Genomic DNA, 113,333 nt, shown 5'->3' with positions numbered 1-113,333 from the left:
GCGTACGTCGCCGCCCGCCGCGCCCGCATCCCCGTGGTCGTCCACGAGGCGAACGCCAAGCCGGGGCTCGCCAACGTGCTCGGCGCGCGGGGGGCCGCGGCATCCGGTGTCGCCTTCGAGGGAACGCCGCTGCGCGGTGCCGAGGTCGTCGGTATGCCGCTGCGCCCCGAGATCGTGAACCTCGACCGCGCCGCGCTGCGCGAGGAGGCGGCTGCGGCCTTCGGGATGGATGCCGATCGGCCCGTCCTCCTCGTCTTCGGCGGGTCGCTCGGGGCGGTGCGGCTCAACCGGGCGTTCGCCGATGCGTGGCAGGACGTCGTCGCGGCGGGGTGGCAGATCCTGCACGCCGCGGGGGAGCGCAACGACATCGCCGACCCTGACGACCCGTCCTACCGGATCGTGCCCTACATCGATCGCATGGACCTCGCGTTCGCCCTCGCCGACGCCGTCGTGTCGCGGTCGGGGGCGGCAACCGTGAGCGAGCTCAGCGCGCTCGGGATCCCGGCCGTCTACGTCCCCTACGCGGTCGGCAACGGCGAGCAGGCCCTCAACGCCGCGTCCGCGGTCGCGGCGGGGGCGGCGGTGCTGATCCCCGATGCCGAGCTGACCGGGGACCGCATCCGTTCGACCGTCGTCCCGCTCCTGTCCGATGCGGCGTCGCTCGAGCGCATGCGCGCCGCCGCGGCGCAGGTCGGGACCCGCACGGGGAGTGAGAACGTCGTCGGGCTGATCGACCGCGCGCTCGCCCGCTGAGCAGCCCGGCACAGCGCGCCGCGGCGTCCCCGCCGCCCACCCCGACCTAGACTTGTCGGGCCATGATTCGCCCCGATCTCACGCTTCCCATCCCCGCGGACATCACCGCCGCCCACTTCATCGGGATCGGCGGTTCCGGGATGTCGGGGCTCGCCGGCATGTTCCTCGATCGCGGCATCCGCGTGTCAGGTTCCGACCGCTCCGACAGCGCGGCCATGCAGGCGCTCGCGGCGCGCGGCGCGGAGGTCCACGTCGGGCACGACGCGGCGAATCTCCCCGACGACGTGGATGCGGTCGTGTTCACGGGCGCCATCTGGCCCGAGAACCCGGAGTACCTGCGTGCGAAGGAGCGGGGCGTGCCCGTGCTGCACCGCTCGCAGGCGCTGCACTGGCTGGTCGGCGGTCGTCGACTGGTGAGCGTCGCCGGCGCGCACGGCAAGACCACCTCGACCGGGATGATCGTCACGGGCCTCCGCGCGAGCGGCGCCGATCCGACCTTCGTCAACGGCGGCGTCATCGCCTCCCTCGGCGTCTCGAGCGGTACCGGGTCCGACGACCTGTTCGTCATCGAGGCCGACGAGTCCGACGGCTCGTTCCTGCTCTACGACACCGCTGTGGCACTCATCACGAACGTCGATCCCGACCACCTCGACCACTGGGGGTCGCGCGAGGCCTTCTACGAAGGTTTCGTGCAATTCGCGGATGCCGCGTCCCAGGCCGTCGTCATCTCCTCCGACGACCCCGGCGCCCGCGAGGTCGCCGCGTCGCTGTCCCACCGGACCGTGGTCACCTTCGGCACGGCCGCCGAGGCGGACGTCCGCGTGAGCGACATCGTCACCGAGGGCCCGGTCTCCTTCACCCTCCACCACGACGGACGCTCGGCGTCGGGCGCCCTGAGCGTCCCCGGAGCGCACAACGCGGTCAACGCGGCCGGCGCTGTCGCCGTGCTCCTCACCCTCGGATACGAGCTCGAGCCGGCGCTGCGCGCGGTCGAGCAGTTCGGCGGCACGATCCGCCGGTTCGAGCTGCACGGCGTCCGCGCGGGTGTGTCGGTCTACGACGACTACGCCCACCACCCGACCGAGGTCGACGCCGCCCTCGCCGCAGCGCGCACCGTCGTCGGGGAGGGGCGCATCATCGCCGTCCACCAGCCCCACACCTACTCCCGCACGCAGGCCATGTACCGCGAGTTCGCGGACGTCCTCGAGTCCCGCGCCGACCACACGGTCGTCCTCGACGTCTACGGCGCCCGCGAGGATCCCGTCCCCGGGGTGACCGGCGCCCTCGTCAGCGGCGCCTTCGCCGATCAGGACCGGGTGCGCTTCGTGGCGGACTGGCAGCAGGCCGCCGAGTACACGGCATCCATCGCCCGCCCCGGCGACTACGTCATCACCCTCGGCTGCGGCGACGTGTACCGCATCATCCCGCAGGTCCTCGACGCCCTCGGGCAGGACTGACCGTGCGGCGGCCGTCCCCCCTGCCGACGACGCCGCCGGCACGTCGAGCCGCCCCGACGGCGGCTCCGCAGCCCGAGCCCGTCGCGCCGCCTCGGGTGGAACCGCCCGTGCGCGACCCCGAACCGGCGCCGGAGCAGGTCACCGAGGTCATCGAGCCCTCGCGGCCGGGCCGCCTCGTCCCGTTCGCTCAGCCGGTGGCCGAGGTCGACGACGTGGAGCCCGGCGAACGGACGCCGGATGCCGAGGGCGACCGCCCGCTCGGTCTGCGCGACGTCTGGGCGGCGGCCCGCGCCCGCCGACGTGCCCTCCGCCGCGAGGTCCGACGGTTCACCGTCCGTCAGCGGCGGCGTCGCTACGCGTGGCTGGCGTCGCTCGCCGCCGTGGTGCTCGTCGGGCTCGGGGCCGTGGCGACCGCCTACAGCCCGTTGTTCGCCGTCTCGAAGATCACCGTCCTGGGCACCGATCGGCTTGACCGCGGTGCCGTCGAGCAGGCGCTCGCGGGGGAGAAGGGCACCCCGCTCGCCCTCGTCGACTCCAGCGCCGTCAAGGCCGCGCTGGTCGGGTTCCCGCTCGTCGAGAGCTACTCCATCGAAGCGCGTCCGCCGCAGGAGCTCGTCGTCCGGATCATCGAACGCACTCCCGTGGGGGTGGTATCGACGCGCGGCGGCTTCTCGCTCGTCGACGCGGCCGGCGTCGTCCTCTCCACCAGCGAGAAGGCACCCGAGGGCTACCCGGTGATCGAGGCGACCGGCGGCGCAGGGTCGCGCGCGTTCCGCGCCGTGGGGGCCGTCTACCGCTCGCTCCCGGCCGACCTGCGGACGCAGGTGACGGCGATGGCGGCGACGACGCCCGACGATGTCACCCTCACGATCGAGGGGGCGGAGGTCGTGTGGGGGAGCTCCGATGACCCCGTCGAGAAAGCCCGCGTCCTGCAGGCCCTGATGATCGCCACGCCTCCGTCCGAGGCCGACGAGTACGACATCTCGTCGCCCGACGCGGTCGTCGTCCGCTGACGCGGAATCAGATCGCGCGACACGCCCGCGTCGCTGCGGCTCCCCGGCGCTGCGCCGCCTACGTTCGGAATCGGGAATTGCATACTCGGCAATTCTTTAAACCTCTGGTTGAGGTTGAAGGTTTGCACTCGAGGTTCAGGACGATACGGAGGCCGGCGTGAGCCAGAACCAGAACTACCTTGCTGTGATCAAGGTCGTTGGCGTGGGTGGTGGCGGTGTCAACGCCGTCAACCGCATGATCGAGCTCGGCCTTCGCGGCGTCGAGTTCATCGCCGTCAACACCGACGCCCAGGCGCTGCTGATGAGCGACGCCGACATCAAGCTCGACGTGGGCCGCGAGCTCACGCGCGGTCTCGGCGCGGGCGCCGACCCCGAGGTCGGCCGTCGTGCCGCCGAGGACCACGCCGAGGAGATCGAGGAAGCCCTCGCGGGCGCCGACATGGTCTTCGTCACGGCGGGCGAGGGCGGCGGTACGGGCACCGGTGGTGCCCCGGTCGTCGCGCGGATCGCGAAGTCGATCGGCGCCCTCACCATCGGTGTTGTCACCAAGCCCTTCTCCTTCGAAGGCCGTCGTCGCCAGACGCAGGCCGAGGCGGGCGTCTCGAAGCTCAAGGAAGAGGTCGACACCCTCATCGTGGTGCCGAACGACCGACTGCTCGAGATCAGCGACCGCGGCATCTCGATGATCGAGGCCTTCGCCACGGCCGACCAGGTGCTGCTCGCCGGTGTGCAGGGCATCACCGACCTCATCACGACGCCCGGTCTCATCAACCTCGACTTCGCCGACGTCAAGTCGGTCATGCAGGGCGCGGGGTCCGCGCTCATGGGCATCGGCTCGGCCCGCGGCGCCGACCGTGCGATCAAGGCAGCCGAACTGGCCGTCGAGTCGCCGCTGCTCGAGGCGTCGATCGAGGGCGCGCACGGCGTGCTGCTGTCGATCCAGGGTGGTTCGAACCTCGGCATCTTCGAGATCAACGACGCCGCGCAGCTCGTCAAGGAGGCCGCGCACCCCGAGGCCAACATCATCTTCGGTACCGTCATCGACGACACCCTGGGCGACGAGGTCCGGGTCACGGTCATCGCGGCCGGCTTCGACGGCGGCGAGCCCCAGGTGAAGGTCGAGCCGATCACGGCCAGCCGCCCGGCATCCGCTCCCGTGCTGCCGCCGCTGCCCGCCGACACGGTCGCGCGCGACCTCGCCGCGGCGGAGAACAGCGGACGCGAGTCGGTGTCGGTGTCGGCGCCCGCGTCGTCGTCGAGCGACTACGACTCGGCGTTCGGCGATGACGACCTCGACATCCCCGACTTCCTGAAGTAACGCCGTCGTGGATCTTCGTTCGCGGCTCGCCGACATCGACGCGCGCATCTCTGATGCCGCGCGGTCGGCGGGCCGCGATCCCGCGACGATCACGCGGATCGTCGTCACGAAGTTCCATCCCGTCGAGCTCGTGCAGGATCTCGCCGCCTTCGGCGTCACCGACGTCGGCGAGAACCGGCAGCAGGAACTCAGCGCCAAACGCGCCGACTACGCGGGCCCGGCGCTGCGCTGGCACTTCATCGGCCAGGCGCAGACGAACAAGGCGAAAGCGGTGCGTCGGGATGCCGACGCGGTGCACTCCCTCGACCGCGCGCGGCTCGCCGACGCGCTCCACGGCGCCCGCGCCGAGGGCGACGAGAGCGTGCTCGACGTCCTGATCCAGGTCAACCTCACCGATGACCCGGGTCGCGGGGGCGTCCAGCCGTCGGGTGTCGAGGAGCTCGCCGAGCACGTCTCGGCATCCTGCCCCTCGTTGCGTTTGCGGGGCGTGATGGCCGTCGCCCCGCTCGACGAGGACCCCGCCGCGGCCTTCGCCCGGCTCGCGGATCACGCCGCACGGCTGCGCCGTGTGGTGCCGGATGCCGACTGGATCTCCGCCGGAATGACCGGCGACTTCGCCGAGGCGATCGCCGCGGGTGCGACACACCTGCGCATCGGTTCGGCAATCACAGGCCCGAGGCCCCTGCACGGTTAGCCTCATCACAGACGAGCAATACGGAGGATGCGATGTCGAACCCGCTCAAGAAGACCATGGTGTACCTGGGCCTCGCCGACGAGGAAGAGGTCTACGAGGAGCCGGCTCCCCGCCGCGAGAGCCGGGAGAAGCAGGTCGAGAACAAGACCGCCCCGGTGACGCCCATCCACCGTCCGGCCGTCGTGCGTCAGCCCGCGCCGGCCACCGTGAGCGAGATCGTCACGGTGCACCCGAAGCAGTACCGCGACGCGCAGATGATCGCCGAGAACTTCCGCGACGGCATCCCCATCATCATCAACCTCTCGCAGATGAGCGATGCGGACGCCCGCCGCCTCATCGACTTCGCGAGCGGACTCTCGCTGGGTCTGTACGGCCGCATCGAGCGCGTGACGAGCAAGGTCTTCCTGCTCTCTCCCGAGAACGTCGCGGTCTCCGGCGAGGGGGCGATCGCCCAGGGCGACGCCGACTCCGCCCCCTTCACGCACTGACGTCGTGTCGGTCATCGGCCTCATCGCCGGGATCCTCAACGCGCTCCTGCTCATCTACGTGCTGTTCCTCCTGGCACGTCTGGTGTTGGAGTACATCCCGATGTTCAACCGGGAGTGGCGTCCGCGCGGCGGCTGGCTCGTCTTCGCCGAGGTCGTGTTCACCGTGACCGACCCGCCGCTGAAGTTCTTCCGCCGCTTCATACCGCCGCTGCGCATCGGTCCCATCGCGCTCGATCTCGCCTTCCCGATCACGATGCTGTGCTGCTTCGTGCTCCTGTCCGTCACGCAGGTGCTGAGCCGCGTGTGAGGTCGTCGTCGTCGCACCCACGACAGCCGCGGACTATGCTGTCGGGGTACGGCTCGCGCCTCGCGGGTCTTCATTGACCGGCCCGCTTCCTGAGCCCCGAAAGAGGAAAGACACATGCCTTTGACTCCCGAAGACGTCGTCACCAAGCAGTTCCAGCATGTTCGTTTCAAGGAGGGTTTCGACCCGGACGAGGTCGATGACTTCCTCGACGAGATCGTCGTCGAGTGGCGCAAGACGATCGCCGAGAACGAGGAGCTGAAGGCGAAGCTCGCCGCGTACGAGTCCGGCGAGACCCCCGCTCCGGAGGCCGCCGCCTCCACCGCCGAGGAAGAGGTCGTCGAGGAGGCCCCGGCTCCGGCCGAGCCCGTCGCCGAGACCCCCGCAGCCGGAGCGACCGCTCCTGCGGCCGCGTCCGCCGGCATCATCGAGCTGGCGCAGCGCCTGCACGACGAGCACGTGGCCGAGGGCAAGGCGCAGAAGGAGAAGCTCATCTCCGAGGCGCAGGCCGAGGCCGACGCCATCCTCAACGAGGCCCGCACCAAGGCCAAGGACGAGCTCACCCGCCTCGAGAGCGAGCGCGGCACCCTCGAGGGTCGCATCAGCGAGTTGCGTCAGTTCGAGCGCGACTACCGCGTCCAGCTGCGCGGCTTCATCGAGGAGAAGCTGCGCGATCTCGACGTCGCCGGCACCTCGGGCTCGACGCCCATCCCCGCGTCCTGACCGCTCGCACATTGTCGAGCCGAACGTCCGCGTCCCGGACGACACTGCGCGCCGCAGCGGCCGGCACCACCATCGCGATCCTCGCGGTGCTGGTGCTGGCCGCTGACCAGTTCACGAAGTTCCTCGCTCTCGAGAACCTGCCCGAGCGGCAGGCCGTCCCGGTGCTCGGGGACTTCCTCCAGCTCTACCTGACCTTCAACCCCGGCGCGGCCTTCTCGCTCGGGGAGGGCGTCACCTGGGTCTTCACCCTCGTGCTCGCCGCCGCGGCCGTCACGATCATCGTCCTCGCCGTGACCCGCGTGCGGTCGCGGGCGTGGGCCATCGTCCTCGGGCTGCTGCTCGGCGGCATCCTCGGCAACCTGGGTGACCGACTGTTCCGCGCACCCGGATTCCTCGTGGGGCACGTCGTCGACTTCATCCACACGCCGTGGCTCTGGCTGGGCTTCCCCTCGGCCATCTACAACGTCGCCGACTCCTTCATCGTCACGATGATGCTCGCCGTCGCGATCCTGGTCCTGCTCGGCGTCCGTTTCGACGGGTCGCGGGAGAAGGATGCCGCGGCGGCGACGGCGGACGACGAGGAGCAGCCGGCATCCGCCGATCCCCATGCCCAGCCGTAGCCTCCCCGTCCCGGACGGCCTCGACGGCACCCGGGTCGACGCCGCGCTGGCCAAGCTGCTCGGTTTCTCACGCACGTTCGCGGCCGAGGTTGCCGAGGGTGGGGGAGTCGAACTCGACGGGCGCACCGTCGGCAAGTCCGACAAGCTCGTCGCCGGGGGCTGGTTGCAGGTCGACTGGGAGGACAAGCGGGGTCCCGAGATCGTCCCCATCGCGGTACCCGACCTCGGCATCGTCCACGACGACGACGAGATCGTCGTCGTCGACAAGCCCGCCGGTGTCGCCGCGCACCCCTCGCTGGGATGGGAGGGTCCGACGGTCGTCGGCGCCCTCGCCGCCGCAGGGTTCCGCATCGCCACCTCCGGCGCTCCCGAGCGTCAGGGCGTCGTGCACCGCCTGGATGTGGGCACGAGCGGCCTGATGGTCGTCGCGAAGACCGAGCGCTCCTACACCGCGCTGAAGCGGGCGTTCAAGGAACGCGAGGTCGACAAGATCTACCACACGGTCGTGCAGGGCCACCCCGACCCGCTGGTGGGGACCATCGACGCGCCCATCGGCCGTCACCCCAGCCACTCGTGGAAGTTCGCGGTCACGCCCGAGGGCAAGGACTCGGTGACGCACTACGAAACGCTCGAGGCGTTCCCCCGTGCCTCGTTGCTCGAGGTGCACCTCGAGACCGGGCGCACGCACCAGATCCGCGTGCACATGGCCGCCCACCGGCATCCGTGCGTCGGCGATCCCCTCTACGGAGGGGACCCGACGCTCGCCCAGCGCCTGGGGCTGACGCGGCAGTGGCTCCACGCCCACGAACTGTCCTTCGCGCACCCCGCGACGGGGGACTGGTCGACGTTCCGCTCGGACTACCCGGCGGACCTCGCCCACGCTCTGGAGATCCTGCGCGACCAATCGTGAACCGTTCGCCGCGTCGCGGTGAATATGAAGTGTGACCACCGACAGCAGCATCATCCGGCGCTCCCTCAGCGACCCGCCGGCGTTCGCGGAGCTGTTCGAGCGGCACGCGAGTGCGATCGGCAGGTTCGCGGCGCAGCGCGTGGGTTCGGACGGCGGGCAGGACGTCCTCAGCGAGACCTTCCTCATCGCGTTCCGCAAGCGCGACCGCTTCGACCATGCGTGGGAATCGGCGCGGCCGTGGTTGTTCGGCATCGCCACCCGCGTCATCCGTCGGATGACCGCGCGGGATGCGCGGCAGTGGCGGGCCATCGCGGCCTCCGCGGCCGTCGCGGAAGCCGGACACGCCGACGGCGCGTCGCGATCGGATGACCGCATCGACGCGGGCTCCGCGATGCGCGGGCTCGCGGACCGGATCGCGGCGCTCCCCTCCGGGGATCGCGACGTCCTCCTTCTGCACGCGTGGGGCGACCTGACCTACGAGCAGATCGGGGTCGCCCTCGGCATCCCGGTGGGGACCGTCCGTTCCCGCCTCAATCGTGTCCGGCGGCGCCTCCGCGTCCCCGAGCTCACTACGACCCTCGGAGAGGAGGGGAACCATGGACGCGCTGTCGAACAGGGTGCGTGATCTCGCCCCGAACGTGGAACCGACCCGGGAGGCCGTCGCGGCGGCCCGCGAGCAGCTCGCCCGGGCCATCGCCGCGGAGCCCGCGGGGGCCCGGCGACGGACCTGGCGGTTGCCGGCGCTCCCGGCGGTGAACCTGCGTCTGCTGACCGCTGCCGTCGCCGTCGTGACCGTCGCGGTGATCGCCGTCGGCGCCTTCGTCGCCACACAGGTGCTGTCCCGTCCCGAGATCGCGGCGCCCCCCGCCGTCGATCTCTCCCGCCCCGTGCAGGACCAGCTGGACGGTCGTACGCTCCGGATCGCGACCGTGACGGAGGGCCCGCAGCGGTACGACCTCCCGGACGGTAGCGCCTCGTCCGACAGTTACCTGCTCGTGCGCAGCGTCAGTGCGTCGTACGTGTCGGCCGATGGGAGCGTGACGCACGTCTTCGAGGATGAGCCCTCGTCCCTCGTGAGCACGCACGGACCCGACGGCCCTGCGATGGCGGAGTCGTTCGTCGCCGGCTCGGACCGCAGCGTGCAGGAATCCACCCGCATCCCGGAGGGGTGGACGGAGGGGTTGCCTGTCGACGGGCAGGGGATCCTCGATGCCTTCGCCGAGCGCCACGGGCTGGATGCCGCCGCGGCGATGGCCGAGTCGGTGCCGACCTTCCTGGTGTACGTGCTGCCCGATCCGGCCTGGTACTTCCTGACCGTGGCGCAGCGGGAGGCGGTCGTGGACACCGTCGTCGCCGGTGGCGGCCTCAGCCGGAGCGCGGAGGGGGCGGACATCGTCCTCTCCGCAGACGACGACCTGCTCGGTGTGACGCGGATGGCGCGGGACAGTCTGGTCCCGGTCAGCGGCTCTACGCCCTCGTGGGCGGGAGACGGACTCCCCGCGACGACATGGACGAACGAGGTGTCGTTCGTGGACGCGACTCCGTCGCAGAGCGAGCCGGATGCTGCGCCGACCTCCGCGTGCGGTGGTGTGCCCATCCCGGACTCGGCGTACGCCGGCACCGGGCTGAGCAGTCTGCTCGACGACAACGGTCGTGCCGCGATCGCGGGGCAGGGTGTCCCCGAGCTCGGCGAGGAGGAGTGGGCCCCCGTCGAGCAGTCCGAGGACCGGGTCGTCCTCTGGTCGTGGAGCCTTCACGACGGCTCCACGCCGCGGGATCCCGAGCCCGGCGAGCCGGCTGCGACGCACGAAGTCTTGACCATCAGCCGAGACGCAGGCGGCGCCTGGGTAGTGACGGACTGGTCGCAGTGCCTCATGACCCAGCTGGTCGACGGGTACCGGACCGTGGACGTCGCCCTCGACGCGGCCGCCGCCGATCCGGCGGCGGCGCGTCTGCCGCTGCTCGTCTCCGAGGGCGGATGCCCGGTGGACGCCGCGGCGATAGAGCTGCTCCAGGAGAACCAGAACACCGACGTCGTCGAGGTCCTGGTCGCGCTGCGGGACGATGTCCAGACACCCGCGTGTGTGGATTCCGGCGCGACACCCTTCACGATCGACCTCGACGAACCGCTCGGCTCGCGGCCCGTCATCGACCTCGCCTACCTCGAAGGTCGCAACCTCCGGGTCCCGTGAGGGGTGCGGGCGTCGGTGGCAGGCGACATCCTGCTGCCATGACCATCGACGTCCACCCCGCCACCTCGTTCGACGACGTCGCGACGATGGTGGGGCCGAAGCGTCCCGACGCCAACGTCTGCTGGTGCCTGAGCTACCGGCTCCCCGGCCCCGAGCACCGGTCGCTGTCCGGCCGCGCGCGCGGCGAACGGATGCGGGAGCTCGTCGCCGAGGGGCCGCCAGGCGTCCTCGCGTACGACGGCGATGACGTCGTGGGATGGGCAGCGATCCATCGCCGCGCCGACACCTCGTTCGCGACGAACCGGCGGATCCCGCACGTCGACGACCTCGACGTGTGGTCGGTGTGGTGCATCCGCGTCCGTCCGGGGCATCGCGGGAAGGGTATCTCCCACGCCCTGTTGGCGGGCGCGGTGGAGTTCGCGAGGTCGCAGGGTGCGCCGGCGATCGAGGGGTACCCCGTCGACAACAGGGGCGAGAAGGTCGACCTCACGATGGCCTACGTCGGCACCCGAAGCCTGTTCGAACGGGCCGGCTTCGTGAAGGCCGCCGACACCGATTCGGTGCTGAACGGGTTCCCGCGTGTCCTGATGCGCCTCGATCTCGCTGACGGTCAGCGGCCGCCGGCGAAGCTCGCGGGGTCGTCCTCCGCGATCGCAAGCGCGATCTTCCGGACGTGGGTCTGATCGACGTCGATCAGCTCGCCGAGCCCGAACCACCCGACGTCGGTGAGTTCTCCGTCGGCGGGATGCGGCTCGCCCGAGACCCAGTCGCAGCGGAAGACGAGGTCGAGGTAGTCCACCTGGTCGCCGTTGGTGTACTCGATGCGGGGGATCTGCTGCACGGCGGCCAGGCGGGTCGCTCGCACGACGATCCCGGCCTCCTCGCGACACTCCCGGACCGCCGCGTCGGCGGGCTCCTCGCCGGGGTCGACGATGCCCGAGACGGGCTGCCACGAACCGTTGTCCGCCCGCCGTCCGATGAGCACCTTCTCGTCACGGAAGACGATCGCGGTGACGCCGACGAGGGGGAGGGGAGCGGTGCCGATCTTCTCGCGGAGGGCGAGGACGAACTCGGGAGTGGCCATGCCGACCAGCCTAGGTCCCGTGTCGGACCCGGAACGTAGACTCGATCCGTGGCATCCGATTCCTTCGTCCATCTGCACGTGCACAGCGAATACTCGATGCTCGACGGGGCCGCGAAGATCGGCGCGATGACGCAGGCGGCAGCCGAGTACGGGATGCCGGCGATCGCCGTCACCGACCACGGCAACACGTTCGCGGCCTTCGAGTTCTACCGTGCCGCCCAGTCCGCCGGCGTCAAGCCGATCATCGGTCTCGAGGCCTACGTCACCCCGGGCACCCACCGCAGCGACAAGTCCCGCGTCGCCTGGGGCTCGCCCGACCAGAAGAGCGACGACGTCTCGGGTTCCGGTGCCTACACCCACATGACGATGTGGAGCCAGAGCACGGAGGGGATGCACAACCTCTTCCGGCTCAGTTCGCTCTCGAGCATCGAGGGCTACTACTTCAAGCCGCGCATGGACCGCGAGCTGCTGCAGACCTACGGCAAGGGACTGATCGCCACGACCGGCTGCCCGTCGGGGGAGGTGCAGACCCGCCTGCGTCTCGGGCAGTACGAGGCGGCGCGGGCCGCGGCCGCCGAGTTCCAGGACATCTTCGGCAAGGAGAACTACTTCGCCGAGATCATGGACCACGGGCTGTCGATCGAGCGTCGTGTCATGACCGACCTCATCCGGCTCTCGAAGGACCTCGGCATCCCGCTCGTCGCGACCAACGACTCGCACTACACGCATCAGCACGAGGCCGACGCGCACGCCGCCCTCCTCTGCGTGCAGTCCGGCTCGACCCTCGACGACCCGAACCGTTTCAAGTTCGACGGCGACGGGTACTACATCAAGACGGCCCAGGAGATGCGTCAGCTGTTCCGCGACCATCCCGAGGCCTGCGACAACACGCTCCTCATCGCCGAGCGCTGCGAGGTCGAGTTCAACACCTCCGCCAACTACATGCCGCGCTTCCCGGTGCCCGAGGGCGAGACCGAGGACAGCTGGCTGATCAAGGAGGTCGAGGCCGGCCTCCACTACCGGTACCCCGACGGCATCCCCGACCGGGTGCGCAAGCAGGCGGAGTACGAGACCGGCATCATCCTCCAGATGGGTTTCCCGGGGTACTTCCTCGTCGTCGCCGACTTCATCAACTGGGCCAAGGACAACGGCATCCGCGTCGGTCCCGGCCGCGGTTCCGGTGCCGGTTCGATGGTCGCGTACGCCATGCGCATCACCGACCTCGACCCGCTCGAGCACGGTCTGATCTTCGAGCGGTTCCTCAACCCCGACCGCGTCTCGATGCCCGACTTCGACGTCGACTTCGACGACCGTCGCCGTGGCGAGGTCATCGACTACGTGACCGAGAAGTACGGCTCCGAGCGCGTCGCGCAGATCGTCACGTACGGCACGATCAAGTCGAAGCAGGCGCTGAAGGATGCCGGTCGTGTCCTCGGCTTCCCCTTCTCCATGGGCGAGCGGCTCACCAAGGCCATGCCGCCGCCCGTCATGGGCAAGGACATGGAGCTCGGCGGCATGTTCGACCCGAAGCATCCGCGGTACAAGGAGGCGAGCGAGTTCCGCTCGCTCATCGACACCGATCCCGAGGCGAAGACCGTCTTCGACCGCGCGATCGGCCTCGAGGGCCTGAAGCGGCAGTGGGGTGTCCACGCCGCCGGTGTCATCATGTCGAGCGAACCGCTGATCGACATCATCCCGATCATGCGCCGCGAGCAGGACGGCCAGATCGTCACGCAGTTCGACTACCCGTCGTGCGAGACCCTCGGGCTCATCAAGATGGACTTCCTGGGGCTCCGCAACCTCACGATCATCTCGGACGCCCTGGACAACATCCGCAGCAACCGCGGCGAGGAACTCGACCTCGAGCACCTCGAACTCGACGACCGCGCCGCGTACGACCTGCTCAGCCGCGGCGACACGCTCGGCGTCTTCCAGCTCGACGGCGGCCCGATGCGCTCGCTCCTGCGCCTCATGAAGCCCGACAACTTCGAGGACATCTCGGCCGTCATCGCGCTGTACCGACCGGGTCCGATGGGCGCGAACTCGCACACCAACTACGCGCTGCGCAAGAACGGCGTGCAGCCGATCACGCCCATCCACCCCGAGCTCGAAGAGCCGCTGCGCGAGATCCTCGACACGACCTACGGCCTGATCATCTATCAGGAGCAGGTCATGGCGATCGCGCAGAAGGTGGCCGGCTTCTCGCTCGGTCAGGCGGACATTCTGCGCCGCGCGATGGGCAAGAAGAAGAAGTCCGAGCTCGACAAGCAGTACGAGGGCTTCTCGGGGGGCATGAAGGAACGCGGCTTCGGTGAGGCCGCGATCAAGGCCCTTTGGGACATCCTGCTGCCGTTCTCCGACTACGCCTTCAACAAAGCCCACTCCGCCGCCTACGGACTCGTCTCCTACTGGACCGCGTACCTGAAGGCCCACTATCCGGCCGAGTACATGGCCGCCCTCCTGACGAGCGTCGGCGACTCGAAGGACAAGATGGCGGTGTACCTCAACGAGTGCCGCCGCATGGGCATCCGCGTCCTCCCGCCCGACGTTGGGGAGTCGATCCGGTACTTCGCCGCCGTCGGTGGGGACATCCGCTTCGGTCTGGGCGCCGTCCGCAACGTCGGCAGCAACGTCGTCGACGGCATCGTCGCCGCCCGGGCGGACGGCCCCTACACGAGCTTCCACGACTTCCTCGCGAAGGTCCCCGCCCACGTCGCCAACAAGCGCACAGTGGAGTCCCTCATCAAGGCCGGCGCGTTCGACTCGCTCGGCTCGACCCGGCGCGCGCTCATGGAGATCCACGAGGACGCCACCGAGCAGGCCGTGCTCGACAAACGGCGCGAGGCCAACGGCGAGGTCGGTTTCGACTTCGACAGCCTGTGGGGCGACGACGAGCCGCAGCAGGTCGCCCGCGTCCCCGAGCGTCCCGAGTGGACCAAGAAGGACAAGCTCGCCTTCGAGCGCGAGATGCTCGGGCTCTACGTGTCGGACCACCCGCTCGCCGGGCTCGAGATCCCGCTCGCCAAACACGCGTCGACGTCGATCCACGACCTGCTCGTCTCCGAGGACATCTCCGACGGCGACATCGTCACGATCGCGGGCCTGGTCACCAGCGTGCAGCACCGCGTCGCGAAGCAGAGCGGCAATCCGTACGGCATGATCACCGTGGAGGACTTCGACGGCGAGGTGACCGTCATGTTCATGGGCAAGACGTACACCGAGTTCCAGTCGATGCTGCAGGCCGACTCGATCCTCGTCGTGCGCGGACGCGTCTCGCAGCGCGACGACGGGCGCAACCTCCACGGGCAGTCCGCGTTCGTCCCGGATCTCGGATCGGTGGATGCCGCCGGCCCCCTCGTCCTCCTGCTCCCCGAGCACCGGGCGACCGAGACGACGATCGGTCAGCTCGCCGCCGTCCTCGACCGGCATCCGGGCAGCACCGAGGTGACCCTGAAGCTCCACCGCGGCGGCGTCGCGAAGGTCTTCGAGGTGCCCGCGCAGGTGGGCGTGACGGTCGACCTCTACGGCGAGTTGAAGGGTCTGCTGGGACCCCAGTGTCTCGGCTGAGTCGTCCACAGCCCGCGGGGTAGGATCGCAGGCGGCGCCCCCCGGCGCCGTGCGGAAGGAGCATCGTGACCGACCAGAAGCCGACCCCCGAAAAGCCCGACGAGACGGGGGGCACCGTCGAGGACCTCGACATCACCGTCGTCCGGGAGCCCGAGACAGCGGTGTACGACGCGTCCCGCGTCGACAGCGAGACCGAGGCGTACGACTTCGAGACGGATGCGGCGTCCTCCGCGCCGGCCGCAGCCGATGCGCCGGCAGCCGAGGTATCCGCCCCCGTGGACGACGTCCCGGCCGCCGCGGCGGCCCCTGCGTCGCACGTCGAGGCCGCCCCCGCCGATGTCGACCAGGCTCCCGAGGCGGGCCACGTCCCGCCGCAGTACGGGATCGGCCCGTTCTCGCTGCGCGAGGTGTCGCTGCTGGGTGTCTGGGCGCTCGCCTTCCTCTTCTCGTTCTTCCCGCTCTACAGCGACGGCCCGTACACGCAGCTCCTCGGCGGCGGGAACGTCTGGGGCTCGGGCATCGACTGGATCCTCGCCATCGGTGTGCCGACGGTCGCGGTGTTCCTCATCGTCCTGCGTCGCTTCTCGCCCACCGGCATCCGCCGGGTCGGTTCCCTGGGTATCGACCAGTTCGCCTCCGTCGCCTTCTCGGTTTCGGCGGTGCTCTGGCTCAGCTGGCTCTGGATCAACATCGCCCGCGGCGCCGCGACGGGTGTCTGGCTGAGCAGCTGGGTCGTCTGGGTCGAGGTCATCCTGATGGCGGCGGGTGTCGCCCTCACGGTCGTCGCCCCCTTCATCCCGCCGTTCCACGAGGACTTCCTGCACCGCAGCGAGACGGTCTCGCACCGCGTCGCCCGCGGTGCCCGCCCGGTCGTCGCCCGTCCGATCTCGGACGCCCGCTTCACGATGGCGGCGCCGTCGGTCGACCCCGACCCGGCACCGCTCGGCGACCCGATCGACGACGACGAGCCGGCACCGGCTCCGGCCTCGGCGCAGCAGGCGTTCTGGGCGCTCGCACCCGCCGAACGGGACGTCGTCGACGAGAACGGCGCGCCCCTGTTCCGCATCGGCCCGACCGCCTGGGCCCTCGTCATCGAGGACCGCGGCGACTCGTTCGTCGTGCGCCACGAGGACGGTCGGATCGGCTACCTCACCGACGTCTCGGGCGTCACCCGGGGCTGACGCGCCGGTACCCTGGAGGGATGCTTCGCACGATCGACCTCCGGGGTCGCGCCGTCACTCCGGCTGACCTCCTCGCTGCCGTCCCCCGGGCCACCGCTGCCCGCGACGAGGCTCTGGCGACGGCGGCCGCCGTCGTCGCGGACGTCGCGGAGCGGGGGGAGGCGTCGCTGCGCGAACAGGCCGCCCGCTTCGACGGCGTGGAGGGTCACGACGTCCGCGTCCCGGCCGCGCACCTCGAGGAGGCGCTCGACGCCCTCGACCCGGCGATCCGGCGGGCGCTCGAGAACGCGATCGACCGGGTCCGGCGCGCCTCGGCCGCGCAGGTCCCGGCGCCCGTCGTGACTGACATCGGCCCCGGTGCCCGCGTCGAGCAGCACTGGCGACCCGTGCGGCGGGCCGGTGTCTACGTCCCCGGCGGCAAGGCGGTCTACCCGTCGAGCGTCGTGATGAACGTCGTCCCCGCGCAGGTGGCCGGCGTCGCACAGGTCGCCCTCGCCTCGCCGCCGCAGCGCGACCACGGCGGCCGGGTGCACCCCGTCATCCTCGCCGCGGCTCGCCTCCTCGGCATCACTGAGGTGTACGCGATGGGCGGCGCGGGGGCGATCGGCGCCTACGCCCACGGTGTCCCGGCCCTCGGTCTCGACCCGGTCGACGTCATCTCGGGCCCTGGCAACAACTTCGTCGCGCTGGCGAAGCGCGTCGTGGCCGGCATGGTCGGCACGGACTCCGAAGCGGGCGCGACCGAGATCCTCATCGTCGCGGACGAGTCCGCGGACGCCCGGCTGGTGGCCGCCGACCTCGTGAGCCAGGCCGAGCACGACGAGCAGGCGGCGGCCGTCCTCGTCACCGACTCGCAGGCGCTCGCGGAGGCCGTCGTGGTCGAGGTCGAGAAGCGAGCGGCCGCGACGCACCACGCCGCCCGCGTCGGGCAGGCGTTGTCGGGGCCGCAGTCCGCCGTCGTGCTCGTCGACGACATCGCCACGGCGACCGCGTTCAGCAACGCCTACGCTCCCGAGCACCTCGAGTTGCACTTGCGCGACCCGCGCCCTGAGGAGTACGTCAACGCCGGTGCCGTGTTCGTCGGCGCGTGGACCCCGGTGAGCCTCGGCGACTACCTCGCCGGCAGCAATCACGTGCTGCCCACGGGAGGTCAGGCCCGCTATGCGTCGGGACTGTCGGCATCCACTTTCCTGCGTCCGCAGCAGGTGATCGTGTACGACCGTGACGCGCTGAAGGCGGTCCACGACGACATCGTCACGCTCGCGAACGCCGAGGTCCTGCCCGCGCACGGCGAAGCCGTCACGGCGCGCTTCGACGCGTAGGCTGGATGCCGCCATGCACTGCCCGTTCTGCCGTCACTCCGATTCCCGTGTCATCGACTCCCGCACGAGCGACGACGGGCTCAGCATCCGTCGCCGTCGCCAGTGCCCCGAGTGCGGCGGTCGATTCTCGACGATCGAGACGGCGAGCCTGAACGTCATCAAGCGGTCCGGCGTGATCGAGTCGTTCAGCCGCGAGAAGGTCATGTCGGGCGTCCGCAAGGCGTGCCAGGGCCGCCCCGTCACCGAGGCGGATCTGGCGATGCTGGCCCAGGCCGTCGAAGAGGCGGTCCGTCAGACCGGTGTCTCGCAGATCGACACGAACGAGATCGGACTCGCGATCCTCGGGCCCCTGCGCGAGCTCGACGAGATCGCCTACCTGCGGTTCGCGAGCGTCTACCAGGCGTTCGAGACCCTCGACGACTTCGACGAGGCGATCGCGCTGCTGCGGGCGGATCACGCGCAGCGGGCCCAGCGCGAAGAGGTCTGATCACGGGAGTGCGCCCCTCGCCCTAGGCTGGGAGCCGATGTACCGACTCCTCTTCGACCTCGTCCTCCGCCGCCTGGACCCCGAGAGGGCCCACCACCTCGGGATGGTCGTCATCCGTCTCACCGCGGTGCCGCCGTTCTCGCGGATCGCCCGCGCCCTCACCCGCCCGGCCCCGCAGCTGCGCACCGAGGCCCTCGGTCTCGTCTTCGACTCGCCCTTCGGCGTCGCCGCCGGCTTCGACAAGAACGCCGTCGGAGCGCTCGGCCTGCACGCGCTGGGCTTCGGCCACGTCGAGGTGGGCACGGTCACCGCGATCCCGCAGGACGGCAACCCGAAGCCGCGGCTGTTCCGGCTGCCCGCCGACCGCGCGCTGATCAACCGCATGGGGTTCAACAACGAGGGCGCGGCCGTCGTGGCGGGCCGCCTCGCGCGCATGCGGCGTCGCACGAACCGCCCGGTGCTCGGCGCGAACATCGGCAAGTCCCGCGTCGTGGACGTCGCCGACGCGACGGCCGATTACGTCGCCAGCACGCGCCTCGTCGCCCCGGTCGCCGACTACCTCGTCGTGAACGTGTCGTCCCCGAACACGCCCGGGCTCCGCGGCTTGCAGGCCGTCGAGACGCTCCGTCCACTGCTGTCCGCGGTGAAGGATGCCGCCGGCGGCACCCCACTTCTCGTGAAGATCGCCCCCGACCTCACCGACGACGAGATCGACGGCATCTCGGCCCTCGCCGTCGACACGGGGCTGGCGGGCATCGTCGCGACCAACACGACGATCGCCCGGACGGGTCTCACGACGGATGCCGCACGGGTCGAGGCCATGGGCGCCGGCGGGCTCTCCGGTGCGCCGTTGCGCGAGCGTTCGCTCGAGGTGCTCCGCCGGGTCCGTGCCGCGGTCCCCGCCGACTTCTGCGTCATCGCCGCCGGGGGAGTGGAGACCGCGGCCGACGTCCGCGAGCGGCTCGCGGCCGGCGCCGACCTGGTGCAGGGCTACAGCGCGTTCGTGTACCGCGGCCCCCTCTGGGCGCGCGAGATCAACCGCGGCCTGGTGCGCTGAGTCCAGGCATCCGCCTCACACGAGAACGGGCCCGCACCTGTCGGTGCGGGCCCGTTGCGGATCTCGGACTCAGCTCGGGTACTCGCCGCGCTTGACCTGGGGCTTGGGCAGACGCATGAACCGCATCTGCACCGAGCGCATCGCCGCGTACCAGCCGAGGCCCTTCTCTCGGCGGTCGCCCCACTTCGCGGCGGCGAGCTTCTTGACCTTGCGCGAGAGCATGATCATGTCGGCGACGACGAAGAGCAGGTAGGCCCAGAGGCCGATGTAGGCGTAGAAGACGACGGCGGTGTTCGGGACCAGGGCGAAGAGGATGACGATCACCAGCAGCGGCATGACGAGCTCGCCGAAGTGCCAGCCGGCATCCGTGTAGTCGCGGGTGAAGCGCCGCTGGGGGCCGCGGTCGCGGGGCGTGAGGTAACGCTCGTCGCCGTTGGCCATGCCGATCCGGGCCTTTTCGCGCTGGGCGGCGAGCTCGGCCTTCGCGCGGGCGCGCGCCTCCTTCGTGTTCGCGACGAGGGGCCGCTTTCGCGCCGCTTCCTGCTCGGCGCGCGTGGGCGTCGGGCGGTTCTTCCCCGCGCCGGTGGGGGCGTCGGGGGCGGTGTCGGCGGGGGGCGGTGTCTTTGCCACGGGGCGGTTCCTCGGAATCGGCGAAAAAGGCGTGCGACATAAGATTACCCGCATGACTTCCGACACCACCCGGTCCGCTGCGGTGCGCGAAGCGGCCCTCACCCAGGTGCCCGCCGCCCTCGCCGACCTGGGCTCGCTCGTCCGCATCCCCTCGATCGCGTTCCCCGGGTTCGACCGCGCCGAGGTGCAGCGCAGCGCCGAGGCCGTCAAGACGCTCGTCGAGGGCCTCGGCATCTTCGAACGCGTCGAGATCGCGACCGCCGTCGTCCCCGAAACGGGGGAGGAGGGGATGCCGGCGGTGTTGGCGACGCGCCCCGCCCGCAACGGCCGCCCCACGATCCTCCTCTACGCCCACCACGACGTGCAGCCCGTCGGCGACGAGTCCCTGTGGGAGTCGCCGCCCTTCGAGCCGACCCTGCGCGACGGCCGGATCTACGGTCGCGGCGCGGCCGACGACAAGGCCGGCATCATGGCCCACATCGGGGCACTGCGCGCGCTCGTCGACGCCGTGGGCACGGACTTCGACCTCGGCGTCAACCTCTTCTTCGAGGGTGAGGAGGAGGCGGGGTCGGCCTCCTTCGCCCAGTTCCTCAGCGACAACGCGGATGCGCTCCGCGCCGACGTGATCGTCGTCGCCGATTCCGGCAACTGGGACTCCGAGACGCCCGCCCTGACGGTGTCGCTGCGCGGCAACGCCCGCTTCACCCTCGACATCGAGACGCTCGATCACGCCTCGCACTCCGGCATGTTCGGTGGGGCTGTGCCCGACGCGATGCTCGCAGCGGTCACCCTCCTCGCGACGCTCTGGGACGAGGACGGTGCCGTCGCCGTCGCCGGACTGGAATCCCGGGATGCCGCCACCCCGCCGTACTCGGAGGAGACCCTCCGCAGCGAGGCTGGCCTTCCCCAGGGGGTGTCGCCGATCGGACGCGACGAGATCCTCAGCCGCATCTGGAACAAGCCGTCGATCACGATCACCGGCATCGACGCCCCGAGCGTCCGGAACGCGTCCAACACGCTGACCCCGAAGGTCTCGGTCGTGATCAGCACCCGGGTCGCCCCGGGGCAGGCCGCCGCCGACGCGTTCGCCGCGATCGAGGCGCACCTCCGCAGCCACGCGCCGTTCGGGGCGCGGCTCACCTTCCGCGACGTCGATTTCGGCGACCCGTTCCTCGTCGACACCTCCGGCCCTGCCGTCGAAGCGGCGCGCGCCGCCCTCGAGAGCGGGTACGGCCGCACTCCGGTCGACATCGGTGTGGGAGGGTCGATCCCCTTCATCGCCGACCTCGTGCGGGAGTTCCCGGGGGCCGAGATCCTCGTGACCGGCGTCGAGGACCCGCACGCCCGGGCTCACAGCCCCAACGAGTCCCTGCACGTCGAGACGTTCCGCAACGCGCTGGTGTCCGAGGCGCTGCTGCTCGCGGCACTCGACGCATCCGACTGATCCCGCGCGACGATCCACTCGGGTCGCCGGGCCGACGGGCGCGCCGGGACGTAGAATCGAGAGAGCACGCCGCCCCCGTTCCTGAAGAGCACTGGCGGCCCGACCATGGGGAGAGTCATGACCGACATCGCCACGCAGTCCACCGAGACCGTTCCCGCCCACGGCGTCGCCCTCACCGAGGCTGCTGCCGAGAAGGTGAAGAGCCTGCTGTCGCAGGAGAACCGTGACGACCTCCGGCTCCGCGTCGCCGTCCAGCCCGGCGGTTGCTCGGGTCTGATCTACCAGCTGTACTTCGACGAGCGCTATCTCGACGGCGACAAGACGGTCGACTTCGACGGCGTCGAGGTCATCGTCGACGACATGTCGGTGCCCTACCTCGACGGCGCGAAGATCGATTTCAAGGACACGATCTCGGAGCAGGGCTTCACGATCGACAACCCCAATGCCGCCGGCAGCTGCGCCTGCGGCGACAGCTTCCACTGATCCATCCCGGGTCGCCTCCATCGGTCGCGGCATCCTGAGCGGATGGCCGGAACTCCGTAAGAGGTTGCCCTAGACTGGCATGAGTCTGACCTTCATGTCCCCGAAAGGTGCACCGTGCGCGTCAACCGCCGACTCCGTTGGGTAGCTCTCCCGCTCACGATCGCCTCCGCGATCGCGCTGGCGGGCTGCAGCCCCACGACAGCGAACGGCTTCCTCCCCGGCTTCGACGAGGAGGGCGGCCAGGCGACGAACCACACGTCGATGATCGCCGGCCTCTGGACCACGTCGTGGATCGTCGTCCTCGCCGTCGGCGTCATCACCTGGGCCCTCATGGGCTGGGCCGCGATCGCCTACCGGCGCCGCAAGGGCCAGTCGGGCCTCCCGGTGCAGCTGCGCTACAACATGCCGATCGAGATGTTCTTCACGATCGCGCCGGTCATCCTGGTCCTCGGCTTCTTCGCGTTCACTGCCCGCGACCAGACGATCATCGAGACGCAGCACGAGACCCCCGACGTCTGCATCACCGCGATCGGCAAGCAGTGGGCGTGGGACTTCCAGTACAACGGCTCGGACTGCAACGACACCGAAGAGTCCGTCTGGACCATGGGTGTCCAGGCGCAGACCGACGCTCAGGGCAACATCACCAACGAGCTCCCCGAGCTGGTGCTGCCGGTCGACAAGAAGGTGACGCTGCAGCTCGAGTCTCGCGACGTCATCCACTCGTTCTGGATCGTGGACTTCCTCTACAAGAAGGACATGTACCCGGGCCGTGACAACTACTGGTCGTTCGTCCCCACCAAGGAGGGCGAGTACGTCGGCAAGTGCGCCGAGCTCTGCGGCCAGTACCACTCGATGATGCTCTTCAACGTGAAGGTCGTCTCTGAGTCCGAATACCAGTCGTACATCGCGTCGCTCGAGGCCAAGGGCCAGACCGGCGACATCGATGACGTCCTTGACCGTCAGCAGAACGCACCGGGCACCGGCGCACCTGCCGCCGAGGGAGAGAACAACTGATGGCCACCATCACGCCTCCGGCACAGACCCTTCCCCCTCGCCAGGCGGCGCTGCTGAGCCGCTCGCGCGTCGAGCACAAGGGCAACATCGTGGTGAAGTGGATCACGTCCACCGACCACAAGACCATCGGGTACATGTACCTGATCGCGTCGGTCCTGTTCTTCATGCTCGGCGGCGTGATGGCGCTGATCATCCGCGCCGAGCTCTTCGAGCCGGGCATGCAGGTGGTGCCGACGAAGGAGCAGTACAACCAGCTGTTCACGATGCACGGCACGATCATGCTGCTCATGTTCGCGACGCCGCTGTTCGCCGGTTTCGCCAACGCGCTGCTGCCGCTGCAGATCGGAGCGCCCGACGTCGCATTCCCGCGTCTGAACGCCTTCGCCTTCTGGCTCTTCACGTTCGGCTCGACCATCGCCGTCGCCGGCTTCCTCACCCCGCAGGGTGCCGCCGCATTCGGATGGTTCGCCTACCAGCCGCTGGCGAGCGAGAGCTTCAGCCCGGGTGCCGGTGGTGACCTTTGGATGCTGGGCCTCGGCATGAGCGGTTTCGGCACGATCCTCGGTGGTGTCAACTTCATCACCACGATCATGACGATGCGCGCCCCCGGTATGACGATGTGGCGCATGCCCATCTTCAGCTGGAACACGCTGGTCACCAGCATCCTGATCCTGATGGCCTTCCCGGTCCTGGCGGCGGCGATCTTCGCTGCGGCGGCTGACCGCATCCTGGGTGCGCACATCTACGACCCGGCCAACGGCGGCGTCCTGCTCTGGCAGCACCTGTTCTGGTTCTTCGGGCACCCCGAGGTCTACATCATCGCGCTGCCGTTCTTCGGCATCGTGTCGGAGATCTTCCCGGTCTTCAGCCGCAAGCCGATCTTCGGTTACAAGACGCTCGTGTACGCGACGATCGCCATCGCCGCCCTGTCCGTCTCGGTGTGGGCGCACCACATGTACGTGACCGGCGCCGTCCTGCTGCCGTTCTTCGCGCTCATGACGATGCTCATCGCGGTCCCGACGGGTGTGAAGATCTTCAACTGGATCGGAACGATGTGGCGGGGCTCCATCACCTTCGAAACGCCGATGGTGTTCGCCCTGGGCTTCCTCGTCTCGTTCGTCTTCGGTGGTCTGACCGGCATCATCCTGTCCTCGCCGCCGCTGGACTTCCACGTCTCCGACTCGTACTTCGTCGTGGCGCACTTCCACTACGTCGTCTTCGGAACCGTCGTCTTCGCGATGTTCGCGGGCTTCTACTTCTGGTGGCCCAAGTGGACGGGCAAGATGCTGAACGAGCGTCTGGGTCTCGTGCACTTCTGGCTGCTGTTCATCGGCTTCCACATGACGTTCCTCATCCAGCACTGGCTGGGCGCGGACGGCATGCCGCGACGCTACGCCGACTACGCCATGCAGGACGGCTGGACCTGGCAGAACCAGGTGTCGACGATCGGCTCCATGATCCTCGCCGCCTCGATGGTGCCGTTCCTCCTGAACGTCTGGATCACGGCGCGCACCGCGCCGCGCGTCACGGTCAACGACCCGTGGGGCTACGGCGGTTCGCTCGAGTGGGCGACCAGCTGCCCGCCGCCGCGCCACAACTTCACGTCGATCCCGCGCATCCGCAGCGAGCGGCCCGCATTCGACCTGAACCACCCCGAAGCCGGCATCCCCGTCGGTGTGGGTCCTGCCAAGGACGCGCCCGACGCCCCGGTGGTCGATCTGACGAACGGTGAGGTCAAGTAAGTGAAGACGAACGTCAACCTCTGGTGGATCCTGACCGCGTTCTTCGGCCTCGTCGCCGTCGTCTACGTGGTGTGGAACATCATCGCCCACCCGCAGCTGCCGGTCTTCAACCGGATCGAGTGGGTCGGGTCCGTGGCACTCGTCTTCGTGACGGCCATGGGCGCGATGATCGCGTTCTACACGAGCCGCGTCGAGAAGGCCCAGGGCGGCGTCCTCCCCGAGGACTCCCTCACGGCCGACATCGATGACGGCGACCCCGAGATGGGCGAGTTCTCGCCGTGGTCGTGGTGGCCGCTCGTGCTCGCCGGCTCGGCGGCCGTGGCCTTCATCGGTCTCGCCGTCGGTGAGTTCATGATCCCGATCGGTTTCGCCATCTTCGTCGTCGCCATCGTCGGGTGGGTCTACGAGTACTACCGGGGCTATTTCGCCCGCTGAGTCTCCATGCGCATCCATGCGGGCGTCTTCTCCGACGTCGGAGGCTACCGGGACGTCAACCAGGACGCCGCTTTCGCCTCGCCGTTCGCCGCAGCTGTGGCGGACGGCGTCGGCGGTGGTCCCTCCGGTGATCTCGCGTCGGCCGCGATCATCCACAAGCTGATCACGCTGCGCGGCGCTCTTCCCAGCGCCGAAGACCTCATCGGCCGGGTAAAGGCCGCCAACTGGGACATCGGTGCTCACATCCGCCGCGACGCCGCCCTCGCGGGCATGGCGAGCACACTGACCGGCCTCTGGCTCACGGGGGACGGCGGACTCGTCGTCGCCCACACGGGGGACTCCCGCGCCTATCTCCTGCGGGACCGTGAGCTGGCGCGGCAGACGCGCGACGACTCCTTCGTGCAGGCGTTGGTCGACCGCGGACTCATCCGTCCCGAGGATGCCTGGACGCATCCGCGCCGCAACATCATCACGGCCTCGCTGGGCGGCAACGAGGAAGACGTGATCCGGGTCGAGACGCGCGACGTGCGCATCGGCGACCGCTGGTTCCTCTGCAGCGACGGCGTCACCGACTACGTCCCCGAGGATGCCCTCGCCGAGATTGTGCGCGGCGTCGCCGATCCCGTCGCGGCGTCGCGGATGATCGTCGAGCTCGCGCTCCGGGCGGCCTCGCGCGACAACGTCACCGCCGTCGTGTGCGACGTCGTCGACGGTGCGCCCGACATCGCCGCCGTGCCCGTCATCGCCGGCGCCGCAGCCTCCCGATGGACCGAGGTCATCGAGGCCGGTCTGGCGAGCGCCTGAGCGCCCGCACAGGGGCGTTCAGGCGCCCGATCGGACCGGCATGACGAGCGGATCGAAGACGCGGGGGAGCGGGCCGGATGCGGCGTCCACCGGCATCCCCTCCCGTGCCCAGTACTCGTAGCCGCCGATCATGTCGCGGACGCTGTAGCCGAGCTGCGCGAACTCCACGGCGCCACGGGCGCCGCCGTTGCAACCGGGACTCCAGCAGTAGACGACGACGGGTGTGCCCTCGGGGATCTCCTGCGGCGCGCGGGCCGCGATCTCGCGGTGAGGCATGTGCAGCGCGCCTCGTGCGTGTCCCTGGTCCCAGGCCTCCTGGTTGCGCACGTCGACGAGGACGAAGTGCTCCCCGGCCCTCTGAGCGGCGTACACGTCGCTGGGGTCCGTTTCGTGGTGGAGCTTCGTCCGGAAGTAGGTGAGTGCGTCGACGGGGGAGGTGGTCATGTCTCGACGCTACGGGAACAGAGAAGCGGCGGGGCCTGACCTTTCGGTCAGACCCCGCCGCAATCCTGCCAGAGAGGATCAGCTCTTCGCGCCGTCGTCCTTCTTCCGCGGTGCATCGTCGACCACGATGATGTTCGACGGGCGGTTCGCGGTCTCCGGGTTGTGACCGTCGTCGATCGGGTGCAGCGGCGCGTCGGGGACACCGGCGCGCTCGTGGGCGCCGCGAATCTCCTCCTGCTCCTCGTGCTCGATGTGCTCGAGTGCGTGGTGCTGGTGGGCGATCGCGGCATCCAGCTCGGTCTGCGTGACCGGCGACAGACGGTCCTCGAAGAACCAGCGCGACAGCGAGGCGCGGACGTTCTGGTGCCACGGGATCCGACCGTTGTCGTTCGGACGGACGACCAGGGGCTCGTGCACCTCGAAGTCGATCAGCTTCACGCGCTCGTACGCGTCGACGGGCTGGTGGACTTCGATGTACTCGCCGCCGGGGAGGCGGACGATGCGACCCGACTCGTAGCCGTGCAGGGCGATCTCGCGGTCCTTCTTCTGGAGCGCGATCGCGATCCGCTTCGTCACGAAGTAGCCGACGATCGGGCCGATGAACAGCAGCGCCTGGAGGGAGTGGATGACCCCCTCCATCGTCAGCGAGAAGTGCGTGGCGATGATGTCCGAGGAGGCGGCGGCCCACAGAACGGCGTAGAAGATGACGCCGGCGACGCCGATGGCCGTGCGGGTCGGCGCGTGGCGGGGACGCTGCGCGATGTGGTGCTCGCGCTTGTCACCCGTGACCCACGCCTCGATGAAGGGGTACACCGCGACGAGCACGATGAACAGACCCAGCACCGCGACCGGCAGCAGGATGCCGAACGAGAAGGTGTGGTCGAACAGGACGAGGTCCAGGTTCGAGGGCGCGAGACGCAGTGCACCGTCGGCGAAGCCGATGTACCAGTCGGGCTGGGTACCGGCCGAGACGGGGGACGGGTCGTACGGACCGTAGTTCCAGATCGGGTTGATCGTGAACATCGAGGCGATGAGGACGAGCACACCGAACGTGATGAACAGGAAGCCGCCCATCTTCGACATGTAGATCGGGACCATCGGGTAGCCCACGACGTTGTCGTTCGTTCGGCCGGGGCCGGCGAACTGCGTGTGCTTGTTGATGATCATCAGCATGAGGTGCGCAGCGATGAGCGCGATGAGGATCAGCGGCAGCAGCAGGATGTGCAGCGTGTACAGACGTCCGACGATCGCCATGCCCGGGAACTCGCCGCCGAAGAGGAGGTACGAGGTCCACGTGCCGATCAGCGGCAGACCCTTGATCATGCCGTCGATGATGCGGAGGCCGTTGCCCGAGAGCAGGTCGTCGGGGAGCGAGTATCCCGTGAAGCCGAGCGCCATGGCGAGGATGAACAGGACGAACCCGATCACCCAGTTGAGCTCACGCGGCTTGCGGAACGCTCCCGTGAAGAACACGCGCAGCATGTGCACGCCGATCGCGGCGATGAACAGCAGTGCGGCCCAGTGGTGCAGCTGGCGCACGAGGAGGCCACCGCGGAGGTCGAACGAGATGTTCAGCGTCGACTCGAGAGCAGCCGACATCTCGATGCCGCGCAGCGGTGCGTACGCACCGTTGTAGTGCGTGGGCGCCATCGACGCCTCGAAGAAGAACGTCAGGAACGAGCCCGACAGGAAGACGACGACGAAGCTCCACAGTGCGATCTCGCCCAGCATGAACGACCAGTGGTCGGGGAAGATCTTGCGGCCGATCTCCTTGACGAGACCGGAGATGCTCGTTCGCTCGTCGAGGTAGTTGGCCGTGGCGCCGATGAAGCGGCCGCCGAGCGGCTTCTCCGCCGGCTTGGCCACCGCTGTGGTGGACGAGGATTCAGTCACGGTGCTCAATGACGCTCCCAGAAACTCGGCCCGACGGGCTCTTCGAAGTCGCTCTTGGCGATCAGGTATCCGTCTGCGTCGACCGTGATGGGCAGCTGGGGGAGCGGGCGGGCGGCGGGTCCGAAGATGACCTCGGCGCCGCGCGACACGTCGAACTGCGACTGGTGGCAGGGGCAGAGCAGATGGTGGGTCTGCTGCTCGTACAGCGCGACGGGGCATCCGACGTGCGTGCAGACCTTCGAGTACGCCACGATCCCGTCGTAGGACCAGTCGAGGCGGTTGTACTCGGCGGGCAGCTGCTCGGGGAGCAACCGCATCAGGAGGACGATGGCCTTGGCCTTCTCCTCGAGGTATCCATCCAGGTGGTCGACGTCCTTGAGGGACTCCGGGATGACGTGCACGGCGGAGCCGAGCGCGACGTCAGCAGCACGGATGGGGAGGCCGGACGGGTCGTGCGCCAGGCGCTCACCCTCCTTCCACATCGTGTGCTTCAGCAGTGCGACGGGGTCACCGGCGAGCGGGTGCTCCTCGGAGGCGTGGGGCGCGAGGCCGCGGAACAGCGTCACACCCGGGACGATCGAGGCGACGAGGGCGGCGATGAGGCCACCGCGGATGGCGGTGCGACGGCCGAAGCCGGATTCCTCGTTGGCCTCGCGGAAGACGTCGACGGCCGCTTCGCGGGTGGACTCCTTGCCGCGAGTCGAGTGGCGCTGCTCGATGTGCTCCTTGTCGGGCATGATCGCCTTCGACCAGTGGATCGCAGCGATGCCGATGGTGAGGAGGGCGAACCCGATCCCGAGACCGATGAACAGGTTGTTCGCGCGGATGTCGCCGAAGGCGCCGCTCTCGATCGGGAACAGCATGTACGCGGCGACGGCCCAGAGGCTGGCGGCGAGCGAGATGTAGAACAGCGTGTAGACGGTGCGGACCGCGCGGGCCATCGCCGCCGGGTCCTTGTCGGTCATCCGCTCGCGGTGCGGCGGCAGACCCGGGTTCTGCACGGGGTCGGCGACCGCGACGACAAGACCCGACGAAGGCTGAGGAGCCTTCTCGAGCGCCTGCGGCTCTTCCTCGTGTGACATTGTGCTCCTCGTCCGTGAAATTCTGTGCGTCAGTGGTGGGTCAGTTGGACTTCGCGGTGATCCACACCGAGATGCCGATCAGCGTGCCGATGCCGAAGATCCAGATGAACAGGCCTTCGGAGACCGGTCCGAGCGAACCGAGCGTGAACCCGCCGACGGGTTCGCTCTTCTGCAGGTACATCAGGGACGAGATGATGTCGCGCTTCTCGTCCGGCGTGATGGTCATGTCGTTGAAGACGGGCATGTTCTGCGGGCCCGTGACCATCGCCGCGTAGATGTGCAGCGGGCTGGTCTTGGTGAGCGCGGGAGCGTACTTGCCCTCGGTCAGAGCACCACCGGCGGCGGCGACGTTGTGGCACATCGCGCAGTTGATACGGAAGAGCTCGGCACCTTCGGTCAGGTTGCCCTCACCGTCGAGGATGCGCTCGTCGGGGTAGGTCGGTCCGGGGGCGACGGACTGCACCCAGGCGGCCATCGCCTTGATCTGGTCCTCGGTGAACTGCGGCGACTTCTGCGGTGCCTGCGGACCCTGGTTCTGCAGGGGCATACGGCCGGTCGCGACCTGGAACTCGACGGACAGCTCGCCGACGCCGTAGAGGGAGGGGCCGTCGGCCGTGCCTTCGAGGTCGAGGCCGTGGCAGGTCGCGCAGTTCGCCTGGAACAGCTTCTTTCCGTCTTCGACGGTGAGCGTGGACGTCTCGGTCGACGTCGTCGACGCCATGGCGGCGGACGCACCGGCGTAGATGCCACCCGTGAGCAGCAGGCCGACGCCGATCAGAGCGGCGGCCGCCCACTTGCTGCGACGGCCCGTCTGCCGACGCGGGGTCTTGGATGCCATTGAGGAACTCAGCTCCGCTCTGTATTACCGGATGAAGTAGATGACGGCGAAGAGGATGATCCACACGACGTCGACGAAGTGCCAGTAGTACGACACGACGATCGCGGAGGTCATCTCCTTGCGGCCGAAGTTCTTGACGGCGAAGGCGCGCCCGATGATGAGCAGGAAGGCGATGAGGCCACCCGTCACGTGCAGGGCGTGGAAGCCGGTCGTCAGGTAGAAGGCCGACGCGTAGGAGTCGGCGCTGATGGGCATGCCCTCGGCGATCAGGGTGGCGTACTCCCACACCTGGCCGGAAACGAAGACCGCACCCATGATGAAGGTCACGTAGAACCACTCGACCATGCCCCACTGGCGGAAGTTCCAGAGGGATCCGCGACGGTAGGGCTGGAAGCGCTCGGCCGCGAAGACACCGGCCTGGGCCGTGAACGACGACAGCACCAGGATGAGGGTGTTCACGGCGGCGAACGGGATGTTCAGCAGCTCGGTGCGGGCAGCCCACAGCTCCGGCGAGGTGTTGCGGATCGTGAAGTAGATGGCGAAGAGGCCGGCGAAGAACATGACCTCGCTGCCGAGCCACACGATCGTGCCGACGGCCACCGGGTCCGGTCGTTTCACCGAACGCAGTGCCTGGTTGTATGTCGCGGGAGTGGTCGTCACGCTCCCCATTATGGCCGATGTTGGGGGAGGGTTTCGCATTCCTGAAGGTACTCGTCCCTTTCTCCGGCATCGGATCGCGTGATGCGCGGGCCGCGAGTCGGCTGACAGAGTGCTGAGTAGGATCGGGAGGCATGGCGGACATGTACTCCTGGCCCGAAATCCTCACCTCGGTGCTCTCCGGTCAGGATCTCAGCGTGTCCGAGTCGACCTGGGCGATGCGCCAGGTGATGCAGGGCGCGGCGACCCCGTCGCAGCTCGCGGCGTTCCTCGTCGCGCTGCGCGCCAAGGGCGAGACCGTCGACGAGGTCGTCGGCTTCCGCGACGCCATCCTCGAGGCGGCCGTGCCCCTCCCGGTGCCGGCCGAGGTGCTCGACATCGTCGGCACGGGCGGCGATCGTTACGGGACCGTGAACGTCTCGACGACCGCATCGGTGGTCGTGGCGGCCACCGGCATCCCCGTCGTCAAGCACGGCAACCGCGCCGCGAGCTCGAAGTCGGGATCGTCGGACGTGCTGGCGGCCCTCGGCGTCGACCTGACGAGTTCGCCCGAACGCGTCGCCGCGGTGCTCGACGAGGTGGGGATCACGTTCGCGTTCGCGTCCGCATTCCACCCCGGGTTCCGCCATGCCGGTCCCACGCGCGCCGAGCTCGGCATCCCGACGGTCTTCAACTTCCTCGGACCGCTCTGCAACCCGGCGCGCGCCGAGGCCAACGCGGTGGGGGTCGCGCACCTGGACCGCGTGCCGCTCATCACCGGCGTCTTCCGGACGCGCGGTGCGACGGCGCTCGTCTTCCGCGGCGACGACGGCATGGACGAACTCACCACCACCGGGCACAGCCGGGTGTGGGAGATCAGCCGCGGCGACGTCCGCGAGCACGACCTCGACCCCCGCGACCTCGGGATCCCGCGGGCGGAGATCTCCGACCTCCTCGGGGGCGACGCTCCGCACAACGCCGAAGTGGTCCGTCGCGTGTTGCAGGGCGAGTCCGGCCCGGTGCGTGACATCGTGCTGCTCAACGCCGCCGCCGGGATCGTCTCGTACCGGCTGTTCCGGGATGCCGGTGAGCTCCAGCGACCCTTCGTCGAGCGCCTCGCCGAGGCCCACGCCGAGGCGGCGGCGGCGGTCGACTCGGGCGCGGCCGCAGCCAAGCTCGACGCGTGGGTCGCGGCATCCGGGCGCTGAGGCCGACATGAACCCGGTCGAGGCGCTGACGGAGATCGCGGAGCTCCTCGAGCGCGATCGCGCCTCGCGGTACAAGTCGAAGGCGTTCCGCGCCGCCGCGAAGACCCTGGCGGAGCTGAGCGCGGACGAACGGACCGACCTCCGTCGGATCCGTGCTCGGAAGGGCATCGGCGACTCCACCTTCGCCGTGATCAGCGAGGCGCTCTCAGGCAGCGTCCCCACGTATCTGGCGGATCTCCGGGAGCGCGTGGCGCCGCCACAGGCATCCGTTCTGCGGTCGCAGCTGCGCGGAGACCTGCACGCTCACTCCGAGTGGTCGGACGGGCTGACGTCGATCGACCTCATGGTGGAGGCGGCCAGGGCGCTCGGTCACGAGTACCTCGCGCTCACGGACCACTCGCCGCGGCTGCGTGTCGCGCGGGGCCTGTCCGCGGAGCGGCTCCGCGAGCAACTGGCGCTCATCCCGGGGTTCGGCGACGCGGACTTCACTCTCCTCAGCGGCATCGAGGTCGACATCCTCGACGACGGCTCGCTCGACCAGGAGGACGGGCTGCTCCGTTCCCTCGACATCGTCGTCGCGTCGGCGCATTCGGCGCTGCGCATGGAGCGCGGTCCGATGACGCGGCGGCTGGTGGCCGCGGCATCCGATCCGCGTGTCGACGTGCTGGGTCACGTGACGGGGCGGCTCGTCTCGGGATCACGCGGCACGCGTCCGCCGTCCGTGTTCGACGCGCGGGCGGTCTTCGAGGCCTGCGCTGCGCACGGCACCGCCGTGGAGATCAACTCCCGGCCGGAGCGCGAGGACCCGCCGGACGATCTGCTCGCCCTCGCGATCGAGGTGGGATGCCTGTTCTCGATCGACTCGGATGCGCACGCGCCCGGTCAGCTGTCGCTGCTCGACCACGGCGCGGTCCGTGCGGAACGCGCCGGTGTGCCCTCGGAACGCATCATCACGACGTGGCCGCTGGCGCGGCTGCGGGAGTGGAAGGCGTCGCGCTGAGTCAGGCCCGCGCGGACAGCGCCGCCGCAGCGCGCGTGGCGGAGGATCCGAGCGACCACGCTTCCGCGAGGCGTGCGACGGCCGCCTCGTCGGGCGCGGTGATGCGGGTATCGACCGCGGGGAGGTCGAGGGTGCGGACGACCTCGACGACGCGGGGCGCGACGTCGAGGTAGTCGGCCGCGGCGAGGATCTTGTTCCGCACGCCGGCGCTCATCCCTTCGCCGGCTTCGGCTGCCCGCCGGATGCCGGCGAGGTCGCCGTGGGCGGCGAGGAGCGTCGCGGCCGTCTTCTCGCCGACCCCCGCGACCCCGGGGAGGCCGTCGGACGCATCGCCGCGCATCGCGGCGAAGTCGGCGTACTGCGTCGGGAGGATGCCGTATTTGCTGACGATGACGGCATCCGTCAGTTCTTCGAGCTTGCTCATGCCGCGCCCGGTGTAGACGACGCGGACGCCGCGGGCGTCGTCGACGAGTTGGAAGAGGTCGCGGTCGCCCGTGACGACGTCGACGGGGATGTCGCTGGTCGAGGCGAGCGTGCCGATGACGTCGTCGGCCTCGTGCTCGGCTGCGCCGATGATCGGGATGCCGAGGGTGCCGAGCGCCTCACGGATCACCGGGACCTGGATCTCGAGGGGATCGGGGACTTCCTCGACGTCCGGAGCGGACTCCACCTCTTGCGCGACGCGGTGAGCCTTGTACGACGGGATCAGGTCGACGCGCCACTGCGGACGCCAGTCGTCGTCCCAGCAGGCGACGAGGTGCGTCGGCTCGTAGGTGCTGACGAGCTTGGCGATCATGTCGAGGAATCCGCGTGCGGCGTTGACGGGGCGACCATCGGGCGCCTTCACCGTGTCGGGCACGCCGTAGAAGGCGCGGAAGTAGAGGCTGGCGGAGTCGAGCAGCATGAGGCGTCCGGTCACGCGCTCATCCTCGCATTCAGCAGCCGGGACCGCCGGGGTCTTCGTCGCAGGTCCGCTGGACGAGCGCCGTGTCGACGTCCACCACGCGGATGACGGTCGTGGGTGTGTCGATCTCGAGAATCCCGGGGACGGCGAACCAGCCGCCGCCGGCGTCGGCTTCGGCGACGTAGCGGATCGTCGCGCTGGCCTCGTATTCACCGGGATCGGCGTAGCTGTGGCTCGTGTCGGTGGCGGTGAACTGCGGGACGTCGAGGTCCTGCCAGGACGTCCCGGGGGTCGTCGTCTCGCGGGTGGCGCCGTCGCCGTAGTCGAAGAGGAAGGACACCGGTGTGAATCGGACGGTCACGGGGACGTCGAAGATCTCACCATCGACCGTGTGCTCCGTGGCGCCGACGACGAAGTTCGTGGGCATGCCGACCACCCCGAACCCGTCCGGCTCGCCCACGACGCCCGGCGGCGCCGGTGCGAACTGCGCCACGTCGTCGATCGTGGCGGTCGTCGGGTCGGGTGCGGCGGGCGCCGGCGCCGGGTCGGCTGGCTCCTGATCCGCCTGCTCGGCGCCCGGAAGGGGCGCGCTGCCGGGCGCCGTGATCGGGGCGGTGCAGGCGAGGTCGAAGGCGCAGTCCGCCAGCCACTGGTCGCGGGTGCGGCCGCCGGGGTAGTACGCGTTCGGGTCGCGCGGCGCGGGCGGGGCGAGGATCGGGGCGCTGTCTCCGCCGTTGTTGTTGTTGTTGTTGTTGTTGTTGGTGTTGCCCGAGGGGGCGCGGGGGGTTGTGCTTTCCGTGCGGGTGGCCTCGATCGTGACGGACGACCCGTCGTTGGTGGATTCGCAACTTCCGCCGCTGAACCATCCATCGGTCGTGCCGCACCCGCTCTGCTGACCGCTGGCCGATGCTCCGATCGTGAGGATGAGAAGGACTGGGGCAATCAGTTGCCAGCGCATGTGAATCCACCCACGGGATCTCCGATACGTGCGATTCGGAACTTGTCCGCTTGCACGACTGAAAGGGTGACGGTCCGTGCCTGCAGGTCAGGTCGATCTTCCGCGACAAGCGACTTTCCCTCGCGATCAGTGACCTGAACCTGCGAGACATCAGTGCAGACGTTCAATGTGACATTCGGGAACTCTGCTTCGTTCGGAGCGATCTTGACCACTTGGGTATCGCCTTCAACGACGGTTCCGTCGGCGTGCAGTTCTGAGAAGGACTTCCGGTCCTGCTCGTTGAGCTGACCGGCAGTCAGCGCATACACCGGCTCGAAGGTCGCGGGGTCGCTGAGGTCGACCTGGTTCAGGGCGTCGACGTAGGCGCGGTAGGTCGCTTCGGCGGCGGCGAACGCCTCTTCTTCCGACGCGAACCCGGTCGGCGTGGGGGAGGGCGTCGGGGTGGAGGCCGGAGCGCACGCGGTGAGAGCGGCGGCGAGCGCGGTCGCCGCGAGCAGCGCTGCAGAACGTCGAGCGGTCATGCGACCACGGTAGTGACCATGCGCTCTCACCCGGTCGGTTCTCCACAGCGCGTAGGCTCGCTGGCGTCATCCACCGGGTGGGGAGGGGATCATGTCGTTCGGAGCCGCGGCATCCGCTCATCGAGGGCGTCGACCCGCGCCGGGCTCGCTCTGCCCCTGCGGCCGACGCGCGTTCGGATCGTGCTGCGGGCCCGTCCTCGCCGGCGTTTCCGCCGAGACGCCCGAGGATCTCATGCGGTCGCGGTACACGGCGTTCGCCGTGGGAGACGCCCGGCATCTGGCCGACACCTGGTTCCCCGCGACGCGTCCGGACGAGGTGTCGGTGGATGCCGCGACCACCTGGCTCGGGCTGGAGGTCATGCATTCCGAGACGTCCGCCGACGGCCGATCCGGGCGGGTGAGCTTCCGAGCGCGATGGTCCGACGGCGACACCGGGGATCAGGGCGTCCTCGAGGAGGACAGCCGGTTCGTGCGGCGCGCGGGGCGCTGGTACTACGCGGACGCTCTCTGATACCCTGGAGTGTCACACGCGTGGCCCTTGTGCCGCGCCCGCGTGACATCGCACGAACCAACCACCCTGCCGCGATTGGCTGCCGCACGTCCTCGTGCGGACTGGCTCCGTGGCCCGAACACAACACCATCCAAGGACAACCCCCTACATGACTAACGCAACGACCGCCCCGGCCACCAAGCAGGTCGCCATCAACGACATCGGATCTGCTGAGGACTTCCTGGCCGCGGTCGAGAAGACCCTGAAGTTCTTCAACGACGGAGACCTCATCGAAGGCACCGTCGTGAAGATCGACCGCGACGAGGTCCTCCTCGACGTCGGCTACAAGACCGAGGGCGTCATCCCCTCGCGTGAGCTCTCGATCAAGCACGACGTCGACCCCAACGAGGTCGTCAACGTCGGCGACCAGGTCGAGGCCCTCGTCCTCCAGAAGGAGGACAAGGAAGGCCGCCTGATCCTCTCCAAGAAGCGCGCGCAGTACGAGCGTGCCTGGGGAGACGTCGAGAAGATCAAGGAGAACGACGGTGTCGTCACCGGCTCCGTCATCGAGGTCGTCAAGGGTGGTCTCATCGTCGACATCGGCCTCCGCGGCTTCCTCCCGGCGTCGCTCATCGAGCTGCGTCGCGTTCGCGACCTGACGCCGTACCTCGGCCAGGAGATCGAGGCCAAGATCCTCGAGCTCGACAAGAACCGCAACAACGTCGTCCTCTCGCGCCGCGCCCTGCTCGAGCAGACGCAGTCCGAGTCGCGTTCGAACTTCCTCAACAACCTCCACAAGGGTCAGGTCCGCAAGGGCACTGTCTCGTCGATCGTCAACTTCGGTGCGTTCGTCGACCTCGGTGGCGTCGACGGTCTCGTCCACGTCTCGGAGCTCTCGTGGAAGCACATCGAGCACGCATCCGAGGTCGTCGAGGTCGGCCAGGAGGTCACCGTCGAGATCCTTGAGGTCGACCTCGACCGCGAGCGCGTCTCCCTGTCGCTGAAGGCGACGCAGGAGGACCCGTGGCAGGTCTTCGCCCGCACCCACGCGATCGGTCAGGTCGCGCCGGGCAAGGTCACCAAGCTCGTTCCGTTCGGTGCGTTCGTCCGCGTCGCCGACGGCATCGAGGGCCTCGTGCACATCTCCGAGCTGTCGGGCAAGCACGTCGAGCTCGCCGAGCAGGTCGTCTCCGTCGGTGAAGAGGTCTTCGTCAAGATCATCGACATCGACCTCGAGCGTCGCCGCATCTCGCTGTCGCTGAAGCAGGCCAACGAGTCGGTCGACCCCAACGGCACCGAGTTCGACCCGGCCCTCTACGGCATGGTCACCGAGTACGACGAGAACGGCGAGTACAAGTACCCCGAGGGCTTCGACCCCGAGACCAACCAGTGGAAGGAAGGCTTCGACGAGGCCCGCCTCGCCTGGGAGGCCGAGTACGCCGCTGCTCAGGGTCGCTGGGAGGCTCACAAGGCCGCCGTCGCCAAGGCCCTCGAGGCCGAGGCCGCCGCTCCCGCCGACTCGGGGTCGTCGTCCTTCTCGTCCGAGGTCTCGAGCGGTGCCGGCACCCTCGCCGACGACGAGGCGCTGGCTGCTCTCCGCGAGAAGCTGTCCGGTCGCTGATCGACACCACCACGACCGAGGGGTCGGAGCCTTGTGCTCCGGCCCCTCGGCCGTTTCCGGGCGTCTGACGCCGGGGCATCCGGGCCGGTAACGTTCTCCTGTGGCACATGCGGATCAGGACGCGGCTTCCGCCGACCGCGCGCCCGCGCCTCCGCCCGCCCCGGGCGAACGCCCCCACCGGGCGTCGCGCCCGCGCGTGCCGCTGACGGAGCTGCGCGACCGCGTCGTCGCGAACAACCAGATCCTCCTCACCGCAATCGTCGCCGGCATCTTCCTGTCGGGTTTCCCCGGCGGGTGGCTGGCGCAGGCCTCCTCGTTCGCGGCCGGCGTCGTGCTCATCGTCGTCGCTGCCCTCGCGAGCCTTGCGGTGCCATGGTCCCGCATCCCTCCGTCGTGGGTCGCGATCGTCCCCGTGGTGGACATCGTCGCGATCGGACTGATGCGCATCTCCGACGTCCCGGGGATCGCTCTGCTGTGGGCGTTCCCCACGATGTGGCTGTCAAGCCTCGGGCGGATCTGGCTGATCGTGGGCTGCGTCGGATCGATCAGCGCCTACTGGATCGCGCTCGCCCTCGCGCCGTCGTTCGAGTTCACCTGGGGCATCATCGTCCTCCCGGCCGTGGTCATCGCGATCGGTGTCTCCACCTACAACGGCACCCGCCGTTTCCAGGCGCAACGCGCCCTCCTCGACAAGCAGAACGTCCGTCTGGCGGCGGCGCTGCGCCACGCCAGCAGGCAGGAGCAACTGCTCACCGAGGTCCTGGACACCGTCGACTTCGGCGTCCTCCGCATCGGTACCGACGGCGAGATCACGTTCGTCAACGACGCCCTCGGCAAGTTCCAGCAGCGCATCCCGAGTTTCGGGCGCATCGACGCCACGCAGACCATCTACGCCGCGGACGGCGAGACCCCGCTCGCACCGCACGAGCGGCCGCTCGCCCGCATCCTCCGAGGCGAGACGTTCAGCGACCTCGTGGTCTGGTACCCCGTCTCGGAGTCCCGACGGGCCGCGATCAGCCTAACCGCGCGGCGGATGAAGGATGCCGACGGCCGCCCCGCCGGCATCGTGCTCGTCGCGCGCGACGTGAGCGAGGAGCGCACCGCCCTCAAGGCGCGCGACAGTCTGGTCGCGTCGGTCTCCCACGAACTGCGGACGCCGCTGACCTCGATCATCGGGTACCTCGAGCTCGTCCTCGACCACGAGGACCTGCCTCCGGAGATCGCCCGACAGGTCGACGTCGCCTACCGCAACAGCGAGCGCCTCCTCGCGATCGTGTCGGGGATCCTCGCCGCCTCGACGGCGTCGCGGATGTCGGTCGAGGTCACCCTGTCGCCGCAGGAGACCGACCTCGCCGACGTTGTGGGGGCGGCGGCATCCGATCTCGGACCGGTGGCGCGCGACCGGGCGATTCGGATCGACGCGAGCGACCTCGTGCCGACCCCGGCGTTCATCGACGCGGCGCGCATCCGGCAGGTCGCCGACAACCTGCTCAGCAACGCGATCAAGTTCAACCGCGACGGCGGCACGATCACGGTGGGGTCCTCGACCGACGGCCGGCACTCCTGGTTCCTCGTCCGGGACACCGGGATCGGGCTGACGGTCGAGGACCAGGAGCGGGTCTTCGAACGGTTCTTCCGGGCGGAGAGCGGTGTCCCGGGCACCGGGCTCGGCCTCGCCATCAGTCGCGAGATCGTGCGGGCGCACGGCGGCGACATCACGGTGACGTCGACTCCGGGTCTCGGGACGACGTTCATGGTCCGCCTGCCCGCGACGGCGGAGACGGCGAGCGACGGCGCGCTGCGCTCCGCGGCCGGGGACGGCGAGTGATGAGTCTCGACCTCTTCTCGGTGACCGTCATGACGGCGATCGTCGCGCTGACGGCGGCGGGGATCTTCGTCGTCGAGACGCTCCGACGCCGGGACACGGGCGCCGGGCGCCTCTGGGCGGTCGGTTATCTCTGCGGCACCGCCACGACGTTCGCCTACATCTCGTGGGCCTCCGGCATCGGCGGCTCCGTGGCGATCGCGATCGGCAACGCCTCCTTCGCGCTCACGCCCGCCTTCATCTGGCTGGGCAACCGTCGCTTCAACGATCGACCCATCGCGCGGCCCGCCGTCATCGTGGCGGTTTTGACGGTCGCGACGTTCGTCGCGACGGTGGTGCGGGTCCCCGTGGACGGCAGCTGGGGCGGGTGGACGGTCATGGTGGTCACCATCGTCGGCCTCTTCGCAGTCGGAGGCATCGAGGCGCTGCGACGACCCATGGGGCGCGTCGGCAACGCGCGACTGTTCGCCATCGTCCTCCTGGCGGCGGCGGTCTACTACGCCGCACGCCTCGTCGCCTTCGTGTCGGACGGACCCGAGGGCGACTTCTTCACGACCTGGTTCGGATCGGTGTCTGCGAACATCGCGACCGTCGTGCTCACGATGGTCGCCGTTGTCGTGACGTCGATCCTGCGATCGACTAAGAGCGCGACCCACCGCTTCGAATGGTTGAGCGAGAACGGGGTGGCCGCCGACGGGGTGATGCTGTCAGGAACCTACCGCGACGCCCTCCGTGACGTCGCCGAGCGGGCGAGCTGGCGACAGGACCTGCTGAGCGTCGTCGTCGTGGGGGTGGACGGGATGGAGGAGATGGCGGCGGCCTTCGGTACGGATGCCACGGACGAGCTCGCGGCCCAATGGCGGCGGTCCGTGCGTCGACACGCCCCGGCGTCCGCCTTCGTGGGGGAGGACGGTGACGCGACGATGTCGGTCTGCGTCGTCTCCGGGACGGCCGCCGAGGCGCGTCGCCAGGCCGCGGCCATCTACCGGGGCTGCATCGACGACCTCGCCGGCAATCCCACGGGGCTGCTCCCGATCGTCGGCGTCGGTGTCGCGCTGACGGAGACGGTCGGATACGACCCCGAGGTCCTCCTCAACGCCGCGCGTGCCGCGGCGCAGCGCGCGTCGCGCAGCCTCGAGGCATCGGTTCTCTTCGGCGGGATCGAGGACGGCGGCACCGCTCGGGCGTGACGGCGCCATGGCATCCTCGGAGGGTGACACTCATCGCATTGACCGGCGGCATCGCGTCGGGGAAGTCCACGATCGCGCGTCGACTCGCCGAGCACGGGGCGGTGATCGTCGACGCCGATGCGATCGTCCGCGAGGTGCAGCAGCCGGGGTCGCCGGTGCTCGCGGAGATCGCCGCGGCGTTCGGCGACGACGTCCTGACGGGCACCGGCGAGCTCGACCGACCGCTTCTCGCCTCACGCGTCTTCGGTGACGAGGATGCCGTGGGCCGCCTCAACGCGATCGTCCACCCCGCCGTGCGGGTCGAATCAGCCGCGCGCTTCGCGGCCGCGCTGGCCGCGGATCCGAGCGCGGTCGTGGTCTACGACGTCCCCCTGCTGCTGGAGGCGCGCGCGGAGGACCCCTGGGAGCTCGTCGTGGTGGCACACGCGCCCGTCGGGCTACGGCGGGAGCGGCTCGTCTCCCTGCGGGGGATGAGCCCCGCCGATGCGGACGCGCGCATCGCGTCGCAGGTCGACGATGAGCGCCGCCTCGCGATCGCCGACGTCGTCATCGACACGTCGGGGTCGATGGCGCAGACGCTGTCACAGGTCGACGCCCTCTGGGAGCGCCTCGCCGGCTGACACCCACGCCGACGGCGAACGCCGGAGCCGGTGTCGGAGGCCGCGCCTACGCTGGAATCATGCAGACCACGCGCTCCGTCCGCCCCTTCGAGGTCGTCAGCGAGTACCAGCCCAGCGGCGACCAGCCGCAGGCGATTGCCGACCTCGCCGCCCGCATCAACGCGGGTGAGACCGACGTCGTCCTGCTCGGCGCGACGGGTACGGGCAAGTCGGCGACGACGGCCTGGCTGATCGAGCAGGTGCAGCGTCCGACGCTCGTGCTCGCGCACAACAAGACGCTCGCGGCGCAGCTCGCCAACGAGTTCCGCGACCTCATGCCGAACAACGCCGTCGAGTACTTCGTCAGCTACTACGACTACTACCAGCCCGAGGCGTACGTCCCGCAGACGGACACCTTCATCGAGAAGGACTCCTCGATCAACGCCGAGGTGGAGCGGCTGCGCCACTCGACGACCAACTCGCTGCTGAGCCGGCGCGACGTCGTCGTGGTGTCCACGGTGTCGTGCATCTACGGCCTCGGCGCGCCCGAGGAGTACCTGCGCGCGATGGTCGCCCTGCAGGTGGGGGAGCGGTACGACCGCGACGCCCTCATCCGCAAGTTCATCGCGATGCAGTACAACCGCAACGACGTCGACTTCTCGCGCGGCAACTTCCGCGTCCGCGGTGACACGATCGAGATCATCCCGGTCTACGAGGAGTACGCAGTGCGCATCGAGCTCTTCGGCGACGAGATCGAGGCGCTGTACATGCTGCACCCGCTCACCGGCGACGTGGTGCAGAAGCTCGAGAGCGTGCCGATCTTCCCGGCATCCCACTACGTCGCGGGCACCGAGACCGTCCAGCGCGCCATCGGCACCATCGAGCACGAGCTCGAGGAGCGGCTCAAGGAGTTCGAGTCGCAGGGCAAGCTGCTCGAAGCCCAGCGTCTGCGCATGCGCACGACGTTCGACCTCGAGATGCTGCAGCAGCTCGGCTTCTGCTCCGGCATCGAGAACTACTCGCGTCACCTCGACGGACGGATGCCGGGCGAGGCGCCGCACACCCTCCTCGACTTCTTCCCCGACGACTTCCTCCTGGTGATCGACGAGTCCCACGTGACCGTCCCGCAGATCGGTGCAATGTACGAGGGGGATGCCTCCCGCAAGCGCACGCTCGTCGACCACGGCTTCCGGCTGCCGAGCGCGATGGACAACCGGCCGTTGCGCTTCGATGAGTTCAAGCAGCGGATCGGGCAGACCGTGTACCTGTCGGCGACCCCCGGACGGTACGAGATGGGCATCGCCGACGGCGTCGTCGAGCAGATCATCCGTCCGACGGGTCTCATCGATCCGGAGATCATCGTGAAGCCCTCGAAGGGTCAGATCGACGATCTGCTGGAGGAGATCCAGCTCCGCGTCGAGCGGGACGAGCGCGTCCTCGTCACCACGTTGACCAAGAAGATGGCGGAGGAGTTGACCGACTTCCTCGGTGAGCACGGCGTGCGCGTGCGCTACCTGCACTCCGACGTCGACACGCTGCGTCGCGTCGAGCTGCTGACCGAGCTGCGGCAGGGCGTGTACGACGTCCTCGTGGGCATCAACCTGCTGCGCGAGGGCCTCGACCTGCCCGAGGTGTCGCTCGTCGCGATCCTGGATGCCGACAAGGAGGGCTTCCTGCGGTCGGGGACATCCCTCATCCAGACGATCGGTCGCGCGGCGCGCAACGTGTCGGGCCAGGTGCACATGTACGCCGACAAGATCACGGACTCGATGGCGGCGGCCATCGAGGAGACCGAACGTCGACGCGAGAAGCAGATCGCGTACAACCTCGAGAACGGGATCGACCCGCAGCCGCTGCGCAAGAAGATCGCGGACATCACCGATGCGCTCGCCCGTGAGGCGAGCGACACGCGCGACATGATGGACGGTCGCGGCAAGGGCAAGACGAAGTCCGGCAAGGGCAAGAGCCCGACCCCGCAGCTGCGGCGCGAGGGCATCGCGGCTGAGGGTGCGAACCAGCTCGAGGCGACGATCGAGGATCTCACGCGACAGATGCTGGCGGCCGCCGACGAGCTCAAGTTCGAGCTCGCGGGGCGCCTGCGCGACGAGGTGCAGGACCTGAAGAAGGAGCTGCGCGCGATGGAACGCGCCGGGCACGCCTGAACGTGCTCAGGGGCAGTGCATGAGGGGGCGTTCCCCCGAGCGGTCGAACGTGTGCGCCGACATCGGCTGACCGCACAGGGGGCACGCGCGCTCGGTTCGGACCGGTTCCGGTTCGGTCTCGTAGGGACCGACCGAAGCCGGGCCCGCGTAGCGGATGAGGCGGCTGTTCCACCAGCGGTAGAACCCGCCCGCCGCACGGATCCGTTCCCAGAGCGGGGGCCGTTGCTCGCGTTCGTCGTCCATATTGATTAGTGTACTAACTATTAGTGAGAAGGGGATCGGGATGGACGAGGACGCTCTGAAGCTGGAGAGTCAGCTGTGCTTCGCCATCGTCACGGCCGCCCGGAACGTCGTCTCGATCTACCGGCCGGTCCTCGAACCCCTCGGTCTGACGCACCCGCAGTACCTCGTGATGCTCGCCCTGTGGGAGCGGGCGCCGCAGTCCCTCTCCGAGCTGGCGACCGCCCTCGCGGTCGAGTCCGCCAGCCTGTCCCCGACCATCAAGCGTCTCGAGACGCAGGGCCGCGTCGTCCGGCGCCGGCGCGCGGCGGACGAACGCGTCCTCGACATCGCGTTGACCGACGAGGGAGCGGCCCTGCGAGAGCGGGCGCTGGACGTGCCGAGGCAGATCATGGAGCGGGTCGGACTCGGCGTCGCCGACGTCGAGCGGTTGAGGGACGGCCTGCAACCCTTCGCTGGACGCCGGCCGACCACCGAGGACTGATCGCCGGGAGCGAAGCACGGAGCCCGTGTCGGTGGCCCAACCTAGGATTGACCGGTGCCCATCGTCCCCGTTCCCCACGCCTCCAAACTCAGTGTCCGCGGCGCGCGCGTCCACAACCTGAAGAACGTCGACCTCGAGATCCCGCGGGACTCGCTCGTCGTGTTCACCGGCCTGTCCGGGTCGGGGAAGTCGAGCCTCGCGTTCGACACGATCTTCGCCGAGGGTCAGCGCCGGTACATCGAGTCGCTCAGCTCGTACGCACGACAGTTCCTCGGACAGGTCGACCGTCCCGACGTCGACTTCATCGAGGGTCTCAGCCCTGCGGTGTCGATCGATCAGAAGTCGACGAACCGCAACCCGCGCTCGACGGTGGGCACCATCACCGAGATCAACGACTACATGCGTCTGCTGTGGGCGCGCGTCGGCATCCCGCACTGCCCCGAATGCGGCGAGCGCATCCAGCGGCAGACGGTGCAGCAGATCGCTGACCAGCTCATGGAGCTCCCCGAGCGCACGCGGTACCAGATCGTCGCCCCCGTCGTGTCGCAGAAGAAGGGGGAGTTCGTCGACCTCTTCAAGGAGCTGTCGGCGAAGGGCTACGCCCGTGCGATCGTCGACGGCGAGACGGTGCAGCTCGCCGAGGCGCCGACCCTCAAGAAGAGCTACAAGCACGACATCGCCGTGGTCGTCGACCGTCTGGTGGCGAGCCCCGACATCCTCAGCCGCGTCACCGACTCGGTCGAGACGGCCCTCGGTCTCGCAGGTGGCATCCTGCAGGTCAACTTCGTCGACGAAGAGGGCGACGACGCCTGGCAGAGCTACAGCGAGAAGCTGGCCTGTCCCAACGGGCACGCGCTGACCCTGACCGAGATCGAGCCTCGGACGTTCTCCTTCAACGCGCCGTTCGGCGCCTGCCCGGCCTGCTCGGGTCTGGGCACGCGCATGTCGGTCGACACCGAGCTGCTGCTGGGCGACGAGGAGCTCTCCATCGCAGAGGGTGTCATCGTCCCCTGGACGACGCAGGGCAAGGGACTGTTCCAGTACTACGAGCGGCTGCTCGTGGGACTCGCGGACGACCTCGGGTTCTCGCTCGACACGCCCTGGAAGGACCTTCCGGCCGACGTGCAGGACGCCGTGCTGAGCGGCGAGAACTACAAGGTCACCGTCAAGTGGAAGAACCGCTACGGCCGCGAGATGCGGTACGCGTCGGGCTTCGAGGGCGTCATCCCGTACATCGAGCGCCAGTTCACGCAGGCCGAGACCGACACGCAGCGTCAGCGCTGGGCCGAGTTCCTCCGCGAGGTGCCCTGCCCCGTCTGCAACGGCGACCGCCTGAAGCCCGAGGTGCTGTCGGTCCTCGTCCACGGGCACTCGATCGCGGATGCCTCGCGGCTCAGCCTCGGCGAGGCGCAGCAGTTCTTCGCGCAGCTCTCGCTGACCGACCGTGAGGCGACCATCGCGGCCGCGGTCCTGCGCGAGATCCGGGCCCGCCTCGACTTCCTCATCCAGGTCGGCCTCAACTACCTCAGTCTCAGCCGTGCGGCGGGCTCGCTCTCGGGCGGCGAGGCGCAGCGCATCCGTCTCGCGACGCAGATCGGCTCGGGGCTCACGGGCGTGCTGTACGTCCTCGACGAGCCCTCCATCGGACTCCACCAGCGCGACAACCGCCGGCTCATCGAGACCCTCGTGCGTCTGAAGAGCCTCGGCAACACGCTGGTCGTCGTCGAGCACGACGAGGAGACCATCCACGCCGCCGACTGGATCGTCGACATCGGTCCGCGCGCCGGCGTCGAGGGAGGCAACGTCGTCCACTCGGGACCGGTCGAGCAGCTCCTGACGGACCAGAAGTCCATCACCGGCGCCTACCTCAGCGGACGACGCGCCATCCGGACGCCGAAGAAGCGTCGGAAGATCGACAAGGGGCGCCAGTTGCGCGTCGTCGGGGCGCGGGAGAACAACCTCCAGAACGTCACCGTCGACTTCCCCCTCGGCGTGCTCACCGCCGTCACCGGCGTGAGCGGTTCCGGTAAGTCGTCGCTCGTGAACGGCATCCTCTACGAAGTCCTCGCGACCAAGCTCAACGGTGCGCGCCGCGTCGCCGGCAAGCACACCCGGGTCACCGGACTCGAGCACCTCGACAAAGTCGTCCACGTCGATCAGGCCCCCATCGGTCGCACGCCCCGGTCGAACCCGGCCACCTACACGGGGGTCTTCGACCGCATCCGCTCCCTGTTCGCCGAGACGACCGAGGCGAAGGCGCGCGGCTACCAGCCGGGTCGCTTCAGCTTCAACGTCAAGGGCGGTCGGTGCGAGGCGTGCTCGGGCGACGGCACGATCAAGATCGAGATGAACTTCCTGCCCGACGTGTACGTCGACTGCGAGGTCTGCCACGGCCAGCGCTACAACCGCGACACCCTCGCGGTGCACTACAAGGGCAAGAACATCGCCGAGGTTCTCGACATGCCGATCTCGGAGGCGGCCGACTTCTTCGAGCCGATCCAGGCAATCCACCGGTACCTGAAGACCCTCGTCGACGTGGGGCTCGGCTACGTGCGGCTGGGGCAGTCGGCCACGACGCTCTCCGGCGGCGAGGCGCAGCGCGTGAAGCTCGCCACCGAACTCCAGCGTCGCTCCAACGGGCGCACCATCTACGTGCTCGACGAGCCGACGACGGGTCTGCACTTCGAAGACGTGCAGCGCCTGCTCGAGGTCCTGAACAGCCTCGTCGACAAGGGCAACTCGGTGCTCGTCATCGAGCACAACCTCGACGTGATCAAGTCCGCCGACTGGGTCATCGACCTCGGCCCCGAGGGGGGCTCGGGCGGCGGCACGATCGTGGCGACGGGGACCCCGGAGCAGGTCGCGACGGTGCACGAAAGCCACACTGGGCAGTTCCTCGCCGAGATCCTGGAAGTGGCTCCCGCGCGCAAGGCGGGCTGACGTGGCATCCGCTCTGCCGTACAAGCCGAAGCCGGGGGAGATCCCCACCGACCCCGGCGTCTACCGGTTTCTCGATGCCGACGGTCGGATCCTCTACGTCGGCAAGGCCAAGAACCTCCGCGCCCGGTTGTCCAACTACTTCGCGCCGCTCCACACGCTCCACGAGCGCACACGGCGCATGGTGACGACGGCCGCGAAGGTCGAGTGGACCGTCGTGAAGACCGACATCGACTCGCTCCAGCTCGAGTACACCTGGATTCAGGAGTACTCGCCGCCGTTCAACGTCCGGTACAAGGACGACAAGTCCTATCCGTACATGGCCGTGACCCTCGCCGACGAGGCGCCGCGGGTCATCGTCACGCGCAATCGCCGCATCCGGGGGGCCAAGTACTTCGGCCCGTACCCGAAGGTGTGGGCGGTCCACGACACGATCGATCAGCTCATCAAGGTGTTCCCGATCCGCACCTGCAGCGACTCGTCGTACAAGAAGGCGATGGCCTCGGGGCGGCCGTGCTTCCCCGGGCAGATCGGCCGGTGCGGCGGTCCCTGCTCGATGAAGGTCACGATCGAGGAGCACCGCGCCATCGTCGACGACTTCGTCTCGTTCATGTCCGGGAGCGACAAGCGGTTCACGAAGCGGCTCGAAGCGCGGATGCGCGAAGCGGCGGCCGCGATGGACTACGAGGCCGCGGCGTCGTACCGCGACAAGCTGCAGGCGCTCGACGCCGTCCTCAACCGCAGCGCGCTCGTGCTGAGCGAGGACACGGACGCCGACCTGTTCGGTGTGGCCGAGGACGAGCTGTCCGCGGCCGTCCAGCACTTCGTCGTCCGTGGCGGACGTGTGCGCGGCGTCCGCGCGACGACGATCGACAAGGAGCTCGACATCTCCGGGCCCGACCTCGTGGATCAGATCCTGCAGCGCGCCTACGGGGCCGCCTCTGCCGAGGACATCCCGCGCCAGGTCCTCGTGCCGACGCTTCCCGACGACTCGGCCGAGCTCGAGCAGTGGCTGCAGTCGCGGCGCGGCAAGAAGGTGACGGTGCAGATCGCGCAGCGCGGTCAGAAGGCCGACCTCATGCGGACGGCGACGCTCAACGCCCAGCAGGCGCTCATGCTCCACAAGACGCGGCGGACGAGCGACTACACGGCTCGCACCAAGGCGCTGACGGATCTGCAGGAGGCGCTCGGGATGACCGAGGCCCCGCTGCGCATCGAGTGCTTCGACATCTCGCACCTCGGCGGCACGGGGGTCGTCGGGTCGATGGTGGTGTTCGAGGACGGACTGCCGCGCAAGGACCAGTACCGGTCATTCTCCGTCGCCGAGACCACCGACGACACCGACTCGATGTATCAGGTGCTCACCCGACGGCTCGCGCACATCGACCGCGACGAGGCCGAGCAGGAGAGGATCGACCCGATGGCGGACGGTGAGGTGGATGCCACGCGCAAGCGCCCGCGCTTCGCCTATCGGCCTCAGCTGCTGCTCGTCGACGGCGGCCAGCCGCAGGTGCAGGCCGCGGCGCGCGCCCTGCGCGACGCCGGCCACGAGGAGATCGCCCTGTGCGGCATCGCGAAGCGTCTCGAGGAGGTGTGGCTGCCCGACGACGACTTCCCGGTGATCCTGCCGCGCTCCTCCGAGGCGCTCTACCTGCTGCAGCGGCTCCGCGACGAAGCGCACCGCTTCGCGATCACCCACCAGCGCAAGAAGCGCGGCCGGGACATCACGACGGTGCTGGCGGAGGTGCCCGGTCTCGGCGCGACGCGGATCAAGGCGCTCCTACGGCACTTCGGATCGGTGAGCCGCCTGAAGCAGGCGACACCCGAGGAGATCCAGGAGCTGCCCGGGATCGGCCCGCGGCTCGCGGCCACGATCCACGCGCACCTGGCGGCCGGGTCGGATGCCGTGCCCTCGGGTGGTTAGGCTGGGATGACACGCGTGGAAGGCGGGGTACGGATGGACGGCCAGACGGCGGGCGAGGTCCTGATCGTCACGGGCATGTCCGGAGCCGGGCGCACGACCGCGGCGAACGCCCTCGAGGACCTCGACTGGTACGTCGTCGACAACCTGCCGCCCCAGATGCTGTCGCATCTGCTGGATCTCACGGCACTCGCAGCCGATGCGCTTCCGCGTGTCGCCGCGGTGGTCGACGTCCGCGGGCGTCAGCTCTTCGGCGAGCTGCCGTCCGTGACCCATTCGCTCCGCGACGGCCGTCAGTTGCGGGTGCTGTTCCTCGACGCTTCCGACGAGGTGCTCGTCCGCCGGTTCGAAGCCGTCCGTCGGCCCCACCCGCTGCAGGGGGAGGGGACGATCCTCGACGGCATCCGCCGTGAGCGCGAGCGCGTCGCCGCCATCCGTGAGGCCGCCGATGTCATCGTCGACACCAGCGCCCTCAACATCCATCAGCTGGCGAACCGCATCGTCGACCTGTTCAGCGCGAACGGCGACGCACGGCACACCGTCACTGTCATGAGCTTCGGCTTCAAATACGGGTTGCCGCCGGACGTCGACCTCGTCGCGGACATGCGCTTCCTCCCGAACCCGTACTGGGAGCCGTCGCTGCGCGCCCTCACGGGGGAGGACGAGGCGGTTCGCGAGTTCGTGCTCGGTCAGGAGGGCGCACGCGAGTTCATCGACGCCTATGCGGCGGCCCTCCACCCCGTGCTCCAGGGGTATCAGCGCGAGAACAAACGTCACTCCGTGATCGCGATCGGATGCACCGGGGGCAAGCATCGCTCCGTCGTGACGTCGTTCGAGCTTGCCGAGCGTCTGGGCGCCGAACCGGGCGTGGCCGTGCGAGTCACGCACCGGGACCTGGGTCGCGAATGACCGGTGCGCGAGTAAGCTGATCCTTTGTCCCCCTCGCCCCCACCGAAGGATCGCCGTGCCGCTGACTGCTGACGTGAAGACGGAACTCACCTCGGTGCGTGATCCGCGGCCGACGGCCCGCGTCGCAGAACTCACCACGATCCTGCGCTTCTCGGGCGGGCTCCACTCGATCGCCGGCCGGGTGGCCGTCGAGGCGGAGGTCGAGACCGACATCCTGGCCCGACGCGTGGCGCGCGATCTCGTCGAGATCTACGGCGTCCGGCCCGAACTCGCGCACGTGCAGTCCTCCGGCGGACGGACGGCGAACCTCGTCGCGGTGCGCGTCATCGAGGGCGGCGAGACTCTGGCCCGCCAGACGGGTCTGCTCGACAACCGTCGGCGACCGGTCCGCGGACTCCCGAACAAGCTGACCACCGGCGCACGCCCCGACCTCGCGGCCGTGTGGCGCGGCGCGTTCCTCGCGGCCGGCACCCTGTCCGACCCGGGCCGTTCGGCGGCGCTCGAGGTCGCCTGCCCCTCGGGCGAGGCGGCCATGGCCCTCGTCGGTGCGGCGCACCGGCTCGGCATCGCCGCCAAGGCGCGGGAGGTCCGCGGCGTGCCCCGCGTCGTCGTCCGCGACGGCGAGGCGATCCGCGCGACGCTCCTGATGATGGGAGCCCAGAAGACCGCCGCCGCGTGGGAGGAGATGCGTCAGCGCCGCGAGGTCCGCGCCGGCGTCAACCGTCTCGTGAACTTCGACGACGCCAACCTCCGCCGGTCCGCACAGGCGGCCGTCGCCGCCTGTGCACGGGTCGAGCGTGCGCTCGAGATCCTCGGTGACACCGTGCCCCCGCACCTCAAGCAGGCGGGGGACCTCCGACTCGCCCACCGCGACGCCAGCCTCGACGAACTCGGCCACCACGCCGATCCGCCGCTGACGAAGGATGCCGTGGCGGGCCGCATCCGCCGTCTCCTGGCGATGGCCGACAAGAAGGCCGCGCAGGACGGCATCCCCGACACCGAGTCCGCGGTCCCCGCCGGTCTCGAGGACTGACGGGATACATCCCCTCTTCGCGGGAAGCAACCGGGTGTCCGGCGGGTTGGCCCTCAATAGGATGAATCCGACCGGCCGCGCCGTGCGCGCGGCACCGACAGAAGGAAGAGGACATGGCGAAGTACACGCTGCCTGAGCTCCCGTACGACTACTCCGCGCTCGAGCCGAGCATCAGCGGCAAGATCATGGAGCTTCACCACTCGAAGCACCACCAGGCGTACGTCACCGGAGCGAACACCGCCCTCGAGCAGCTCGCAGAGGCGCGGGAGACCGGCAACCTCGCGAACGTCAACAAGCTCGAGAAGGACCTCGCGTTCAACCTCGGCGGACACGTCAACCACTCCATCTTCTGGACCAACCTGGCCCCCGCCTCGCAGGGCGGCGGCGGCGAGCCCGAGGGCGAGCTGCGCGCGGCGATCGACGAGTTCTTCGGCGGCTTCGACAAGTTCCAGGCGCACTTCACGGCCGCTGCCACCGGCATCCAGGGCTCCGGGTGGGCCGTCCTCAGCTGGGACCCGATCGGCCAGCAGCTGATCATCCAGCAGCTGTTCGACCAGCAGTCGAACACGGCGCAGGGGACCATCCCGATCTTCCAGCTCGACATGTGGGAGCACGCCTTCTACCTCGACTACCTCAACGTCAAGGCCGACTACGTGAAGGCGGCCTGGAACATCGCCAACTGGCAGAACGTCGCGCAGCGTCTCGACGCCGCCCGTGACAAGACGGCGGGCCTGCTCTAGTAGTAGGGTCGTTCACAGGTGAGGATGCCGGGCTCCTCCCGGCAACGGGGGCGAAGCCCGGGCATCCTCTCTCTTTTCCAGCACATCGCGAGTCGACCCCGTTCAAGGGGCGTACGCGACGAAAAACGGGAGACAACGTGTCTGTCAAGATCGGCATCAACGGCTTCGGCCGAATCGGACGCAACTTCCTCCGCGCGGCTCTCGCGCAGGGAGCTGACCTGGAGATCGTGGCGGTGAACGACCTCACCGACAACAAGAGCCTCGCTCACCTCCTGAAGTACGACTCCGTCGGCGGTCGCCTGGACGCCGAGGTCTCGTACACCGAGGACTCGATCACGGTCAACGGCAAGACCATCAAGGTCTTCGAAGAGCGCGACCCCGCCAACCTCCCCTGGGGCGAGCTGGGCGTCGACATCGTCATCGAGTCGACCGGCCGCTTCACCAAGGCTGCGGACGCCAAGAAGCACATCGACGGCGGTGCGAAGAAGGTCATCATCTCGGCACCGGGCACCGACGTCGACGGCACCTTCGTCATGGGTGTCAACGACGGCACCTACGACTCCGAGACGATGCACGTCATCTCGAACGCGTCCTGCACCACGAACTGCCTCGCCCCGATCGCCAAGGTCTTCAACGACAACTTCGGCATCGAGCGCGGCTTCATGATGACGGCCCACGCCTACACGGCCGACCAGAACCTGCAGGACGGCCCCCACGGCGACCTGCACCGTGCGCGCGCTGCGGCGATCAACATCGTCCCCGCCGCCACCGGCGCCGCCAAGGCCATCGGTCTCGTGCTGCCCGAGCTCAACGGCAAGCTGAGCGGCTCGTCGTACCGCGTTCCGGTCCCCACCGGCTCGATCGTCGACCTCACTGTCGTCACCCCGACCGAGGGCCTGACCGCCGAGGTCATCAACGCCGCCTTCGAGAAGGCCGCTGCCGAGGGCGAGCTCGTCGGGTACCTGAAGTACAACACCGACGCGATCGTCTCGAGCGACATCCAGCTCGACCCGCACTCCTCGGTCTTCGACGCCGGCCAGACCAACGTGTCGGGCAACCTCGTGAAGATCTCGTCCTGGTACGACAACGAGTGGGGCTACTCGAACCGCCTCGTCGACCTCACCGAGCTCGTCGCCAGCAAGCTCTGACGATGGCTCTGCGCACCCTCGATTCGCTGGGTTCGCTCGCAGGCAAGCGCGTCATCGTCCGTGTCGACTTCAACGTCCCCCTGAAGGACGGAGTCATCACGGACGATGGCCGCGTGCGTGCGGCTCTGCCGACGCTGTCGGCGCTGGTCGAGCAGGGAGCTCGCGTCATCGCGGTCTCCCATCTCGGCCGGCCCGACGGCGCCCCGGACGCGAAGTACAGCCTCGCCCCCGTCGCCACGCGGCTGTCGGAGCTCCTCGGCGCGGACGTCGCCTTCGCGACCGACACGGTCGGCGACTCCGCTCGCGACACCGTGGCGGGCCTCGCGGACGGGCAGGTCGCCGTCCTCGAGAACCTCCGCTTCAACGCGGGGGAGACCGCGAAGGACGACGCGACCCGTCGCGCGTTCGCCGAGCAGCTCGCCTCGTTCGGCGACGCCCTCGTCTCGGACGGGTTCGGTGTCGTGCACCGCAAGCAGGCGTCGGTCTACGACCTCGCCGAGCTGCTGCCCTCCGCTGCGGGCCTCCTCATCGAGAAGGAGGTCGACGTCCTCGACCGCCTGACCGAGCGTCCGGAGCGTCCGTACGCGGTCGTCCTGGGCGGCTCCAAGGTCAGCGACAAGCTGGGCGTGATCGAGCACCTCCTGCCCCGCGTGGACAAGATCCTCGTGGGTGGCGGCATGCTGTTCACCTTCCTCGCGGCACAGGGGCACAAGGTCGGCAAGAGTCTCCTCGAGGTCGATCAGCTCGAGACGGTCCGCGGATACATGGAGACGGCGCGCGAGCGCGGGGTGGAGCTCGTGCTCCCCGTCGACGCCGTGATGGCCGCCGGTTTCGCCGCCGACGCCGATCACGTCGTGGCATCCGCCGACGCCCTGGAGGACACCCCCTTCGGTGCGGACAGCATGGGCCTCGACATCGGACCGAAGACGGCGGAGCTGTTCGCCGACGCGATCCGCGGCGCGAAGACCGTGTTCTGGAACGGCCCGATGGGCGTGTTCGAGATGGCGGCGTTCGCCGAGGGGACCAAGACGGTCGCCCAGGCGCTGACCGAGGTCGACGGCCTGTCGGTCGTCGGCGGCGGCGACTCCGCGGCCGCCGTCCGTCAGCTCGGGTTCGACGACGACCAGTTCGGCCACATCTCCACCGGTGGTGGGGCCAGCCTCGAATTCCTCGAGGGCAAGAAGCTGCCCGGATTGGAGATCCTCGGATGGGAAGCGTGACCCGCAAGCCCCTCATCGCCGGCAACTGGAAGATGAACCTCGACCACCTGCAGGCGGTCGCGTTCGTCCAGAAGCTGCACTGGACGCTGAAGGATGCCGCGCACGAGACCGACTCGGTCGAGGTCGCGGTGTTCCCGCCGTTCACCGACATCCGCACGGTGCAGACGCTCATCGACGCCGACAAGATCCCGTTCGCCCTCGGTGCGCAGGACGTGTCGACGAAGGACTCGGGCGCCTACACGGGTGAGGTCTCGGGAGCGTTCCTGAAGAAGCTCGACGTCGACTTCGTGATCATCGGTCACTCCGAGCGACGCGAGTACCACGGCGAGACCGACGAGGTCGTCGCCGCGAAGGTGCAGGCCGCGCTGCGTCACGGGCTCGTGCCGGTGATCTGCGTGGGCGAGACGCTCGAGCAGCGCGAGGAGTCCGGCCCGACCGCCGTGTCGGTCGCTCAGCTCCGCGCCGCGCTCGAGGGTGTGCCCTCGGACGCGGACGTCGTGGTCGCCTACGAGCCGGTCTGGGCCATCGGGACCGGACAGGTCGCGTCGCCCGAGCAGGCGCAGGAAGTGTGCGCCGCGCTGCGTACGGTGCTCTCCGAGAGCCTCGGGGATGCCGCGGCCGAGCGCACCCGCATCCTCTACGGCGGATCGGTGAAGTCCGGCAACATCGCGAGCTTCATGCGCGAACCCGATGTCGACGGCGCCCTCGTCGGAGGAGCGAGCCTCCTCGCCGACGAGTTCGCCGCCATCATCCGCTACCAGAAGCACGTCGGCGTGTGATCCTGAGCGGTGCGGCGCCTCGCGGCGTCGCACCGCTCAGCCGGTATACTCGTGCGAGCGCTGAGCGACTCGGCGACCCGAAAGGCTTTCAACGACTGTGGACATCCTCCAGCTTGTGCTGCAGGTGCTGCTGGGACTCACCAGCCTCCTGCTCACTCTCCTGATCCTCCTGCACAAGGGGCGCGGCGGCGGCCTCTCCGACATGTTCGGCGGCGGCATGAGTTCGGCGATGGGGTCCTCGGGCCTCGCCGAGCGCAACCTCAACCGCTTCACGGTCGTGCTCGCACTCGTCTGGTTCGTCGCGATCGTCGCGCTGGGCCTCATCACGAAGTTCCAGAGCATCTGATGGCGACCGGGGGCAACGCGATCCGGGGCACCCGCGTCGGTGCCGGACCGATGGGGGAGCAGGACCACGGTCACCATGCCGACCGTGTGGCCGTCTCGTACTGGGACGCACTCGGTAACGAGACGGTGCGCTACTTCGCGGCCGGCATCTCGGAGGAGGAGATCCCCGAGACGATCGACTCGCCGCACTCGGGCCTCCCGGCCGGTCGCGACAAGGCGAACCCGCCCGCGCTCGCCAAGACCGAGCCCTACAAGACGCACCTCGCATACGTGAAGGAGCGTCGCACGGACGAGGAGGCGGAGTCGATCCTGGACGACGCCCTCAAGCAGCTTCGGGAGCGCCGCGGTCAGGACTGATCGCCGCCTTCCACACCGATACGACCCCGGGTTCGCTCAGAACTCGGGGTCGATCAGTTCTTCGGGCACGCCCTGCGCGGCGGCCTCGTCGACGAAGAACACCGTCTGCTTGCGCCCCTTCGCCCCGGCGGCGGGAACGGAGTGGTAGCTCGCGCCGGCGAGCGCCAAGCCCAGCGCAGACGCTTTGTCGGTGCCGGGGAGGACCAACCACACGCGCCGGGACGAGTTGATCACCGGGCGGGTCAGGGTGATCCGCTCGGACGGCGGCACGGGGGAGTGTCGCACCGGGAGGACGGCGTGCTCGGTGTCGGAGATCTCGCTGCGATCCGGGAAGAGGGATGCGATGTGTCCGTCGGGTCCGACGCCCAGGAACGCCAGGGTGAACCGTGGCCAGGGCTGGTCCTCGGCGGCGAACGAGGCCAGCTCCGCCGCGTAGTCGGCGGCCGCTTCGTCATGGCTGCGACCGCCGTCGGAGGCGGCGATCGGGTGGATGTTCGCCGCCGGGACGTCGATGTGGTCGAGGAACGCGGCGCGTGCCGCCGTCTCGTTCCGCTCCGGATCGCCCGCCGGGACGAAACGCTCGTCCCCCCACCAGAAGTGGACGTTCGACCAGTCCACCTCCCGCCGGCGATCGCTCTCGCCCGCCGCGTGCAGCACGGCCGTGCCGGCGGTGCCCCCGGTCAGCAGGATGTGCGTCGTCTTGCCCTCGGCGGCTCGGGCGGAGACCCGCTGGAAGAAGCGCTTCGCGACCCCTCGGGCCAACGTCTGCGCGTCAGGACGGACGACGACGCGCTTCTCCGCGCGGAACTCCGACATGCGACTCCTACCTCGTGGGAGGGTCGAGGAGCTCCCACCCTTCGGTGATGACTCGACCATACAAGAGGTCGGGATCGAGACGGCGCAGCTCCTCCGCGAGGCACTCGCGCAGGGATCGCCGCGGCAGCACGATGTCGTGCGTCGGCTGGCCGGGCTGAGTGAGGGTCGCGTCCGTGGCGCTCGAGCGTTCGAGGACGATGTCACCGGAGCCCCGCGAGAGGGTGACCGAGCGGATGCCGTGGGCCCACTCGTGCTCGTCCGTGTAGTGCCATTCGACCGGCACATCGAGCTTCATCCGCAGCCACGCGGCCAGCAGCCCGGTGGAGGGCGAGCTGCCCGCACCGACGACCGTCACGGCCGTGACGGGCTCGTACGGCGGCTGGTCGAGGACGGCGGCGAGCTGCTCGCGCCAGTGGGTGAGCCGCGTCCACGCCAGATCCGTGTCACCGGGCGCGTAGACGGAGCCGAGCTGCGCGAGCCGGTCCTTGGCGAACGGCTTCGTCGAGGCATCCGTGATCCGCCGCTGCGCCATGCGACCGATCGCGGAGTGCGCGGGGTCGGTGGGCGGATCGTCGGGCCACCAGGCCACGACGGGAGCGTCGGGGAGGAGGAGGCCGTTGACGAGGCTCTCCTGGTTGCCGGCCGCCGCACCCCGGGCGCGGAGGACGACCACCTCGCTCGCACCGGCGTCGCCGCCGACGCGGATCTGCGCGTCGAGCCCGGTTGGGGCGTCGGGCTGGACGACCAGGACGATGACGCGCATCGGGTGCTCGCGCGAGGCGGCGTTCGCGGCGTCGATGGCCTCCTCGTCGAAGCCCCCCGTGGAGACGATGACGAGGGTCAGCACGCGCCCGAGGGCGACGGCGCCGCCCTCCTCGCGCACGCTCACGAGCTTCTTCGCGATCGTGGACACCGTGGTGTCGGGCAGGTCGACGATCATGGGCGCCTCCAGACGCGGCCGTCGCGGGCCAGGAGCTCATCGGCGGACGGGGGACCCCAGGATCCGGGGGAGTACTGCTCGAGCGGCTCGTCCTGCTCCGCCCAGTACTGCTCGACGGGGTCGAGGATGCGCCAGGACAGCTCGACCTCCTCATGACGGGGGAACAGCGGCGGGTCGCCCAGGAGGACGTCGAGGATGAGGCGTTCGTAGGCCTCGGGGCTCGACTCGGTGAAGGCGTGGCCGTAGCCGAAGTCCATCGTGACGTCGCGCACCTCGTTGCCCGCGCCCGGGACCTTGGACCCGAAACGGAGGGTCACGCCCTCGTCGGGCTGGATGCGGATGACGAGGGCGTTCTGCCCGAGCTGCAGCGCCTGCGAGCGCAGGAACAGCAGCGGCGGGGTGTGCTTGAAGACGACCGCGATCTCGGTGACACGGCGACCGAGGCGCTTACCCGTGCGCAGGTAGAACGGCACACCGTTCCAGCGTCGGGTGGCGATCTCGAGCTTGATGGCGGCGTAGGTCTCGGTCCGCGACTGCGGGTCCATGCCGTCCTCGTCGAGGAAGCCGGTGACCTCTTCGCCGCCCTGCCAGCCGCCCGCGTACTGCCCGCGCGCGGTGGCGGTGGACAGGTCGTCGGGGAGCTTGACCGCGGCGAGGACCTTCTCCTTCTCGGCGCGGAGGTGCTCCGCGTCGAGCGAGATGGGCTCCTCCATCGCGGTCAGCGCGAGCAGCTGCAGGAGGTGGTTCTGGATGACGTCGCGCGCCGCGCCGATGCCGTCGTAGTATCCCGCGCGACCGCCGACGCCGATGTCCTCGGCCATCGTGATCTGCACGTGGTCGACGTAGTTCGCGTTCCAGAGCGGCTCGTAGAGCTCGTTCGCGAAGCGCAGCGCCAGGATGTTCTGGACCGTCTCCTTGCCGAGGTAGTGGTCGATCCGGAAGATGGCGTCGGCCGGGAAGGCGACCTCGAGGGCTTCGTTCAGCTCGCGGGCGGTCTGCAGATCGCTGCCGAACGGCTTCTCGATGACGACGCGTCGCCAGGTGTCCCCGTCCGCCGTCTCGTCGACGAGGCCGGAGTCGCGCAGCTGGCGTGCGACGACCGGGAAGTCCTTCGGCGGGATCGAGAGGTAGTACGCGTGGTTTCCCATGGTGCCGCGCTCGGTGTCGAGACGCTCCACGGTCTCGCGGAGCCGGGCGAAGGATGCCGCGTCGTCGAACTCGCCCTGCACGAAGCGGATGCCCTGAAGCAGCTGGTTCCACGTCTCCTCGCGGAAGGGCGTGCGCGCGTGCTGCCGCACCGCGTCGTAGACGACCTTCGCGAAGTCCTGGTCCTCCCAGTCGCGTCGGGCGAAACCGACCAGCGCGAACCCGGGGGGGAGCAGCCCCCGGTTCGCGAGGTCGTACACCGCCGGCATGAGCTTCTTGCGCGACAGGTCGCCCGTCACGCCGAAGATCACGAGCGCGCTGGGTCCCGCGATGCGGTTGAGGCGCCGATCATCCGGATCGCGGAGGGGGTTGTTCCCCCGCGAGATCTCCGCAGCCATCGGTCAGCGTGCGCTGTCGAGGGCCGTGCGCACCGTGCCCTGCAGGTCGTGCCACGAGACGATGAACTTCTCGACACCCTCGTCCTCGAGGACCTGGGTGACGTCCACCAGATCGATGCCCGCCTCGGCGAGCTGGTCGAAGACACGGTGGGCGTCCTCGTACGACCCGGTCACGGTGTCGCCGGTGATCTTCCCGTGATCGAAGGTCGCCTCGAGTGTCTTCTCGGGCATCGTGTTGACGGTGCCGGGAGCGACGAGCTCGGTGACGTAGAGGGTGTCGGGGAGCGCCGGGTCCTTGACGCCCGTCGACGCCCACAGGGGGCGCTGGACGTTCGCGCCCGCCGCGATGAGCTCGAGGGCGGCCGGCTCGGCGAACCGCTTCTCGAAGAGCTCGTAGGCGAGTCGGGCGTTCGCGATCCCGGCCTTGCCCTTGAGGGATGCCGCCGCGTCCGTGCCGATCGCCTCGAGACGCTTGTCGACCTCGGTGTCCACGCGCGAGACGAAGAACGACGCCACCGAGTGGATGGTGGCGATGTCGTGCCCGTTCTCCTTCGCCCGGCGCACGCCCTCGAGGTAGGCGTCGATGACCGCCGCGTACCGCTCGAGGCTGAAGATCAGGGTGACGTTGACCGAGATGCCCTCTGCCAGGACGGCGCTGATCGCCGGGAGACCGGCGAGCGTCGCGGGGATCTTGATGAGCGTGTTCGGCCGGTCGACCTTCGCCCACAGTTCCTTCGCCTGCGCCACCGTCGCGTCGGTGTCGTGGGCGAGGTCGGGGGAGACCTCGATCGAGACCCGGCCGTCGACGCCGTTCGTGCGGTCGAAGACCGGACGGAAGATGTCGGCCGCGTCGCGGACGTCGGTGGTCGTGATCTCGAAGATCGCGGTGTCGACGTCGGCGCCCTGGGCCGCGAGGGCCTGGAGCGGCGCATCGTACGAGTCGTCCTCCGTGTTGCCGATGGCGGCCTGGAAGATCGACGGGTTGGTGGTGACGCCGACGACGTCACGCGTCTCGATCAGCTGCGCCAGGTTGCCGGTGTCGATCCGCGATCGCGACAGGTCGTCGAGCCAGATGCTGACGCCGGCGCCGGACAGGTCCTCGGTGGGGGTGCTCATGCGTTCTCCTTGACGGTTGCGCGGGCCGCTTCGACGACCGCATCGGCGGTGACGCCGAACTTCTCGAACAGGGTCTTGTAGTCGGCGGAGGCGCCGAAGTGGTCGATGCCGACGGTGCGTCCGCTGTCGCCGACGATGCCGCGCCACAGGCCGGTCGCGCCGGCCTCGACCGAGACACGCGCCTTGACGGATGCCGGGAGCACGGACTCGCGGTAGGCGGCATCCTGCTCCGCGAACCACTCGAGGCTCGGAGCCGACACGACGCGCGCGCCGATCCCTTCGGCGGCGAGCGTCTCGCGGGCGGCGACGGCCAGCTGGACCTCGGAGCCGGTCGCGATGAGGATCACGTCGGGCTCGCCCTCGGGCGCCTCGAGCAGGGTGTACGCACCCTTCGCGACTCCCTCGGTCGTGGCGAAACCGTTCTCGCCGCGCGGGAAGACCGCGATGTTCTGACGCGTCAGCGCGATGCCGGTCGGACCGCCCTGGCGGCGCAGGATCTCGAGCCACGCCGCAGCGGTCTCGTTGGCGTCGGCGGGACGGACGACCGTGAAGTTCGGGATGAGCCGCAGGGTCGCCAGCTGCTCGATCGGCTGGTGCGTTGGGCCGTCCTCACCGAGGGCGACCGAGTCGTGGGTCCAGACGAACACCGAGGGGATGTCCATGAGGGCGGCGAGGCGCACGGCGGGACGCATGTAGTCGCTGAAGATCAGGAACGTACCGCCGAAGGGGCGGGTCGGACCGTGCAGCTTGATGCCGTTGACGATGGCGCCCATCGCGTGCTCGCGGATGCCGAAGTGCAGCACGCGCCCGTAGGGGTCGCCCGACCACTCGTGGGTCGACCACTCGGCCGGGATGAAGCTCTTGGCGTCCTTGATCGTCGTGAGGTTGGACTCCGCGAGGTCCGCGGATCCGCCCCACAGCTCGGGCAGCTCGGCGGCGAGGGCGTTGATGACGAGTCCGGATGCGGCGCGCGTGGAGACGTCCTTGCCGGGCTCGAACACGGGGAGTGCGTCCTCGATGCCCTCGGGCAGCGTGGCCGCTTCGAGACGGTCGAGCAGCGCCTTGCGCTCGGGGTTCGCCGCGGCCCAGGCATCGAAGGACTCCTGCCAGGCGGCACGGTCGGCGGCACCGCGCTCGGCGAGGGCGCGCGTGTGCGCGATCACGTCGTCGGCGACGGCGAAGCTCTGCTCGGGGTCGAAGCCGAGCACCTTCTTCGTCGCGGCCAGTTCGTCCGCGCCGAGCGCGGAACCGTGGATCTTGCCGGTGTTCTGCTTGCCCGGGGCGGGCCATCCGATGATCGTCTTGAGGATGATGAGCGAGGGCTTCGACGTCTCGGCCTTGGCCGCCTTGATCGCGTCGTAGAGGGCGGCGACGTCCTCGACGTATTCACCCGTCTTCTTCCAGTCGACCGTCTGGACCTGCCAGCCGTACGCCTCGTAGCGCTTCTGCACGTCTTCGGTGAAGGCGACGTTCGTGTCGTCCTCGATCGAGATCTGGTTCGAGTCGTAGACCGCGATGAGGTTGCCGAGCTGCTGGTGACCGGCGAGCGAACCGGCCTCGGCCGTCACACCCTCCTGCAGGTCGCCGTCGCCGGCGATGACGAACACGTGGTGGTCGAAGGGTGACGTGCCGGCCTCCGCCTCGGGGTCGAAGAGACCGCGCTCGTAGCGGGCGGCGTACGCGAAGCCGACGGCCGAGGCCAGGCCCTGACCCAGCGGGCCGGTCGTGATCTCGACGCCCTTGGTGTGTCCGTACTCGGGGTGTCCCGGGGTCAGCGAGCCCCACGTACGCAGCGCCTTGAGGTCGTCGAGCTCGAGCCCGAAGCCGCCGAGGTAGAGCTGGACGTACTGCGTCAGCGACGAGTGGCCCGCGGAGAGGATGAAGCGATCGCGTCCGAGCCAGTGGGTGTCGGTCGGGTCGTGGCGCAGCACCCGCTGGTAGAGCAGGTACGCGGCCGGGGCCAGGCTCATGGCCGTTCCGGGGTGGCCGTTACCGACCTTCTCGACGGCGTCCGCCGCCAGCACGCGCGCGGTGTCCACCGCGCGCCGATCGATCTCGTCCCAAACCAGCTCTGACACCTGGAAGCCTTTCGTCGGTGAGTCCGCGCGGGCGTCCGCTTCCCAGGAAGAAGAAGGGGGCGCCTGACGCCGGGATTTTCAGCATATCCATCCGAGCCCCTCGACGAGGCCGGGTCGACGCTGTGTGACGTGCGCTGTGAGCGAAGCCGGGGAGCGGGCGCGGAGGGACCCCGTCCGAGGGATGGCGTAGACTCGATCGGACGATCTACACGGCAGGGGCGATGGCACTCACGGACACCGGCGCGCGCGTATCCGCGCCCGCTCGACAGTCGTTCGGCCGCACCGTCCGCGCGTACGTCCAGTTGACGAAGCCGCGCGTCCTGGAGCTGCTGCTGGTCACGACCATCCCGGTCATGTTCCTCGCGGCGAACGGACTGCCCGATCTCTGGTTGATCCTGGCCACCGTCGTCGGCGGTGCGATGAGTGCCGGGTCGGCGGCATCCTTCAACATGTATCTGGACCGCGACATCGACGCGCACATGAAGCGGACCGAGAACCGTCCGCTCGTGACGGGCGAGGTCACGCCGCGCGGGGCGCTCGTCTTCTCGTGGACCCTCGCCGTCGTCTCGACGGTCTGGCTCTGGTTCTTCACCAACTGGGTCGCGGCGGCCCTCAGCGCCGGCGCCATCTTCTTCTACGTCGTGATCTACACGATCCTGCTCAAGCGTCGCACCGAGCAGAACATCGTCTGGGGCGGGATCGCCGGGTGCTTCCCGGTCATCATCGGCTGGTCGGCCGTCACCGGGTCGCTCACGTGGACCCCGTTCATCCTCTTCCTCCTGGTGTTCCTCTGGACGCCGCCGCACTACTGGCCGCTCTCGATGAAGTACAAGGGCGACTACGCCGAGGTGGACGTCCCGATGCTGGGCGCGACGCGCAACGGCACGCAGGTGGGACTCCAGGTCATCCTCTACGCGTGGGCGACGGTGGCGAGCTCTCTCCTGCTGATCCCCGTCGCGCCGATGGGCCTCGTCTACACCGCGTCGGCTCTCGTGCTGGGCGGCTGGTTCATCTACGAGTCCCACGTGCTCTACGCGCGCGCCGTCCGCGGTGAGAAGGTCCGTCCGATGCGCGTGTTCCACGCGTCGATCACGTACCTGACCCTGCTGTTCGTCGCGATCGCGATCGACCCGCTGCTGCCCTTCTGACGCAGCGGGCCGATCGAGGCGATCAGCGTCCGGCGCCGTCCAGCACGGGCTGCGGCGTCGTGTCGGACGCGTCCTGGGCGGCGGACGCCGGAGCGTCCTCCGTCGCTGCTGCGTTCTGCGCGGTCGCGGGCTCGTCGTCGACGCGCCCGTCGTCCGCGGCCCGCTGTGCGCGCGGGGCGACGGTGAAGGCGCGGAGCGCTCCGAGCGTGAAGGCGAGCAGCAGGCCGATGGCGCCGACGCCCACGAGGATCGCGCCGAGGACCGCCCAGATCTGGCCGACGTAGACGTCCACTCCGGTCGCGGTGCCGGCGGTCAGGGCCGTCTCCATCTTCGCGAGCTTGTCCATGAGGACGACGCCGCCGGCGGCTCCTGATGCGAGCGAGCCGGCCAAGAGCAGCCAGAACGGGATGCTGCGGGTCAGGCGGGGGCGGGTGTTCATCGATTCTCCCCCGGGTCGAGGTCGCCCGCTCTCGGGCGACCCGGGCCACTGTTCCCGGCCCACCCTGACGGAACCGATGCGCCGCCTATGAGGTTTCGGTGTGCGCCGGCGCCTTCAGCCGCAGGACGACGACGGTCATCGCCGCGGCGGTGAGGGCGGCGAGCACCATGTGGACGCCGACGGCGAGCTCGGGCAGGCCGTTGCGCGCCTGGTAGAGGCCGACGAGGATCTGCACGGTTTCGGCGGCCAGTAGGACGCCCACCCACGTCCGAGTGGGGAGCCCCTGGCGCCACGCCACCACGGCGAGGGTCACCGTGAGCGCGAGCAGCGCGTACCCGGGCCACGCGTGCACGTGCTCGAGGATCTCGGCGTTGAATCCGTTGCGGCCGGCGGCGGCGTCACCGGAGTGGGGACCCGCTCCGGTCGTGAGCACACCGAACGCGATGGTCAGGGCCAGGACGCCGGTGGTGAGATGCGCCAGGCGCGCGTACCAGGCAGGGACCACGCGTACGCGGGCGCCGCCGGGCTCGTCGAGGCGGACGAGGAACGCGGCGCACACGCAGACGAGGACGAGCGACACGACGTAGTGGAACCCGACGATGAAGGGGTTGAGGCCGGTGAGGACGGTGATGCCGCCGACGACCGCCTGGGCGACGACGCCTCCGAGCACGATGAGCGCCAGGACGAAGAGGTCGCGGCGGGTGCGACGCATCCGCCACACGAGGACGACGACGGCGAGGGCGAGGATGCCGACGAGGCCCGTCAGCGTGCGGTTGCCGAATTCGATCACACCGTGGATGCCCATCTCGGGAGTCGCGACGAGCGAGTCCGCCGTGCAGGTCGGCCAGGTCGGGCAGCCGAGGCCCGAACCGGTCAGACGCACGGCGCCGCCGGTCCCGATGATGAGGGTCTCGGCGAGGAACGACAGCCACGCGACGACGCGCAGCAGGCGTGGGACCCGGGTCGTCGGCGGGGCGGTCGGTGTCGACGCGGTGATCAGCATGGGTCGCCTCCGGGCGAGGGCCGGCACGCCGCGGGGGATGGCCGTGCCTGTAGAATGAAGCTGTCGGCGAGCGCGATCCCCATCGCAGCCCGCACAACGATTCTAGGCGCGGTCTCGCGTCATCAGAGCGGCCAGCAGCGGCATCCCCCTCGTGCACTCCTCTCGCGGGAGGGAATGCCGGAACGGATGACACCGTTGCCGCCCGTGAGGAGGAAAGTCATGTCGGATGTGCTCATCGACCGTCCCGAGCTCGAAGGGCTGGGGGTGTACGAATTCGGCTGGCACGACGCCGATGCCGCCGGTGCCGTCGCCCAGCGGGGTATCAACGAGGACGTGGTCCGCGGGATCTCCTCGCTGAAGAACGAGCCGGAGTGGATGCTGAAGACCCGTCTGAAGGGGTATCAGCTGTTCGGGCGCAAGCCCATGCCGACGTGGGGTGCCGATCTGTCCGGCATCGACTTCGACAACATCAAGTACTTCGTGCGCTCCACCGAGAAGCAGGCGCAGACGTGGGAGGACCTCCCCGAGGAGATCCGCAACACGTACGAGAAGCTCGGCATCCCCGAGGCGGAGCGTCAGCGCCTCGTCGCCGGTGTCGCGGCGCAGTACGAGTCCGAGGTCGTCTACCACCAGATCCGCGAGGACCTGGAGCAGCAGGGTGTCATCTTCATGGACACCGACACGGCGCTGCGCGAGCACCCCGAGTTCTTCGAGGAGTACTTCGGCACCGTCATCCCCGCCGGAGACAACAAGTTCGCCGCGCTGAACACCGCCGTCTGGTCGGGCGGCTCGTTCGTCTACGTCCCGAAGGGCGTGCACGTCGAGATCCCGCTGCAGGCCTACTTCCGCATCAACACCGAGAACATGGGTCAGTTCGAGCGGACCCTGATCATCGCTGACGAGGACAGCTACGTCCACTACATCGAGGGCTGCACGGCGCCGATCTACAAGAGCGACTCGCTGCACTCGGCCGTCGTCGAGATCATCGTGAAGAAGAACGCCCGCGTGCGCTACACGACGATCCAGAACTGGTCGAACAACGTCTACAACCTCGTCACCAAGCGCGCCGTCGCCCACGAGGGCGCGACCATGGAGTGGGTCGACGGCAACATCGGCTCGAAGGTGACGATGAAGTACCCGTCGATCTACCTGATGGGCGAGCACGCGAAGGGCGAGACGCTGTCGGTCGCCTTCGCCGGTCCCGGTCAGCACCAGGATGCCGGCGCGAAGATGATCCACATGGCGCCGCATACGCAGTCCTCGATCGTCTCGAAGTCGATCGCCCGCGGCGGCGGTCGTGCCGGGTACCGGGGAGAGGTCCGGGTGGACGCGAACGCGCACCACTCCGCCAACACCGTCCGGTGCGACGCGCTGCTGGTCGACACGATCTCGCGGTCCGACACCTACCCGGCCATCGACATCCGCGTCGACGACGTCCAGCTCGGCCACGAGGCGACCGTCTCGAAGGTCAGCGAGGAGCAGCTGTTCTACCTCATGAGCCGCGGCATGCCCGAGGACGAGGCGATGGCGATGATCGTGCGCGGCTTCATCGAGCCGATCGCCCGCGAACTGCCCATGGAGTACGCCCTCGAGCTGAACAAGCTCATCGAGATGGGCATGGAAGGATCCGTCGGCTGATGACGACAGCGACTCAGGCCCCCGCATCCGATGCGAAGGGCCACATCGACCCTGCGGCGACGCTGACGGAGACCACCGTTCCCGTCCAGACCCGCTCGGAGCGGCCGTGGTCGTTCGACCCCGCGGACTTCGGCACGCCGACCGGCCGCGAGGTCAACTGGAAGCACACGCCGCTCGACCGCGTCGCTCCGCTGCTGGCCGACGAGGAGGCCCCGCACGACGTGATCGGCGTCGAGGTGTCCGGTCCGGATGCGGTGGAGCACCGTCGTCTGCAGAAGGACGAGGCGCCCCGCGGCGAGGTCTTCCGTCCCGAGGACGTGGTGAGCGCGATCGCGTGGTCGCAGGAGCCGGAGGCTCCGCTCATCCGCATCCCGGCGAACGCCGAGCTCGACGAGCCCGTCATCGTGACCCTCACCGGTCGCGGCGGCGTCGCTCACGCGCACGTCGTTATCGAGGCGCAGCCGAACTCGCGCGGGACGGTCGTGCTCCGGCACGAGGGATCCGCGGCCCAGGCGCAGAACGTCGAGATCATCGTGCGCGACGGTGCAGCCCTGACGGTCGTCTCGGTGCAGCGCTGGGACGACGACGCCGTGCACCTCGCGGCGCACCAGGCCCGCGTCGACCGCGACGCGTCGCTGACGCACATCGTCGTGAGCCTCGGCGGCGGACTCGTCCGCGTCAACCCGTCGGTCGAGCTCGCCGGTGCCGGCGCGCAGGGACGCCTCTACGGGCTGTCCTTCGCCGACGCCGGCCAGCACCTCGAGAGCCAGGTCTACCTGCACCACAAGGGCGCCCACACGAACGGCGACGTGCTCTACAAGAGTGCGCTGCAGGGTGCGTCGGCCCGCACGGTCTGGATCGGCGACGTCCTCATCGGACCGGATGCCGTGGGCACCGACTCCTACGAGGCGAACCGCAACCTCGTCCTCACCGACGGTGCGCGCGCCGACTCCATCCCGAACCTCGAGATCGAGACGGGTGACATCGTCGGCGCCGGGCACGCCAGTGCGACCGGACGCTTCGACGACGAGCAGCTGTTCTACCTGCAGGCTCGCGGGATCGACGAGGAGCAGGCCCGACGTCTGGTCGTCCTCGGCTTCCTCGCCGAGATCGTGCAGAAGATCGGCATCCCCTCGCTCGAGGACGAGTTCATCGCCGCGATCGAGGCGGAGCTGGCCGGCGGGAGCGACGCATGACCGCCCAGAAGGTGCTGCAGCTGAGCGACCTGACGCAGGACACGGCCGTGCGCGTCGAGGTCGACGGCGTCGCGATCGCCGTCGTGCTGGACGGCCAGGGCGAGGTGCACGCGATCGGCGACACCTGCACGCACGGCGACATCTCCCTGGCCGACGGTTTCGTCGAAGGCGACTCGCTCGAGTGCTGGGCGCACGGGTCGGCGTTCTCGCTGCGCACCGGGCGCCCACTGAACCTGCCGGCCTACGAGCCGGTGCCCGTCTACGAGGTCACGATCGACGGGGACGACATCCTCATCGACCCCGCCGTGACCAAAGCCGTGAACTGAAGAAAGAAGCTGACATGTCTGTCCTCGAGATCCGCGACCTCCACGTGACGGTCGAGACGGAAGCCGGCGAGACCCCGATCCTGAACGGCGTGACCCTGACCGTCCGCACGGGCGAGACCCACGCCATCATGGGCCCCAACGGTTCCGGCAAGTCGACCCTCGCCTACACGATCGCGGGCCATCCGAAGTACACCGTCACCGGCGGCACCATCACGCTCGACGGCGAGGACGTCCTCGCGATGTCGGTCGACGAGCGCGCCCGCGCCGGCCTGTTCCTCGCGATGCAGTACCCGGTCGAGATCCCCGGTGTGACGGTGACCAACTTCCTGCGCACCGCGAAGACGGCCGTCGACGGCGAGGCGCCGTCGATCCGTTCGTGGACCAAGGACGTCAAGCAGGCGATGCAGAACCTGCGGATGGACCCGAAGTTCGCCGCGCGCAACGTGAACGAGGGGTTCTCCGGCGGTGAGAAGAAGCGTCACGAGATCCTCCAGCTCGAGCTCCTCAAGCCGAAGCTCGCCGTGCTCGACGAGACCGACTCGGGCCTCGACGTCGACGCGCTGAAGATCGTGTCCGAGGGTGTGAACCGTGCCAAGGAGCAGACCGACATGGGTGTGCTCCTGATCACGCACTACACCCGCATCCTCCGCTACATCCAGCCCGACTTCGTCCACGTGCTCGTGAACGGCCGCGTGGCCGAAGAGGGCGGTCCCGAGCTCGCCGCGCGCCTCGAGGACGAGGGGTACGACCGTTTCCTCGCCCCCGTCGCGGGCGAGCAGGCCTAGGATCGTCGCATGACCGAGACGCTCGCACCCGAGAAGTACGACGAGGTCACCGAGGCCCTCAAGGACGTCATGGACCCCGAACTCGGGGTCAACGTCGTCGACCTGGGGCTCATCTACGACCTCGGGTGGGATGACGAGAACGACGCCCTCGTCATCCACATGACCCTGACCTCCGCCGGCTGCCCGCTGACGGACGTGCTCGAGGAGCAGACCGGACAGGCGCTGGACGGCGTCGTCGACCGCTTCCGGATCAACTGGGTGTGGATGCCGCCGTGGGGCCCCGAGCGGATCACTGACGACGGCCGCGACATGATGCGCGCGCTCGGCTTCTCGATCTGACCGAATCCGCGAAAGGGGCGGTGCGACCACGTCGCACCGCCCCTTTCGCGTGCCGCAGGTCAGTTCTCCGAGCGGCCCAGGCGCCAGTAGCCCATGAAGGCGACGGCGCGTCGGTCGACGCCGACCTCGCTGACGAGGTGACGACGGAGTGCCTTGATGGCGGATGCCTCACCCGCGAGCCACGCGTAGAGGGGGGCGCTCTTCAGCGCGGCGCCGCCCTTCGCCGTGCGGGGGACCTCCCAGAGGATGTCGTGGTCGACGTCGATCTCCTCGACCTCGGCCCCGATCCCGCCGGGGGCGAGGCGACGGGCGACATCGGCCACCGCGGAGATCAGGTGCTCGTGGCGACGGTCCTCCCCGCCGCGCGCCTCGATGATCAGCTCGAAGCCCGGGTGCGAGGGCACGTAGGCGACGTCGTTCGGGTGCGGGAGCTCGAGGACGACGACACCGCGCGCGTCCGCGGGGAGCTGCTCCAGGATCCGCGCGATCGCGGGGGCCGCCGTCTCGTCGCCGGCGAGCAGGATGGCGTCGGTCCGGGCCGGCGGCACGAAGTCGATACCGTAGCTGACGCCGGTGTGCTCGGTGGTCGGGGCCAGGATCAGGACCTCGTCGCCCGCCTTGGCGTCGGCGATCCACGCGGACGCCGGGCCCATCACGTCGTGCGCGACCATGTCGATGTCGACCTCGCCGGCGGAGCTCCGCACCGCACGCGTCGTGTAAGTCCGCATGACGGGACGCGTCTCCTCGGGCATGGCGCGCCAGCGGTCGTACCAGTCGGCATCCGTCGGCATCGCCTCCAGCGAGGCGGTCGGCGTCGGGAACATGATCTTGACCCGCTGGTCGAATCCGGGGTCGCCGTATGCGCCGAGCGCCTCGTCGCGGAACGTGAACCGCCGGAAGCTGGGTGTGAGGTCGGTGACCGCGGCGACGGGGGCGCGGAAGAAGTTCATCGTGCTCAGGGACATGGGGGTCTCGGCTTTCGTGCGGTCAGACGCCGGCGGGGACGTGATGGCGGCCGATGGGGAGGACCATCGGGCGGCCGGTGAGCGGATCGGGGATGACGCGGCTGTCCATGCCGAAGACGTCCTTGACGGTCTCGGCAGTCAGGATCTCGCCCGGGTCTCCGGCGGCGTACAGGCGACCACCGGCCATCGCGACGAGATGATCGGCGTACCGCGCCGCCAGGTTGAGGTCGTGCAGGACCATCACGATCGTGGTGCCGGAGCGCCGGTTCAGATCGGTCAGCAGGTCGAGGACGTCGACCTGGTGGCTGACGTCCAGGAACGTCGTCGGTTCATCGAGGAGGAGCACGTCGGTCTGCTGCGCCAGCGCCATGGCGATCCAGACACGCTGCCGCTGGCCTCCCGAGAGCTCGTCCACCGCGCGGTCCGCGAGGGCGGCGGTGTCCGTGGCGTCGAGGGCGGCGGCGACGGCCTCGTCATCCGCACGGCTCCATCGCGAGAGCGGTCCGTGGTGGGGCGTGCGCCCGCGGCCGACGAGGTCCGAGACGGCGATGCCCTCGGGGGCGATCGGGGACTGCGGGAGGAGGCCGAGTTCGCGCGCCACCTGCTTCGTCGGCAGCTTGTGGATGTCCTTGCCGTCCAGCAGCACCTGCCCCGCGCGGGGGGCCAGCAGTCGCGCCATCGACTTGAGCAACGTGGACTTGCCGCACGCGTTGGCGCCGACGATCGCCGTGATCCGCCCGGGCGGGACGACGAGGTCGAGGTCGTCGACGATGAGGCGGTCGCCGTAGGCCAGCTTCAGGCCGGAGGCGTGGAGGGTGCGTTCCGCGGTCATAGGGAGCCTCCCGAGCGGCTGCTGCGGATGAGAAGGAAGATCAGGTAGGGCGCGCCGAGGACACCGGTCACGACGCCCACGGGCAGACGCATCCCGAGCAGGTACTGCCCGGTGAGGTCGGCGAGCAGCACCAGGAAGGAGCCGAACAGGCCCGCGACCAGGACGGGGGAGCCGACGGGGCCCAGCATCCGCGCGGCGATGGGGCCCGACAGGAAGGCGACGAAGGAGATGGGGCCGACGGCCGCCGTCGCGAAGGCGAGCAGCACGACCGCTGCGACGATGAGGAGGATGCGCCGCCGCTCGACGGGGACGCCGAGGGCGGCCGCCGCCTCGTCGCCCAGCCGCATGAGCTCCAGGTCGCGGGTCAGCCACAGCAGGACGGGGACGACGACGACCATCGCCCCTGCCAGCGGGACGACCTCGTTCCACGATGCGCTGTTGAGGCTGCCGGTGATCCACCGCATCGCGGCCTGCAGATCCCACTCGGCCGCGCGCGAGAGCACGTAGGCGACGACGCTGTTGAAGATCGCGGCGACACCGATGCCGATGAGGATGAAGCGCGCCCCGGCACCGCCGTCCTTGAACGCGAGGAGGTAGATCGTCAGCGCGGTGCCGACCGCGGCGACGGTCGCGAGGACCGAGACGGCGGTCCCCGAGAGCGAGAGGAAGACGATGCCCACGACGGCCGCCGCGCTCGCGCCCGCGTTGATCCCGATGATGTCGGGGCTGGCCAGCGGGTTGCGCAGCAGCGTCTGGAAGACGGCACCGCCCATGCCGAAGCACAGTCCCGTCAGCAGGGCGACGGTCGATCGCGGCAATCGCAGCTCGCCGACCGTGAAGGACGCACCCGGCACCGTCTGTCCGGTCATCACCGCCCACACCTCGGCGGGCGTGTAGAAGGTCTGTCCGACCATCAGCGAGACGAGATACGTCGCCAGCACGGCGACGAGGAGTCCGCCGGTGACGAGGATGCGGCGGCGCGCACGACGTGCCCGCCCCGACGTGACGGCGGCCAGGGTGGTCGGCGCGGGGGCGAGGGCGGTCACAGGGCACGCATCTTCTGTCGGCGGACGATGGCGATGAAGAACGGAGCACCGATCAAAGCGGTGACGACGCCGACCTCGACCTCCTGAGGCCGCGCGATGACGCGTCCGACGACGTCAGCGACGGTGAGCAGACCTGCGCCGACGAGGGCCGAGACGGGGAGCAGCCAGCGGTGGTCGGGGCCGACGAGCAGGCGGCAGACGTGGGGCACGATGAGTCCGACGAAGCCGATGGGTCCGGCGACCGCGGTGGCAGCGCCGCAGAGGATCACCGCGCCGAGGGCGGACAGCAGTCGCGCCGTCCGGACCTTCTGCCCCAGGCCGGTCGCGAGGTCGTCGCCGAGGGCGAGGGCGTTCAACGCCGCCGCCGAGGTGACGCAGATGACCATGCCGACGACGAGGAAGGGGAGGACGAGGAGGATGTTCTGCGTCGTCGCGCCGCCCACGCCGCCGATCTGCCAGAACCGGAAGACGCTCATGACGTCGATCCGGGGGAGCAGGATCGCGCTGATGAGCGAGGTAAAGGCGACGGCGGTCGCGGCACCGGCGAGGGCGAGCTTCAGGGGGCTCGCGCCGCCGCGGCCGAGCGACCCGATGGTGTAGACGAAGAGTGCCGCGAGCGCGGCGCCCAGCATCGCGAGCCAAATGTAGCCCAGGGCGCTCGTCACGCCGAAGAAGGCGAGCCCGGTCACGACGGCGAGCGACGCGCCGCCGTTGATGCCGAGGATCTGAGGGTCGGCCAGGGGGTTGCGGGTGACGCCCTGCATGACGGCACCGGCTACCGCGAGGGAGGCTCCGACCAGGAGGGCGAGGATGGTGCGGGGCACCCGGCGCGCGACGGCAGCGGCATCCGTCGTCGTCAGATCACCCGTCAGACCGGCGATGATCTGCGATGCGTCCACCGTCCGGTTGCCGAAGGTGACCGACAGTACGCAGATGACCGCCACTGCGACCGCGAGGACCAGCACCCACAGCACCCGCCGCCGCCCCGACCGGCGTCGGAGGGACGCGGTCGAGGCGGCGGCGGGCGCGGGTGCGAGAGCGGTCATCGTGAGAGCGGCGAACCGTTCCGGATTAGTCGGAGACCTTGGCGGCCGCTTCGCCGATGAGGTCGACGTAGTCGGCCGTCAGCGAGTTCGGGATCGACAGCGGGCTCGGGTTGGCGGCGGCGGAAAGCGGCGCGTTTGCCAACGGGAGGACTACCACGGAACCGTCGGCGACCGCAGGGATCCGCGACAGCAGCGGGTCGGCCTGCATCGTCGCCAGCGTCGTGTCGTCTCCGTAGGTCACGAGGACGTCGAGGTCGTTGAAACGCTCGATCTCCTCCGTGCTGTTCGTGATCCAGAACTGGTCGGTGCCCTTCGACTGCTCGGCGACCGTCGCGGCGGGCTCCATGCCGAGGTCCTGCAGGAACAGCTGGCGCGGATCCTGCTCGGAGTAGAAGCCGATCTCGGCGAGGTTGGTCGCGTCGAACGAGCTGAACATGACGGTCTTGTCCGCGATGTCGGGCTGTCCCGCGGTGAGGTCGCCGAGCTGGGTGGTGAGGTCGTCGACGAGGGTCTCGGCCTCGTCCTTCAGGCCCAGCGCGGTGCCGTTGATGACGGTGAGCTCCTGCCAGGTGGTGCCCCACGCGACGTCGGGGTAGGCGACGACCGGCGCGATCTTGCTGAGGGTCTCGTACTCCTCCTTCGTCATGCCGGAGTACGCAGCGAGGATGACGTCGGGCGCCGTGTCGGCGATCGCCTCGTAGTCGAAACCGTCGGCCTCGTCGAAGAGCACGGGGGTCTCGGCGCCCATCTCCTCGAGCTTGTCCTCGACCCAGGGGAGGATGCCGTCGCCGTCGTCGTCGCCCCAGGTGACGGCGGGCATGCCGACCGGCACGACACCGAGGGCGAGCGCCGCCTCCTGATTGGCCCAGGACACCGTCGCGACCCGCTCGGGCTTGCTCTCGATCGTCGTCGTACCGAACGCGTGCGTGATGGTGACGGGGAACGCGCCGCCCGCCGTGGTGGCGCCGTCCGAAGACGTCGTCCCGGCGGGAGCGGCGGCCGTGGTGGCGCAGCCGGTGAGGAGGAGGGCGGATGCTGCGGCGAGGGCGAACGCAGTGCGGATGCGAGGCACAGAGGTCTCCTGGGAAAGTGATTAGGGTCGCCTAACCTTACAACGAACCTGGGGCGGGCGGAAACTTAGGAACCCATCCGGGACCGGCCTGATCGTCCTTGATCCGCGCCGTATACTGGGGGTTTGGCCACTCGGCCGCCTCCCCAGGAAGAACGGACGTCTGCTGTGCTCGCCGTGCACGATCTCGAGATCCGCGTCGGTGCGCGCACCCTCATGTCCGATGTCTCCTTCCGCGTCTCGCCGGGCGACAAGATCGGTCTCGTCGGCCGCAACGGGGCCGGCAAGACCACCCTGACGAAGGTCCTCGCCGGCGACCTGCTGCCCGCGGACGGCAAGGTCGACCGCAGCGGCGAGCTCGGATACCTGCCGCAGGACCCGCGGTCGGGCGACCCCGAGATGCTCGCCCGCACCCGCATCCTCGACGCCCGCGGACTCGGCTCCCTCGTCATCGGCATGCGCGAGACGGCCGACCAGATGGCGTCGACGGATGCCGCCGTCGCCGACCGCGCCATGCGGAAGTACGCCTCGCTCACGGAGCGCTTCGAGGCGCTCGGGGGATACGCGGCCGAGGCGGAGGCGGCGTCGATCGCCCACAACCTCTCCCTGCCCGACCGGATCCTCGATCAGCCGTTGAAGACGCTGTCGGGTGGACAGCGGCGACGCATCGAGCTCGCCCGCATCCTCTTCTCCGACGCGCAGACGATGATCCTCGACGAGCCGACGAACCACCTCGACGCCGACAGCGTCGTGTGGCTGCGGGAGTTCCTGAAGGGGTACAAGGGCGGGCTGATCGTGATCAGCCACGACATCGACCTCGTCGGCGAGACGGTCAACCGGGTGTTCTACCTCGACGCCATGCGTCAGGTCATCGACGTCTACAACATGAACTGGAAGAACTACCTGCGTCAGCGTGCGGCGGACGAGGAGCGGCGCCGCAAGGAGCGCGCGAACGCCGAGAAGAAGGCGACGGCACTGCAGCAGCAGGCTGCGCGCTTCGGCGCGAAGGCCAGCAAGGCCGCCGCCGCCCACCAGATGGTGGCCCGCGCCGAGAAGCTGCTCGCCGGTCTCGACGACGTCCGTCAGGACGACCGGGTCGCGAAGCTGCGGTTCCCGAAGCCCGCGCCCTGCGGCAAGACGCCGCTCATGGCGAAGAACCTGTCGAAGTCCTACGGCTCGCTCGAGATCTTCGCGGGCGTCGACCTCGCCATCGACCGCGGGTCCCGCGTCGTGGTCCTCGGGCTCAACGGCGCCGGCAAGACGACGCTGCTGCGCATCCTCGCGGGCGTCGACAAGGCGGACACCGGGATCATCGAGCCCGGTCACGGGCTGAAGATCGGGTACTACGCGCAGGAGCACGAGAACCTCGACGTCAGCCGCTCGGTCCTCGACAACATGATGTCGGCCGCGCCGGACATCACCGCCACCGAGGCGCGCAAAGTGCTGGGCTCCTTCCTGTTCACCGGCGACGACGTGCTGAAGCCGGCCGGGGTGCTCTCGGGCGGCGAGAAGACGCGACTGTCCCTGGCGACGCTCGTCGTCTCGTCGGCCAACATGCTGCTGCTCGACGAGCCCACGAACAACCTCGACCCGGCCTCCCGTGAGGAGATCCTCGGGGCGCTCGCGCACTACGAGGGCGCGGTCGTGCTCGTCTCGCACGACGAGGGCGCCGTGGAGGCCCTGAACCCCGAGCGTGTGCTGATCCTGCCCGACGGGGTCGAGGATATCTGGGGTCGCGACTACATCGACCTCATCACCCTGGCCTGACGGACGCCCGCCCGCCACGGTCAGCGGGCGTCGAGGAGCTCGTCCTCGGCCTCCATGTCGCGGTCGCGCCGTCGCTGCGGCCGGGAAGGGCGCGTGCGCCCGCCGTCTTCCTCGTCCTCGCGCCGGTGTCGGATCTCGGTCCGGATCATGTACCAGATGAAGGCGAATCCCATGACGGCGAAGAGGATCCACTGGATCGCGTACGAGAGGTACGGGCCCGGGTCGGCCGACGGATCCTCCAGCTGCTGCGGGCGTTCCGCCGGCGCGGGGGTCTCCTCGGTCATCAGGACGTAGGCGGAGTCGATCATGTCGCCTGCCTGGCCCGTCATCTGCGCGATGAGGGTGAGATCTATCGTGGCGACCTGCCCCTCGGGGGCGGAGCGACCCTCGCGCACTGGCGGCTCGCCGGGCTGCAGGCGGCCGACGACGGTGACCTCGCCCGTCGGCGGCGCGGGGACGCGGTCGGGCTCCGGCTGGTCGTCGCCGGGCGGGACCCAGCCGCGATCGATCACGACCACGCGACCGTCGTCCGTCCGGAAGGGCACGAGGACCTCGAAGGCGCTCGTGCCGCCGTGGGGTCGGTTGCGCACGAGCAGCGTCCGATCCGTGAGGTACTCACCGCGGATCTCGACGGGACGCCACTCGTCGCTCGCGACGAGGTCCTGCCCGGCGGGGATGAGGTCGCGGAGGGCGACCGGCTCGCGCGAATAGTTGTCGGCGACGAGTGCGAGCTCGGCATCCCGTTCCGCGTTGCGCGAGAACTGCCAGTTCGACAGGAACGCGCAGGCGATCGCGAACACGATCGCCATGGCGACGTATCCGCTCCAGCGCAGCGCCGTGTCGCGGTTCACGAGGCGGGTGCGGTGTCGAGCGCGAGGACCTCGACGGGGAAGCTCCGCGACGCGAGGTAGTCGCGGAGGAACCCGACGTGGTCGGGGCAAGCGGTCCACACCTTGCGCCGGTCGGCCGAGTGGATGCGGGGGTTCCGCCACACGACCTGCCACTGCGCGTCGGCGCGGCATCCCGCGCGCGAGCACTGCGGGCTGGTCATCGCTCCTCCCGGGGCGGGGTCTCCTGGATCCTGATCACGTTCTCGTCCGGTTTCGGCGGGGGAGCGGATGCCGTCGGTGCCGCGTCGATCTCGCGCGACGGGCGTTCGGCCACGACGACTTCGTCGCCGTTCCCGACGTTGGCCACGACCACGGCGAGGTAGGGCAGGACTGCAGCGCCGGCCGCGAAGATCCAGGTCTGCCACCCGTACGGGGTGACGGTGACCATCAGGATGAAGCAGACCACGCGGACGGTCATCATGATGACGTAGCGACGGGTGCGCGAGCGTGCGTCGACCTCCGGCGCCGTGGCGAGCGAGGTCGCGGACGGTGTCGAGTCGTGCTTGGTGCGGCGGGACGTGGGAGGGCTCCTAGGAGATCTGGCCCATGGACGGGATCGAGGCGGCGATCGCGATGGCCGCGATCACCCAGATGAGGATCAGCAGCAGCCAGAAGCCCGTGCCGATCCAGCCGATGATGGTGCCGGCGACTGCCATGCCGCGGCCGTTCTCACCGGAGGTCTTGAGCTGCTTGAGCGACATGTGGCCTGTGATGACACCGGCGATCGAACCGATGAGGGGGATGAACGTCACCCCGGCGATCGAGGCGACGAGCGAGATGATCGCGAGGACGTTGTTGGGCCGGGGCGGCGCGTAGCCGTAGGCGGGCTGCCCGTAGGGCTGCTGCCCGTAGGCGGGCTGAGCGTACGGCTGCTGGCCGTAGGGCGGCTGCGCGTAGGGCTGCGGCGTGCCGGTCTGCTGCTCGCCGTAGGCGGGCTGGGCATGCGCGGCGGGCGGCGCGTACGGCGGGGCGGGCGGGTACGAGGCGCCCGCGGCGGGCGGGGCCGGCGGCACGTCGGAGGGCTGCGGCGGGGTGTTCGTGGCGTCGGTCACGTCCGTCTCCTTCAGGCGAGGTGACCCCCAGCCTACCCGCCGTGCGCGCCGCTAGGCTGGTGCGGTTCACCCGGCTCGGAGCAAGGAGAAACATGTCCCACGAGCGCGTCGTCCTCGTCACCGGAGGCAACCGCGGCATCGGCCGCGCGATCGCCGAGCGATTCGTCTCGGAGGGCTACACGGTCGCCGTGACCGCTCGATCGGGCGAGGGGCCCGAGGGGACGCTGACGGTCCGGGCCGACGTCACCGACGCCGCCTCCCTCGATGCCGCGTACACCGAGGTCGAGCAGCAGCTCGGCCCCGTCGGGGTGGTCGTCGCGAACGCCGGGATCACGAAGGACACGCTGCTGCTGCGTATGACGGAGGAGGACTTCGACTCGGTCGTCTCGACGAACCTGGGCGGCGCCTTCCGTGTCGTCAAGCGCGCCGCCAAGGGGATGCTGCGGGCCAAGTGGGGCCGCGTCATCCTCATCTCCTCGGTCGTCGGCCTCTACGGCTCGGCCGGGCAGATCAACTACTCGTCGTCCAAGAGCGCGCTCGTCGGCTTCGCCCGCTCGCTGACCCGCGAGCTCGGGTCGCGGGGGATCACGGCGAACGTCGTCGCTCCGGGTTTCATCGAGACCGACATGACCGCAGCCCTCCCCGAGGACACGCAGGCGGAGTACAAGAAGAACATCCCCGCGGCGCGTTTCGGGGCCGCGGACGAGGTCGCCGCCGCCGTCGTCTGGCTCGCCTCCGACGACGCCGCTTACATCTCGGGCGCGGTCATCCCGGTCGACGGCGGCCTCGGCATGGGCCACTGACGGGTATCAGCGCACCGCTTCGATGATCCGCCGCGCCAGCTCGTCCGGCGCGGAGAACTGGGGCCAGTGACCGGTCCCCAGCCGGACCACCTCGGCTTCCCCGATCGCGGCGAATTCCGCGGCGAACGCGCCCCAGGCCGTCACCGCCTCGCGGAACGCCGCCTCGTCCAGGGACCCCATGAGGAGGGTGACGGGGACGCGGTGACGGTCGGTGCCCTCGAGCACCAGCGGATCGGTCGGGACGTGCCGGGGAACGGATGCCGTGAGCGGCGCCGTCCGCCGACGGGTCGCGTCGTCGAGGTCATCGACGTCCTCGGCATCGAAGAACTCCCAGCCGGGGAACGGGACGACGCCGTCGACGAGGGGGAACTCCGAGATGTCGGCGCCCGGAGGCGGAGGCGTCGTGTCGACGAACACCACCCGCGTCACCCGGTCGGCGCGGCGATCGGCGGCGCCCCACGCGACGTTCCCGCCGCCGCTGTGACCGACGAGCACGACCGGACCGTCGATGCGGTCGATCTCGTCGACGACCGCGTCGACCCAGTCCGCGAGACGGACCTCGGATGCCGGGGCACCCACACCCGGCATCGTGAGCGGATGTGGGGAGTGACCCGCGTCGCGCAGGGCGGGGGCGACGTCGTCCCATGACGCGGCCGTCAACCAGAGCCCGGGGATGAGGATGATGTCCATGGCCGCGACGCTACCGGCGGTCGCCGACATCCGGCGGTACCCCGGTGTCGGATCAGGGGAGGAGGGGGATGAGGGCGGCGAGATCGACCGGACCGATGACGAGGTCGGCACGACGGCGGACGGCGGGTTTCGCGTTGAACGCGACACCCAGGCCCGCGGCATCCATCATCAGGAGGTCGTTCGCCCCGTCGCCGACTGCGATGGTCGCCGCCGGCGCGACCCCGTACGTCCGCGCCCACTCGCGCAGCGCCTCGGCCTTGCCGGCCGCATCGACGATCGGACCGTCGACGACGCCGGTGAGCGCGCCGCCCGAGACCGCCAGCCGGTTGGCTCGCCAGACATCGACGCCGAGCGAGGGGGCGACGGTGTCGAGGATCTCGTGGAAGCCCCCCGACACGACGGCCGCGACGCCGCCTCGGTCGTGGATCGCCGCGATCAGCTCGTGCACGCCCGGCGTCGGCTCGACGCGCGACAGCACCCGTGCGAAGGCGGCGACCGGGACGCCGGTCAGCTCCCGCACCCGGGAGCGCAGACTCGTCGCGAAGTCGACCTCACCGCGCATCGCCGCCTCGGTCGCGGCGGCGACCTCCGCACCGCGGCCGGCCTCATCGGCGATGAGCTCGATGACCTCGTTGCGGATGATCGTGGAATCGGCGTCGAACACGACGAGGAATCGGGCGTCAGGCACCCGACCACGCTAGCGGCTCCGCCGCCGAGACCCCGCGCTCAGGAGGTGATGCGGATGTTCTTCCCCACGACGGTGAGTCCGCTGTCGGTGACGGTGAACCCGCGCGACAGATCGAGCTCGCGGTCGACGCCCACCGTGGCACCGGGTTCGATCACGACGTTCTTGTCGAGGATCGCGCGGTGCACACGTGCGCCGGCACCGACGCTCACGTGGTCGAAGAGGACCGAGTCGGTGATGGTCGCACCGCCGCCCGACAGCGTCCACGGACCCAGCACGCTCCGCTCGAGATGCGTGCCCGAGAGCACGCAGCCCAGCGACACGATCGAGTCGATCGCGTTCCCGATGCGCCCCATCCCGTCGCGGACGAACTTCGCGGGCGGCGAGTTCACCGACTGCGACCGGATGGGCCAGTCCATGTTGTACAGGTTGAAGACCGGCAGTGCGGAGATGAGGTCCATGTGCGCGTCGAAGAACGAGTCGATCGTTCCCACGTCGCGCCAGTAGTCGCGGTCGCGGTCGGTGGAGCCGGGCACGTCGTTGCGCTTGAAGTCGTAGACCGCGGCCTCGCCCCGGGAGACGAAGTAGGGGATGATGTCGCCGCCCATGTCGTGGTTCGAGGTCGGCAGCTCTCCGTCGGCCTCGACGGCCTCGATCAGCGCGTCGGTGTCGAAGACGTAGTTGCCCATAGAGGCGAGCACCTCGCCGGGGCTGTCGGGCAGCCCGGTCGGGTTCTGCGGCTTCTCGAGGAAGTCGCGGATCGTGACGCCGTCGGCGGGGTCCACGTCGATCACACCGAACTGGCTGGCCAGCGAGATTGGCTGACGGATGCCGGCCACCGAGGCGCGCGCGCCCGAGGCGATGTGCGCCTCGATCATCTGCTGGAAGTCCATGCGGTACACGTGATCCGCGCCGATGACAGCGACGATGTCGGGTTTCTCGTCGTGGATCAGGTTGAGGGACTGGAGGATCGCGTCGGCCGACCCGGAGAACCATCGTTTGCCGAGCCGCTGCTGTGCGGGCACGGAGGTGACGTAGGCCCCGAGCAGCGCCGACATGCGCCACGTCTGCGACACGTGACGGTCGAGGCTGTGCGACTTGTACTGCGTCAGGACGACGATCTGGCGGAGCTCGGAGTTGATGAGGTTCGAGATCGCGAAGTCGATCAACCGGTACTGCCCGCCGAAGGGGACGGCGGGTTTCGCGCGGTCCTGGGTGAGCGGCATGAGTCGCTTGCCCTCGCCACCGGCGAGGACGATACCGAGGACCTTCGGGGATGCTGGCATGTGCTCACACTATGTGTCTTTCGGAGGGTCCGACCAGGACTGTGACGCCGTGTCCCGGTGCCCTAGAGTTCGGTCCATGCGCGTCGACATCGTCACGAAGGAATACCCGCCCGAGATCTACGGCGGAGCCGGTGTCCACGTGACCGAGCTCGTCAAGGCGCTGCGCTCCCGGATGGAGGTCCAGGTGCGCGCGTTCGGCGCGGAGCGTGACGAGGCCGACACGACCTCGTACGCGGCCCCGACGGGTCTGTCGGGCGCCAATCCCGCGCTGCAGACGCTCGGGACGGACCTGGAGATCGTCGGCGACATCGCGGGAGCGGATGTCGTGCACAGCCACACCTGGTACGCCAACTACGCCGGCTTCCTCGCCTCGATGCTCCACGGGGTGCCGCACGTCGTGACCGCGCACTCCCTCGAGCCGCTGCGTCCGTGGAAGGCCGAACAGCTCGGCGGCGGCTACGCGCTCTCGAGCTACGTCGAGAAGACCGCCTACGAGAACGCCGCCGCCGTCGTCGCCGTGAGCGACGGGATGCGGCGCGACATCCTTCGCAGCTACCCTTCCCTCGACCCCGCCAAGGTGCGCGTCATCTACAACGGCATCGACGTCGACGCCTGGCAGCCCCGCGAGGACCCGGAGCTCCTGTCGCGATGGGGCATCGACCCGTCCCGGCCGTCGGTCGTCTTCGTGGGGCGCATCACCCGCCAGAAGGGTCTGCCGTACTTCCTGCGCGCCGCCGAGCTCCTGCCCCCCGAGGTGCAGCTCATCCTGTGCGCCGGGGCTCCCGACACGCCAGAGATCATGGCCGAAGTCCAGGGACTCGTCCAGCAGCTCCAGCGCAGCCGGGAAGGGGTGGTCTGGATCGAGGAGTTCCTCCCGCGCCCGGACCTGTGCGCGATCCTCACCTCCGCGACGACGTTCGTCTGCCCGTCCGTCTACGAGCCGCTCGGCATCGTCAACCTCGAGGCGATGGCGTGCGGCGCGGCCGTCGTCGGCACGGCGACCGGCGGCATCCCCGAAGTCGTCATCGACGGTGTCACCGGTCGCCTCGTCGAGATCGAACAGGTCGAGGACGGCACCGGGACACCCGTTGATCCGGAGAAGTTCGTCGCCGACCTCGCGGCGACCCTGACCGAGGTCGTCTCCGACCCGGAGCGGGCACGCGCCTACGGCAGGGCGGGCCGGGAGCGCGCGGCATCCGCTTTCAGCTGGGAGGCGATCGCCGACGAGACCGCGGCGCTCTACCGCGAGGTCGTGGCGGCCGCTCGGGAGGGCTCCGGCGCTCGATAGGCTGGGGCCATGCCTCAGGTGCTCGAACTCGCCGACGTCGTCGTCCGCCGCAACGCCCGCAACATCGTCGACGGGATCGACTGGACGGTCGAGTCCGACCAGCGCTGGGTGGTGCTCGGCCCCAACGGCGCCGGCAAGACGACCGTGCTGCAGCTCGCGGCGACGCTCGTCCACCCCACCTCCGGCGCCGTGACCGTCCTCGACGAGCGGCTCGGGCGCACCGACGTCTTCGACCTGCGCCCGCGGATCGGTTTCGCGTCGTCGGCGATGGCCAAGCGCGTGCCCCAGGACGAGACGGTGCTCGACGTCGTCCTCACGGCGGCCTACTCGGTCCTGGGCCGGTGGCGCGAGGACTACGAAGCGATCGATGAGCGCCGTGCGCGTCGCGTGCTGGGGGAGTGGGGTCTTGCGGACCTCGCCGACCGCACCTTCGGGACGCTCTCCGACGGTGAGCAGAAGCGGGTGCAGATCGCCCGTGCCGTCATGACCGACCCCGAGCTGCTGCTGCTGGACGAGCCGACCGCGAGCCTCGACCTCGGCGCCCGCGAGGAGCTGCTGTCCCTCCTCGGCGGGTACGCCCGGGAGGAGTCGACGCCGGCCATGATCATGGTCACCCACCACGTCGAGGAGATCCCCGTCGGCTTCACGCACGTCCTGCTGCTGCGCGAGGGAGCCGCGGTCGCGCAGGGGCCGATCGCCGAGACCCTCACGGCGGAGAACCTCACGGCCACCTTCGGTCTGCCCATCACGCTGACGGCCGAGGACGGCCGGTTCGCCGCGCGCGCGGCATCCTGATAGAATCTTGCGTTGGCGCGCTCGCGCCGCAGACTTCCACCCGCATCTGGCAAAATCCAGGGCACTTCGTGAGGAACCCAATGAAGACTGACATCCACCCCGAGTACCGCGCCGTCGTGTTCCGCGACCTCGGCTCCGGCGAGACCTTCCTGACCCGTTCGACGGTCTCGAGCGACAAGACGATCGAGCTGGACGGCGAGACCTACCCCGTCATCGACGTCGAGATCTCGTCCGCCTCGCACCCGTTCTACACGGGCAAGCAGCGCATCATGGACTCGGCCGGCCGCGTCGAGAAGTTCAACCAGCGCTTCAAGAACTTCGGCAGCAAGTAAGCAGCCGTCACCGAAGGCCCCGCTCCGGCGGGGCCTTCGTCGTATCCGCGGACGGTGCCGTGCGAGACTGCCCCCATGCGTCGACCACACCTCCTCGCCGTCCTCGTCCCGGTCCTCGTGGCCGGGGCGCTCTCCCTGGCGGGATGCGCGACCGGGTCTTCGCCCGCCGCGAGCCCGGGCGGCGATGCCCCGAGCCCCACGGTGACGGCGGCGTGTCCCGTCCAGCCGCACGCCGAGCTGCCGCCCGAGTGCGCGCCCTACGATCCCGACGCTGCGATGGAGGCGAACGAGGCCTATCGGGATCGCTTCCCGCTGACGGACGACCAGGAGGATGCCGCGGCTCCGGTGGCGGATCGTGTCCGCGCCGGACTGGAGGAGCTGCGCGGCGCCGGCGGATTCTCCGAGGCGGAGGTCGTGGACCTGCTCGTCGCGGAGGGGCTGGCCGGTGTCCAGTCCCGCACCGGGGCCGGAGACGTGCTGTTCGGCGCGATGACACCCGCGGGGGCGTGCGTCCACGGTGCGCTCGAGGCGGAACGCGTGACCGTCGAGGTCGGCGGCATCATCCAGGACGGCGGGTGCCTGCCGGCCCAGTGAGCCGGGCGTTCAGCGGATGGGCCAGCTGCCGTCGACGTCGGCGTCGATCCGCCCGATGCGCACGAAGTACTCGCTGAGACTCTCGGCCTGCGCCCGCGCCCAGGAGATCTGCTGCGTGTGCAACTCGTCCGCGGAGATGTCGAGGTCGAACCGCGCGGCGATGGCTTGGGCGACGCGGCCCGCGGCGATCGCGTCGGCGGCCGCGTCGTGTGCGCCCTCGAGCATGACGGCGTAGTGGGCGGCGACGACCTCGAGCGTGCGCTTGCCGCGCCGGTACCGGTCGTACGTCTTGTCGACGACCAGGGGATCGATGACCGGGGAGGGGGCCTCGATGGGGGTCACCCCGTGGCGGAGGCCCTCGTACTTGAGGAGGGAGAAGTCGAACGGTGCGTTGTAGGCGACGACGGGGATGCCGGCCGCGAAGAGGTCCCGCAGCGACGCGGTGACCTCGGCGACGACCTCCGCGGCGGGGCGGCCGTCGGCGCGGGCCCGCTCCGTCGTGATCCCGTGGACGGCGGTCGCGCCGGCGGGGATCGCCACGCCGGGGTCCGCCAGCCAGGTGCGGGCGTCGATCACGGCGCCGGACGCGTCCAGGACGCCGACGTGAGCGGTCACGATGCGGTCGGACCGTACGTCGACGCCGGTCGTCTCGAGGTCGAACACGCCGAGCGGACCCGCGCACGGACCCGCGGCGGTGAGCGGTGCGGGCGCCGGGGCGTCGCCCCACGTGTCGTCGTCCCACAGCGGAGTGTCGTGCCAGGCGCCCATGCTCCGACGCTACGATCCGGGTCGGACATCGACGCGGATGACGCGCCGCCGGCGGGGAGGTGCGCCCCGCGCTCGTAGACTCGTCGGGTGACCGCCGCGAACCCGTACGCCGAGCGACTCGACGCCATCCCCGTCGCGCGGCACGACGTGACCGTCGCGGGGACCCGGACGGCCTACTGGACCTACGGACCGGATGACGCGGCCACGACGATCCTCGCCGTCCACGGATTCCGGGGGGAGCACCACGGCCTCGAGCCGGTCGTCGCCTTCCTCGACGACGTGCGCGTCGTCTCACCCGACCTGCCGGGGTTCGGCGAGACCCCCGCCATGCCCGGCCGGCACGATCTGGCCGGCTACGCTGACTGGCTCACGGCCTTCGCCGCCGCGGCGGCGCCGGGAGCCGTCGTCCTGGGGCACTCGTTCGGGTCGATCGTCTCGGCGGCCGCCGTGGCCCGCGGGCTCCGGGCGCCGCGGCTGATCCTCGTGAACCCCATCGGCGCACCGGCACTCGAGGGACCCCGCGGCATCCTCACCCGTCTCGCGATCTTCTACTACCGGGCCGGAGCGCGCCTGCCGCGCCGCCTCGGCGACGCGCTGCTGCGGAACCCGCTCATCGTGCGGGTCATGAGCATCGCGATGGCCAAGACGCGCGACAAGGACCTTCGCGCCTTCATCCACGACCAGCACGACACCTACTTCTCGCGCTTCGCCGATCGGGACACCCTCTCCGAGGCGTTCGTCACCTCGGTGTCGAACGACGTGCGGGCCGCGGCCCCCGACATCCCGGTGCCGACGCTGCTCGTCGCCGCGGAGAACGACGACATCACGCCACTGTCGGCGCAGTACGCGCTGCAGAAGCTGTTCCCGCACGCGGAGCTCGTCGTGATCCCCGGTGTGGGGCACCTCATCCACTACGAGACGCCGCAGGCTGCGGCATCCGCCGTCAGGCGCTTTCTTCGGCCTTCCGGCGCCGATACGCCATGACGTTCATGCGGTTGCCGCAGTTGCCGGTGTCGCAGTAGCGCTTCGAGCCGTTCTTCGAATAGTCGATGTAGACGGCCTCGCAGTCGTCGGCCGAGCACACCCGCACGCGGTCGAACTCGTCCGAGCGGATGACGTCGACGAACGCCATCGCGACCTCCACGGTGATGCGCGTCGCGAGCGGCGCCGCGTCGTCGGTCGCGTGGATGTGCCAGTCGTAGGAGTCGTGGATGACGAGCTGGGGGAGTGCCTTCCCCTCGCGCAGCATCGCGTTGACGATGGGCACCGCCGCCACCCGGTCGCCGGCCCACAGCATCCGCAGCCGTGTGCGGGCGGCACGCAGCTCGGACAGTTCGACGTCGTCCCGGCGGATCACGCCGCTGTAGGGGAACTCCTGCAGGAACGCGCTCAGGTCGTCGAGGGTCGCCAGCCTGTCGACGCCCTCGCCGTCGATCTCGGGGAGGGAGTTCACCAGCGCCGTCGCGGCGCGGAGCGAGATCTCGGTGTCATGGATGAACATGGTCTTGACTCCTGACGCGGGGGATCGCTACTGTCACCAGTGTAATGACGCTTAGGTCATGACTCACGGACCGCACCCCCGAGGACGATCGATGACGCACACCGCGCCCGTCCGGCTCGCCGCCGGCCCCGCCCCCGTCGTGCGGCGCACGCCTTCGAGCGGACTGCTGCTGGCGGTCACGAGCGCGCTGACGTTCTCGATCAGCGGCCCGATCGCCAAGCCGCTCCTCGAGGGTGGATGGTCGCTCGCGGCCGTGCTGGCGATCCGGATGGGTGTCGCGGGCCTCGTCCTCTCGCCCGCGCTCGTTCGCACGCTCCGCCGCCGCCCGGACTTCCTCCGGGTGCACTGGCTCTCGCTCGTCGCCTTCGGGCTCATCCCGGTGGTGGGATGCCAGGTCTTCTACTTCTCGGCCCTGCAGCGGATGCCGGTGGGCGTCGCCCTGCTCATCCAGTACCTCGCGCCGGTCATGCTCGTCCTCTTCGTCTGGGCGAGGACGCGCCGCGCGCCGTCGCGCACCGTCCTCATCGGGTCGGTCGTCGCCATGGCCGGCCTCGTCCTCGTCGTCGACATCTCCGGTGCGCGCTTCGATCTGCTCGGCACGGTGTTCGCCCTCCTGGCGGCGGTGTGCGCGTGCGTGTACTTCGTCATGAGCGAGCGCACCGGGGACGACCTGCCGCCGCTCGCCCTGGCGGCCGGAGGGTTGCTCGTCGGGACGGTGACGATCCTGGCCCTGGCGGGTGTCGGCATCCTGCCCCTCCGGGTGTCGGGCGCGCCGGTGGAGATGCTCGGGATGAGTGCTGCGCCGCTGGTCCCGCTGCTCTTGGTGGGAGTGTGCACGGCCCTGGGGTACGCGTTCGGCGTCATGGCGGTCCCGAGGATCGGGTCGCGGCTGGCCTCGTTCGTCGGGCTCTCCGAGGTGCTGTTCGCGCTGAGCTTCGCCTGGCTGCTGCTGGGGGAGGCGCCGGCGCCGGTCCAGTTCGTGGGTGGCGCGCTCATCCTGGTGGGCGTGGTCCTCGTCCGTGTCGAGGAGCGCGCGCCCGCCGATGTCAGTTCCCCCGCCGAGCCGCTGCCAGGAGAGGTCGGACCCGGTATCCGATGACCTCGCCCATGGCGAGGGAGGTCTCGGTGCGCTCGACGCCGTCGATCGCGAGGATGCGCGCGTCGATGTCGAACAGGTGCTGCGTGTCGCGCGCCGCGACCCGCACGAGCAGGTCGACGGGTCCGCTCAGTCCGTGGCACTGGACCACTTCGGGGATCTCCTGCAGTTCGTCGGTGATCCGCGGCAGATCCGCCTGGCGCACCTGGACGTGCAGGATCGCGTCGATCGCATAACCCAGCGCGGAGGGCGACATCGCCCGCTCGAACGAGAGGAAGACCCCCGATCGCTCGAGCTTGGCCATGCGGGCCTGGACGGTGTTGCGGGAGAGCCCGAGTCGCTCGGCGAGCGCGACCACGGTGGCACGGTGGTCCTCGGCGAGGGCGTTCAGCAGCTCGAGATCCACGTGGTCGAGGGCGCTCATAGTGCCACACCATAGCAGGGGGTCGCGCCGCCGCTTACGCATCCTGCTCAATGTTGCGCGTGATGCTTGAGCGAGGTGCGATGTCGGCATACTCTCGCAGCATCCGGCGACGAAGCCGGTGTTCTGCGCCGGCCACCCGTCCACAAGACGCGTGTCCGCGATCAGAGAGGGACGATGATGACCGACACTCTGACCCCCGCCGCGTCGGTGGCGAGCGACACCGAGGACGTGGCCCGTCTTCTCGACCACGAGGGCCGCCGCGTCCGCGACGAGCGGCTCGACCCATGGGCCGCCGACGTCGACGCCGCGATGCTCCGTCAGGTTTACCGCGACATGTTCCTGACCCGCCGCCTCGATGCCGAGGGCGTCGCGCTGCAGCGCCAGGGCCACTTGGGCCTCTGGGCGCCGGCGCAGGGTCAGGAGGCCGTGCAGGTCGGCACCGCCTGGGCCTGCCACGACGACGACTTCCTCTTCCCCAGCTACCGCGAGATCGGCATCGAGGTCGTCCGCGGCGTGAAGCCCCGCGACTTCGTCATGGTGTGGCACGGCGCCGAGCACGCCAGCTGGGACCCCGCCGACGTCCACGTCGCGAACCCGCAGATCATCATCGGCGCGCAGAGCCTCCACGCCGTCGGGTACGCCATGGGCATCCAGCGCGACGGCGGCGACCAGGTCGCGGTCGCCTACTTCGGCGACGGCGCGACGAGCCAGGGCGACGTCAACGAGGCGATGGTCTTCGGCTCGGCCTTCGGGGTGCCCGTTGTGTTCGTCTGCTCCAACAACCAGTGGGCGATCTCCGAACCCGTCGGACTGCAGTCGCGGACACCGATCGCCGGCCGCGCGCCGGGCTTCGGCATCCCGAGCCTGCGGGTCGACGGCAACGACGTTCTCGCGTGCATCGCCGCGATGCGCTGGGCGGCCGACCACGCCCGGAGCGGCCGCGGTCCCGCGTACCTCGAGGCCGTCACCTACCGCGTCGGACCGCACACCACCTCGGACGACCCCACCCGCTACCGCGACGCGGACGAGGTGGCGTACTGGCGGGCGCGCGACCCCCTCGCCCGGGTCGAGGCGTACCTGCGGTCCCTCGGTGCGTTCGACGACGCCTTCGCCGAGGCGTTGACGGCGGATGCCGACCGCTTCACGGCGGCGATGCGCAGCGCCGTCGTGGGGGCCGCCGCCCCCGAGCCGCTGCGGGTGTTCGACCACGTGTACGCGGAGCCCCACAGCGGGCTCGACGAGCAGCGCGCCGGGTTCGCCGCCTACCTCGACGGCTTCGACGAAGGAGGGGCGCGATGACCGAGCTCACGATGGGGAAGGCCCTCACCGCCGCGATGCGTCGCGCCATGACCGATGACGACCGCGTGCTCGTGATGGGGGAGGACATCGGCCGCCTCGGCGGCGTGTTCCGCATCACCGACGGTCTGCAGGCCGAGTTCGGACCGCGCCGCGTGGTCGACACCCCGCTCGCGGAGTCCGGCATCGTGGGGACCGCCGTCGGCCTCGCCTTCCGGGGCTTCCGGCCGATCGTCGAGATCCAGTTCGACGGATTCGTCTACCCCGCCTTCGACCAGATCGTCAGTCAGGTCGCGAAGCTGCACTACCGCACGCAGGGACGCGTGAAGATGCCGATCACGATCCGCATCCCGTGGGCCGGCGGCGTGGGGGCAGCCGAGCACCACTCCGAATCGCCCGAGGCGTACTTCGTCCACACCGCGGGTCTGCGCGTGGTGGCCGTGTCGAATCCGCAGGACGCGTACACGATGCTCCGTCAGGCGATCGCGAGCGACGACCCGGTCGTCTTCTTCGAGCCGAAGCGGCTCTACCACTCCAAGGGCGAGGTCGACCTCGACGGCGACATCGCCGACGCGCCGCCCCTCGGTCTCGCGCGCGTCGTCCGGGAGGGCACCGACGTCACGATCGTGACGTACGGCTCGCAGGTGACGACGGCGATGGATGCCGCGCTCGCCGCCGAGGACGAGGGGCTGTCGCTCGAGGTGATCGACCTGCGGTCGCTGTCGCCGGTCGACTACGGGACCGTGGCGGCCTCCGTCCGGCGCACGGGTCGTGTCGTGGTCACGCACGAGGCGTCCCGCGAGGCCGGTGTCGCCGCCGAGGTGATCGCGAGCATCACGGAGAAGTGCTTCCACTACCTCGAAGCGCCGCCGCTGCGGGTGACCGGGCACGACGTGCCGTACCCGCCGGCGAAGCTCGAGCAGCACCACCTGCCCGACCTCGACCGGATCCTCGACGCCGTCGACCGCGTCATGGGGCGTGCCGGGATGCCGGAGGTGACGGCGTGAGCACCGACTTCCGACTTCCCGACCTGGGGGAGGGTCTCGTCGAGGCCGAGATCGTCCAGTGGCACGTCGCCGCGGGTGACGAGGTCACGCTGAATCAGACGATCGCCGAGGTCGAGACGGCCAAGGCCGTCGTAGAACTCCCGTCCCCCTTCGCCGGCACCGTCTCGGCGATCCGTCACGCCGAGGGCGACGTCGTCCCCGTCGGCGAGGTGCTCATCTCGTTCGACGTCGAGGGATCGGATGCCGCGGCCGCCGAGACCGCGGAGAAGCGCGAGCCCAATCTGGTCGGCTACGGGGCGGCGCCCCGCAGCACCGCCCGCCCGCAGCGGCGGGCTCGGGCGGGGGCGGCGGGCGACGCCGTCGATCTGGCCGTCCGCGAGGCCGCGCCGCACGACGCGATCGCGCCGAGCGCCCCCGAGCGCGAGCCGCGCGAGCGCCCCCGGTCCACGCCGCCGGTGCGCAAGCTGGCCCGCGACCTCGGGGTCGACCTCGACCTCGTGGCCGCGAGCGGGGTGGACGGTCTCATCACGCGCGACGACGTCGAGGCCTACGCCGCCCGCACGGCCACGGCGACCCCCGAGGCTCCGCGCGGGCCCGTGCCGCCGACCGCGGCACCCGTCGCCAGCGCGGCCGGCGACGAGCGCATCCCGATCCGCGGGGTGCGCAAGCACACGGCCGACGCGATGGTGCGCTCCGCGTTCACCGCCCCGCACGCGGCGACCTTCCTCACCGTCGACGTGACGGCATCCGTCGCCTTCGTGGCGGGTCTGCGGGCCGACGCCCGCTACGCCGAGCGCAGGGTCGGGATCATGGCGGTCGCCGCGAAGGCGGTCTGCCTCGCGCTGCGCCGCACGCCGGAGTTGAACGCGACGTGGGACGACGCGGCGGGCGAGATCGTCCGCTTCGCGAAGGTCAACCTCGGCATCGCCGCGGCGACCGAGCGCGGACTCGTCGTTCCGTCGGTGAAGGATGCCGGCGGGATGCCGCTCCTCGAGCTCTCCGACGCGATCCGCGCCCTCGCGGAGACGGCGCGGGCGGGCAAGGCCACTCCGGCGGACCTGTCGGGCAGCACCTTCTCGATCACCAACTACGGGGTGTTCGGCGTCGACGCCGGCACACCCATCCTCGTGCCGGGGGAGGCCGGCATCCTAGGTCTCGGAGCGGTGCAGCGCCGGCCCTGGGAGCACGAGGGCGGCGTTGCGCTGCGCGACGTCATGACGCTGAGCCTGTCGTTCGACCACCGGCTGGTCGACGGCGCCGAGGCGGCTCGTTTCCTCACCGACGTGGGCGACGTCCTGCGCGACCCGGCCCGGGCGATGGTGTTCGCATGAGCCTGCCGATGTCAGGATACGGGCTCAGCGAGGAGCAGGTCGAGCTCGCCGGTCTCGTGCGCTCGTTCGCCGACGAGGTGGTCGCGCCGGTGTCGTACGAGGCGGATCGCACGAAGACGCTGCCGATGGACGTCGTCGCCCAGATGGGCGACATGGGACTGTTCGGCCTCCCTTTCCCCGAGGAGGTCGGCGGGCAGGGCGGCGACTACGTCACGCTCGGACTCGCCATCGAGGCGCTCGCGCGCGTCGATCAGTCCATCGCCATCACGCTGGAGGCCGGTGTCAGCCTCGGGGCGATGCCGATCTTCCGCTTCGGGACCGACGCGCAGCGCGAGGAGCACCTGCCCGACCTGCTGGCGGGTCGTGCGCTCGCCGGGTTCGGTCTGACCGAGCCGGAGGCGGGATCGGATGCCGGGGCCACCCGCACGACCGCGCGTCTCGACGGCGGCGAGTGGGTGATCGACGGGGCCAAGCAGTTCATCACCAACTCGGGCACCCCGATCACGCGCTTCGTCACCGTCACCGCCGTCACGGGTGAGCCGGGTTCTGCGACGCGGGAGATCTCGACGATCATCGTGCCGAGCGGCACTCCGGGGTTCACGGTCGGTCCGGCGTACGACAAGGTCGGCTGGCACGCGAGCGATACGCATCCGCTCGTCTTCACGGGCGCGCGCGTTCCGGAGGGGAACCTGCTGGGGGAGCGTGGCCGCGGCTTCGCGAACTTCCTGCACATCCTCGACGAGGGCCGGATCGCGATCGCGGCGCTCGCCACCGGTGCCGCGGAGGGATGCCTCGAGGCGTCCGTCGACTACGTGAAGAGCCGTGTCGTGTTCGGGGAGTCGCTGGGCAGCCGGCAGGCGATCCAGTTCATGCTGGCGCGCATGCAGCAGCGCGTGCACGTGTCGCGGCTGGCCTGGCTGCACGCGGCGCGTCTGCGCGACGCGGGCCTGCCGTTCAAGACCGAGGCCGCCATCGCCAAGCTCACCTCGAGCGACGCCGCGATGGACAACGCACGCGATGCGACGCAGATCTTCGGCGGCAACGGGTTCATGAACGAGTACCCCGTCGCCCGTCACTTCCGCGACTCGAAGATCCTCGAAGTGGGGGAGGGGACGACCGAGGTGCAGCTGCTCCTGATCGCCCGGTCGCTCGGGCTCGCCTGATCGTCAGACGGGGACGGCGGAGGTCTCGAGCAGGATGAGACCCTCGGGCTCGACGCGGAAGCTGTGAGCCGACCCGTTGAGGATCTTGTGGCCTCGGCCGGGGTGCACGCCGTCGGTCACGTGCTCCATGACGGCGCGGATGAGCGCGCCGTGGGCGACGACGATGAGGTCGGGGGCGTGCGGATCGTTCTCGCGCCGGGCGCGCTCGACGACCTCCTGTAGTGCGGCGAGCGCGCGGACCGCCACGGCGTCGCGGGGTTCGGCGCCTGGCACGACGGCCGTGTCCCAAGGTCCCCAGCGCTCGGCGAACTCCACGTCGGTGACGCCCTCGGCCTCGCCGTACGAGCGCTCCCGCAGCCCGATGTGGGTGGTCGGCTCCGCCAAGCCCAGCTCCGCGGCGATGATGCGGGCGGTCTCATGTGCGCGGGACAAGTCGCTCGAGACCACGACGGTCATGCTCGCGCGCGTCGCGCGCTCGGCGAGGTCATGGGCGGCGGCACGTGCCTGGATCCGACCGGTGTCGTTGAGCGGGATGTCCGTCGAGCCCTGGATGCGGCGGGCGCGGTTCCAGTCGGTCTCGCCGTGGCGTACGAGGGTGAGGATCGTCACCCCACGAGCCTACGCGGGCCGCGGTGTCAGCCAGCCGAGAGGGCCCGGCTCAGCGCCGTCAGCACCTCGGAAGTGCCGGCGTCGATCTTCACCGTCGCCCGCGCGTCACCGCGGGTCTGCCCGCGGTTGACGATAACGACCGGGAGCTTGCGGCGCCGCGCCCGGTCGAGCAGCCGGATGCCCGAGTTCACGACGAGCGACGAGCCGGCGATCAGCAGGGCGCTGCTGGCGCGCACGAGCTGCTCGGCCTCGCGGAACTTCTCCAGCGGGATGTATTCGCCGAAGAAGACGACCTCGGGCTTGAGCATCCCGCCGCACACCGAGCAGTCCGGGACGACAAAGCCGTCGCTGCGCCCGGGCAGGACGTCGCCGTCGGGACCGAGCTCGACACTGTCGGGCACGGTGATCCACGGGTTGTCGCGTTCGATGCGCTCGGCGAGGTCGCGCCGGTCGAAGACCTGACCGCAGTGCAGGCAGCTCACCCGCCGCATCGTGCCGTGCAGCTCGACGACCCGGCGGCTACCGGCGCGCAGGTGGAGCCCGTCGACGTTCTGCGTGATGACGCCGGTCGCGACCCCGGACCGCTCGAGGTCGGCGAGCGCGCGGTGCCCGTCGTTGGGGGCGGCGGCGGCGAATGTACGCCAGCCGAGGTGACTGCCCACCCAGTACCGCCGCCGGGAGGCGTCGTCGGCGAGGAAGTCCTGCGCCGTCATGGGGGTGCGGACGGGGGCGCCCTTGCCGCGGTAATCGGGGATGCCCGAATCGGTCGAGACCCCGGCGCCGGTGAGGACGGCGACGCGGCGCCCGGCGAGCGCGTCGACCGCGCGTTCCACGGCGGCGCTCGTCGCGGCATCCAGGTCCAGCACGCTCATGGCCCTCCTCGGTTTCCGAGCCTACGCCGTCGCGGTTTCGTGCAGATCACGCCGCGGCGCCCGTGACAGCATGGGTGTATGACGACGACCCGGATCGACGATCCCGCCGATCCGCGCCTGTCGGACTACCGCGACCTCACCGACACGGCGCTGCGTCGCGTCGCCGAACCCGCCGGGGGCCTCTACATCGCCGAATCGGCGAAGGTCATCTCCCGTGCGGTCGCGGCGGGGCACCGTCCCCGCTCCCTGCTCGTGCAGGAGAAGTGGCTCGACGACGCACTCCCGCTCGCCGGCGACGCCCCCGTCTACGTCGTGCCGGACACCGTCGCCGAGCAGGTCACCGGCTTCGCCGTCCATCGCGGCGCGCTCGCCGCCATGCATCGCCCCGCGCTCCCTGATCCCGCCGCGCTCCTCGAGGGCGCGCGTACGGTCGTGGTCCTCGAGGACATCGTCGACCACACGAACGTGGGGGCCGCGTTCCGCGCCGCCGCCGCCCTCGGCGCGGACGCCGTGCTCGTCAGCCCGCGCTGCGGCGATCCGCTGTACCGCCGGAGCGTGCGGGTGAGCATGGGCACCGTCTTCCAGGTGCCGTGGACGCGGTTGCCCGAATGGGATGCCGCGTCGCTCCTGTTCGCGGCCGCCGGCATCCACCTGGCGGCTCTCGCGCTGGCCGAGGACGCGGTGCCCCTGGACGCGTTCGCCGCCGCGCGACCGGAGCGGCTCGCCGTGCTCATGGGGTCTGAGGGCGAGGGGCTGTCGGACGCCGCCCTCGCCGCCGCCGACACGATCGTCACGATCCCGATGGCGGGCGGGGTCGACTCCCTCAACGTCGCGTCGGCCGCCGCGGTCGCGCTCTGGGCGTTGCGCTGAGTCGGATCAGCCCTGCGGTGCGTCGGTCGAGAACGGCAGCGCTTCGGGGCGCTTGGCGGTGACGTTGTCTCCCGAGGACTGGTGCCGCAGGCGCCGCAGGACCCAGGGCACGAAGTGCTCCCGCGCCCAGACGAGGTCGTTCGCGCGCGCGGCGCGCCACGTGGTCGGCGGCAGCGCCTCGGGAGCCATCGGCTGCAGGTCGTTCGGCACGTTCAGGGCGCGCAGCACCATCCGTGCGACCTCGTGGTGCCCGAGCGCGTTGTAGTGCAGCCGGTCGTCGTCGAAGAAGCGCATGTCCTGCACCGACTTCAGCGCCCACTGATCGGCGACGATGCAGTCGTACCGATCCGCGATGGCCCGGATGTTCTCGTTGTAGATCGCCACGCGCCCGCGGATGCCGCGGAACACCGGGGTGAACTCGGTGTCGACGGCCGTGAACACGAGCAGCGTCGCGCCCTGCGACGACAGCCGGGCGACGGCGTCCTCGAAGAGTTCGGCGACCGCATCCGGATCACCCTGCGGGCGGATGACGTCGTTGCCGCCGGCGGAGAGCGTGATGAGGTCGGGCTTCAGCGCGAGCGCGGGTTCGACCTGCGCGTCAACGATCTGGCGGATGAGTTTGCCGCGGATCGCGAGGTTCGCGTAGGCGAAGTCCTCGACCTGGGACGAAAGCACGGCAGCGACGCGGTCGGCCCAGCCGCGGTGCTCACCCGGGCGGTCGGGGTAGGGGTCGCCGATCCCCTCGGTGAACGAGTCACCGATCGACACCATCCGTCGCCACGGGTGGGCGGTCGAGTTGGGGACGTAGGGCGAACGGTTCTCTTCGGGCCCGGAGTCGATGTCGCGCATGGCACCTCCGCCTCGAGGCTACCCGTCCGCGCGCGGCGACCCGGGGCGCCCGGTGTCGGACCGGACGATTAGGGTGGATCGACGTGACGAGCGAGACGATGAACGAAGAGGGGGCGGCTTCGCAGGAGCCCCACTTCGGGAGTTTCGCCGCCGAGCACCTCTCGCCCGCATTCCCGCAGCGTGCCCCGTGGGGAACGGCCCAGAACCTGCGTGCCTGGCAGGCCGAGGCCCTCGAGCAGTACTTCGAGGCCGACGGGCCCGACGGCGTCGGACGGGGACCCCGCGACTTCCTCGCCGCCGCCACCCCCGGCGCCGGCAAGACGACCTTCGCGCTCCGGCTCGCGAGTGAGCTGCTGCGACGCGGGGTGATCGACCGCATCATCGTGGTGGCACCGACCGAGCACCTCAAGACGCAGTGGGCGGATGCCGCGGCCCGCGTCTCGATCCGGCTCGACCCGCGGTTCAGTAACAAGCACTACTCACCGGCGCGGCACTACCACGGCGTCGCCGTCACCTACGCGCAGGTCGCGGTGAAGGCCTCCGTGCACGAGCGTCTCGTCCTCGACTCGCGCGCCCTCGTCATCCTCGACGAGGTCCACCACGGCGGCGACGCCCTCAGCTGGGGCGACGCGCTGCGCGAGGCCTACGGGCGGGCGGCCCGCCGGCTGCTGCTGTCGGGCACGCCGTTCCGCAGCGACACGGCACCGATCCCGTTCGTCGAGTACCACCCCAACGACAAGGGCATCCGCATCTCGCGGACCGACTACAACTACGGCTACGGCCGCGCGCTCGCCGACGGCGTCGTCCGTCCGGTGCTCTTCCACGTGTACGCGGGCCAGATGAAGTGGCGCACCAAGGCCGGTGACGAGTACGAGGCGCACCTCGGTCAGGACAACACGAAGGACATCAACGCGCAGGCGTGGCGGACGGCGCTGAACCCCGAGGGCGAGTGGATCTCCGCCGTGCTGCGCTCTGCGGACCGCCGACTGAGCGAGGTCCGCCAGGACGTCCCGGATGCCGGGGGCCTCGTCATCGCGACCGACCAGACGGCCGCCCGGGCGTACGCCGCGATCCTCCGCGACATCACGGGGGAGCCGACGACGGTCGTCCTCTCCGATGACAAGGCCGCGTCGGGACGGATCGAGACCTTCTCGCAGTCCACGACGCGGTGGATGGTCGCCGTCCGCATGGTGTCGGAGGGCGTCGACGTCCCCCGTCTCGCCGTCGGCGTCTACGCGACGAGCGCCTCGACCCCGCTCTTCTTCGCTCAGGCCATCGGTCGCTTCGTGCGGGCCCGGCGCCGCGGCGAAGCGGCATCCGTCTTCCTCCCCAACGTGCCGCAGCTGCTCGCCCTCGCGAACGAGATGGAACGCGAGCGCGACCACGCCCTCGACCGAGAGGAGTCGGACGACGACGGTCTCGAGGACTCGCTGCTGGAGGAGGCCGAACGCGAGGACAAGGCGTCGGACTCCCTGCTCGAGGAGGGCAGCTACCAGGCTCTCGGGTCGACCGCGCACTTCGACCGGGTGCTCTACGACGGCAAGGAGTTCGGCCAGCTCGCCGTCCCGGGCACTCTCGAGGAGGAGGAGTTCCTCGGCATCCCGGGCCTGCTGGAGCCCGAGCACGTGCACGAACTCCTCATGCAACGCCAGTCGCGGCAGTCGCGCCACCGTCACGCCCGCGAAGCACGGGAGAAGGCGCACGGCGAGGCGACGGGCGAGCCGGAGAACACCCTGCCGCCGGCGCTGCACCGCACCCTCCGCGAGCAGCGACAACTGCTCAACAGCCTCGTCGGGCTCTACGCGCGGCAGAGCGGCGAACCCCACGGCGCCGTGCACGCCGAACTGCGTCGCGTGTGCGGGGGACCCGAGGTCGCGCGCGCGACCGTCGCGCAGCTGCAGGCGCGCATCGACGTCCTGCGACGGCGCGTGCACTCCTGACCCCTTCGGATCCCCGAAATGCTGGCAGTTCCGGCTTCGGCGCGGTCCCGGCCGGCCGCGGTGGATACCGTGAAAGGGACATGAGCACGACGAACGCGACCCCGCTGCCCGACGCCACCCCGAGGGATCGGCGACGCTGGGCCTCCTATCTCGCTGACGAACGCGCCGAGGCCCGCGTGTACCGCGAACTCGCCGCACGGAAGTCCGGGGAGGAGCGCGACATCCTGACGGCGCTCGCCGACGCGGAGGGGCGCCACGAAGCGCACTGGCTAGGACTGCTGGGAAGCGAGCCGCAGCGGCTGCCGAGGGCGTCGGTGCGCACACGGATGCTGGCCACGATGGCGCGCCGCTTCGGCTCGATCTTCGTCCTCGCGCTCGCGCAGAACGCCGAGAACCGCTCCCCGTACGACGACGACCCGCACGCCACCCCCGCGATGCGGGCCGACGAGAAGATCCACGGCGAGGTCGTGCGCGGCCTGGCCGCGCGCGGCCGGATGCGCCTGTCGGGCACCTTCCGCGCCGCCGTCTTCGGCGCCAACGACGGACTGGTGTCCAACCTCGCCCTCGTCATGGGCATCGGCGCGACCGGGGTCGCGCCGCAGTTCGTGCTCTTCAGCGGCATCGCGGGCCTCCTCGCGGGCGCCCTCTCGATGGCGGCCGGCGAGTTCGTCTCGGTCCGGTCGCAGCGCGAACTGATTGAGGCGACGCATCCCAACAACGACACCGATCACGTCCTGCCCGACCTTGACCTGGACGCCAACGAACTCGCCCTGGTGTACCGGACGCGCGGGCTCGACGAGGACGACGCGCTGGCCCGGGCACGGAAGGTCATCGCGACCGCCCAGGCGAGCGACCGCGCCGTGCCCTACCGGCGCGCCGCGGAGCCGCCGGCCGACCTCGAATCTGTCGGCTCGGCGTTCGGGGCCGCGGCATCCAGCTTCGCGTTCTTCGCCTCGGGTGCCGTCATCCCGGTCCTGCCCTGGATCTTCGGCCTCTCGGGGCTCTCCGCCGTCGTCCTCGCCCTCGCCCTGGTCGGACTCGCGCTGCTGCTCACCGGCGCCACCGTCGGGCTGCTCTCGGGCGCCCCGCCCCTGCGTCGCGGCCTCCGCCAGCTCGCGATCGGCTTCGGTGCGGCGGCGATCACCTACCTGCTGGGTCTGCTCTTCGGCGTCTCCGCGGCGTAGTCGCCCCGATTATCGGGAGCGGTCAGAACGTGCTACTGTCGATCCTCGGTTGCGAAACCGAAATCCCCGAGGAAACGACGGGAGAAAACTCTGCGCGGGTGGCGGAATAGGTAGACGCGCTAGCTTGAGGTGCTAGTGCCCGAATAGGGCGTGGGGGTTCAAGTCCCCCCTCGCGCACAGAGTCGAAATGGGTCCCGAAAGGGGCCCATTTCTCGTTTCCGGCCTCCCCGGCGCCGTCCTGCCGACCGGGTAGCGTGGGCGGCATGTCCGCTCCCGACGATCTGCCCGAGGTCGCCCGCGTCGCGCGCGACCTGATCCGGTTCGACACGACGAACTACGGCGAAGGGCGCGCGCACGGCGAACGGGAGGCCGCCGAGTACGTCGGCGCGTACCTCGAGTCTCTCGGCCTCACCCCGGAGTACTACGAGCCCATCCCGCGCCGCACGAACGTCACCGCCCGGGTGCCGGGGCGCAACCCCGACAAGCCCGCGCTCGTCCTCCACGGCCACCTCGACGTCGTCCCCGCCGTGGCCGAGGACTGGAGCGTCGACCCCTTCGAAGGTGTCGTCAAGGACGGGATGCTGTGGGGTCGTGGCGCCGTCGACATGAAGGACATGGACGCCATGATCCTCACCTCGGTCGGCGACCTCCTGCGGGCGGGGGAGCAGCCCGAGCGCGACCTGATCCTGACCTTCTTCGCCGACGAGGAGAACGGCGGCGTCGAAGGTTCCCAGCTGGTGGTCCGGGACCGGGCCGAGTGGTTCGCCGGCGCATCCGAGGCGATCAGCGAGGTCGGCGGGTACTCGATCGCCGTCGGCGACGAGCGCGCGTACCTGCTGCAGGTCGGCGAGAAGGCGCTCGTCTGGATCCGGCTGCACGCGACCGGCCTCGCCGGCCACGGCAGCCGTCACCACCCCGACAACGCCGTCACACGCCTCGCGGAGGCCGTCGCCGCTCTCGGCCGTACGGGATGGCCGATCGAACTCACCTCGACGACGCGCCAGCTGGTCGGCTCGCTCGCCGAGCTGTCGGGCACCCTGGCCGACGACCCCGACACCGTCGCCGACACGGCGGGCGCGGCATCCGCGTTCCTGCGCTCCACCTTCCGGACGACCACGAACCCGACAGGCCTCACCGCCGGTTACAAGCACAACGTGATCCCGGATGCCGCGACCGCCGCGATCGACATCCGCACCCTCCCCGGGCGCGAGGACGAGGTGCTCGCACAGGTGCAGCGGATCGTCGGCGACGACATCCGCATCGAGGTCGTCCACCGCGACATCGGACTCGAGGTGCCGTTCGCCGGGGACCTGGTCGACGCGATGGTCGGCGCGCTGGACCGGCACGATCCGGGCGTGCCGGTCATCCCGTACCTTATGGGGGGAGGGACCGACAACAAGGCCCTCGCCGAGCTCGGCATCGCCGGGTTCGGGTTCGCACCGCTGCGACTGCCCGCCGATCTCGACTTCACGGGGATGTTCCACGGTGTCGACGAGCGTGTCCCGATCGACGCGCTGGTGTTCGGGCAGCGTGTGCTCACCGATCTGATCCGCTCATACTGAAAGGCCCCGCATGTCGATCCTCGAGGCCATCATCCTGGGCATCGTCCAGGGTCTGACCGAGTTCCTCCCGATCTCCTCGAGTGCGCACCTGCGCATCGTGGGGGAGTTCCTGCCCTCGGCCGAGGACCCGGGTGCGACGTTCACCGCCATCACGCAGATCGGCACCGAGCTCGCCGTCCTCGTGTACTTCTGGACCCGCATCGTGCGCATCATCGTCGCGTGGGCGAAGTCCCTCACGGGGCGTGTCCCGCGCAACGACCCGGACGCGCGGATGGGGTGGATCGTCATCATCGGCACGATCCCGATCGGCGTGCTCGGCTTCCTCTTCCAGGACGTGATCCGCGAGACGTTCCGCAACCTCTGGCTCGTCGCGATCGTCCTCATCGTGTTCGGCCTGATCCTCGGTGTCGCAGACGCGCTCGGGAAGCGCGACCGCACCGAGAAGGACCTGACGATGGGTCACGGACTGACCCTCGGCTTCGCCCAGGCGCTCGCCCTCATCCCCGGCGTCTCGCGCTCGGGTGCCACGACGACCGCCGGCCTGGCGCTCGGGTACACCCGTCCGGCCGCGGCGGAGGTCGCGTTCCTGCTGGCGGTGCCGGCCGTGTTCGGCAGCGGCCTCTACGAGCTGCTGCAGGCGATCCGCGAGCCCGGGCAGTCGCCGTTCACCCTCGGCGAGACAGCGGTCGCGACGATCGTCTCGTTCGGCGTGGGTCTCGCGGTCATCGCCTACCTCATGCGATACCTCAAGCGCGGCAGCTTCCTGCCGTTCGTCCTCTACCGGGTCGTGCTGGGCGTCGTCCTGCTCATCCTGCTCGCCACCGGGGTGCTGCAGGCCTACTGAGCTCGCTCAGCGGCGCGGGTCGTCCTTCGGCCCGCGCGGCCCGTCACCGCGGCGGCGCAGGTAGCGCTCGAACTCCTGCGCGATGGCGTCGCCCGACGCCTCGGGGGAGTCCCACGCGTCACGGGTCGTCTCGAGCTGGCGGATGTACTCCGTCATCTCCTCGTCGTCGGCCGCAGCGGCGTCGATCGACGCCTCCCACGCGAGTGCGTCCGCCGGCAACGTGCCGCGGGTGATGGTGGTGCCGGTGATCTCCTCGAGCTTGTCGAGGAGCGCGAGGGTGGCCTTGGGCGACGGTGTGTGTCCGCCGACGTAGTGGGGGATGCTCGCCCAGAGACCGGCCGAGGGGATGCCGGCGGCCTCGCCGGCCGCGGCGAGCGCCGACAGGATGCCGACCGGACCTTCGTAGGTCGAGCGCTCGAGCCCGAGAGCCGAGCGCAACTCCTCGTTCTCGGAGCCCGCGAACACCGAGATCGGGCGGGTGTGCGGGACGTCGCTCATCATCGATCCGAGGGCCACGATGCCCGTGATGTCCTCGCGCAGGGCGGCGTCGACGAACTCCGCCGCGAACGCCTGCCAGGCGCGCGCCGGCTCCGTCCCGGTCAGCAGCCAGAGGTCGGGGCCGTCCTCGCGCGGCGTCACGGGGCGCCAGAGGGTGGCGTCGGGCCAGACCAGGCGACGGGCACCGTCGGCATCCATCTGCATCTGCGGACGCGTGTACTGGTAGTCGAAGTACAGCTCCGGGTCGACGCCGAACGCCCTCTCGAACGTCCCGGACGAGCGCAGCTGTGCGACCGCGGCGGTGGCGGCCTCTCCGGCGTCGTTCCAGCCGTCGACGGCGATCACGAGCACCCGCTGTCCCAGTCCCTGCACGGACGTCCTCTCTGTCGGTACCCCCACGATACGCCGCCCGCCACCGGGCGGGCGGAAGCCCTCGCATAGCATTGACCGGTGACTTCCCCCCTTCCCGCCGCGGTCCTCTGGGACATGGACGGTACCCTCGTCGACACCGAGCCGTATTGGATGGCCGCCGAGACCCCGCTCGTCGAGCGCTTCGGCGGCACCTGGACGCACGAGGACGGTCTCGCCATGGTGGGCATGGGCCTCGAGGACGCGGCGCGCGTCCTGCAGGGCGCCGGTGTGCGCCTCGAGGTCGACGAGATCGTCGCCCACCTGACCGACGAGGTCATGCGCCGCCTGCGCGAGGACGGCGTGCCCTTCCGTCCCGGTGCTCGGGAGCTGCTCCGCGAGCTCCGCGAGCAGGGCGTGCCGACGGCCCTCGTCACCATGTCCATGAGTCGGATGGCGAGGGTCATCACCGAGCTCATCGACTTCGACGCGTTCGATCTCGTCATCGGCGGCGATGACGTCACCCACGCCAAGCCGCATCCCGCTCCGTACCTGCAGGCCTGTGCCGCGCTCGGGGTGGATCCCGCCGACACGGTCGCCTTCGAGGATTCGCTCACCGGCACCGCCTCCGCCATCGCCGCGGGCACGGTGACGGTCGGCATCCCGCACATGGTCCCGCTCGACGGGGTGGGGGCGCACGAGTTGTGGCCCACGCTCGACGGCCGGACCGTCGCCGACGTCGCCGACGTGCTCGCCCGCGTGCGCCAGGAGGTAGACGCGTGAGCGCCGACCTGCGGCCGAGCGGCCCGTTCCGGCTGGGCGACCGCGTTCAGCTGACCGGACCCAAGGGGCGCATGCACACCGTCACCCTGCGGGAGGGCGGCGAGCTCCACACGCACCACGGCGTGCTGCGCCACGAGGCGATCATCGGTCAGCCCGACGGCTCGGTCGTCGTGAACAGCGGCGGTCACGAGTACCTGGCGCTCCGTCCGCTGCTGCGCGACTTCGTCATGTCGATGCCGCGCGGCGCGGCGATCGTCTACCCGAAGGATGCCGCGCAGATCCTCGCCTCCGCCGACATCTTCCCGGGGGCGACCGTCGTCGAGGCCGGCGTCGGCTCGGGCGCGCTGTCGCTGTGGCTGCTCCGCGCGATCGGGCCCTCCGGTCGCCTGCTATCGTTCGAGCGCCGCGAGGAGTTCTCCGAGGTCGCCGAGGCCAACGTCGAGACCTTCCTCGGTCACTACCCCGACTCGTGGCGGGTCGTCGTCGGCGACCTCGCCGAGCAGCTGCCGCAGGTGACCGAGCCGGGCAGCGTCGACCGCGTCGTGCTCGACATGCTGGCGCCGTGGGAGTGCATCGACGTCGTGGCCGAGGCGCTCACGCCGGGCGGCGTCGTGCTGTGCTACATCGCGACGGCCACGCAGCTCAGCCGGGTCGCCGAGTACATCCGGCATTCGGGTCTGTTCACCGAGCCCGAGGCGACCGAGACGATGGTGCGGGGGTGGCACGTCGAGGGTCTCGCCGTGCGTCCGGACCACCGCATGGTCGCGCACACCGGGTTCCTCCTCACCGCCCGTCGCCTCGCCCCCGGCGCGATGCCGCCGGATGTCCGCAAGCGCGCGCTGAAGAAGCCGTCGTACGCCGACGAGGACGTCGAGGCGTGGACCCCCGGTGCCGTGGGCGACCGCCAGATCACCGACAAGAACCTCCGCAAGCGGGTGCGCGACGCGCAGCGCGCCGTGGAGGGGGCCCGGCAGGCTGCCGAGGATCGCTCCGGCGAGACCGTAGACTGATCCAATGCGTCAGATTCCCGCTGCCGTGGCCGTGCTCGGCCTGACCGCCCTGGCCCTCGTCGGGTGCGCCCCCACCGGTCCCGCGGACGCCGGCTGCGAGCGCGTCACCGCGCCCGCCTCGTCCCTCGACCTCGTCGACGTGACGGATGCCGAGGCGGCACCGGCGGCCACCACCACCGACCCGGTCTACGTCACGAAGACCTCGTTCACCGACATCGCGACCGGCTCGGGCACCCCGATCACGACGAGCAAGCAGGACGTCCAGCTGGGGATCACGCTCCTCGACGGCGCGACAGGTCAGACGGTCCTGTCCGCGCCCACCCGCGTCGTCCAGGTGAGCGTCCTCGAGCAGACGTTCCCGACGATCGAGAAGATCCTCGACTGCGCCCGCCCGGGCTCGCGGATCGTCTCGGCCATCCCGGCGAAGGACCTGAACCCCGACCTGGTGAGCCAGATCGGCCTGAGCGAGGAGCAGGCGGCCGTGGTCGTCATCGACGTGAACACGGTCTTCCTTCCGGCGGCGAACGGCGTGCCGCAGTACGTCGACGGCAGCAACATCCCCACCGTCGTCCTCGCCCCCGACGGCACCCCGGGCATCATCGTCCCCGACGCGGTCGCGCCGAAGGACCTGATCATCAAGACGCTCAAGAAGGGCGACGGCGAGAAGCTCACCGCCGACTCGACGCCGCGCGTCAACTACACCGGTGTGCTCTGGAACACCGGAGAGGTGTTCGATTCCACGTGGGAGAAGGGCTCCCCGGCGACGCTGTCGCTGGACAGCGTCGTCCCCGGCTTCCAGAAGGCGCTGGAGGGTCAGACCGTGGGGTCGCAGGTGCTCGCGGTCATCCCTCCCGACCAGGCCTACGGCGACACGGCCTCGGGTTCCGTCCCCGCGAACTCGACGCTCGTCTTCGTGATCGACATCCTCGGGATCGACACGAGTGACGACGCCACCACGGCGACACAGTGAGCCCGCGCGGGGCCGGCGACCGGTCCCGCGCCTAGGATTGCCGTGTGCCCACCGATCCGATCCGCAGCGCGCCCGAGGAACGGCTCGTCAACCTCGTCGTCGCGTTGCTCGCGACGGAACAGGGGCTGACGAAGGACACGATCCTCTCGTCCGTGTCGGGCTACCGCGAGCAGGGAGCGGCGGGTGCGTCGAAGGACGCGCTCGAGAAGATGTTCGAACGCGACAAGGACAGCCTGCGCTCGCTCGGCGTTCCGATCGAGACGATCGGCGACTACGCCGACCCTGACGACCTCCGCGAGGCGCGGTACCGGATCCCGACGGCCGAGTACTCCCTGCCGGTCGACATCGACTTCACCCCGGCCGAGATCGCGGTGCTCAACCTGGCCAGCGGCGTCTGGGGCGAGAGCTCCATGTCGGCGTCGGCGCGCAGCGGTCTGCGCAAGATCCAGGCGCTCGGCATCGAGGTCGACGCCCCCATCATCGGCTACGCGCCGCGCATCAGCCTGCGCGAGCCGTCGTTCTCGCCGCTGCAGCGTGCGATCGAGCAAGGGCGGGTCGTCGAGTTCGACTACGTCAAGGGCGGATCGGATGCCGCGCACCGCCGCCGTGTGCAGCCGTGGGCGCTCGTCGAGTACGAGGGCCGATGGCACGTGTACGGCTTCGACCTGCTGCAGGACGCCGAGCGCACCTTCCTGCTGACCCGCATCTCCTCGGACGTCGTCGTCACCCGGACCTCGTTCGAGCTCTCGCTGCGCGAGGGGGCGGGCGACAAGGCGATCGCCGGGCTCGAGGCGGTCGCCAGGCGTCAGCGCGCGCTCGTCCAGGTCGAGCCGGGGACCGAGGCCGCGGTGCGTTTGAACCGTCGCGCGGTCGCCGCAGACGACACCGGATGCCGGGTGCCCTACGTCGACGCCCAGATCTTCGCCGACGAGCTCGCCTCCTACGGGCCTGAGGTCCGGGTGATCGAGCCGGTCGAGCTGGCCGACCTCGTCGTCGCGCGCCTCCGCCGCGCCCGCGACCTGCACGCGGAGGCCGCCGGATGAGCGCGCAACCGCTGGTCGCGACCGACCGCGCGTCCCTGATCCTCCAACTCGTGCCGTACCTGATCTCGAAGGGCGAGGTCACCGTCGAGGACGCCGCGCGGGACTTCGACGTCGCGCCCGACGAGATGCGCGCGATGGTCGAGAAGCTGACCGTCATCGGCCTGCCGGGGGACGGCGGCTTCTGGCAGATGGCGAACGACCTCTTCGACATCGACTGGGATCTGCTCGACGAGCAGGACACCATCTCGATCACGAACGCCGTCGCGCTCGAGCGGACGCCGCGGCTCACCGCCCGCGAGGCGGCGGCCCTGCTGGCGGGCCTGCAGCTCGCGGCGAGCCTTCCGGGAGTGGGGGACAGCGGCGTCGTCCAGGGGCTCCTCGCCAAGCTCGCCGCCGGCGCGTCGAGCGCTCCGGCGGAGGTCATCGTCGCCACCCCCGTCGTCGACGACGTCCGCACCACTGTGGCGGCGGCCGTCCAGCGGGGCGTCGCCGTGTCGTTCGAGTACCGGGCTCCGGATGCGCCGGTGACCACCCGCACGGTCGACCCTGTCAAGGTCCACATCGCCGACGGTCAGTGGTACCTGCAGGGCTGGTGCCACCTGCGGCAGGCCGTGCGCACGTTCCACCTCGACCGGGTCTCCGAGGTCGTCCTCACCGACATCCCGAGCACGCACGGCGCGGACCCGCTGCCGGGCCTGTTCGAACCGACCGAGTCCGATGTGATCGTCGAGCTCCGCTGCCGCAAGGACGTCGTCCCGCTGCTCGGCGAGTTCGCGGCGCGCGCCGTCGTGCGGGGAAAGGGCGATGTCCGTTCGGTCCGGCTACGGGTCGGTGACGAGCGCAGCCTGAAGCGGCTGGCCGCGCGTCTCGGGGGCGACGTCGAGATCGTCTCGCCCGACAGCGCGCGGGAGGCGGCGCGGGCGTGGGCCGAGGCGGGGCTCGCGCAGTACACCTGAGGACCGGCCGCCCCCGGGCGGTTAGACTGGAACGACTTCAACCCCGAGGAGCTTTCATGGGCGGTCTGCAGGGCTGGCATCTCATCGTCGTTCTGGCGGTGATCCTTCTTCTGTTCGGTGCGGCGAAACTGCCGGCGCTGGCGAAGAGCGTCGGTCAGTCGGCGCGTGTCTTCAAGGGCGAGATGAAGGCGATGAAGGAGGAGGACGGGCCGGCCGAGACGCCGAACCACCAGGCTCCTCCGGCGCCGTCCTCGGTCACCCCGCTGACGCCGCCGCCCGCGCAGGGCCCACCGCAGGGCCCCGCATCCTGATTCGGTGACGACCACCGAACGGGACGCCGCGCGAGACGACGCCCCCTACAGGGACAAGCGGATGTCGCTCGGCGACCATCTGCGCGAGTTCCGCAAACGGCTGCTGATCGCGGTCGCTGCCCTCGTCGTCGGGATGATCGTCTCGTTCATCCTGACGGACGGCATCATCTGGGCGATGACCGAGCCGATCCGCATCGTCGCCGAGCGTCGAGGTGACGAGGATGCCGTCACCCTCATGTTCGCGACGGTGACATCCGCTTTCGACCTCCGCATCCGCATCTCCTTCGCCGTCGGCCTGCTCATCTCTGCGCCTGTCTGGCTGTGGCAGATCTGGGCCTTCCTGATGCCCGGGCTGACGCGGAAGGAGATCCGTTACACGATCGGGTTCGTCGCCGCCGCGGTGCCGCTGTTCTTCGCAGGCACCTTCACGGGCTGGCTGATCCTTCCTCACCTCGTCGAGCTGATGGCCGGCTTCACACCCGTCGGCGCCTCGAACTTCTACGACGCGAAGTACTACTACGACTTCGTGTTCAAGCTCCTCCTCGTTGTGGGCGTCGCCTACGTGACCCCGGTGTTCCTCGTCGCCTTGAACCTCGCCGGCGTCATGACCGGCCGGGAGATCATCAAGGGCTGGCGCGTGGCGATCGTCATCGCGACGGTGTTCGCCGGAGCCGCCACCCCCGCCGCCGACGTCGTCAGCATGCTCATCCTTGCGGGCATCCTGACGGTCCTCTTCTTCGCCGCCGCCGGACTCTCGATGCTCTTCGATCGCCGCAAACGCAAGCGCGACGAGGCGCTCCTCGGTCCGGCCGCATGACCGACCCCTCGGCACGCTACGCCCGCGCGCAGTCGGAGCGCCGGCATCCGATCTCCTCCTCCTTCGCATCCCTGCAGCGGTTCGACCTCGACCCGTTCCAGATCGAGGGCTGTCACGCACTCGAAGAGGGGAGGAGCGTGCTCGTCGCCGCCCCGACGGGCGCCGGCAAGACGATCGTCGGCGAGTTCGCCATCCACCTCGCGATGCGGGAACCGGGCGACAAGGCCTTCTACACGACGCCGATGAAGGCGCTGTCGAACCAGAAGTTCCGCGAGCTGCAGGAGGTCTACGGCGAGGGCGAGGTCGGCCTGCTCACCGGCGACACGAACATCAACGGGAACGCGCGCGTCGTGGTCATGACCACCGAAGTGCTCCGGAACATGCTCTACGCCGACTCGCCGGCCCTGCGCGGACTCCGCTACGTCGTGATGGACGAGGTGCACTACCTCGCCGACCGGTTCCGCGGACCGGTGTGGGAGGAGGTCATCCTCCATCTGCCGCCCGCTGTGCGCCTCGTCTCCCTGTCGGCGACGGTCTCGAACGCCGAGGAATTCGGCGACTGGCTCGACACGGTCCGCGGCGACACCGCCGTGATCGTCTCCGAGACCCGTCCCGTTCCGCTCGAGCAGCACGTCCTCGTGCGCGGCGACCTCCTGCCGCTGTTCGACGACCGCGCCGGCGTCGCCACCGCACAGGTGAACCAGGAGCTCACCCGCATCCGCTCACCCAAGGGTGCCCTTTACGAGAACAATCGCCGCGCCATGGAGTACCGCTCGCGCGGCGACCAGGAGAGGCGCCGCCCGCACCGGGGCGGTAAGCGTCCCGTACGACCGTCGACGGCGATGCGGATCGAGCGGATGGACCGTCCGCAGGTCGTCGAGCTGCTGGGTCGCTCCAACCTGCTGCCGGCCATCTTCTTCATCTTCAGTCGGGTCGGATGCGACGCCGCGGTGCAGCAGGTCCGGCGCGCGGGTGTGCGGCTGACCGACACCGCGGAGCGCGACGAGATCCGCTGGATCATCGACGAGCGGATGCGGGCGCTCCAAGACGAGGACCTCGGCGTCCTGGGCTACTGGGAGTGGCGCGACAACCTCGAGCGGGGGATCGCGTCGCACCACGCCGGCCTGCTGCCCGCGTTCAAGGAGGTCGTCGAGGAGCTGTTCCAGCGCAAACTCGTGAAGGTGGTCTTCGCGACCGAGACGCTGGCGCTCGGGATCAACATGCCCGCCCGGACGGTCGTTCTCGAGAAGCTTGAGAAGTTCAACGGCGAAGCGCGGGTCGCGATCACGTCGGGCGAGTACACCCAGCTCACCGGGCGCGCTGGCCGGCGGGGCATCGACGTCGAGGGGCATGCGGTCGTCCAGTGGACCGAGTCGCTCGACCCGCAGGCGGTGGCGGCCCTCGCGTCGCGCCGCACGTACCCCCTCAACTCGAGCTTCCGGCCGACGTACAACATGGCGGTCAACCTGATCGACCAGTTCGGCCGGCCGCGCGCGAGAGAGATCCTCGAGTCCTCGTTCGCGCAGTTCCAGGCAGACCGCGCCGTCGTGGGCCTCGCCCGGCAGGTGAAGGAGGCCGAGGCGTCCCTCGCGGGCTACGAGAAGTCGATGAAGTGCGACCGCGGCGATTTCGCCGAGTACTCCGGTATCCGGCGCGACCTCAGTGACGCCGAGAAGCTCAATCGCGCCGATCGGACGGCGCCCGCCCGCATCCGTCAGCAGCGCCAGAACGAGATCCAGTCGCTGCGCCGCCGGATGCAGCGGCACCCCTGCCACGGCTGCCCCGATCGCGAGAACCACGCCCGCTGGGCCGAGCGGTACTGGAAGCTGCGTCGGCGCACCGATCGCACGCGCCGCGACATCGAGACCCGCACCGGCACCGTCGCGCGGATCTTCGACCGCATCATCGACGTGCTGGCCGAGCTGGACTACGTCGCCTTCGACGACGACGGCGCGGCCACACTCACGGCCGCCGGGCGCACGATGCGCCGCATCTACGGCGAACGCGATCTGCTCGTCGCGGAGTCCCTGCGCCGCGGGCTGTGGCGCGAGCTCGACCCCGCCGGCCTCGCCGCCCTCGCCTGCTGCCTCGTCTACGAGCCGCGCCGCGACGAGGCGGGGGAGTACCGCCTGCCGCGCGGACCGTTCCGCGAGGCCCTCACGAAGACGCAGGACCTCTGGAGCCGACTCGACGATCTCGAACAGGCCCACCACCTACCGGGCACCGAGGCGATCGCGACCGGCCTCGCGCAGGCCATGAACTCCTGGGCGCGCGGGGCGTCGCTCGACGTCGTCCTCACCGAGGCGGACATGGCAGCCGGCGACTTCGTCCGGTGGACGAAGCAGACGATCGACCTGCTCGATCAGCTGTCGATCGTGGCGGATGCCGATGTCGCGACGACCGCGCGGAAGGCCCTCGACGCCGTGCGACGGGGCATCGTCGCCTACAGCTCGGTGTGACGCGGGGCGTCTCGTGGAGGGGATGACGGGAATCGAACCCGCGTAATCAGTTTGGAAGACTGAGGCTCTACCATTGAGCTACATCCCCGTCGGCGCTGCGATGAGCGCCTCGACGAGTGTACCCGACATGGTCGGCTAGACTGACCAACGGCCGTTTTTCGGCGCTCGCCAGCGTGCGCGCCCGGGGCGTAGCTCAGCTTGGTAGAGCGCCCGCTTTGGGAGCGGGAGGCCGCAGGTTCAAATCCTGTCGCCCCGACCAACGGCCCCACGAACCCAGATCACCGAACGGACGCGCGTGTGCGCGGCCGGACAAGGAGAACGACAGGCATGGTCACCAGCACCGTCGAGCAGCTCACCCCCACCCGGGTGAAGCTCCACATCACGGTCACCCCGGAGGAGCTCAAGCCGAGCATCTCCCACGCATACGAGCACATCGCGCAGGACGTGCAGATCCCCGGCTTCCGCAAGGGCAAGGTCCCGGCGCCGATCATCGACCAGCGCATCGGCCGTGAGGCCGTGCTCGAGCACGCCGTGAGCGAGGGCCTCGACGCGTTCTACCGCGAAGCCGTCACCGCGAACGAGGTCCGCATCGTCGGCCGCCCGGCCGCCGAGATCGTCGAGTGGCCGAGCACGAAGGACTTCTCCGGCGACCTCAAGGTCGAGGTCGAGGTGGACGTCCGCCCCGAGTTCGAGCTGCCCTCCTACGACGACATCACGATCGAGGTCGACGCCGTCGAGACCGATGAGGCCGCCGTCGACGCCGAGCTCGACAAGCTCCGCAGCCGTTTCGGCACGCTCGTGACCGTCGACCGTCCCGCCAAGGCCGGCGACTTCGTCGAGCTCGACCTCGTCGCCACGATCGACGGCGCCGAGATCGACCGCGCCGAGGGCGTGTCCTACGAAGTCGGCTCGGGCGAGCTGCTCGAGGGCATCGACGAGGCCATCGAGTCGCTCACCGCCGGTGAGGACACGACGTTCCGCTCGAAGCTCGTCGGCGGCGACCACGCCGGTGAAGAGGCCGAGGTCGCCGTGACGGTCAAGGCCGTCAAGGAGCGCGAGCTCCCCGAGGCCGACGACGACTTCGCGCAGGTCGCCTCCGAGTTCGACACGATCGCCGAGCTTCGCGAGAGCCTCGTCGAGCGCGTCTCGGAGCAGGCCGTCTTCACGCAGGGCTCCGCCGCGCGCGACAAGCTCGTCGAGGCCCTCATCGAGAAGGCCGACATCCCCGTCCCCGCCAAGCTGGTCGAGGACGAGGTCCACGCCCACCTCGAGGGCGAGGGTCGCCTGGAGGACGACGTGCACCGCGCCGAGGTCACCGAGGCGAGCGAGAAGCAGTTCCGCACGCAGATGATCCTCGACAAGATCGCCGAGAAGCACGAGGTGCAGGTCTCCCAGGAGGAGCTCACCCAGTACCTCATCCAGTCGTCGGCGCAGTACGGCATGTCGCCGCAGGACTTCGTCAACGCGCTGCAGGAGGGCAACCAGATCCCGCTCATGGTCGGTGAGGTCGCCCGCAACAAGGCCCTGGCGATCGCGCTCGGCAAGGTGAACGTCGTCGACACCAACGGCAATAAGGTCGACCTGGCCGGCTTCGCCGCCGAGGACGAGGACGCCGACGCCGCGGACGAGGCAGCCGAGGAGAAGCCGGCCGCCGACAAGGCGCCTGCCAAGAAGGCTCCGGCGAAGAAGGCTCCGGCCAAGAAGGCCGCCGCCGAGAAGGCGGATGCCGCCGACGAGGCAGCCGAGGAGAAGCCCGCCGCCAAGAAGGCTCCGGCCCGCAAGCCGGCCGCCAAGAAGGCCGACGCGGACGCCGCCGAGGCGCCCGCCAAGAAGGCTCCCGCCAAGCGCGCCACCAAGAAGGCCGCCGACGCGGAGTGATCGTTTCGAAGGGCGGCGGGTGCCTCACGGCCCCGCCGCCCTTCGGCGTCTCCGGGCAGCGTCCGCGGGGCTCGCGCGGCTGGATGCCCGCCCCGGTATGCCCACGGCGAACACGGGCGAGGCGCTCGGGGCGCGCCACTAGATTCGAAGCACGAACACGAATCCAGGAGAGCATCCATGGCTGAACCCCTTATGGCGACCAGTGTCTTCGACCGGCTGCTGAAGGACCGAATCATCTGGCTCGGTTCCGAGGTGCGCGACGAGAACGCGAACGAGATCTGCGCCAAGATCCTGCTGCTCGCGGCCGAGGATTCCGAGAAGGACATCTACCTCTACATCAACTCGCCCGGTGGCTCGATCACCGCCGGCATGGCGATTTACGACACGATGCAGTTCGTGCCGAACGACATCGTCACCGTCGGCATCGGCATGGCTGCCTCGATGGGTCAGCTCCTGCTGACCAGCGGCACGAAGGGCAAGCGCTACATCACGCCCAACGCCCGTGTGCTGCTGCACCAGCCCCACGGTGGCTTCGGTGGCACGGCGAGCGACATCCAGACCCAGGCCCAGCTGATCATCTCGATGAAGAACCGTCTCGCGGAGATCACGTCCGCGCAGACCGGCAAGTCCGTCGAGCAGATCAACGCCGATGGCGACCGCGACCGCTGGTTCACGGCCGAGGAAGCCCTCGAGTACGGCTTCGTCGACCACATCCGCGAACACGCCGCCGACGTCGCCGGCGGTGGCGGGACCGAGAACTGATCGCCCGGAGGACGAAGAGAATGCACACCCCCACTTTCGGTCGCCCGCAGGGCGTCGCCATGCCCTCGAGCCGCTACATCCTGCCGCAGTTCGAAGAGCGCACCGCGTACGGCTACAAGCGCCAGGACCCGTACAACAAGCTGTTCGAGGACCGCGTCATCTTCCTGGGCGTCCAGGTCGACGACGCGTCCGCGGATGACGTGATGGCGCAGCTGCTGGTCCTCGAGTCGATGGACCCCGACCGCGACATCATCATGTACATCAACTCGCCCGGTGGCTCGTTCACGGCCATGACGGCGATCTACGACACGATGCAGTACATCTCGCCCCAGGTGTCGACGGTCGTCCTCGGACAGGCGGCCTCGGCGGCATCCGTCCTGCTGGCTGCGGGTGCGACCGGCAAGCGTCTCGCCCTGCCGAACGCCCGCATCCTCATGCACCAGCCCGCCGTCGGCGAGGCCGGTCACG

114 protein-coding genes and 3 tRNA genes (2 of these 117 cut by a window edge) are annotated in these 113,333 nt (G+C 69.9%); 79 read left to right on the top strand and 38 right to left on the bottom strand.

All coding sequences use genetic code 11. The annotated features are described in order from the left end of the window. The 13 genes from AYL44_RS06305 to AYL44_RS06245 form a co-directional block, all read left to right on the top strand. Positions 1-753, top strand: partial view of a UDP-N-acetylglucosamine--N-acetylmuramyl-(pentapeptide) pyrophosphoryl-undecaprenol N-acetylglucosamine transferase gene (locus tag AYL44_RS06305; RefSeq protein WP_064002340.1) — the 3' portion only. Its footprint begins 321 nt before the window's first position; only the last 753 of its 1,074 coding nucleotides appear in the window; the start codon falls outside the window, past its left edge; it ends in the stop codon at positions 751-753. Between the two features lie 62 nt (positions 754-815). After that, the gene (murC, locus tag AYL44_RS06300; protein WP_064002339.1) at positions 816-2,210 is read left to right on the top strand and encodes a UDP-N-acetylmuramate--L-alanine ligase; all 1,395 of its coding nucleotides are present in this window, start codon (positions 816-818) and stop codon (positions 2,208-2,210) included. A 107-nt stretch (positions 2,211-2,317) separates the two neighbouring features. Continuing rightward, a complete protein-coding gene (locus tag AYL44_RS06295; protein WP_231872734.1) occupies positions 2,318-3,223 on the top strand; it encodes a cell division protein FtsQ/DivIB in 906 nt (301 codons plus the stop codon). Positions 3,224-3,380: 157 nt separating this feature from the next. Beyond that, positions 3,381-4,541: a cell division protein FtsZ gene (ftsZ, locus tag AYL44_RS06290; RefSeq protein WP_064002337.1), complete on the top strand. Its 1,161-nt coding sequence runs from the start codon at positions 3,381-3,383 to the stop codon at positions 4,539-4,541. Between the two features lie 7 nt (positions 4,542-4,548). Beyond that, positions 4,549-5,235 (top strand): YggS family pyridoxal phosphate-dependent enzyme, encoded by a 687-nt coding sequence (locus AYL44_RS06285; protein WP_064002336.1) that lies wholly within the window; start codon positions 4,549-4,551, stop codon positions 5,233-5,235. A 32-nt stretch (positions 5,236-5,267) separates the two neighbouring features. Beyond that, positions 5,268-5,723, top strand: a complete 456-nt coding sequence (locus AYL44_RS06280; RefSeq protein WP_064002335.1) for a cell division protein SepF — start codon at positions 5,268-5,270, stop codon at positions 5,721-5,723. Between the two features lie 4 nt (positions 5,724-5,727). Continuing rightward, on the top strand, positions 5,728-6,030 hold the full coding sequence (locus tag AYL44_RS06275) for a YggT family protein (RefSeq protein WP_064002334.1): 303 nt from the start codon (positions 5,728-5,730) through the stop codon (positions 6,028-6,030). Positions 6,031-6,144: 114 nt separating this feature from the next. Continuing rightward, complete coding sequence (locus AYL44_RS06270; protein ID WP_064002333.1) at positions 6,145-6,750, top strand: DivIVA domain-containing protein; 606 nt, start codon at positions 6,145-6,147, stop codon at positions 6,748-6,750. An 11-nt stretch (positions 6,751-6,761) separates the two neighbouring features. Then, entirely contained in the window at positions 6,762-7,370 is a 609-nt protein-coding gene (gene lspA, locus AYL44_RS06265) for a signal peptidase II (protein ID WP_064002332.1), read from the top strand. Beyond that, a complete protein-coding gene (locus AYL44_RS06260; RefSeq protein ID WP_064002331.1) occupies positions 7,357-8,280 on the top strand; it encodes an RluA family pseudouridine synthase in 924 nt (307 codons plus the stop codon). Before lspA ends, AYL44_RS06260 begins: the two co-directional genes overlap by 14 nt. 31 nt (positions 8,281-8,311) lie before the next feature. Beyond that, positions 8,312-8,905 (top strand): RNA polymerase sigma factor, encoded by a 594-nt coding sequence (locus tag AYL44_RS06255; RefSeq protein WP_064002330.1) that lies wholly within the window; start codon positions 8,312-8,314, stop codon positions 8,903-8,905. Then, positions 8,877-10,472 (top strand): hypothetical protein, encoded by a 1,596-nt coding sequence (locus AYL44_RS06250; RefSeq protein ID WP_064002329.1) that lies wholly within the window; start codon positions 8,877-8,879, stop codon positions 10,470-10,472. The genes AYL44_RS06255 and AYL44_RS06250 overlap by 29 nt, the downstream gene beginning before the upstream one ends. A gap of 38 nt (positions 10,473-10,510) precedes the next feature. Next, positions 10,511-11,155, top strand: a complete 645-nt coding sequence (locus AYL44_RS06245) for a GNAT family N-acetyltransferase (protein WP_082886107.1) — start codon at positions 10,511-10,513, stop codon at positions 11,153-11,155. Here AYL44_RS06245 and AYL44_RS06240 read toward each other — a convergent pair. Further along, on the bottom strand, positions 11,083-11,556 hold the full coding sequence (locus AYL44_RS06240) for an NUDIX hydrolase (protein ID WP_064002328.1): 474 nt from the start codon (positions 11,554-11,556) through the stop codon (positions 11,083-11,085). The genes AYL44_RS06245 and AYL44_RS06240 overlap by 73 nt on opposite strands. 48 nt (positions 11,557-11,604) lie before the next feature. Between AYL44_RS06240 and dnaE the strand changes: the two genes are divergently transcribed. The 5 genes from dnaE (at position 11,605) to AYL44_RS06215 (ending at position 19,170) form a co-directional block, all read left to right on the top strand. After that, positions 11,605-15,123: a DNA polymerase III subunit alpha gene (dnaE, locus tag AYL44_RS06235; protein WP_082886106.1), complete on the top strand. Its 3,519-nt coding sequence runs from the start codon at positions 11,605-11,607 to the stop codon at positions 15,121-15,123. Between the two features lie 65 nt (positions 15,124-15,188). Further along, complete coding sequence (locus tag AYL44_RS06230; protein WP_064002327.1) at positions 15,189-16,304, top strand: hypothetical protein; 1,116 nt, start codon at positions 15,189-15,191, stop codon at positions 16,302-16,304. A gap of 20 nt (positions 16,305-16,324) precedes the next feature. Next, positions 16,325-17,626 carry a histidinol dehydrogenase gene (gene hisD, locus AYL44_RS06225; protein ID WP_064002326.1) on the top strand — a complete coding sequence of 434 codons (1,302 nt, stop codon included), beginning with the start codon at positions 16,325-16,327 and terminating at the stop codon, positions 17,624-17,626. 13 nt (positions 17,627-17,639) lie between these two features. After that, entirely contained in the window at positions 17,640-18,113 is a 474-nt protein-coding gene (gene nrdR, locus AYL44_RS06220; RefSeq protein ID WP_064002325.1) for a transcriptional regulator NrdR, read from the top strand. 37 nt (positions 18,114-18,150) lie between these two features. Next, complete coding sequence (locus AYL44_RS06215; RefSeq protein ID WP_064002324.1) at positions 18,151-19,170, top strand: quinone-dependent dihydroorotate dehydrogenase; 1,020 nt, start codon at positions 18,151-18,153, stop codon at positions 19,168-19,170. A 69-nt stretch (positions 19,171-19,239) separates the two neighbouring features. Here the strand turns inward: AYL44_RS06215 and AYL44_RS06210 are convergent, their stop codons facing one another. Continuing rightward, on the bottom strand, positions 19,240-19,800 hold the full coding sequence (locus AYL44_RS06210; protein ID WP_064002323.1) for a DUF3043 domain-containing protein: 561 nt from the start codon (positions 19,798-19,800) through the stop codon (positions 19,240-19,242). A 52-nt stretch (positions 19,801-19,852) separates the two neighbouring features. Between AYL44_RS06210 and AYL44_RS06205 the strand changes: the two genes are divergently transcribed. From AYL44_RS06205 to AYL44_RS06180, 6 genes are all read left to right on the top strand, one after another. Continuing rightward, positions 19,853-21,244 (top strand): dipeptidase, encoded by a 1,392-nt coding sequence (locus tag AYL44_RS06205; RefSeq protein WP_064002322.1) that lies wholly within the window; start codon positions 19,853-19,855, stop codon positions 21,242-21,244. Between the two features lie 117 nt (positions 21,245-21,361). Next, on the top strand, positions 21,362-21,727 hold the full coding sequence (gene erpA, locus AYL44_RS06200) for an iron-sulfur cluster insertion protein ErpA (protein WP_064002321.1): 366 nt from the start codon (positions 21,362-21,364) through the stop codon (positions 21,725-21,727). A gap of 114 nt (positions 21,728-21,841) precedes the next feature. Then, positions 21,842-22,741 carry a cytochrome c oxidase subunit II gene (gene coxB / locus AYL44_RS06195; protein ID WP_064002320.1) on the top strand — a complete coding sequence of 300 codons (900 nt, stop codon included), beginning with the start codon at positions 21,842-21,844 and terminating at the stop codon, positions 22,739-22,741. Beyond that, complete coding sequence (ctaD, locus tag AYL44_RS06190) at positions 22,741-24,483, top strand: cytochrome c oxidase subunit I (protein WP_064002319.1); 1,743 nt, start codon at positions 22,741-22,743, stop codon at positions 24,481-24,483. Before coxB ends, ctaD begins: the two co-directional genes overlap by 1 nt. After that, entirely contained in the window at positions 24,484-24,918 is a 435-nt protein-coding gene (locus tag AYL44_RS06185; protein WP_064002318.1) for a cytochrome c oxidase subunit 4, read from the top strand. A gap of 6 nt (positions 24,919-24,924) precedes the next feature. After that, a complete protein-coding gene (locus tag AYL44_RS06180; RefSeq protein WP_064002317.1) occupies positions 24,925-25,722 on the top strand; it encodes a PP2C family protein-serine/threonine phosphatase in 798 nt (265 codons plus the stop codon). 18 nt (positions 25,723-25,740) lie between these two features. On the opposite strand, the gene AYL44_RS06175 is transcribed toward AYL44_RS06180, so the two are convergent. The 5 genes from AYL44_RS06175 to AYL44_RS06155 all read right to left on the bottom strand — a co-directional run bounded on the left by AYL44_RS06175 (position 25,741) and on the right by AYL44_RS06155 (position 30,648). Beyond that, positions 25,741-26,166, bottom strand: a complete 426-nt coding sequence (locus AYL44_RS06175) for a rhodanese-like domain-containing protein (protein ID WP_064002316.1) — start codon at positions 26,164-26,166, stop codon at positions 25,741-25,743. A 78-nt stretch (positions 26,167-26,244) separates the two neighbouring features. Further along, positions 26,245-28,068: a cytochrome b gene (locus AYL44_RS06170; RefSeq protein ID WP_064002315.1), complete on the bottom strand. Its 1,824-nt coding sequence runs from the start codon at positions 28,066-28,068 to the stop codon at positions 26,245-26,247. Beyond that, positions 28,065-29,141 (bottom strand): ubiquinol-cytochrome c reductase iron-sulfur subunit, encoded by a 1,077-nt coding sequence (locus AYL44_RS06165; RefSeq protein WP_064002314.1) that lies wholly within the window; start codon positions 29,139-29,141, stop codon positions 28,065-28,067. Before AYL44_RS06165 ends, AYL44_RS06170 begins: the two co-directional genes overlap by 4 nt. A 40-nt stretch (positions 29,142-29,181) precedes the next feature. Then, positions 29,182-29,979, bottom strand: a complete 798-nt coding sequence (locus tag AYL44_RS06160) for a cytochrome c (RefSeq protein WP_064002313.1) — start codon at positions 29,977-29,979, stop codon at positions 29,182-29,184. 24 nt (positions 29,980-30,003) lie between these two features. After that, positions 30,004-30,648, bottom strand: coding sequence for a cytochrome c oxidase subunit 3 (locus AYL44_RS06155; protein WP_064002312.1), 645 nt, complete (start codon positions 30,646-30,648; stop codon positions 30,004-30,006). 122 nt (positions 30,649-30,770) lie between these two features. Between AYL44_RS06155 and trpD the strand changes: the two genes are divergently transcribed. Both trpD and AYL44_RS06145 read left to right on the top strand, forming a co-directional pair. After that, positions 30,771-31,823: an anthranilate phosphoribosyltransferase gene (gene trpD, locus AYL44_RS06150; protein ID WP_064002311.1), complete on the top strand. Its 1,053-nt coding sequence runs from the start codon at positions 30,771-30,773 to the stop codon at positions 31,821-31,823. A gap of 7 nt (positions 31,824-31,830) precedes the next feature. Next, positions 31,831-32,823 carry a PHP domain-containing protein gene (locus AYL44_RS06145; RefSeq protein WP_064002310.1) on the top strand — a complete coding sequence of 331 codons (993 nt, stop codon included), beginning with the start codon at positions 31,831-31,833 and terminating at the stop codon, positions 32,821-32,823. Position 32,824: 1 nt separating this feature from the next. Here the strand turns inward: AYL44_RS06145 and AYL44_RS06140 are convergent, their stop codons facing one another. The 3 genes from AYL44_RS06140 to AYL44_RS06130 are packed head-to-tail and all read right to left on the bottom strand — an operon-like array spanning position 32,825 to position 35,206. Then, positions 32,825-33,742, bottom strand: a complete 918-nt coding sequence (locus AYL44_RS06140) for a 5'-3' exonuclease (protein ID WP_082886105.1) — start codon at positions 33,740-33,742, stop codon at positions 32,825-32,827. Positions 33,743-33,758: 16 nt separating this feature from the next. Continuing rightward, positions 33,759-34,685, bottom strand: coding sequence for a hypothetical protein (locus AYL44_RS06135; RefSeq protein ID WP_231872733.1), 927 nt, complete (start codon positions 34,683-34,685; stop codon positions 33,759-33,761). Continuing rightward, positions 34,670-35,206 carry a hypothetical protein gene (locus tag AYL44_RS06130; RefSeq protein WP_064002309.1) on the bottom strand — a complete coding sequence of 179 codons (537 nt, stop codon included), beginning with the start codon at positions 35,204-35,206 and terminating at the stop codon, positions 34,670-34,672. Before AYL44_RS06130 ends, AYL44_RS06135 begins: the two co-directional genes overlap by 16 nt. Before the next feature lie 91 nt (positions 35,207-35,297). On the opposite strand from AYL44_RS06130, the gene AYL44_RS06125 reads away from it, so the two are divergent. The 6 genes from AYL44_RS06125 (at position 35,298) to uvrB (ending at position 43,093) form a co-directional block, all read left to right on the top strand. Next, positions 35,298-35,717 (top strand): YchJ family protein, encoded by a 420-nt coding sequence (locus tag AYL44_RS06125; protein ID WP_082886104.1) that lies wholly within the window; start codon positions 35,298-35,300, stop codon positions 35,715-35,717. 148 nt (positions 35,718-35,865) lie between these two features. Next, entirely contained in the window at positions 35,866-37,317 is a 1,452-nt protein-coding gene (gene rpsA, locus AYL44_RS06120; protein ID WP_064002307.1) for a 30S ribosomal protein S1, read from the top strand. 100 nt (positions 37,318-37,417) lie between these two features. Beyond that, positions 37,418-39,145: a PAS domain-containing sensor histidine kinase gene (locus AYL44_RS06115; protein ID WP_082886103.1), complete on the top strand. Its 1,728-nt coding sequence runs from the start codon at positions 37,418-37,420 to the stop codon at positions 39,143-39,145. Beyond that, on the top strand, positions 39,145-40,332 hold the full coding sequence (locus AYL44_RS06110; protein ID WP_064002306.1) for a hypothetical protein: 1,188 nt from the start codon (positions 39,145-39,147) through the stop codon (positions 40,330-40,332). The genes AYL44_RS06115 and AYL44_RS06110 overlap by 1 nt, the downstream gene beginning before the upstream one ends. 23 nt (positions 40,333-40,355) lie before the next feature. Next, complete coding sequence (gene coaE, locus AYL44_RS06105) at positions 40,356-40,952, top strand: dephospho-CoA kinase (protein ID WP_064002305.1); 597 nt, start codon at positions 40,356-40,358, stop codon at positions 40,950-40,952. A gap of 59 nt (positions 40,953-41,011) precedes the next feature. Continuing rightward, entirely contained in the window at positions 41,012-43,093 is a 2,082-nt protein-coding gene (uvrB, locus tag AYL44_RS06100; protein ID WP_064002304.1) for an excinuclease ABC subunit UvrB, read from the top strand. 6 nt (positions 43,094-43,099) lie between these two features. On the opposite strand, the gene AYL44_RS06095 is transcribed toward uvrB, so the two are convergent. Further along, a complete protein-coding gene (locus AYL44_RS06095) occupies positions 43,100-43,336 on the bottom strand; it encodes a hypothetical protein (protein WP_064002303.1) in 237 nt (78 codons plus the stop codon). Between the two features lie 40 nt (positions 43,337-43,376). Here AYL44_RS06095 and AYL44_RS06090 point away from each other — a divergent pair, with 40 nt between their 5' ends. From AYL44_RS06090 to AYL44_RS06040, 11 genes are all read left to right on the top strand, one after another. Continuing rightward, positions 43,377-43,817, top strand: a complete 441-nt coding sequence (locus AYL44_RS06090) for a MarR family winged helix-turn-helix transcriptional regulator (protein ID WP_064002302.1) — start codon at positions 43,377-43,379, stop codon at positions 43,815-43,817. Between the two features lie 54 nt (positions 43,818-43,871). Further along, positions 43,872-46,757, top strand: coding sequence for an excinuclease ABC subunit UvrA (gene uvrA, locus AYL44_RS06085; RefSeq protein ID WP_064002301.1), 2,886 nt, complete (start codon positions 43,872-43,874; stop codon positions 46,755-46,757). Between the two features lies 1 nt (position 46,758). Beyond that, positions 46,759-48,678, top strand: coding sequence for an excinuclease ABC subunit UvrC (uvrC, locus tag AYL44_RS06080; RefSeq protein ID WP_064002300.1), 1,920 nt, complete (start codon positions 46,759-46,761; stop codon positions 48,676-48,678). A 33-nt stretch (positions 48,679-48,711) separates the two neighbouring features. After that, positions 48,712-49,584 carry an RNase adapter RapZ gene (gene rapZ / locus AYL44_RS06075; RefSeq protein WP_064002299.1) on the top strand — a complete coding sequence of 291 codons (873 nt, stop codon included), beginning with the start codon at positions 48,712-48,714 and terminating at the stop codon, positions 49,582-49,584. Positions 49,585-49,639: 55 nt separating this feature from the next. Then, on the top strand, positions 49,640-50,617 hold the full coding sequence (gene whiA, locus AYL44_RS06070; RefSeq protein WP_064002298.1) for a DNA-binding protein WhiA: 978 nt from the start codon (positions 49,640-49,642) through the stop codon (positions 50,615-50,617). Between the two features lie 113 nt (positions 50,618-50,730). Continuing rightward, positions 50,731-51,357, top strand: a complete 627-nt coding sequence (locus AYL44_RS06065; protein WP_064002297.1) for a superoxide dismutase — start codon at positions 50,731-50,733, stop codon at positions 51,355-51,357. 137 nt (positions 51,358-51,494) lie between these two features. Further along, on the top strand, positions 51,495-52,505 hold the full coding sequence (gap, locus tag AYL44_RS06060) for a type I glyceraldehyde-3-phosphate dehydrogenase (protein ID WP_064002296.1): 1,011 nt from the start codon (positions 51,495-51,497) through the stop codon (positions 52,503-52,505). 2 nt (positions 52,506-52,507) lie between these two features. After that, a complete protein-coding gene (locus tag AYL44_RS06055; RefSeq protein WP_064002295.1) occupies positions 52,508-53,725 on the top strand; it encodes a phosphoglycerate kinase in 1,218 nt (405 codons plus the stop codon). After that, a complete protein-coding gene (gene tpiA, locus AYL44_RS06050; RefSeq protein ID WP_064002294.1) occupies positions 53,713-54,504 on the top strand; it encodes a triose-phosphate isomerase in 792 nt (263 codons plus the stop codon). Before AYL44_RS06055 ends, tpiA begins: the two co-directional genes overlap by 13 nt. Positions 54,505-54,601: 97 nt before the next feature. Next, positions 54,602-54,850 carry a preprotein translocase subunit SecG gene (gene secG, locus AYL44_RS06045; RefSeq protein WP_064002293.1) on the top strand — a complete coding sequence of 83 codons (249 nt, stop codon included), beginning with the start codon at positions 54,602-54,604 and terminating at the stop codon, positions 54,848-54,850. After that, entirely contained in the window at positions 54,850-55,206 is a 357-nt protein-coding gene (locus AYL44_RS06040; protein ID WP_064002292.1) for an RNA polymerase-binding protein RbpA, read from the top strand. Before secG ends, AYL44_RS06040 begins: the two co-directional genes overlap by 1 nt. Before the next feature lie 36 nt (positions 55,207-55,242). Here the strand turns inward: AYL44_RS06040 and pgl are convergent, their stop codons facing one another. From pgl to tkt, 5 genes are read right to left on the bottom strand one after another with little or no spacing between them, the layout of a single operon-like run. After that, positions 55,243-56,022: a 6-phosphogluconolactonase gene (pgl, locus tag AYL44_RS06035; RefSeq protein WP_064002291.1), complete on the bottom strand. Its 780-nt coding sequence runs from the start codon at positions 56,020-56,022 to the stop codon at positions 55,243-55,245. 7 nt (positions 56,023-56,029) lie between these two features. Then, the gene (locus tag AYL44_RS06030; RefSeq protein WP_064002290.1) at positions 56,030-56,962 is read right to left on the bottom strand and encodes a glucose-6-phosphate dehydrogenase assembly protein OpcA; all 933 of its coding nucleotides are present in this window, start codon (positions 56,960-56,962) and stop codon (positions 56,030-56,032) included. Continuing rightward, a complete protein-coding gene (gene zwf / locus AYL44_RS06025) occupies positions 56,959-58,506 on the bottom strand; it encodes a glucose-6-phosphate dehydrogenase (protein ID WP_064002289.1) in 1,548 nt (515 codons plus the stop codon). Before zwf ends, AYL44_RS06030 begins: the two co-directional genes overlap by 4 nt. A 3-nt stretch (positions 58,507-58,509) precedes the next feature. Beyond that, positions 58,510-59,622: a transaldolase gene (gene tal / locus AYL44_RS06020; RefSeq protein WP_064002288.1), complete on the bottom strand. Its 1,113-nt coding sequence runs from the start codon at positions 59,620-59,622 to the stop codon at positions 58,510-58,512. After that, on the bottom strand, positions 59,619-61,700 hold the full coding sequence (gene tkt, locus AYL44_RS06015) for a transketolase (RefSeq protein ID WP_064002287.1): 2,082 nt from the start codon (positions 61,698-61,700) through the stop codon (positions 59,619-59,621). Before tkt ends, tal begins: the two co-directional genes overlap by 4 nt. Before the next feature lie 221 nt (positions 61,701-61,921). Between tkt and AYL44_RS06010 the strand changes: the two genes are divergently transcribed. Beyond that, positions 61,922-62,848, top strand: a complete 927-nt coding sequence (locus AYL44_RS06010; protein ID WP_064002286.1) for a heme o synthase — start codon at positions 61,922-61,924, stop codon at positions 62,846-62,848. 22 nt (positions 62,849-62,870) lie between these two features. Here AYL44_RS06010 and AYL44_RS06005 read toward each other — a convergent pair whose 3' ends face one another. Together AYL44_RS06005 and AYL44_RS06000 are read right to left on the bottom strand one after the other, a co-directional pair. Beyond that, positions 62,871-63,287: a hypothetical protein gene (locus AYL44_RS06005; RefSeq protein ID WP_064002285.1), complete on the bottom strand. Its 417-nt coding sequence runs from the start codon at positions 63,285-63,287 to the stop codon at positions 62,871-62,873. 85 nt (positions 63,288-63,372) lie between these two features. Continuing rightward, positions 63,373-64,290 carry a COX15/CtaA family protein gene (locus tag AYL44_RS06000; protein ID WP_064002284.1) on the bottom strand — a complete coding sequence of 306 codons (918 nt, stop codon included), beginning with the start codon at positions 64,288-64,290 and terminating at the stop codon, positions 63,373-63,375. A 219-nt stretch (positions 64,291-64,509) separates the two neighbouring features. Here AYL44_RS06000 and sufB point away from each other — a divergent pair, with 219 nt between their 5' ends. From sufB to AYL44_RS05975, 5 genes are read left to right on the top strand one after another with little or no spacing between them, the layout of a single operon-like run. Continuing rightward, a complete protein-coding gene (sufB, locus tag AYL44_RS05995) occupies positions 64,510-65,928 on the top strand; it encodes a Fe-S cluster assembly protein SufB (protein ID WP_064002283.1) in 1,419 nt (472 codons plus the stop codon). Then, on the top strand, positions 65,928-67,124 hold the full coding sequence (gene sufD / locus AYL44_RS05990) for a Fe-S cluster assembly protein SufD (RefSeq protein WP_064002282.1): 1,197 nt from the start codon (positions 65,928-65,930) through the stop codon (positions 67,122-67,124). The genes sufB and sufD overlap by 1 nt, the downstream gene beginning before the upstream one ends. Beyond that, the gene (locus AYL44_RS05985) at positions 67,121-67,450 is read left to right on the top strand and encodes a non-heme iron oxygenase ferredoxin subunit (protein ID WP_064002281.1); all 330 of its coding nucleotides are present in this window, start codon (positions 67,121-67,123) and stop codon (positions 67,448-67,450) included. Before sufD ends, AYL44_RS05985 begins: the two co-directional genes overlap by 4 nt. Before the next feature lie 14 nt (positions 67,451-67,464). Then, a complete protein-coding gene (gene sufC / locus AYL44_RS05980; protein WP_064002280.1) occupies positions 67,465-68,235 on the top strand; it encodes a Fe-S cluster assembly ATPase SufC in 771 nt (256 codons plus the stop codon). A gap of 9 nt (positions 68,236-68,244) precedes the next feature. After that, positions 68,245-68,574, top strand: a complete 330-nt coding sequence (locus AYL44_RS05975) for a metal-sulfur cluster assembly factor (RefSeq protein ID WP_064002279.1) — start codon at positions 68,245-68,247, stop codon at positions 68,572-68,574. 59 nt (positions 68,575-68,633) lie between these two features. Here AYL44_RS05975 and AYL44_RS05970 read toward each other — a convergent pair whose 3' ends face one another. The 5 genes from AYL44_RS05970 to AYL44_RS05950 are packed head-to-tail and all read right to left on the bottom strand — an operon-like array spanning position 68,634 to position 73,535. After that, a complete protein-coding gene (locus AYL44_RS05970) occupies positions 68,634-69,539 on the bottom strand; it encodes a siderophore-interacting protein (RefSeq protein ID WP_064002278.1) in 906 nt (301 codons plus the stop codon). Positions 69,540-69,561: 22 nt separating this feature from the next. Further along, the gene (locus AYL44_RS05965) at positions 69,562-70,371 is read right to left on the bottom strand and encodes an ABC transporter ATP-binding protein (protein WP_064002277.1); all 810 of its coding nucleotides are present in this window, start codon (positions 70,369-70,371) and stop codon (positions 69,562-69,564) included. After that, positions 70,368-71,417, bottom strand: coding sequence for a FecCD family ABC transporter permease (locus tag AYL44_RS05960; protein WP_064002276.1), 1,050 nt, complete (start codon positions 71,415-71,417; stop codon positions 70,368-70,370). Before AYL44_RS05960 ends, AYL44_RS05965 begins: the two co-directional genes overlap by 4 nt. Further along, positions 71,414-72,463 (bottom strand): FecCD family ABC transporter permease, encoded by a 1,050-nt coding sequence (locus AYL44_RS05955; RefSeq protein ID WP_064002275.1) that lies wholly within the window; start codon positions 72,461-72,463, stop codon positions 71,414-71,416. The genes AYL44_RS05960 and AYL44_RS05955 overlap by 4 nt, the downstream gene beginning before the upstream one ends. A gap of 25 nt (positions 72,464-72,488) precedes the next feature. After that, positions 72,489-73,535 carry an iron-siderophore ABC transporter substrate-binding protein gene (locus tag AYL44_RS05950; protein WP_064002274.1) on the bottom strand — a complete coding sequence of 349 codons (1,047 nt, stop codon included), beginning with the start codon at positions 73,533-73,535 and terminating at the stop codon, positions 72,489-72,491. A gap of 165 nt (positions 73,536-73,700) precedes the next feature. On the opposite strand from AYL44_RS05950, the gene AYL44_RS05945 reads away from it, so the two are divergent. Next, the gene (locus tag AYL44_RS05945) at positions 73,701-75,299 is read left to right on the top strand and encodes an ABC-F family ATP-binding cassette domain-containing protein (RefSeq protein ID WP_064002273.1); all 1,599 of its coding nucleotides are present in this window, start codon (positions 73,701-73,703) and stop codon (positions 75,297-75,299) included. Between the two features lie 20 nt (positions 75,300-75,319). On the opposite strand, the gene AYL44_RS05940 is transcribed toward AYL44_RS05945, so the two are convergent. The 4 genes from AYL44_RS05940 to AYL44_RS14835 form a co-directional block, all read right to left on the bottom strand. Continuing rightward, a complete protein-coding gene (locus AYL44_RS05940) occupies positions 75,320-76,150 on the bottom strand; it encodes an SURF1 family protein (RefSeq protein ID WP_064002272.1) in 831 nt (276 codons plus the stop codon). After that, positions 76,147-76,350, bottom strand: a complete 204-nt coding sequence (locus tag AYL44_RS05935; protein WP_064002271.1) for a hypothetical protein — start codon at positions 76,348-76,350, stop codon at positions 76,147-76,149. Before AYL44_RS05935 ends, AYL44_RS05940 begins: the two co-directional genes overlap by 4 nt. Beyond that, positions 76,347-76,610, bottom strand: a complete 264-nt coding sequence (locus AYL44_RS05930; RefSeq protein WP_064002270.1) for a DUF3099 domain-containing protein — start codon at positions 76,608-76,610, stop codon at positions 76,347-76,349. Before AYL44_RS05930 ends, AYL44_RS05935 begins: the two co-directional genes overlap by 4 nt. Positions 76,611-76,719: 109 nt before the next feature. Continuing rightward, the gene (locus AYL44_RS14835) at positions 76,720-77,241 is read right to left on the bottom strand and encodes a DUF4190 domain-containing protein (protein ID WP_064002269.1); all 522 of its coding nucleotides are present in this window, start codon (positions 77,239-77,241) and stop codon (positions 76,720-76,722) included. A 92-nt stretch (positions 77,242-77,333) separates the two neighbouring features. On the opposite strand from AYL44_RS14835, the gene fabG reads away from it, so the two are divergent. Further along, on the top strand, positions 77,334-78,044 hold the full coding sequence (gene fabG / locus AYL44_RS05920) for a 3-oxoacyl-ACP reductase FabG (protein WP_064002268.1): 711 nt from the start codon (positions 77,334-77,336) through the stop codon (positions 78,042-78,044). A gap of 6 nt (positions 78,045-78,050) precedes the next feature. Here fabG and AYL44_RS05915 read toward each other — a convergent pair whose 3' ends face one another. The 3 genes from AYL44_RS05915 to glgC are packed head-to-tail and all read right to left on the bottom strand — an operon-like array spanning position 78,051 to position 80,705. Beyond that, on the bottom strand, positions 78,051-78,734 hold the full coding sequence (locus AYL44_RS05915) for an alpha/beta fold hydrolase (protein ID WP_064002494.1): 684 nt from the start codon (positions 78,732-78,734) through the stop codon (positions 78,051-78,053). Between the two features lie 52 nt (positions 78,735-78,786). Beyond that, positions 78,787-79,422, bottom strand: coding sequence for a phosphoserine phosphatase SerB (serB, locus tag AYL44_RS05910; protein ID WP_064002267.1), 636 nt, complete (start codon positions 79,420-79,422; stop codon positions 78,787-78,789). 38 nt (positions 79,423-79,460) lie between these two features. Continuing rightward, positions 79,461-80,705, bottom strand: a complete 1,245-nt coding sequence (glgC, locus tag AYL44_RS05905; protein WP_064002266.1) for a glucose-1-phosphate adenylyltransferase — start codon at positions 80,703-80,705, stop codon at positions 79,461-79,463. Positions 80,706-80,781: 76 nt separating this feature from the next. Between glgC and glgA the strand changes: the two genes are divergently transcribed. From glgA to AYL44_RS05885, 4 genes are all read left to right on the top strand, one after another. Beyond that, entirely contained in the window at positions 80,782-81,993 is a 1,212-nt protein-coding gene (gene glgA / locus AYL44_RS05900; RefSeq protein WP_064002265.1) for a glycogen synthase, read from the top strand. Between the two features lie 9 nt (positions 81,994-82,002). After that, positions 82,003-82,788: an ABC transporter ATP-binding protein gene (locus tag AYL44_RS05895; RefSeq protein WP_064002264.1), complete on the top strand. Its 786-nt coding sequence runs from the start codon at positions 82,003-82,005 to the stop codon at positions 82,786-82,788. A gap of 80 nt (positions 82,789-82,868) precedes the next feature. Then, positions 82,869-83,120, top strand: coding sequence for a type B 50S ribosomal protein L31 (locus AYL44_RS05890; RefSeq protein WP_018186539.1), 252 nt, complete (start codon positions 82,869-82,871; stop codon positions 83,118-83,120). A gap of 75 nt (positions 83,121-83,195) precedes the next feature. After that, complete coding sequence (locus AYL44_RS05885) at positions 83,196-83,714, top strand: hypothetical protein (RefSeq protein ID WP_064002263.1); 519 nt, start codon at positions 83,196-83,198, stop codon at positions 83,712-83,714. A gap of 9 nt (positions 83,715-83,723) precedes the next feature. Here AYL44_RS05885 and AYL44_RS05880 read toward each other — a convergent pair whose 3' ends face one another. Beyond that, on the bottom strand, positions 83,724-84,482 hold the full coding sequence (locus tag AYL44_RS05880) for an exonuclease domain-containing protein (RefSeq protein ID WP_064002262.1): 759 nt from the start codon (positions 84,480-84,482) through the stop codon (positions 83,724-83,726). A gap of 87 nt (positions 84,483-84,569) precedes the next feature. Here AYL44_RS05880 and AYL44_RS05875 point away from each other — a divergent pair, with 87 nt between their 5' ends. After that, positions 84,570-85,466, top strand: a complete 897-nt coding sequence (locus tag AYL44_RS05875; protein ID WP_064002261.1) for an alpha/beta fold hydrolase — start codon at positions 84,570-84,572, stop codon at positions 85,464-85,466. On the opposite strand, the gene AYL44_RS05870 is transcribed toward AYL44_RS05875, so the two are convergent. Continuing rightward, on the bottom strand, positions 85,426-85,983 hold the full coding sequence (locus tag AYL44_RS05870; RefSeq protein WP_064002260.1) for a CGNR zinc finger domain-containing protein: 558 nt from the start codon (positions 85,981-85,983) through the stop codon (positions 85,426-85,428). The two genes, AYL44_RS05875 and AYL44_RS05870, sit on opposite strands and share 41 nt — an antisense overlap. A gap of 91 nt (positions 85,984-86,074) precedes the next feature. Here AYL44_RS05870 and AYL44_RS05865 point away from each other — a divergent pair, with 91 nt between their 5' ends. Beyond that, complete coding sequence (locus tag AYL44_RS05865; RefSeq protein ID WP_064002259.1) at positions 86,075-87,082, top strand: EamA family transporter; 1,008 nt, start codon at positions 86,075-86,077, stop codon at positions 87,080-87,082. On the opposite strand, the gene AYL44_RS05860 is transcribed toward AYL44_RS05865, so the two are convergent. After that, positions 87,030-87,503 carry an Lrp/AsnC family transcriptional regulator gene (locus AYL44_RS05860; protein ID WP_064002258.1) on the bottom strand — a complete coding sequence of 158 codons (474 nt, stop codon included), beginning with the start codon at positions 87,501-87,503 and terminating at the stop codon, positions 87,030-87,032. The genes AYL44_RS05865 and AYL44_RS05860 overlap by 53 nt on opposite strands. Before the next feature lie 177 nt (positions 87,504-87,680). Here AYL44_RS05860 and pdhA point away from each other — a divergent pair, with 177 nt between their 5' ends. Genes pdhA through AYL44_RS05840 form a run of 4 tightly spaced genes read left to right on the top strand, consistent with a single transcriptional unit; the run spans position 87,681 to position 92,300 of the window. Beyond that, on the top strand, positions 87,681-88,802 hold the full coding sequence (gene pdhA / locus AYL44_RS05855) for a pyruvate dehydrogenase (acetyl-transferring) E1 component subunit alpha (protein ID WP_064002257.1): 1,122 nt from the start codon (positions 87,681-87,683) through the stop codon (positions 88,800-88,802). Then, on the top strand, positions 88,799-89,806 hold the full coding sequence (locus AYL44_RS05850; protein ID WP_064002256.1) for an alpha-ketoacid dehydrogenase subunit beta: 1,008 nt from the start codon (positions 88,799-88,801) through the stop codon (positions 89,804-89,806). The genes pdhA and AYL44_RS05850 overlap by 4 nt, the downstream gene beginning before the upstream one ends. Continuing rightward, positions 89,803-91,137, top strand: coding sequence for a dihydrolipoamide acetyltransferase family protein (locus tag AYL44_RS05845; protein ID WP_064002255.1), 1,335 nt, complete (start codon positions 89,803-89,805; stop codon positions 91,135-91,137). The genes AYL44_RS05850 and AYL44_RS05845 overlap by 4 nt, the downstream gene beginning before the upstream one ends. Positions 91,138-91,145: 8 nt before the next feature. Further along, positions 91,146-92,300 (top strand): acyl-CoA dehydrogenase family protein, encoded by a 1,155-nt coding sequence (locus tag AYL44_RS05840; protein ID WP_082886102.1) that lies wholly within the window; start codon positions 91,146-91,148, stop codon positions 92,298-92,300. A gap of 3 nt (positions 92,301-92,303) precedes the next feature. On the opposite strand, the gene AYL44_RS05835 is transcribed toward AYL44_RS05840, so the two are convergent. Together AYL44_RS05835 and AYL44_RS05830 are read right to left on the bottom strand one after the other, a co-directional pair. Further along, the gene (locus AYL44_RS05835; RefSeq protein WP_064002253.1) at positions 92,304-92,909 is read right to left on the bottom strand and encodes a histidine phosphatase family protein; all 606 of its coding nucleotides are present in this window, start codon (positions 92,907-92,909) and stop codon (positions 92,304-92,306) included. Between the two features lie 26 nt (positions 92,910-92,935). After that, positions 92,936-93,781, bottom strand: coding sequence for a Sir2 family NAD-dependent protein deacetylase (locus tag AYL44_RS05830; protein ID WP_064002252.1), 846 nt, complete (start codon positions 93,779-93,781; stop codon positions 92,936-92,938). A gap of 78 nt (positions 93,782-93,859) precedes the next feature. On the opposite strand from AYL44_RS05830, the gene AYL44_RS05825 reads away from it, so the two are divergent. Continuing rightward, positions 93,860-94,651 (top strand): TrmH family RNA methyltransferase, encoded by a 792-nt coding sequence (locus AYL44_RS05825; protein WP_064002251.1) that lies wholly within the window; start codon positions 93,860-93,862, stop codon positions 94,649-94,651. Between the two features lie 6 nt (positions 94,652-94,657). Here AYL44_RS05825 and AYL44_RS05820 read toward each other — a convergent pair whose 3' ends face one another. Next, complete coding sequence (locus AYL44_RS05820) at positions 94,658-95,500, bottom strand: SGNH/GDSL hydrolase family protein (protein WP_064002250.1); 843 nt, start codon at positions 95,498-95,500, stop codon at positions 94,658-94,660. 98 nt (positions 95,501-95,598) lie between these two features. On the opposite strand from AYL44_RS05820, the gene AYL44_RS05815 reads away from it, so the two are divergent. The 5 genes from AYL44_RS05815 (at position 95,599) to AYL44_RS05795 (ending at position 101,030) form a co-directional block, all read left to right on the top strand. Beyond that, positions 95,599-97,440 carry a DEAD/DEAH box helicase gene (locus tag AYL44_RS05815; protein WP_064002493.1) on the top strand — a complete coding sequence of 614 codons (1,842 nt, stop codon included), beginning with the start codon at positions 95,599-95,601 and terminating at the stop codon, positions 97,438-97,440. A gap of 80 nt (positions 97,441-97,520) precedes the next feature. After that, entirely contained in the window at positions 97,521-98,624 is a 1,104-nt protein-coding gene (locus AYL44_RS05810; RefSeq protein ID WP_064002249.1) for a VIT1/CCC1 transporter family protein, read from the top strand. 92 nt (positions 98,625-98,716) lie between these two features. Further along, positions 98,717-98,801, top strand: a tRNA-Leu gene (locus tag AYL44_RS05805). 86 nt (positions 98,802-98,887) lie between these two features. Beyond that, positions 98,888-100,186: a M20/M25/M40 family metallo-hydrolase gene (locus AYL44_RS05800; protein WP_064002492.1), complete on the top strand. Its 1,299-nt coding sequence runs from the start codon at positions 98,888-98,890 to the stop codon at positions 100,184-100,186. A 10-nt stretch (positions 100,187-100,196) separates the two neighbouring features. Beyond that, positions 100,197-101,030: an undecaprenyl-diphosphate phosphatase gene (locus AYL44_RS05795; protein WP_064002248.1), complete on the top strand. Its 834-nt coding sequence runs from the start codon at positions 100,197-100,199 to the stop codon at positions 101,028-101,030. A gap of 6 nt (positions 101,031-101,036) precedes the next feature. Here AYL44_RS05795 and AYL44_RS05790 read toward each other — a convergent pair whose 3' ends face one another. After that, on the bottom strand, positions 101,037-101,900 hold the full coding sequence (locus AYL44_RS05790) for a PAC2 family protein (protein ID WP_064002247.1): 864 nt from the start codon (positions 101,898-101,900) through the stop codon (positions 101,037-101,039). Between the two features lie 78 nt (positions 101,901-101,978). On the opposite strand from AYL44_RS05790, the gene AYL44_RS05785 reads away from it, so the two are divergent. The 8 genes from AYL44_RS05785 to AYL44_RS05750 all read left to right on the top strand — a co-directional run bounded on the left by AYL44_RS05785 (position 101,979) and on the right by AYL44_RS05750 (position 110,225). After that, positions 101,979-102,659, top strand: a complete 681-nt coding sequence (locus AYL44_RS05785; protein ID WP_064002246.1) for an HAD family hydrolase — start codon at positions 101,979-101,981, stop codon at positions 102,657-102,659. Then, positions 102,656-103,669, top strand: coding sequence for a tRNA (adenine-N1)-methyltransferase (locus AYL44_RS05780; RefSeq protein WP_064002245.1), 1,014 nt, complete (start codon positions 102,656-102,658; stop codon positions 103,667-103,669). Before AYL44_RS05785 ends, AYL44_RS05780 begins: the two co-directional genes overlap by 4 nt. 4 nt (positions 103,670-103,673) lie before the next feature. Next, a complete protein-coding gene (locus tag AYL44_RS05775; RefSeq protein ID WP_064002244.1) occupies positions 103,674-104,639 on the top strand; it encodes an FKBP-type peptidyl-prolyl cis-trans isomerase in 966 nt (321 codons plus the stop codon). 44 nt (positions 104,640-104,683) lie between these two features. Next, positions 104,684-105,682 (top strand): helix-turn-helix transcriptional regulator, encoded by a 999-nt coding sequence (locus tag AYL44_RS05770; protein WP_064002243.1) that lies wholly within the window; start codon positions 104,684-104,686, stop codon positions 105,680-105,682. After that, positions 105,679-106,638 (top strand): helix-turn-helix transcriptional regulator, encoded by a 960-nt coding sequence (locus tag AYL44_RS05765; RefSeq protein WP_064002242.1) that lies wholly within the window; start codon positions 105,679-105,681, stop codon positions 106,636-106,638. Before AYL44_RS05770 ends, AYL44_RS05765 begins: the two co-directional genes overlap by 4 nt. Positions 106,639-106,694: 56 nt before the next feature. Continuing rightward, positions 106,695-106,949 (top strand): Sec-independent protein translocase subunit TatA, encoded by a 255-nt coding sequence (gene tatA, locus AYL44_RS05760; RefSeq protein WP_064002241.1) that lies wholly within the window; start codon positions 106,695-106,697, stop codon positions 106,947-106,949. 61 nt (positions 106,950-107,010) lie between these two features. Beyond that, positions 107,011-107,766, top strand: a complete 756-nt coding sequence (gene tatC, locus AYL44_RS05755) for a twin-arginine translocase subunit TatC (protein ID WP_064002491.1) — start codon at positions 107,011-107,013, stop codon at positions 107,764-107,766. Beyond that, positions 107,763-110,225, top strand: coding sequence for a DEAD/DEAH box helicase (locus tag AYL44_RS05750; protein WP_064002240.1), 2,463 nt, complete (start codon positions 107,763-107,765; stop codon positions 110,223-110,225). Before tatC ends, AYL44_RS05750 begins: the two co-directional genes overlap by 4 nt. Positions 110,226-110,239: 14 nt before the next feature. On the opposite strand, the gene AYL44_RS05745 is transcribed toward AYL44_RS05750, so the two are convergent. Then, positions 110,240-110,313, bottom strand: a tRNA-Gly gene (locus AYL44_RS05745). 94 nt (positions 110,314-110,407) lie between these two features. On the opposite strand from AYL44_RS05745, the gene AYL44_RS05740 reads away from it, so the two are divergent. From AYL44_RS05740 to AYL44_RS05725, 4 genes are all read left to right on the top strand, one after another. After that, positions 110,408-110,484 (top strand) — tRNA-Pro (locus tag AYL44_RS05740). A 68-nt stretch (positions 110,485-110,552) separates the two neighbouring features. Beyond that, positions 110,553-112,103, top strand: a complete 1,551-nt coding sequence (gene tig / locus AYL44_RS05735) for a trigger factor (RefSeq protein WP_064002239.1) — start codon at positions 110,553-110,555, stop codon at positions 112,101-112,103. A gap of 177 nt (positions 112,104-112,280) precedes the next feature. Next, positions 112,281-112,865 (top strand): ATP-dependent Clp protease proteolytic subunit, encoded by a 585-nt coding sequence (locus AYL44_RS05730; protein ID WP_064002238.1) that lies wholly within the window; start codon positions 112,281-112,283, stop codon positions 112,863-112,865. 20 nt (positions 112,866-112,885) lie between these two features. Next, positions 112,886-113,333 carry the 5' portion of an ATP-dependent Clp protease proteolytic subunit gene (locus AYL44_RS05725; protein ID WP_064002237.1) on the top strand. Its footprint extends 218 nt past the window's final position, so 448 of the gene's 666 nt are visible here — the first part of the coding sequence; it begins with the start codon at positions 112,886-112,888; its stop codon lies beyond the right edge, outside the window.

The sequence above is a fragment of the Microbacterium oleivorans genome (assembly GCF_001644225.1).
Classification (GTDB): domain Bacteria; phylum Actinomycetota; class Actinomycetes; order Actinomycetales; family Microbacteriaceae; genus Microbacterium; species Microbacterium gawkjiense.
This window is presented reverse-complemented; position numbering and strand designations above follow the sequence as displayed.

Coding starts and splice junctions, on each gene's coding strand:
- rpsA (WP_064002307.1), top strand. CDS start 35,866: ATGACTAACGCAACGACCGCCCCGGCCACCAAGCAGGTCGCCATCAAC.
- AYL44_RS05895 (WP_064002264.1), top strand. CDS start 82,003: ATGCCTCAGGTGCTCGAACTCGCCGACGTCGTCGTCCGCCGCAACGCC.
- AYL44_RS05860 (WP_064002258.1), bottom strand. CDS start 87,503: ATGAGCGCCCTCGACCACGTGGATCTCGAGCTGCTGAACGCCCTCGCC.
- glgA (WP_064002265.1), top strand. CDS start 80,782: ATGCGCGTCGACATCGTCACGAAGGAATACCCGCCCGAGATCTACGGC.
- AYL44_RS06245 (WP_082886107.1), top strand. CDS start 10,511: ATGACCATCGACGTCCACCCCGCCACCTCGTTCGACGACGTCGCGACG.
- AYL44_RS06065 (WP_064002297.1), top strand. CDS start 50,731: ATGGCGAAGTACACGCTGCCTGAGCTCCCGTACGACTACTCCGCGCTC.
- nrdR (WP_064002325.1), top strand. CDS start 17,640: ATGCACTGCCCGTTCTGCCGTCACTCCGATTCCCGTGTCATCGACTCC.
- AYL44_RS05930 (WP_064002270.1), bottom strand. CDS start 76,610: ATGATGACCGTCCGCGTGGTCTGCTTCATCCTGATGGTCACCGTCACC.
- trpD (WP_064002311.1), top strand. CDS start 30,771: ATGGCGGACATGTACTCCTGGCCCGAAATCCTCACCTCGGTGCTCTCC.
- AYL44_RS05810 (WP_064002249.1), top strand. CDS start 97,521: ATGAGCACGACGAACGCGACCCCGCTGCCCGACGCCACCCCGAGGGAT.
- hisD (WP_064002326.1), top strand. CDS start 16,325: ATGCTTCGCACGATCGACCTCCGGGGTCGCGCCGTCACTCCGGCTGAC.
- ctaD (WP_064002319.1), top strand. CDS start 22,741: ATGGCCACCATCACGCCTCCGGCACAGACCCTTCCCCCTCGCCAGGCG.
- AYL44_RS05820 (WP_064002250.1), bottom strand. CDS start 95,500: ATGCGCGACATCGACTCCGGGCCCGAAGAGAACCGTTCGCCCTACGTC.
- AYL44_RS05965 (WP_064002277.1), bottom strand. CDS start 70,371: ATGACCGCGGAACGCACCCTCCACGCCTCCGGCCTGAAGCTGGCCTAC.
- AYL44_RS06005 (WP_064002285.1), bottom strand. CDS start 63,287: ATGAACACCCGCCCCCGCCTGACCCGCAGCATCCCGTTCTGGCTGCTC.
- uvrB (WP_064002304.1), top strand. CDS start 41,012: ATGCAGACCACGCGCTCCGTCCGCCCCTTCGAGGTCGTCAGCGAGTAC.
- tatA (WP_064002241.1), top strand. CDS start 106,695: ATGGGCGGTCTGCAGGGCTGGCATCTCATCGTCGTTCTGGCGGTGATC.
- AYL44_RS05870 (WP_064002260.1), bottom strand. CDS start 85,983: ATGTTCATCCATGACACCGAGATCTCGCTCCGCGCCGCGACGGCGCTG.
- AYL44_RS05795 (WP_064002248.1), top strand. CDS start 100,197: ATGTCGATCCTCGAGGCCATCATCCTGGGCATCGTCCAGGGTCTGACC.
- AYL44_RS06180 (WP_064002317.1), top strand. CDS start 24,925: ATGCGCATCCATGCGGGCGTCTTCTCCGACGTCGGAGGCTACCGGGAC.
- AYL44_RS05765 (WP_064002242.1), top strand. CDS start 105,679: ATGAGCGCGCAACCGCTGGTCGCGACCGACCGCGCGTCCCTGATCCTC.
- sufD (WP_064002282.1), top strand. CDS start 65,928: ATGACGACAGCGACTCAGGCCCCCGCATCCGATGCGAAGGGCCACATC.
- AYL44_RS05955 (WP_064002275.1), bottom strand. CDS start 72,463: ATGACCGCTCTCGCACCCGCGCCCGCCGCCGCCTCGACCGCGTCCCTC.
- AYL44_RS06260 (WP_064002331.1), top strand. CDS start 7,357: ATGCCCAGCCGTAGCCTCCCCGTCCCGGACGGCCTCGACGGCACCCGG.
- AYL44_RS06125 (WP_082886104.1), top strand. CDS start 35,298: ATGTCGTTCGGAGCCGCGGCATCCGCTCATCGAGGGCGTCGACCCGCG.
- AYL44_RS05880 (WP_064002262.1), bottom strand. CDS start 84,482: ATGGGCGCCTGGCACGACACTCCGCTGTGGGACGACGACACGTGGGGC.
- AYL44_RS06165 (WP_064002314.1), bottom strand. CDS start 29,141: ATGTCACACGAGGAAGAGCCGCAGGCGCTCGAGAAGGCTCCTCAGCCT.
- erpA (WP_064002321.1), top strand. CDS start 21,362: ATGACCGACATCGCCACGCAGTCCACCGAGACCGTTCCCGCCCACGGC.
- AYL44_RS06110 (WP_064002306.1), top strand. CDS start 39,145: ATGAGTCTCGACCTCTTCTCGGTGACCGTCATGACGGCGATCGTCGCG.
- fabG (WP_064002268.1), top strand. CDS start 77,334: ATGTCCCACGAGCGCGTCGTCCTCGTCACCGGAGGCAACCGCGGCATC.
- pdhA (WP_064002257.1), top strand. CDS start 87,681: ATGACCGACACTCTGACCCCCGCCGCGTCGGTGGCGAGCGACACCGAG.
- AYL44_RS05970 (WP_064002278.1), bottom strand. CDS start 69,539: ATGTCCCTGAGCACGATGAACTTCTTCCGCGCCCCCGTCGCCGCGGTC.
- AYL44_RS06205 (WP_064002322.1), top strand. CDS start 19,853: ATGACTTCCGACACCACCCGGTCCGCTGCGGTGCGCGAAGCGGCCCTC.
- AYL44_RS05915 (WP_064002494.1), bottom strand. CDS start 78,734: ATGGACATCATCCTCATCCCCGGGCTCTGGTTGACGGCCGCGTCATGG.
- AYL44_RS05885 (WP_064002263.1), top strand. CDS start 83,196: ATGCGTCGACCACACCTCCTCGCCGTCCTCGTCCCGGTCCTCGTGGCC.
- AYL44_RS05775 (WP_064002244.1), top strand. CDS start 103,674: ATGCGTCAGATTCCCGCTGCCGTGGCCGTGCTCGGCCTGACCGCCCTG.
- AYL44_RS06145 (WP_064002310.1), top strand. CDS start 31,831: ATGAACCCGGTCGAGGCGCTGACGGAGATCGCGGAGCTCCTCGAGCGC.
- AYL44_RS06250 (WP_064002329.1), top strand. CDS start 8,877: ATGGACGCGCTGTCGAACAGGGTGCGTGATCTCGCCCCGAACGTGGAA.
- AYL44_RS05890 (WP_018186539.1), top strand. CDS start 82,869: ATGAAGACTGACATCCACCCCGAGTACCGCGCCGTCGTGTTCCGCGAC.
- tig (WP_064002239.1), top strand. CDS start 110,553: ATGGTCACCAGCACCGTCGAGCAGCTCACCCCCACCCGGGTGAAGCTC.
- AYL44_RS06280 (WP_064002335.1), top strand. CDS start 5,268: ATGTCGAACCCGCTCAAGAAGACCATGGTGTACCTGGGCCTCGCCGAC.
- AYL44_RS06160 (WP_064002313.1), bottom strand. CDS start 29,979: ATGGCATCCAAGACCCCGCGTCGGCAGACGGGCCGTCGCAGCAAGTGG.
- AYL44_RS06010 (WP_064002286.1), top strand. CDS start 61,922: ATGGCACTCACGGACACCGGCGCGCGCGTATCCGCGCCCGCTCGACAG.
- sufB (WP_064002283.1), top strand. CDS start 64,510: ATGTCGGATGTGCTCATCGACCGTCCCGAGCTCGAAGGGCTGGGGGTG.
- AYL44_RS05935 (WP_064002271.1), bottom strand. CDS start 76,350: ATGACCAGCCCGCAGTGCTCGCGCGCGGGATGCCGCGCCGACGCGCAG.
- AYL44_RS06240 (WP_064002328.1), bottom strand. CDS start 11,556: ATGGCCACTCCCGAGTTCGTCCTCGCCCTCCGCGAGAAGATCGGCACC.
- AYL44_RS05865 (WP_064002259.1), top strand. CDS start 86,075: ATGACGCACACCGCGCCCGTCCGGCTCGCCGCCGGCCCCGCCCCCGTC.
- AYL44_RS05815 (WP_064002493.1), top strand. CDS start 95,599: ATGAACGAAGAGGGGGCGGCTTCGCAGGAGCCCCACTTCGGGAGTTTC.
- tal (WP_064002288.1), bottom strand. CDS start 59,622: ATGAGCACCCCCACCGAGGACCTGTCCGGCGCCGGCGTCAGCATCTGG.
- AYL44_RS05800 (WP_064002492.1), top strand. CDS start 98,888: ATGTCCGCTCCCGACGATCTGCCCGAGGTCGCCCGCGTCGCGCGCGAC.
- glgC (WP_064002266.1), bottom strand. CDS start 80,705: ATGCCAGCATCCCCGAAGGTCCTCGGTATCGTCCTCGCCGGTGGCGAG.
- AYL44_RS05840 (WP_082886102.1), top strand. CDS start 91,146: ATGTCAGGATACGGGCTCAGCGAGGAGCAGGTCGAGCTCGCCGGTCTC.
- AYL44_RS06095 (WP_064002303.1), bottom strand. CDS start 43,336: ATGGACGACGAACGCGAGCAACGGCCCCCGCTCTGGGAACGGATCCGT.
- AYL44_RS06135 (WP_231872733.1), bottom strand. CDS start 34,685: ATGCGCTGGCAACTGATTGCCCCAGTCCTTCTCATCCTCACGATCGGA.
- AYL44_RS06155 (WP_064002312.1), bottom strand. CDS start 30,648: ATGGGGAGCGTGACGACCACTCCCGCGACATACAACCAGGCACTGCGT.
- rapZ (WP_064002299.1), top strand. CDS start 48,712: ATGGACGGCCAGACGGCGGGCGAGGTCCTGATCGTCACGGGCATGTCC.
- AYL44_RS05830 (WP_064002252.1), bottom strand. CDS start 93,781: ATGAGCGTGCTGGACCTGGATGCCGCGACGAGCGCCGCCGTGGAACGC.
- AYL44_RS06000 (WP_064002284.1), bottom strand. CDS start 64,290: ATGCTGATCACCGCGTCGACACCGACCGCCCCGCCGACGACCCGGGTC.
- AYL44_RS06215 (WP_064002324.1), top strand. CDS start 18,151: ATGTACCGACTCCTCTTCGACCTCGTCCTCCGCCGCCTGGACCCCGAG.
- murC (WP_064002339.1), top strand. CDS start 816: ATGATTCGCCCCGATCTCACGCTTCCCATCCCCGCGGACATCACCGCC.
- AYL44_RS06055 (WP_064002295.1), top strand. CDS start 52,508: ATGGCTCTGCGCACCCTCGATTCGCTGGGTTCGCTCGCAGGCAAGCGC.
- AYL44_RS06040 (WP_064002292.1), top strand. CDS start 54,850: ATGGCGACCGGGGGCAACGCGATCCGGGGCACCCGCGTCGGTGCCGGA.
- AYL44_RS05730 (WP_064002238.1), top strand. CDS start 112,281: ATGGCTGAACCCCTTATGGCGACCAGTGTCTTCGACCGGCTGCTGAAG.
- zwf (WP_064002289.1), bottom strand. CDS start 58,506: ATGGCTGCGGAGATCTCGCGGGGGAACAACCCCCTCCGCGATCCGGAT.
- AYL44_RS05985 (WP_064002281.1), top strand. CDS start 67,121: ATGACCGCCCAGAAGGTGCTGCAGCTGAGCGACCTGACGCAGGACACG.
- AYL44_RS05850 (WP_064002256.1), top strand. CDS start 88,799: ATGACCGAGCTCACGATGGGGAAGGCCCTCACCGCCGCGATGCGTCGC.
- AYL44_RS05825 (WP_064002251.1), top strand. CDS start 93,860: ATGACGACGACCCGGATCGACGATCCCGCCGATCCGCGCCTGTCGGAC.
- AYL44_RS06270 (WP_064002333.1), top strand. CDS start 6,145: ATGCCTTTGACTCCCGAAGACGTCGTCACCAAGCAGTTCCAGCATGTT.
- AYL44_RS06130 (WP_064002309.1), bottom strand. CDS start 35,206: ATGACCGCTCGACGTTCTGCAGCGCTGCTCGCGGCGACCGCGCTCGCC.
- tatC (WP_064002491.1), top strand. CDS start 107,011: ATGTCGCTCGGCGACCATCTGCGCGAGTTCCGCAAACGGCTGCTGATC.
- AYL44_RS06175 (WP_064002316.1), bottom strand. CDS start 26,166: ATGACCACCTCCCCCGTCGACGCACTCACCTACTTCCGGACGAAGCTC.
- AYL44_RS06030 (WP_064002290.1), bottom strand. CDS start 56,962: ATGATCGTCGACCTGCCCGACACCACGGTGTCCACGATCGCGAAGAAG.
- pgl (WP_064002291.1), bottom strand. CDS start 56,022: ATGTCGGAGTTCCGCGCGGAGAAGCGCGTCGTCGTCCGTCCTGACGCG.
- AYL44_RS06090 (WP_064002302.1), top strand. CDS start 43,377: ATGGACGAGGACGCTCTGAAGCTGGAGAGTCAGCTGTGCTTCGCCATC.
- AYL44_RS05975 (WP_064002279.1), top strand. CDS start 68,245: ATGACCGAGACGCTCGCACCCGAGAAGTACGACGAGGTCACCGAGGCC.
- sufC (WP_064002280.1), top strand. CDS start 67,465: ATGTCTGTCCTCGAGATCCGCGACCTCCACGTGACGGTCGAGACGGAA.
- AYL44_RS05750 (WP_064002240.1), top strand. CDS start 107,763: ATGACCGACCCCTCGGCACGCTACGCCCGCGCGCAGTCGGAGCGCCGG.
- tpiA (WP_064002294.1), top strand. CDS start 53,713: ATGGGAAGCGTGACCCGCAAGCCCCTCATCGCCGGCAACTGGAAGATG.